Origin of the sequence: Kitasatospora sp. NPDC056138, from assembly GCF_042264695.1 — a bacterium.
In the GTDB taxonomy this organism is placed as follows: Bacteria; Actinomycetota; Actinomycetes; order Streptomycetales; family Streptomycetaceae; genus Kitasatospora.
Genome location: NZ_JBHJVK010000016.1, coordinates 1 through 115,343, shown reverse-complemented (window position 1 = coordinate 115,343; position 115,343 = coordinate 1). Strand labels below are relative to the sequence as shown.

General features: G+C 72.2%; 84 protein-coding genes, 2 pseudogenes and 3 riboswitches (1 of these 89 running past the window's edge). Of the genes and pseudogenes, 43 read left to right on the top strand and 43 right to left on the bottom strand.

What is annotated here, in order from left to right; genetic code table 11:
* From ACFC1R_RS13390 to ACFC1R_RS13360, 7 genes are all read left to right on the top strand, one after another.
* Window positions 1–22,559, top strand: partial view of an SDR family NAD(P)-dependent oxidoreductase gene (locus ACFC1R_RS13390; protein ID WP_375937498.1) — the 3' portion only. 613 nt of this gene lie to the left of the window's left edge; the window shows 22,559 of its 23,172 coding nt (coding positions 614–23,172); its start codon lies beyond the left edge, outside the window; its stop codon occupies window positions 22,557–22,559.
* The gene (locus ACFC1R_RS13385; RefSeq protein ID WP_375937495.1) at window positions 22,556–22,786 is read left to right on the top strand and encodes a hypothetical protein; all 231 of its coding nucleotides are present in this window, start codon (window positions 22,556–22,558) and stop codon (window positions 22,784–22,786) included. The genes ACFC1R_RS13390 and ACFC1R_RS13385 overlap by 4 nt, the downstream gene beginning before the upstream one ends.
* The gene (locus ACFC1R_RS13380; RefSeq protein ID WP_375937492.1) at window positions 22,783–24,018 is read left to right on the top strand and encodes a hydroxymethylglutaryl-CoA synthase family protein; all 1,236 of its coding nucleotides are present in this window, start codon (window positions 22,783–22,785) and stop codon (window positions 24,016–24,018) included. Before ACFC1R_RS13385 ends, ACFC1R_RS13380 begins: the two co-directional genes overlap by 4 nt.
* Window positions 24,019–24,140: 122 nt before the next feature.
* On the top strand, window positions 24,141–24,389 hold the full coding sequence (locus ACFC1R_RS13375) for a phosphopantetheine-binding protein (protein ID WP_375937489.1): 249 nt from the start codon (window positions 24,141–24,143) through the stop codon (window positions 24,387–24,389).
* Window positions 24,386–25,654, top strand: a complete 1,269-nt coding sequence (locus tag ACFC1R_RS13370) for a beta-ketoacyl synthase N-terminal-like domain-containing protein (RefSeq protein WP_375937486.1) — start codon at window positions 24,386–24,388, stop codon at window positions 25,652–25,654. Before ACFC1R_RS13375 ends, ACFC1R_RS13370 begins: the two co-directional genes overlap by 4 nt.
* Before the next feature lie 293 nt (window positions 25,655–25,947).
* A complete protein-coding gene (locus tag ACFC1R_RS13365) occupies window positions 25,948–27,258 on the top strand; it encodes a cytochrome P450 (RefSeq protein ID WP_375937483.1) in 1,311 nt (436 codons plus the stop codon).
* Entirely contained in the window at window positions 27,252–27,452 is a 201-nt protein-coding gene (locus ACFC1R_RS13360) for a ferredoxin (RefSeq protein WP_375937480.1), read from the top strand. Before ACFC1R_RS13365 ends, ACFC1R_RS13360 begins: the two co-directional genes overlap by 7 nt.
* Window positions 27,453–27,495: 43 nt before the next feature.
* Here the strand turns inward: ACFC1R_RS13360 and ACFC1R_RS13355 are convergent, their stop codons facing one another.
* Entirely contained in the window at window positions 27,496–28,167 is a 672-nt protein-coding gene (locus ACFC1R_RS13355) for a Crp/Fnr family transcriptional regulator (RefSeq protein WP_375937477.1), read from the bottom strand.
* Window positions 28,168–29,159: 992 nt separating this feature from the next.
* Between ACFC1R_RS13355 and ACFC1R_RS13350 the strand changes: the two genes are divergently transcribed.
* The 3 genes from ACFC1R_RS13350 to ACFC1R_RS13340 all read left to right on the top strand — a co-directional run bounded on the left by ACFC1R_RS13350 (window position 29,160) and on the right by ACFC1R_RS13340 (window position 31,380).
* On the top strand, window positions 29,160–29,291 hold the full coding sequence (locus ACFC1R_RS13350) for a hypothetical protein (protein WP_375937474.1): 132 nt from the start codon (window positions 29,160–29,162) through the stop codon (window positions 29,289–29,291).
* Window positions 29,292–29,846: 555 nt separating this feature from the next.
* Window positions 29,847–30,197, top strand: coding sequence for a WXG100 family type VII secretion target (locus ACFC1R_RS13345; RefSeq protein ID WP_375937471.1), 351 nt, complete (start codon window positions 29,847–29,849; stop codon window positions 30,195–30,197).
* Window positions 30,198–30,252: 55 nt separating this feature from the next.
* On the top strand, window positions 30,253–31,380 hold the full coding sequence (locus ACFC1R_RS13340; RefSeq protein ID WP_375937468.1) for a hypothetical protein: 1,128 nt from the start codon (window positions 30,253–30,255) through the stop codon (window positions 31,378–31,380).
* A gap of 59 nt (window positions 31,381–31,439) precedes the next feature.
* Here the strand turns inward: ACFC1R_RS13340 and ACFC1R_RS13335 are convergent, their stop codons facing one another.
* Window positions 31,440–32,006 carry a hypothetical protein gene (locus tag ACFC1R_RS13335; protein WP_375937465.1) on the bottom strand — a complete coding sequence of 189 codons (567 nt, stop codon included), beginning with the start codon at window positions 32,004–32,006 and terminating at the stop codon, window positions 31,440–31,442.
* A gap of 300 nt (window positions 32,007–32,306) precedes the next feature.
* On the opposite strand from ACFC1R_RS13335, the gene ACFC1R_RS13330 reads away from it, so the two are divergent.
* Entirely contained in the window at window positions 32,307–32,567 is a 261-nt protein-coding gene (locus ACFC1R_RS13330) for a hypothetical protein (RefSeq protein WP_375937462.1), read from the top strand.
* A 26-nt stretch (window positions 32,568–32,593) separates the two neighbouring features.
* Here ACFC1R_RS13330 and ACFC1R_RS13325 read toward each other — a convergent pair whose 3' ends face one another.
* Entirely contained in the window at window positions 32,594–33,004 is a 411-nt protein-coding gene (locus ACFC1R_RS13325) for a hypothetical protein (RefSeq protein WP_375937459.1), read from the bottom strand.
* 308 nt (window positions 33,005–33,312) lie between these two features.
* Here ACFC1R_RS13325 and ACFC1R_RS13320 point away from each other — a divergent pair, with 308 nt between their 5' ends.
* Entirely contained in the window at window positions 33,313–34,227 is a 915-nt protein-coding gene (locus ACFC1R_RS13320) for an oxidoreductase (protein ID WP_375937456.1), read from the top strand.
* 111 nt (window positions 34,228–34,338) lie between these two features.
* Here the strand turns inward: ACFC1R_RS13320 and ACFC1R_RS13315 are convergent, their stop codons facing one another.
* Window positions 34,339–34,917, bottom strand: a complete 579-nt coding sequence (locus tag ACFC1R_RS13315) for a hypothetical protein (protein ID WP_375937453.1) — start codon at window positions 34,915–34,917, stop codon at window positions 34,339–34,341.
* Window positions 34,918–35,161: 244 nt separating this feature from the next.
* Between ACFC1R_RS13315 and ACFC1R_RS13310 the strand changes: the two genes are divergently transcribed.
* Window positions 35,162–35,611: a Tn3 family transposase gene (locus ACFC1R_RS13310; RefSeq protein ID WP_375937527.1), complete on the top strand. Its 450-nt coding sequence runs from the start codon at window positions 35,162–35,164 to the stop codon at window positions 35,609–35,611.
* Here the strand turns inward: ACFC1R_RS13310 and ACFC1R_RS13305 are convergent.
* Window positions 35,541–36,830, bottom strand: a complete 1,290-nt coding sequence (locus ACFC1R_RS13305; RefSeq protein ID WP_375937451.1) for an MFS transporter — start codon at window positions 36,828–36,830, stop codon at window positions 35,541–35,543. The two genes, ACFC1R_RS13310 and ACFC1R_RS13305, sit on opposite strands and share 71 nt — an antisense overlap.
* 280 nt (window positions 36,831–37,110) lie before the next feature.
* Between ACFC1R_RS13305 and ACFC1R_RS13300 the strand changes: the two genes are divergently transcribed.
* The gene (locus ACFC1R_RS13300) at window positions 37,111–38,484 is read left to right on the top strand and encodes an FAD-dependent oxidoreductase (RefSeq protein WP_375937448.1); all 1,374 of its coding nucleotides are present in this window, start codon (window positions 37,111–37,113) and stop codon (window positions 38,482–38,484) included.
* A 221-nt stretch (window positions 38,485–38,705) separates the two neighbouring features.
* Here the strand turns inward: ACFC1R_RS13300 and ACFC1R_RS13295 are convergent, their stop codons facing one another.
* On the bottom strand, window positions 38,706–39,287 hold the full coding sequence (locus ACFC1R_RS13295; RefSeq protein WP_375937445.1) for a TetR/AcrR family transcriptional regulator: 582 nt from the start codon (window positions 39,285–39,287) through the stop codon (window positions 38,706–38,708).
* Window positions 39,288–39,385: 98 nt separating this feature from the next.
* Between ACFC1R_RS13295 and ACFC1R_RS13290 the strand changes: the two genes are divergently transcribed.
* Entirely contained in the window at window positions 39,386–39,844 is a 459-nt protein-coding gene (locus ACFC1R_RS13290; protein ID WP_375937443.1) for a nuclear transport factor 2 family protein, read from the top strand.
* Window positions 39,845–40,046: 202 nt separating this feature from the next.
* Here ACFC1R_RS13290 and meaB read toward each other — a convergent pair whose 3' ends face one another.
* The 4 genes from meaB to ACFC1R_RS13270 form a co-directional block, all read right to left on the bottom strand.
* Window positions 40,047–41,048, bottom strand: a complete 1,002-nt coding sequence (gene meaB, locus ACFC1R_RS13285; protein ID WP_375937440.1) for a methylmalonyl Co-A mutase-associated GTPase MeaB — start codon at window positions 41,046–41,048, stop codon at window positions 40,047–40,049.
* A 12-nt stretch (window positions 41,049–41,060) separates the two neighbouring features.
* Window positions 41,061–43,265: a methylmalonyl-CoA mutase gene (scpA, locus tag ACFC1R_RS13280; protein ID WP_375937437.1), complete on the bottom strand. Its 2,205-nt coding sequence runs from the start codon at window positions 43,263–43,265 to the stop codon at window positions 41,061–41,063.
* Entirely contained in the window at window positions 43,262–45,145 is a 1,884-nt protein-coding gene (locus ACFC1R_RS13275; RefSeq protein WP_375937434.1) for a methylmalonyl-CoA mutase family protein, read from the bottom strand. Before ACFC1R_RS13275 ends, scpA begins: the two co-directional genes overlap by 4 nt.
* Window positions 45,146–45,254: 109 nt before the next feature.
* Window positions 45,255–45,740, bottom strand: a complete 486-nt coding sequence (locus ACFC1R_RS13270) for a (2Fe-2S) ferredoxin domain-containing protein (protein ID WP_375937431.1) — start codon at window positions 45,738–45,740, stop codon at window positions 45,255–45,257.
* Between the two features lie 52 nt (window positions 45,741–45,792).
* Window positions 45,793–45,913, bottom strand: a riboswitch (cobalamin riboswitch).
* Between the two features lie 210 nt (window positions 45,914–46,123).
* Window positions 46,124–46,246: riboswitch (cobalamin riboswitch) on the top strand.
* Between the two features lie 35 nt (window positions 46,247–46,281).
* On the opposite strand from ACFC1R_RS13270, the gene ACFC1R_RS13265 reads away from it, so the two are divergent.
* From ACFC1R_RS13265 to ACFC1R_RS13245, 5 genes are all read left to right on the top strand, one after another.
* Complete coding sequence (locus ACFC1R_RS13265) at window positions 46,282–46,497, top strand: CbtB-domain containing protein (RefSeq protein ID WP_375937428.1); 216 nt, start codon at window positions 46,282–46,284, stop codon at window positions 46,495–46,497.
* A 24-nt stretch (window positions 46,498–46,521) separates the two neighbouring features.
* Window positions 46,522–47,385: a CbtA family protein gene (locus ACFC1R_RS13260; protein ID WP_375937425.1), complete on the top strand. Its 864-nt coding sequence runs from the start codon at window positions 46,522–46,524 to the stop codon at window positions 47,383–47,385.
* On the top strand, window positions 47,382–48,137 hold the full coding sequence (locus tag ACFC1R_RS13255) for a (2Fe-2S)-binding protein (RefSeq protein WP_375937422.1): 756 nt from the start codon (window positions 47,382–47,384) through the stop codon (window positions 48,135–48,137). The genes ACFC1R_RS13260 and ACFC1R_RS13255 overlap by 4 nt, the downstream gene beginning before the upstream one ends.
* Window positions 48,138–48,643: 506 nt before the next feature.
* Window positions 48,644–49,489, top strand: coding sequence for a dienelactone hydrolase family protein (locus ACFC1R_RS13250; RefSeq protein ID WP_375937419.1), 846 nt, complete (start codon window positions 48,644–48,646; stop codon window positions 49,487–49,489).
* 225 nt (window positions 49,490–49,714) lie between these two features.
* Complete coding sequence (locus ACFC1R_RS13245) at window positions 49,715–51,328, top strand: peptide chain release factor 3 (protein ID WP_375937416.1); 1,614 nt, start codon at window positions 49,715–49,717, stop codon at window positions 51,326–51,328.
* Between the two features lie 153 nt (window positions 51,329–51,481).
* Here ACFC1R_RS13245 and ACFC1R_RS13240 read toward each other — a convergent pair whose 3' ends face one another.
* A complete protein-coding gene (locus ACFC1R_RS13240) occupies window positions 51,482–52,900 on the bottom strand; it encodes a M14 family zinc carboxypeptidase (protein ID WP_375937412.1) in 1,419 nt (472 codons plus the stop codon).
* Between the two features lie 666 nt (window positions 52,901–53,566).
* Complete coding sequence (locus ACFC1R_RS13235; protein WP_375937409.1) at window positions 53,567–54,457, bottom strand: LysR substrate-binding domain-containing protein; 891 nt, start codon at window positions 54,455–54,457, stop codon at window positions 53,567–53,569.
* 145 nt (window positions 54,458–54,602) lie between these two features.
* On the opposite strand from ACFC1R_RS13235, the gene ACFC1R_RS13230 reads away from it, so the two are divergent.
* Both ACFC1R_RS13230 and ACFC1R_RS13225 read left to right on the top strand, forming a co-directional pair.
* Window positions 54,603–55,022, top strand: coding sequence for a VOC family protein (locus ACFC1R_RS13230; RefSeq protein WP_375937406.1), 420 nt, complete (start codon window positions 54,603–54,605; stop codon window positions 55,020–55,022).
* Between the two features lie 193 nt (window positions 55,023–55,215).
* Window positions 55,216–56,037, top strand: a complete 822-nt coding sequence (locus ACFC1R_RS13225; RefSeq protein WP_375937403.1) for a hypothetical protein — start codon at window positions 55,216–55,218, stop codon at window positions 56,035–56,037.
* A gap of 149 nt (window positions 56,038–56,186) precedes the next feature.
* Here ACFC1R_RS13225 and ACFC1R_RS13220 read toward each other — a convergent pair whose 3' ends face one another.
* Window positions 56,187–56,699 (bottom strand): hypothetical protein, encoded by a 513-nt coding sequence (locus tag ACFC1R_RS13220; protein WP_375937400.1) that lies wholly within the window; start codon window positions 56,697–56,699, stop codon window positions 56,187–56,189.
* Between the two features lie 641 nt (window positions 56,700–57,340).
* Here ACFC1R_RS13220 and ACFC1R_RS13215 point away from each other — a divergent pair.
* Window positions 57,341–58,426 (top strand): glycosyl hydrolase family 18 protein, encoded by a 1,086-nt coding sequence (locus tag ACFC1R_RS13215; protein WP_375937397.1) that lies wholly within the window; start codon window positions 57,341–57,343, stop codon window positions 58,424–58,426.
* Between the two features lie 280 nt (window positions 58,427–58,706).
* Here ACFC1R_RS13215 and ACFC1R_RS13210 read toward each other — a convergent pair whose 3' ends face one another.
* The 7 genes from ACFC1R_RS13210 to ACFC1R_RS13180 all read right to left on the bottom strand — a co-directional run bounded on the left by ACFC1R_RS13210 (window position 58,707) and on the right by ACFC1R_RS13180 (window position 66,317).
* Window positions 58,707–59,078, bottom strand: a complete 372-nt coding sequence (locus ACFC1R_RS13210; RefSeq protein ID WP_375937394.1) for a YybH family protein — start codon at window positions 59,076–59,078, stop codon at window positions 58,707–58,709.
* 88 nt (window positions 59,079–59,166) lie between these two features.
* The gene (locus ACFC1R_RS13205) at window positions 59,167–59,457 is read right to left on the bottom strand and encodes a muconolactone Delta-isomerase family protein (RefSeq protein WP_375937391.1); all 291 of its coding nucleotides are present in this window, start codon (window positions 59,455–59,457) and stop codon (window positions 59,167–59,169) included.
* A gap of 169 nt (window positions 59,458–59,626) precedes the next feature.
* Window positions 59,627–59,962 carry a hypothetical protein gene (locus tag ACFC1R_RS13200; RefSeq protein WP_375937388.1) on the bottom strand — a complete coding sequence of 112 codons (336 nt, stop codon included), beginning with the start codon at window positions 59,960–59,962 and terminating at the stop codon, window positions 59,627–59,629.
* Between the two features lie 291 nt (window positions 59,963–60,253).
* A complete protein-coding gene (locus ACFC1R_RS13195; RefSeq protein ID WP_375937385.1) occupies window positions 60,254–61,123 on the bottom strand; it encodes a 3-hydroxybutyryl-CoA dehydrogenase in 870 nt (289 codons plus the stop codon).
* 30 nt (window positions 61,124–61,153) lie between these two features.
* Window positions 61,154–62,764 (bottom strand): malate synthase A, encoded by a 1,611-nt coding sequence (aceB, locus tag ACFC1R_RS13190; protein WP_375937382.1) that lies wholly within the window; start codon window positions 62,762–62,764, stop codon window positions 61,154–61,156.
* Between the two features lie 114 nt (window positions 62,765–62,878).
* The gene (gene aceA / locus ACFC1R_RS13185) at window positions 62,879–64,174 is read right to left on the bottom strand and encodes an isocitrate lyase (protein ID WP_375937379.1); all 1,296 of its coding nucleotides are present in this window, start codon (window positions 64,172–64,174) and stop codon (window positions 62,879–62,881) included.
* Between the two features lie 367 nt (window positions 64,175–64,541).
* Complete coding sequence (locus ACFC1R_RS13180; protein ID WP_375937376.1) at window positions 64,542–66,317, bottom strand: MOSC domain-containing protein; 1,776 nt, start codon at window positions 66,315–66,317, stop codon at window positions 64,542–64,544.
* Window positions 66,318–66,599: 282 nt separating this feature from the next.
* Here ACFC1R_RS13180 and ACFC1R_RS13175 point away from each other — a divergent pair, with 282 nt between their 5' ends.
* Window positions 66,600–67,544, top strand: coding sequence for a DUF5996 family protein (locus tag ACFC1R_RS13175; protein WP_375937525.1), 945 nt, complete (start codon window positions 66,600–66,602; stop codon window positions 67,542–67,544).
* Window positions 67,545–67,935: 391 nt separating this feature from the next.
* Here ACFC1R_RS13175 and ACFC1R_RS13170 read toward each other — a convergent pair whose 3' ends face one another.
* A complete protein-coding gene (locus ACFC1R_RS13170; RefSeq protein WP_375937373.1) occupies window positions 67,936–68,442 on the bottom strand; it encodes a hypothetical protein in 507 nt (168 codons plus the stop codon).
* Window positions 68,443–68,947: 505 nt separating this feature from the next.
* On the opposite strand from ACFC1R_RS13170, the gene ACFC1R_RS13165 reads away from it, so the two are divergent.
* Window positions 68,948–69,292, top strand: coding sequence for a hypothetical protein (locus ACFC1R_RS13165; protein WP_375937370.1), 345 nt, complete (start codon window positions 68,948–68,950; stop codon window positions 69,290–69,292).
* Between the two features lie 274 nt (window positions 69,293–69,566).
* Here ACFC1R_RS13165 and murJ read toward each other — a convergent pair whose 3' ends face one another.
* On the bottom strand, window positions 69,567–71,405 hold the full coding sequence (murJ, locus tag ACFC1R_RS13160) for a murein biosynthesis integral membrane protein MurJ (RefSeq protein WP_375937367.1): 1,839 nt from the start codon (window positions 71,403–71,405) through the stop codon (window positions 69,567–69,569).
* A 554-nt stretch (window positions 71,406–71,959) separates the two neighbouring features.
* Between murJ and ACFC1R_RS13155 the strand changes: the two genes are divergently transcribed.
* The 5 genes from ACFC1R_RS13155 (at window position 71,960) to ACFC1R_RS13135 (ending at window position 78,704) form a co-directional block, all read left to right on the top strand.
* A complete protein-coding gene (locus ACFC1R_RS13155) occupies window positions 71,960–73,039 on the top strand; it encodes a pentapeptide repeat-containing protein (RefSeq protein ID WP_375937364.1) in 1,080 nt (359 codons plus the stop codon).
* Between the two features lie 183 nt (window positions 73,040–73,222).
* Window positions 73,223–74,245: an alcohol dehydrogenase gene (locus ACFC1R_RS13150; protein WP_375937361.1), complete on the top strand. Its 1,023-nt coding sequence runs from the start codon at window positions 73,223–73,225 to the stop codon at window positions 74,243–74,245.
* Window positions 74,246–74,673: 428 nt separating this feature from the next.
* Window positions 74,674–75,879, top strand: coding sequence for a cytochrome P450 (locus ACFC1R_RS13145; protein ID WP_375937358.1), 1,206 nt, complete (start codon window positions 74,674–74,676; stop codon window positions 75,877–75,879).
* Window positions 75,880–76,317: 438 nt separating this feature from the next.
* A complete protein-coding gene (locus tag ACFC1R_RS13140) occupies window positions 76,318–77,373 on the top strand; it encodes a type III polyketide synthase (protein ID WP_375937355.1) in 1,056 nt (351 codons plus the stop codon).
* A 308-nt stretch (window positions 77,374–77,681) separates the two neighbouring features.
* The gene (locus ACFC1R_RS13135; RefSeq protein ID WP_375937352.1) at window positions 77,682–78,704 is read left to right on the top strand and encodes a DUF1259 domain-containing protein; all 1,023 of its coding nucleotides are present in this window, start codon (window positions 77,682–77,684) and stop codon (window positions 78,702–78,704) included.
* A gap of 135 nt (window positions 78,705–78,839) precedes the next feature.
* Here ACFC1R_RS13135 and ACFC1R_RS13130 read toward each other — a convergent pair whose 3' ends face one another.
* A complete protein-coding gene (locus ACFC1R_RS13130) occupies window positions 78,840–79,205 on the bottom strand; it encodes a hypothetical protein (RefSeq protein ID WP_375937349.1) in 366 nt (121 codons plus the stop codon).
* A 232-nt stretch (window positions 79,206–79,437) separates the two neighbouring features.
* Window positions 79,438–79,591: riboswitch (cobalamin riboswitch) on the top strand.
* Between the two features lie 158 nt (window positions 79,592–79,749).
* On the opposite strand from ACFC1R_RS13130, the gene metE reads away from it, so the two are divergent.
* The gene (gene metE / locus ACFC1R_RS13125) at window positions 79,750–82,074 is read left to right on the top strand and encodes a 5-methyltetrahydropteroyltriglutamate--homocysteine S-methyltransferase (RefSeq protein ID WP_375937346.1); all 2,325 of its coding nucleotides are present in this window, start codon (window positions 79,750–79,752) and stop codon (window positions 82,072–82,074) included.
* Window positions 82,075–82,218: 144 nt separating this feature from the next.
* Here the strand turns inward: metE and ACFC1R_RS13120 are convergent, their stop codons facing one another.
* Entirely contained in the window at window positions 82,219–82,938 is a 720-nt protein-coding gene (locus ACFC1R_RS13120) for a hypothetical protein (RefSeq protein ID WP_375937343.1), read from the bottom strand.
* On the bottom strand, window positions 82,935–83,561 hold the full coding sequence (locus ACFC1R_RS13115; RefSeq protein WP_375937341.1) for a sigma factor-like helix-turn-helix DNA-binding protein: 627 nt from the start codon (window positions 83,559–83,561) through the stop codon (window positions 82,935–82,937). The genes ACFC1R_RS13120 and ACFC1R_RS13115 overlap by 4 nt, the downstream gene beginning before the upstream one ends.
* Before the next feature lie 457 nt (window positions 83,562–84,018).
* On the opposite strand from ACFC1R_RS13115, the gene ACFC1R_RS13110 reads away from it, so the two are divergent.
* A complete protein-coding gene (locus ACFC1R_RS13110) occupies window positions 84,019–84,831 on the top strand; it encodes an SAM-dependent methyltransferase (RefSeq protein WP_375937339.1) in 813 nt (270 codons plus the stop codon).
* Window positions 84,832–85,035: 204 nt separating this feature from the next.
* Here ACFC1R_RS13110 and ACFC1R_RS13105 read toward each other — a convergent pair whose 3' ends face one another.
* Window positions 85,036–85,884 (bottom strand): SDR family NAD(P)-dependent oxidoreductase, encoded by an 849-nt coding sequence (locus tag ACFC1R_RS13105; RefSeq protein ID WP_375937337.1) that lies wholly within the window; start codon window positions 85,882–85,884, stop codon window positions 85,036–85,038.
* A 241-nt stretch (window positions 85,885–86,125) separates the two neighbouring features.
* Window positions 86,126–86,722, bottom strand: a complete 597-nt coding sequence (locus tag ACFC1R_RS13100; protein ID WP_375937334.1) for a TetR/AcrR family transcriptional regulator — start codon at window positions 86,720–86,722, stop codon at window positions 86,126–86,128.
* A 57-nt stretch (window positions 86,723–86,779) separates the two neighbouring features.
* Between ACFC1R_RS13100 and polX the strand changes: the two genes are divergently transcribed.
* The 3 genes from polX to ACFC1R_RS13085 all read left to right on the top strand — a co-directional run bounded on the left by polX (window position 86,780) and on the right by ACFC1R_RS13085 (window position 90,361).
* A complete protein-coding gene (gene polX / locus ACFC1R_RS13095) occupies window positions 86,780–88,504 on the top strand; it encodes a DNA polymerase/3'-5' exonuclease PolX (RefSeq protein WP_375937331.1) in 1,725 nt (574 codons plus the stop codon).
* Window positions 88,505–88,771: 267 nt separating this feature from the next.
* Window positions 88,772–88,957 (top strand): hypothetical protein, encoded by a 186-nt coding sequence (locus ACFC1R_RS13090; RefSeq protein ID WP_375937328.1) that lies wholly within the window; start codon window positions 88,772–88,774, stop codon window positions 88,955–88,957.
* 9 nt (window positions 88,958–88,966) lie between these two features.
* Window positions 88,967–90,361, top strand: a complete 1,395-nt coding sequence (locus ACFC1R_RS13085) for an amidase (protein WP_375937325.1) — start codon at window positions 88,967–88,969, stop codon at window positions 90,359–90,361.
* Between the two features lie 96 nt (window positions 90,362–90,457).
* On the opposite strand, the gene ACFC1R_RS13080 is transcribed toward ACFC1R_RS13085, so the two are convergent.
* The 5 genes from ACFC1R_RS13080 to ACFC1R_RS13060 all read right to left on the bottom strand — a co-directional run bounded on the left by ACFC1R_RS13080 (window position 90,458) and on the right by ACFC1R_RS13060 (window position 95,299).
* On the bottom strand, window positions 90,458–91,015 hold the full coding sequence (locus ACFC1R_RS13080) for a TetR/AcrR family transcriptional regulator (RefSeq protein ID WP_375937322.1): 558 nt from the start codon (window positions 91,013–91,015) through the stop codon (window positions 90,458–90,460).
* 65 nt (window positions 91,016–91,080) lie between these two features.
* Window positions 91,081–91,905: an SGNH/GDSL hydrolase family protein gene (locus tag ACFC1R_RS13075; RefSeq protein ID WP_375937319.1), complete on the bottom strand. Its 825-nt coding sequence runs from the start codon at window positions 91,903–91,905 to the stop codon at window positions 91,081–91,083.
* Window positions 91,905–93,068, bottom strand: coding sequence for a glycosyltransferase (locus ACFC1R_RS13070; protein ID WP_375937316.1), 1,164 nt, complete (start codon window positions 93,066–93,068; stop codon window positions 91,905–91,907). The genes ACFC1R_RS13075 and ACFC1R_RS13070 overlap by 1 nt, the downstream gene beginning before the upstream one ends.
* Window positions 93,065–94,405 (bottom strand): glycosyltransferase family 4 protein, encoded by a 1,341-nt coding sequence (locus tag ACFC1R_RS13065; RefSeq protein WP_375937313.1) that lies wholly within the window; start codon window positions 94,403–94,405, stop codon window positions 93,065–93,067. Before ACFC1R_RS13065 ends, ACFC1R_RS13070 begins: the two co-directional genes overlap by 4 nt.
* A 249-nt stretch (window positions 94,406–94,654) precedes the next feature.
* Window positions 94,655–95,299: a TetR/AcrR family transcriptional regulator gene (locus ACFC1R_RS13060; RefSeq protein ID WP_375937310.1), complete on the bottom strand. Its 645-nt coding sequence runs from the start codon at window positions 95,297–95,299 to the stop codon at window positions 94,655–94,657.
* A 6-nt stretch (window positions 95,300–95,305) separates the two neighbouring features.
* Here ACFC1R_RS13060 and ACFC1R_RS13055 point away from each other — a divergent pair, with 6 nt between their 5' ends.
* Window positions 95,306–95,563 (top strand): hypothetical protein, encoded by a 258-nt coding sequence (locus ACFC1R_RS13055; RefSeq protein ID WP_375937307.1) that lies wholly within the window; start codon window positions 95,306–95,308, stop codon window positions 95,561–95,563.
* Window positions 95,564–95,614: 51 nt separating this feature from the next.
* Here ACFC1R_RS13055 and ACFC1R_RS13050 read toward each other — a convergent pair whose 3' ends face one another.
* From ACFC1R_RS13050 to ACFC1R_RS13040, 3 genes are all read right to left on the bottom strand, one after another.
* A complete protein-coding gene (locus tag ACFC1R_RS13050; RefSeq protein WP_375937304.1) occupies window positions 95,615–96,643 on the bottom strand; it encodes a lysophospholipid acyltransferase family protein in 1,029 nt (342 codons plus the stop codon).
* The gene (locus tag ACFC1R_RS13045) at window positions 96,640–97,440 is read right to left on the bottom strand and encodes a GNAT family N-acetyltransferase (protein ID WP_375937301.1); all 801 of its coding nucleotides are present in this window, start codon (window positions 97,438–97,440) and stop codon (window positions 96,640–96,642) included. Before ACFC1R_RS13045 ends, ACFC1R_RS13050 begins: the two co-directional genes overlap by 4 nt.
* A 331-nt stretch (window positions 97,441–97,771) precedes the next feature.
* Complete coding sequence (locus ACFC1R_RS13040; protein ID WP_375937298.1) at window positions 97,772–98,797, bottom strand: LLM class flavin-dependent oxidoreductase; 1,026 nt, start codon at window positions 98,795–98,797, stop codon at window positions 97,772–97,774.
* 182 nt (window positions 98,798–98,979) lie between these two features.
* On the opposite strand from ACFC1R_RS13040, the gene ACFC1R_RS13035 reads away from it, so the two are divergent.
* Window positions 98,980–99,192: a hypothetical protein gene (locus tag ACFC1R_RS13035; protein ID WP_375937295.1), complete on the top strand. Its 213-nt coding sequence runs from the start codon at window positions 98,980–98,982 to the stop codon at window positions 99,190–99,192.
* A 65-nt stretch (window positions 99,193–99,257) separates the two neighbouring features.
* Here ACFC1R_RS13035 and ACFC1R_RS13030 read toward each other — a convergent pair whose 3' ends face one another.
* Together ACFC1R_RS13030 and ACFC1R_RS13025 are read right to left on the bottom strand one after the other, a co-directional pair.
* The gene (locus ACFC1R_RS13030) at window positions 99,258–99,701 is read right to left on the bottom strand and encodes an MscL family protein (protein WP_375937293.1); all 444 of its coding nucleotides are present in this window, start codon (window positions 99,699–99,701) and stop codon (window positions 99,258–99,260) included.
* A gap of 127 nt (window positions 99,702–99,828) precedes the next feature.
* Window positions 99,829–100,686 carry a polysaccharide deacetylase family protein gene (locus tag ACFC1R_RS13025; RefSeq protein WP_375937290.1) on the bottom strand — a complete coding sequence of 286 codons (858 nt, stop codon included), beginning with the start codon at window positions 100,684–100,686 and terminating at the stop codon, window positions 99,829–99,831.
* Window positions 100,687–101,229: 543 nt separating this feature from the next.
* Between ACFC1R_RS13025 and ACFC1R_RS13020 the strand changes: the two genes are divergently transcribed.
* The 3 genes from ACFC1R_RS13020 to ACFC1R_RS13010 all read left to right on the top strand — a co-directional run bounded on the left by ACFC1R_RS13020 (window position 101,230) and on the right by ACFC1R_RS13010 (window position 104,926).
* The gene (locus ACFC1R_RS13020) at window positions 101,230–101,976 is read left to right on the top strand and encodes a hypothetical protein (RefSeq protein WP_375937287.1); all 747 of its coding nucleotides are present in this window, start codon (window positions 101,230–101,232) and stop codon (window positions 101,974–101,976) included.
* Between the two features lie 8 nt (window positions 101,977–101,984).
* On the top strand, window positions 101,985–102,152 hold the full coding sequence (locus ACFC1R_RS13015) for a hypothetical protein (protein WP_375937284.1): 168 nt from the start codon (window positions 101,985–101,987) through the stop codon (window positions 102,150–102,152).
* 221 nt (window positions 102,153–102,373) lie between these two features.
* Entirely contained in the window at window positions 102,374–104,926 is a 2,553-nt protein-coding gene (locus ACFC1R_RS13010; protein WP_375937281.1) for a Tn3 family transposase, read from the top strand.
* Between the two features lie 89 nt (window positions 104,927–105,015).
* Here the strand turns inward: ACFC1R_RS13010 and ACFC1R_RS13005 are convergent.
* The 5 genes and pseudogenes from ACFC1R_RS13005 to ACFC1R_RS12985 all read right to left on the bottom strand — a co-directional run.
* Window positions 105,016–105,281, bottom strand: a pseudogene (locus ACFC1R_RS13005) (cation transporter dimerization domain-containing protein); the annotation flags it as partial.
* A 404-nt stretch (window positions 105,282–105,685) separates the two neighbouring features.
* Window positions 105,686–108,244 carry a glycosyl hydrolase family 28-related protein gene (locus ACFC1R_RS13000; protein WP_375937278.1) on the bottom strand — a complete coding sequence of 853 codons (2,559 nt, stop codon included), beginning with the start codon at window positions 108,242–108,244 and terminating at the stop codon, window positions 105,686–105,688.
* 693 nt (window positions 108,245–108,937) lie between these two features.
* Window positions 108,938–110,104: an IS4 family transposase gene (locus tag ACFC1R_RS12995; protein ID WP_375937275.1), complete on the bottom strand. Its 1,167-nt coding sequence runs from the start codon at window positions 110,102–110,104 to the stop codon at window positions 108,938–108,940.
* Window positions 110,105–110,183: 79 nt separating this feature from the next.
* Window positions 110,184–110,387 (bottom strand): hypothetical protein, encoded by a 204-nt coding sequence (locus tag ACFC1R_RS12990; protein WP_375937272.1) that lies wholly within the window; start codon window positions 110,385–110,387, stop codon window positions 110,184–110,186.
* Complete coding sequence (locus ACFC1R_RS12985) at window positions 110,384–111,211, bottom strand: transposase family protein (RefSeq protein ID WP_375937269.1); 828 nt, start codon at window positions 111,209–111,211, stop codon at window positions 110,384–110,386. The genes ACFC1R_RS12990 and ACFC1R_RS12985 overlap by 4 nt, the downstream gene beginning before the upstream one ends.
* A gap of 299 nt (window positions 111,212–111,510) precedes the next feature.
* Between ACFC1R_RS12985 and ACFC1R_RS12980 the strand changes: the two genes are divergently transcribed.
* Entirely contained in the window at window positions 111,511–112,527 is a 1,017-nt protein-coding gene (locus tag ACFC1R_RS12980) for a hypothetical protein (RefSeq protein WP_344640945.1), read from the top strand.
* Window positions 112,528–112,656: 129 nt separating this feature from the next.
* Window positions 112,657–113,862: an IS4 family transposase gene (locus ACFC1R_RS12975; protein WP_375937266.1), complete on the top strand. Its 1,206-nt coding sequence runs from the start codon at window positions 112,657–112,659 to the stop codon at window positions 113,860–113,862.
* Window positions 113,863–114,074: 212 nt separating this feature from the next.
* On the opposite strand, the gene ACFC1R_RS12970 is transcribed toward ACFC1R_RS12975, so the two are convergent.
* The gene (locus tag ACFC1R_RS12970; protein WP_375937263.1) at window positions 114,075–114,653 is read right to left on the bottom strand and encodes a chloramphenicol phosphotransferase CPT family protein; all 579 of its coding nucleotides are present in this window, start codon (window positions 114,651–114,653) and stop codon (window positions 114,075–114,077) included.
* A 230-nt stretch (window positions 114,654–114,883) separates the two neighbouring features.
* Between ACFC1R_RS12970 and ACFC1R_RS12965 the strand changes: the two are divergent.
* A pseudogene (locus ACFC1R_RS12965) lies at window positions 114,884–115,264 on the top strand (transposase); the annotation flags it as partial.
* Between the last annotated feature and the right edge of the window lie 79 nt (window positions 115,265–115,343).

Genomic DNA, 115,343 nt, shown 5'->3' with positions numbered 1-115,343 from the left:
AGCTGGATGCGGCCACCATCGTCGCCTTCGGCCAACTCCCGCCGCCCGGAAACCCGTTCATCCCGGTGCACATCGCCGAGTTCCGCGCACCCCGGCGGGCGACCGGGCGCTGCTACGTCCACATCCCGCAGCCGGAGGTGCTGGCGCCCTCCGGTGACGTCCAGTACAGCGACTGTCTGATCCACGACGAGCACGGGCGCTTCGTCGCCGGGTTCAGCAAGCTCAGCTGCAAGCGGATCCGCAGCGCCGGGCTGATCACCCGCCTGCTGGCGGAGCCGGAGCGGGCCCTCGTCACGGCTGTCTCACCGGTCCCGCCTAGGGAGGTCCCCGGAGCTTCGACGGTCGGTGAGGCGGTCTCCGGAGCAGTGGTCGAACCCGCCGGAGCAGTGGTCGAACCGGCCGGAGCTGCGGTCGGCGCGCCGCGACCGGGCGGGTGGCGCCTGGGCAGGGACTCCGTACACCCCGCCACCGCAGGCGAGTTGGCCGAGTACCTGCGCGGCATGGTCGGACGAATACTGGGCCGCCCGGCCGAGTCCGTCCGCACCGGCACCGGCTTCTACGACCTGGGGCTGGACTCGCTCGCGATGCTGACCATGAGCGGCGAGCTGGAGGCGCTCGTCGGCACGCGGCTCTACCCCACCCTGCTCTTCGAGTTCAGCGACATCGACGGCCTGGCCCGGCACCTGACCGCGAAGCACACGGTCCGGCTGCCGTCCGCGCAGGCGGCGACGGCTACGGCGACGGCTACGGGTACGGCCATGGGCACTGCGACGGGTACGGCGGCGAGCACGGCCGTCCCGCCGGCCGGGCGCCCGGCGCCCGCGACGCCGTCGAGGCCGCGTGCGGAGTCCGGCCCCCACACGGAGTCCGGCCCCCACACGGAGTCCGGCCCCCACACGGAGTCCGGCCCCTACGCGGGCCCGGTCGGCACCGGCTGCTACCGGCCGGTGTGGATCGAACAGCCGGCCGCAGCCGGTCCGGGCGGTGACGCCAGCGGGCCGTTGGTGGTGCTGTCAGCAGATGCCGCGCTGCCGACCGCGCTGCGCGCCCGTCTGGCCGGTTCCGGGCGGCGGGTCGTCCACGTCCGTACGGGCTCCCCGGCTGCCCCGGCTGCCCCGGCTGCCCCGGACGGGACCACCGTCGACCCCACCGACCGGGCGAGCTGCGCCGAACTGGCCGCCCGCCTCGCGGACGCCTCGGCCTTCGTCCTGCTGGACGGCCCGGACCCGGAGGCAGGCCCGGACAGCGGCCCGCTCGGCGGCTACACCCGGCTGTGGACGCTCGCCGCAGCCCTCGTGGACAGCCGACGGGCGACCCCCTGCACGCTGCTGCACGTCCACGCGGTACCGGAGGGCCAGGACAGCCGTCCGGAGCAGGAGGCCCTGGCCGCGCTCGCCCGTACCGTCTCGGCGGAGACGCCCGTGCTCGACTGCCGCACCACGGCGGTGCTCGGCGGCCCCACGGCCGACCGCATCGCCGATGCCGTCCTCACCGAGCTGGCCGATCCGGCCGCCGAACGGCAGACCCGGCACGGGGCCGGCCACCGGTCCGTCCGCCGTCATGCACCGGTCCCGCTGCCCGCGGCCGGGTCCGGCACGGTCGGCGGCGCACCGGCCCTGGTCGCCGGCGGCGTCTACCTGATCACCGGCGGAGCGGGCGGCATCGGCGCCGCCGTCGCCCGGGACCTGGCCGAGCGGCACGGTGCCCGGCTGGTGCTCTGTGGCCGCAGCCCGCTCGGCCCGGAGATCTCCGCGCTGCTCGACGGCCTGCGCCGGGCGGGTGGTGAGGCCCACTACGTGTGCGCCGACGTGGCCACCGCCGCCGGTGCACGGGCCGCCGTGAACGGGGCACGGGAGATCCACGGCCGCCTTGACGGGATCTTCCACTGCGCGGGTGCGGTGCACGACGCCGTCTTCTTCCGCAAGCAGCCGGAACGGGTCGCGCAGGTGCTGGCGCCGAAGGTGGCCGGCACGATCCATCTGGACCGGGCCACGGCGGACCAGGAATTGGGCGTGTTCGTGCTGTTCTCGTCGATCGCCGGCACCCTCGCCAACCCCGGCCAGTGCGACTACGCCTTCGCCAACGCCTTCCAGGACGCCTTCGCGGAACGCCGCGCCGCCCGCTCCGACCGCACCGGCAGGACGCTCTCCGTCGCCTGGCCGTACTGGGCCGAGGGCGGCATGCGGGCCGGGGCCGCCGAGCCCGCGCGGGCCGACTCCGGACTCGCCGCGCTGTCCACGGCCGACGGGCTCCGGCTGCTGCGGCAGTGCCTGGCCGGTGCGGAACCACGGGTGGTCGCCGTGCACGGCGACCTCGACCTGCTGAGACGTCGACTCGCGGTGACGGAGCCGGCGGAGGGCGGCCGGCTCGCGGCGGACGAGCCTGCGGAGGGCCGTCGACCCGCTGCGACGGAGCGTGCGGAGGGCCGTCGACCCGCTGCGACGGAGCGTGCGGAGGGCCGTCGACCCGCTGCGACGGAGCGTGCGGAGGGCCGTCGGGCCACGTCCGAGGCGGGCCCCGTGGACATCGCCGTCATCGGCCTCGCCGGGCGTTACCCGCTCGCCCCCGACCCGGACGCCTTCTGGGCCAACCTCGTCGAGGGCCGCGACTGCATCTCCGAGGTGCCGGCCGACCGCTGGGACCACGCGGCGGTCTACCACCCGGAACGCGGCCGGACCGGCCGCACGTACGGCCGGTGGGGCGGTTTCATGGCCGGGGTCGACCGTTTCGACCCCGCCTTCTTCGGGATCTCCCGACGCGACGCCGAACGGATGGACCCGCAGGAGCGGCTGTTCCTCACGACCAGCTGGCAGGCGCTGGAGGACGCCGGGCACCCGCCCGCCGCGCTGGCCGGGGAGACGGTCGGGGTCTTCGTCGGCGTGATGTGGAACCACTACCAGCTGGTCGACACCGCCGAGGACGGCGTGGCGCCGGTCGCGATGCACGCCTCGGTCGCCAACCGGGTCTCGTTCACCTTCGACCTGCACGGCCCGAGCATGGCCGTCGACACCGCCTGCTCCTCCTCGCTGACGGCCGTGCACCTCGCGGTCGAGAGCATCCGGCGCGGAGAGTCGACCCTCGCGCTGGCCGGCGGCGTCAACGCGATCGTCCATCCGCAGAAGTACCTCCAGCTGGCCCAGGGCCAGTGGCTGTCCACCGACGGCCGGTGCCGGGCCTTCGGCGCGGACGGCACCGGCTACGTGCCCGGCGAGGGGGTCGGCGCGGTGCTGCTCAAACCGCTGGCCCGCGCCCTCGCGGACGGGGACCGCATCCACGGCGTCATCAAGGGCAGCGCCCTCGGTCACAGCGGGCGGACCAGCGGGTTCACCGTGCCCAGCCCGGCCGCGCAGGCCGAGGTGATCTCCCGGGCCGTCGAGCGCTCCGGCGTCGCACCGGACACCATCGGCTACATCGAGGCGCACGGTACCGGTACCTCGCTCGGCGACCCGATCGAACTGGAGGGCCTGCGCCGGGCGTTCGCCGATGCCGCGGACGCGCCCGGCACCTGCGCGATCGGCTCGGTGAAGTCCAACATCGGCCACCTGGAGAGCGCAGCCGGGATCGCCGGCCTGACCAAGGTTCTCCTCCAGTTCCGGCACGGCCTGCTGGCGCCCAGCCTGCACACCGAGCGGCTCAACCCCGAACTCGACCTCGGCGACGGGCCGTTCCGGGTGCAGACCGCCGTCCAGCCGTGGCCGCGCCCGGAGCACGGGCCGCGCCGGGCCGGCCTCAGTGCCTTCGGCGCGGGCGGCTCCAACGTCCACGTCGTCCTGGAGGCCCACGAACCGCGTGACGACCGCCCCGCAGCCACCGGCCCGCAGCTCTACGTGCTCTCCGCGCGCGACGACCGGGCGCTGCGCGAACGTGCCGCCGCCCTGCTGGCCCACCTTGACCCGGACGGCGCCGGCGGGGCAGCCTCCGCCGCGCTCGCCGAGCAGCGGCGGCACGCCGCCCGGGAGCGGTTGCGCGGCGCCGTCGCCGACCTGCTCGGAGTGCCTGTCGAGGCCCTCGACGGCGGCGAGAGCCTGGACGACCTCGGGGTCGACGCGGCCGGGCTGGCCCGGCTCTGCGCCCTGCCCGGCGCCCCCGACGACCTGGCGCGCCTCGCTCCGGACGGCACGCTCGCGGAGCTGGCCGACCTGTTCGCGGCCTCGGCGGCGCCGACCGACGGCCTCGTCCGTCCGGAGGACCTCGCCCACACCCTCCAGGTCGGCCGGGCACCGATGAAGGAGCGCTGGGCGGCGGTCGCCGACGGACTGCCCGCGCTGCGCGCGGCGCTCCGCCGGCTGGCGGCAGGCCGACCGCCCGCGGACGGCGAGTACCGGGGCAGCGCCGCCCGGCAGGACGGGCTCGTCGACGACCTGGCGGTCCTGCACCGGGCCGGCGAACTGGACAAGCTGGCGGCCCACTGGGTCGCCGGTGCGGAGGTCGACTGGCACGCCTGCCGGGCCGCCGGGGCCCCGGCCGCCCGGAGGGTGGCGCTGCCCGGCTACCCGTTCCACGAGGAGCGCTACTGGGTGGGGGAGTGGCACCGGTCCGGACCGGCGGCCGCACCTGCGGCGCCTGCCGGCACCGGCACCGCCGCCGCAGTGACCGTTGCGGCCACGGCGATGATCCCGGCCACGGCGACGATCCCGGTCACGGCCACCGGTCTCGGGGCCGGGGAGACCGCCGTGTCCGGAACGGTCACTGCGGCGGACGGCGAGGCGGAACTGCGCATCCTCGGCCAGGGCGTGGCGATGGTCGTCCTCGGCGGCACGATGTTCACCGACCGGCTGCTCGACTCACTGCGCGCGGTCTTCGCCGAGATCGAGACCAGGGACGACGTCAGGGCGGTGGTGCTCACCGGCAGCGGCGGCGTGTTCAGCATGGGCGCCACCCCCGAGGCGCTGGAGGCGCTCTCCGCCGGTCACGGGCGCTTCACCGACGAGTCCTTCCTGTACGAGGGGCTGCTGCGGTGCAGCCGACCGGTGGTGACGGCCGTCCAGGGCCACGCCTCCGGCGGCGGACTGGCCTTCGGCCTCTACGGCGACCTGGTGGTGATGGCCGAGGAGGGCCTCTACAGCGCCAACTTCGTGAGCTACGGCTTCACCCCCGGCATGGGCGCCACGTACATCCTGGAGCAGCGCTTCGGACGGACGACGGCGGCCGAGATGCTGTTCACCGGATCGGCGTTGACCGGAGCGGAGCTCCGGCGGCGCGGGGCCGCCGTGGCCGTCCGTCCGCGTGAGCAGGTGCTGGCCACCGCACTCGACCTGGCGCGGACCGTCGCCACCAAGCCCGCCGCCGTGATCGGCACCCTGAAGGCGGAGTTGGCGGGACGGACGCTGGCCGTCCTGCCGGAGGTCATCTCGGGCGAGGTGCGGATGCACGAGGCGGTGCTCGGCGAACAGTCGCTGGAACTGGTCCGTCGGCACTTCGAGAAGGTACGGACGTTCCGTCGGAGCGATCCGACGGCCCCTGCCCCGGTGCAGGACCCGGCCTCCGTCCCGGTGCAGGACCAGGCCGCTGCTGCCCCTGCCGTCGGGGTACCCGTTCAGGAGGCCCACCCCGTTCCGGTGCCGGAGGCCAGGCCCGTGATCGATCCGGCGGAGGTCCGGTCGGCGGTGGAGAGCTCCCTGGGCGCCGTCCTCTATCTGGACCGGACGGAGATCGACCCCGAACTCACCTTCAGTGAGCTCGGCCTGGACTCGATCGGCGCGGTGGAGATCGTCCGGGATCTGGGCGGCCGGTTCGGCGTCCAGCTCGACGCGGTGACCGTCTACGACCACCCCACCATCGGGGCGCTGACCGAGGCCGTGCTGCTGGCGGCCGCCCGTTCGCGCTCGCTGCACGCCGAGGCCCTGCGCCCGCAGGCCCGGCCACGGCCGGAGCAGCAGCCCGGGAGCGGAGCGCAGCGAGGGACCGCACCGGAGCCGCCGCCCACCGACGAGCGCGCGCCGCTCTCCGCAGCCGCGCCACCGTCCGCAGCCGCGCCACCCGCCGCTCCGGCCTCTCACGCCCCGGTGGCCCTGGCCGCACCCGTCGTCGCCCGGCCCGCGACCACCCGGTCCGCAGCCGCGCCGGCCACGGTCGGTGCAGCCCCCCGCATCACGTTGCGTCCGGTACCCGTCGCGCAGACCCCCGCCCTCGTTCCCGCCCCCTCAGCCGACGCCACAGCGCCCCACCGTGTCGGGGACATCGCCGTGATCGGAATGGCGGGCCGCTTCCCGGACGCCCCGGACCTGGACGCCTTCTGGCGGAACCTGCGGTCCGGCCGCAGCAGCATCGCCGAGATCCCGCCCGAACGCTGGGACGTCGACCGCTGGTACGACGCGGACCGGACGGTGCCCGACCGCACCTACAGCCGCTGGGCTGCCCTGCTGGACGACATCGACCGCTTCGACCCGGCGTTCTTCAACCTCTCGCCGCTGGAGGCGGAGGCCATGGACCCGCAGCAGCGGATCTTCCTCCAGGAGGCCTGGAAGGGCCTGGCGGACGCCGGCTACGCGGCCGGGCCCGGCAGCGGGCTGCGCTGCGGCGTGTTCGTCGGCTGCGGCGCCGGCGACTACCAGAGACTGCTCGACGAAGCCGGGCAGGCGGACACCGGACACGCCTTCCTCGGTACGTCCCCCTCCATCCTCGCCGCCCGGATCGGCTACTTCCTCGACCTCACCGGTCCGACCATGGCCGTGGACACCGCCTGCTCCTCCTCGCTGACCGCGGTGCAGCTGGCCTGCGAGAGCATCCGGTCGGGCGGCTGCGAGCTGGCCCTGGCCGGCGGCGTGGCGCTGATGGTGACCCCGCAGATGCACATCCGCACCAGCAACACGGGCATGCTCTCGCCGACCGGCCGCAGCGCGCCGTTCGACGCCGGTGCCGACGGGATCGTGCTCGGCGAGGGTGTCGGGGTGGTCGTGCTCAAGAGCCTGGACCGGGCGCTCGCCGACGGCGACCACATCCACGGCGTGATCCGCGCGGCCGGTGTCAACGGCGACGGCAAGACCAACGGCATCACCGCGCCGAGTGCCTCCTCCCAGGCCGACCTGCTGCGACGGGTGCACCGGGCGGCGGGGGTCTCGCCCGACGAGATCGGTTACGTCGAGGCGCACGGCACCGGCACCGAGCTCGGCGACCCGATCGAGGTCAAGGCCCTCCAGGAGGTGTTCCGGGCCGGTACCGGCCGGGCCGGCTTCTGCGGCCTGGGCTCGGTGAAGGGCAACATCGGCCACACCACGATGGCCGCCGGTGTCGCCGGCCTGCTGAAGGTGCTGCTGGCCCTGCGCCACCGGGAGCTGCCGCCCACGGCCGGGTTCGAGACCCCGAACCCGAAGATCGACTTCGCCGGGAGCCCCTTCTACGTGGTGACCCGCCCGACCGACTGGCAGCCCGGACCGGGCGGTCTCCGCATCGCCGCCGTCAGCAGCTTCGGCTTCAGCGGTACCAACTGCCACCTGGTCGTGGCCGAGGCGCCGGCCCGACCGGAGCGGCCGAGCGGTCCCCGGGACGAGCGTGTGGTGGTGCCCGTCTCGGCGCGCACCGAGGACGGACTGGTCCGTCAACTAGCCGATCTTTCCCAGGCGTTGGAGAACGAGCCGGACGTTCGCGACGTCGCCCTGACGATGGCGCTCGGCCGCCGCCACCTGCCGGTCCGGGCCGCAGTCGTGGCGGCCGACGGCACCGAATTGCGTGCGGGCCTGGAGACCCTGCTCGCCGGCGGGCACGGCCCGAACTGCCGACGCAGCTCGGCTCCACAACCGGTGGCGGCCGACGCGGCCGACGCGGACGGAGCGGAGCGGACCGCCGCCGCGTACGTCGCGGGAGCCGTCTGCGACTGGAAGGGCCGCACCGGGGGCAGCGGCGGCCGGCGGATCCCACTGCCGACCTACCGCTTCGCCGCCGACCGCCACTGGATCGCGCCCGCCGCGTCCCCCGAACCCCCGCTCGGGACGGCACTGGACGGCGTCATCCGGCCCGACGGCTGGCCGGTGGCCGAGCACACCGTCGCGGGTACGCCGGTGCTGCCCGGCGCAGCGGCCCTGGAGCTGGCCGCCGCGGCCGCCGCCCGCCGGTTCGGCAGCCGACGCCTCCGGCTCTCCGCGGTCCGCTGGCTCCGCCCGTTCGAGGTGCACGGCCCGGTCCGGCCGCGACTGCGCCTGGCGGGCCCGGACACCGCCTGCACCTTCGTCCTGACGGCAGACGGGCCCGCCGCACCGCACTGCGCCGAGGGCGCCGTCGCCCCGCTCGCCGCCGCGCTGCCCGACCCGGCGCAGCCTGCGCGGATCGATCCGGAGACGATCGCGGCCCGGCTCGCGCACCGCCGCTCGGCCGACCGGCTGTACGCGGCGTTCTCCGCAGCGGGGATCGGCTACGGGCCGTCGTTCCGTCTGCTCCGCGAGGTGCGCCACGGGCGCGACGAGGCCTTGGGCGAGTTGCTCGCCCCGGACAGCGCCGGCGCCGACGGCTTCCTGCTGCACCCGGCCCTGCTGGACGCCGCACTGCAGACCGCCGCAGTGCTCGTCGGCGCCCCCGCCGACGTGCCCGCGCTCCCGTTCGCCCTGGGCCGACTCGACGTCCTCGCCCCGCTCACCGGCCCCGGCTGGGCACACGCCGTCCGGCGCGGCCCGCACACCTTCGACCTCACCGTGACCGACCGTCAGGGAGAGGTGTGCGTCAGGGCGGAGGGATTCGTGGTGCGACCGGTGCCGGACCCGCTGCGGGGCATGCTGTTCGTCCCGCAGTGGCGGGCCGTCGAGCCGCCGCAGCCCCGGAGCACCGGCACCGGCCGTCGGGCGCTGGTCCTGCACACCGCGGACACCGAGCCGCTCGCGCGGGCGCTCCTGGCGGCCAGGGCGGTTGCCGACCCGGCAGGGGAGGGCCGCAGCGTGCGGCTGGACGGCGACGGCGCGCCGGCCGAACCGCTCGGCCCGGCCCCGGACCTGCTGTACTTCCTCGTCGGCCGCGCCGAACCGGGGGCGACTGATGCCGTAGCGGGGCTGCCCGATGCCGCAGTGGGGGCGCCCGATTCCGTAGCCGGGTTGCCCGATGCCGCAGCGGGGTTGACCGACGCCGTAGCCGGGTTGCCCGACGACGCGCCGACCCGGCTCACCCTCGGCCTGCTCCGGGCGTTGCGGCCGCTGGTCGAGCGGGGTTCCGGTGGCGGGACGGAGATCCGGATCGTCACCGAGGGCTGCCTGGCGGCCGATCCCACGGACGTCCTCGACCCTTACGGCGCAGCCCTGTTCGGACTGGCGGGCGCGCTGGCCGCGGAGTATCCGAGCTGGTCGGTCTGCTGCGTGGACGTCGAGCCGGGTGCGGAGCCGGGCCCGACCGCCCGCCGTGTCCTCGCCGAGGACGGCACCGAACGCCTGGTCGCCCTGCGCGGCGGGCGGCGGCTGCGCCGCGGGTTCCGCGAACTGCGGCTCCCCGAGGGCCGGACGGCCGAGGTGTTCCGTCCGGGCGGCGTGTACGTGATCGCGGGCGGCGCCGGCGGCATCGGCACCGCACTCACCCGCCACCTCCTGCGGACGGCGGGCGCGAGCGTCGCCTGGCTCGGCCGCACTCCGGAGACCCCCGAGCTGCGCGCCAGGATCGCCGAACTGTCCGAACTCGGCGGCCGGGTGGAGTACTTCACCGCAGACCTGGCCGAACCCGGCGCGGTCGCCGGTGCGATGGCCCGGGTCAGGGCCGAACTCGGCCCGGTCAACGGCGCGTTCCACGCCGGTCTCGTCCTGCGCGACCGTTCGCTCGCCAACCTCGACGAGACGGACGTCACCGAGGTGCATCGCGTGAAGGTGGCGGGGGCCCGCGCCTTCCAGCGCGCGCTGGCCGGCGAACCGCTGGACTTCCTGGTGTTCTTCTCGTCGGCCGCAGGCTTCGTGGACAGCGCCGGGCAGGCCAACTATGCGTCCGCCAGTACCTGGGAGGACGCCCACGCACTCTGGCTGCGCGGCCGGGGCGTGCCGGCCTCGGTGGTCAACTGGGGCTACTGGGGTGGAACCGGCGCCGTCGCAGACCGGCGGCACCGGGAGCGGCTGGCCGCCCTCGGGGTCGGCTCGGTGGAGGAGTCCGAGGGTGTCGCCGCCCTGACCCGGCTCCTTGCCGCAGACGTCCCGCAGGCACTGGTGGTCCGGGCCTCGGCGGCCTGGCTGGCGGGCATCGGCGTGGAACCCGCCGCCCCCGGCCCGGCACGGACCGGCGCCCGGCAGACCGCCGCTGCGGCTGAGTCCGAGTCCGTGCCGGGGGCCGAGCCCGGGTCCGGTTCCGAGTCCGCGCCGGGGTCCGAGTCCGGGTCCGTTTCCGCGTCGGTGCCACGGCACGAGCCCGGTTCCGGGTGGGTGCCGTGGCACGAGTCCGAGCCCGTCCCGGTGCGGCCCGCTCCGGCCGTCCGTGCTTCCGAGGGCCTCGACGGCAGCCAGGACAGCCCCGTCCGCCGGGCCCGCCGCGCCTTCGCCGAACTCGACTCGGCCGCCCGCCACTTGGCCGCCGCGCTGGCGGAGGGCTGGGACCTCCTGCACCCGCCCGGCACACCCGTCCGGGTCGCCGACCTGCGCGCCGACCTCGGGGTCCTGGACGGGCACCGGCCGCTGTTCGACGTGCTGCTGCGCCTGCTCGACCGGGCCGGTGCGGTGCTGCTGGACAGCGACACCGTCACCCTGCGGCCGGACCGCCCGGCTCCTGCGGCCGACCTGGCGGACCTCACCCGCCGGTACCCGGAGATGGCCCCGCACACGGCACTGCTCTCGGCCTGCACCGCTGCCCTCGAAGACGTCCTGGCCGGTCGCCGCAGCCCGATGGAGGTGCTGTTCCCGGGCGGTTCGATGAGCCTGGTGGAGGGCGTCTACCGGGGCCAGCCGATCGTCGACCACTTCAACGCGCTGCTCGCGGAGCGGACGGCCGAGGCGGTGCGCCGCGCCTGCGCGGACCGTCCGGTGGCCCGGGTGCTGGAGATCGGTGCGGGCACCGGCGGCAGTTCGGCAGCCGTCCTCGCGGCCTGCGCCCGGTCCGGCGCGACCCTGGAGTACGACTACACCGACGTCTCCCCGGCCTTCCTGGCGCACGGCCGCGAGACGTTCGGCGCCGACCACCCCTCTGCCCGCTTCCGGCTGCTCGACATCGAGCGGGACCCGCTCGGCCAGGGCTTCACCCCCGGAAGCTACGACGTGGTGCTGGCGACCAACGTGCTGCACGCCACCGAGTCGATCACCCGCACCCTCGGGCACGCCGGCGCCCTGCTCCGGCCGGACGGGCTGCTGCTGGTGAACGAGGTCACCCGGGCCTCCGACTTCCTCACGCTCACCTTCGGCCTGACCGGCGGCTGGTGGCGCTTCACCGATCCGCAGCAGCGGCTCGCCGACGCCCCGCTGCTCGGCCCCGCGCAGTGGCGGGCCGCCCTGTCGGCCGCCGGCCTGCGCACCGAGGAGGTCCTGGGCACCCCGGGGAGCGAAGGCGACGACAGCGAGCAGTGCGTGATCCTCGCCCGCCCGCTGGCCGGAGCGACGGCCCCGGCCGACCGCCCCGGCGGCGCGGACGTGCGACGGTACGTCCGGCAGGTGTTCGCGGAGGTGCTGAAGCATCGTGAGGCGGATCTCGACGACGCCGCCACCTTCGAGACCTTCGGAGTGGACTCCCTGGTGAGCCTGCAGATCGTCGGCCGGTTCGAGCGGGACCTGGGCAGCCTGCCCGCCACCCTGCTCTTCGAGCACCTGACGATCGGACAACTGGCCGACCACCTCGCGGCCGAGCACGCCGAACGGCTCGCGACGCTGCTCGCGCCGCCCGTTCCCCCCGCAGCTCGGGCTGCCGCTGTCTCCGCTGTCTCCCCGGTTGCCCCTGCCTCCCCGCCCGTCCCTGTTGCCCCTGTCACCCATGGCACCCCTGTCACCCATGGCACCCCGGGCACCGCTCCCGTCCCGACCGGCTCCGCCGACGCCTCGGACCCGCCTGCCGATGCGATCGCGGTCGTCGGCGTCACCGGGCGCTACCCGGGAGCCCGCGACCTCGACGCCTTCTGGCAGAACCTGGCGGCGGGCATCAGTTCCGTCACCGAGGTGCCCGCCGAACGCTGGGACTGGCGGTCCACCTACGACCCCCGACGCGGACGCCCGCAGCGCACCAACTCCCGCTGGGGCGGGTTCCTGGAGGAGGTCGACCGGTTCGACCCCGCCTTCTTCGGCATCCTCGCCCGGGACGCGGCCGACATCGACCCGCAGGAGCGCCTCTTCCTGGAGACCGCCTGGAACCTGCTGGAGGAGACCGGCTATCTCGGCGAACACACGCACGAGCAGTCCACCGGTGTGTTCGTCGGCACCATGTACGGGACATACGGCCAACTCGGCGCCACCGCCTGGGAGCACGGCCGGCTTGCGGGTGCGCACTCCTCGTACTGGTCGCTGGCCAACCGGGTCTCGTACTTCTTCGACTTCCACGGTCCCAGCTTCGCCGTCGACTCGGCGTGCTCGTCCTCGCTCACGGCGGTGCACCTGGCCTGCGAGAGCCTACGGCGCGGCGAATGCCGGATGGCCGTCGCGGGCGGGGTGAACCTCATCCTGCACCCGTCCCACCACGTGGCACTCAGCGCGATGAACATGCTCTCCGGCGATGGTGCCTGCAAGGTCTTCGACGCCTCGGCGGACGGCATCGTGCCGGGCGAGGGCGTGGGCGCCGTCCTGCTGAAGCCGCTCGGCAGGGCCGTCGCCGACGGCGACCGGATCTTGGCGGTGATCCGAGGCGGTGCCATGAACGCCGGTGGGAAGACCGGCGGTTACACCGTCCCCAACCCCAACGCCCAGGCCGCGCTGGTCACCGACGCGCTGCGCCGCGCGGGGGTCGCGCCGGACACGATCGGCTACGTCGAGGCGCACGGCACCGGAACCGAGCTCGGCGACCCGATCGAGGTCGCCGCCCTCGGTCGCGCCCTTCGCGACGGCGCCCGACCGGGACGGGGGCTCTGTGCGGTCGGCTCCGTGAAGGCCAACATCGGCCACCTGGAGGGCGCGGCGGGCATCGCCGGCCTCACCAGAGTGCTGCTGCAACTGCGGCATGGCAGGCTCGCCCCCGCCGTCGGCCTCAGCACCCCCAACCCGAAGATCGACTTCGCCGGGAACGGACTCGCCCCCGTGCCCGGCCCGGCCGACTGGGTCCCGCTGCGGCGGACCGGAGCCGACGGGCTGCCGGTCACCCTGCCCCGCCGAGCCGGGGTCAGCTCCTTCGGGGCCGGTGGTGCCAACGTCCACCTGGTCGTCGAGGAGTACCTCCGGCAGCCCGGGGACGTCTCCGTGACGGACCCCGCAGCCGAGGTCGCAGCCGCACCCGCACCCGCACCCGCAGTCGGTGCCGGTGCCGGTGCAGGGGGCAGGGAGGAGCAGCTCGTCCTGCTCTCGGCCCGCACCAGGGGTCAACTCGTCGACATGGCAGCCCGGTTCGCGGAATTCCTGGCGGACCAATCTGCTGCCGATTCGACCGACCCGACCGACCCGACCGACCCGGCCTACTTGGCCGACCTGGCCAGGACCACCCAGCTCGGCCGCCGGGCGATGGCCGAACGCCTCGCCGTCCGCGTTCCGGCCGAGGACGGCGCCGAGGGGCTGGCCACCCTGCTGCGCGCCTTCGCCGCCGGATCACAGGACCCTCGGGTGTACACCGGAAGTGCCACACCCGCAGGGCAGGCGCAGGAACAGGATCTGGAACAGGAACCGGCATGGGACGTCGCCGGACGGGCGGCCCGCCCCGACCTGGACACCCTGGCAGCCGCATGGACGTCCGGCGTCCGGGTCGACTGGCGCCGTCTCTGGCCGGGCGCACCGCGCCGCGCCGTGCGGCTGCCCACCTACCCCTTCGAGCGCAGGAGCTTCTGGATCGAGACACCCACCGCCGAGCCCCGACCCGCCGCCGAGCCCCGACCCTCCGCTGCATCGGAGACCGCCGTGCCGGAGACCAGCGCGCCCCCGACGCAGGCCGCCGGACGGCCGCCGGTCACCGGACCGCAGCTGACCGCTGGGGCCGAGAGGGCCGCCGAGCCGGAACAGGTCGGTGCGTTGCGGCTGCTCCGGCCCGCCTGGCGGCCGCAGCCGGCCGACGAGTCGTCACTCCACAGCCGCACCGTCCTGCTCCTGCACGCCGACGACACGCTCGACGGCACCGTTCTCGCCGCCGAACTCGTCCGGCGCGGCGCGAACCGCGTCATCACCGCCGCACCGGGAGCCGCCTTCGCGGAGACCGGTCCAGACCAGTACACCCTCGCGTGGCAGGACCATAACCAGTACGAGCGGCTGCTCGCCGTGCTCGCGCGGCAGCGCCGGCTGCCCGATCTGGTCATGCAGACCTGTCCGGACACGCCACTCTCCCCGTCCCCGTCCGACTGTCCGGCGGCCGGCGATCAGGTGGCCGGGCAGTCGCTGACCAGCCTGTTCCGGACACTGACCGCTCTGCTGCGTCGCAACCGCACCGGGCCGCTGCACGCTGTTGTGGTGCACGGACCGGCGGCCGAACAGCCGCAGCACGCTGCGCTGGGAGCACTGCTCAGGACGCTCGCCCTGGAGCACAGCACCTTCTCGGCCACCCGGGTGGAGCTGGAGTCCACGGAGGGCGATCCGCGCGCCATCGCGGCACTGCTCGCCGCAGAGGCCGGACGTGGTGTGGGCCGGGGGGTCTCCGAACTGCGACTGTGCGGAACGGACCGGCTGGTCCGCGAGCTCGACGAGGAGACACCGGAGCCGGAGTCGGAGCCGCAGCCGGAATTGGAACCGGAACTGGAAGCCGAACCCGAACCGGCGCATGGCTCCGGTCCGCGCCGTGAGCCGCGTGGTCCTGAGCTGCGTCCCGGAGGCTGCTACCTGGTCACCGGCGGCGCCGGCGCCCTAGGCCTGATCTTCGCCGGCTTCCTCGCAGCGCAGGCGCCGGTCAACCTCGTGCTGGTGGGCCGCTCTGCGCTGGACGAGGACACGGCCGAGCGGGTCCGCGCACTCGGCCGCGACGGCAGCACCGTCTGGTACCGCCGCGCCGACCTCGGCTCGCCCGAAGCCACCCGGGAGTTGATCGACGAGATCCACCGCCGGTACGGCGACCTGCACGGTGTGGTGCACGCCGCGGGGGTCCACCGGGATGCCCGGGCGGTCCGCAAGACCGACTCCGAGATCGCCGAGGTGCTCGCACCCAAGGTGGGCGGCACGCTCCACCTGGACCGCGCCACCGCCGGCGACCCGCTCGACTTCTTCGTGCTGTTCTCGTCGGTGACCGCCGAGACCGGGAACCTGGGCCAGGCCGACTACGCGTACGCCAACTCCTTCCTCAACCACTTCGCCGCGACCCGTGAGCGCTGGCGCTCGGCAGGCTTGCGCTCCGGCCGGAGTGTGGCGATCGGCTGGCCGCTCTGGCAGGACGGCGGCATGACGGTGGACCAGGCCACCCTGCGGCTGTTCGCCCGACGGTGGTCGATGCTCCCGATGCGGACCGAGACCGGACTCGCGGTCTTCCGCCGGGCACTCACGGGGACGGAGACGGTGGTCACGGCGGTCGAGGGGCTGCCGACCCGGGAGCCGTCCGCAGCCGCACCGGCACCGCCTCCCGTCCTGACCCCCGCATCGGCCCCCGCACCGGCTTCGGCCCCCGTATCGGCCCCCGCGTTGGTCCCCGCACCGGCTTCGGCCCCCGTATCGGCCCCCGCGTTGGTCCCCGCACCGGGGGCGGCACCCGCACCCACGGGCGACCGGCGGGTCGAGGCCGTGGAGCTCGAACTGTGCGGCATGGCAGCCGAGTTCCTGATGGTGGACATCGACGAGATCGACACCCGGATCGAGCTGCTGGAGCTGGGCTTCGACTCGATCTCGCTCACCGAGCTCGTCGAGCGCATCAACGAACGCTACGGGCTGGAGCTGCTGCCCACCGTCCTCTTCGAGGCGCCGAGCCTGCACGACGCGGCCCGCTACCTGGTGAGCCGCCACCCCGCAGCGGTCGCCGATGCGCCGGGCGGTCGGCCCGAGGCACCCACGGCGGGTGTCGTACCGACTGCCGTCGGCGAGCCCCCCACCGTTGTCGATGCGTCGGCGCCCCTCGAAGCGCCGGTACCCGTCGAGCCGGTGGCCGCCCCGGCGTCCCCGAGTGGCCCGAGTGCCCCGAGCGCTGTGAGCACCCCGAGCGCCCCGAGTGCCCCGAATGCCCCGGCGCGCGGGGGCCGCCGGATCGCGGTCATCGGTATGGCCGGTGTCTTTCCCAAGTCGCCGGACCTGGAAGTCTTCTGGACCAATCTCCGGGACGGAGTCGACCTCACCGGGCCGGTCCCGGCCGACCGGGCCGAGCTGCTGGCCGATCCGGGCACCCGCGCGGTCCGTGGCGGATTCCTGGCGGACGTGGCCGGCTTCGACGCCGCGTTCTTCGGCATCTCGCCGCGTGAGGCCGAGCTGATGGACCCGCAGCACCGGCTGTTCCTCCAGGTCGTGTGGCGGGCACTGGAGGATGCCGGGCAACGGCCCTCCGATCTGGCCGGCAGCGCGACGGGCGTGTTCGCGGGCATCGCGACCGGTGACTACGGCGAGCTGATGGCCCGGCACGGACTCGACGTCCAGGCGCACATGGCGACCGGGATCGCGCGCTCGGTGCTGTGCAACCGGATCTCGCACCAACTGGACCTGCACGGGCCGAGCGAGACCGTCGACACGGCGTGCTCCAGCTCACTGGTCGCCGTGCACCGGGCGATCCGCGCGCTGTCGGACGGCGAGTGCGAGCTCGCCGTCGCGGGCGGCGTGGGCCTGGCGCTGAGCCCCGGGTTGTTCACCTCGTTCACCCGGGCCGGGATGCTCAGCCCCGGCGGCCGGTGCCGGACCTTCGACAAGGACGCCGACGGCTATGCGCGCGGCGAGGGGGTCGGCGCGCTGGTGCTCAAACGGCTCGACCGGGCCGAGGCGGACGGTGACCACATCCATGCCGTGCTGCGGGGCAGCGCCGTGAACCACGGCGGCAAGGCGCCGTCGCTGACCGCGCCCAATCCGGAGGCCCAGGCCCAGGTGATCGTCCAGGCCCACCGGGACGCCGGGGTGCACCCGGCCACCGTCGGCTACCTGGAGGCCCACGGCACCGGGACGAGGCTCGGTGATCCGGTCGAGATCGAGGGCGTTCGGCAGGCCCTCGCCAGGCTCGCCGAGGAGTTCGGCACCCGGTCGGCCGAACTGCCGGTCATCACGATCGGCTCGGTGAAGACCAACCTCGGGCACGCGGAGGCTGCGGCGGGTATGGCGGGCCTGTTGAAGGTCCTGCTCGCGCTCCGGCACCGCATCCGGCCGGCCCACCTGCACCTCGCCGAGCCCAATCCGTACCTGCGGCTGGACGACGGCGGGCTGCGGATCAACACCGAGACCGAGCCGTGGGAGCCCCGGAAGGACGAGGAAGGCCGGGACACCTGGCGGGCCGGGGTCAGTTCCTTCGGGTTCGGCGGGGTCAACGCCCATGTGGTGGTGGAGTCCTACCGGGCGCCGGACGGCCGAGGGCCGGACGACGCCGTGCCGGAGGTCGCCGTACCGGACGACGCCGTGCCGGCTGGAGCCCTGCCGGCGGACCGAGTGCCGGACGACCGTGAACCAGCGCGGTCCGGGACCGGGCCGCAGGTGCTGCCGCTGTCCGCGCGCGATCCGGGCTCACTGCTCCGCTCCGCCGAGCGGCTCGCTGCGCACCTGGAGGCCGGGTCCGGCACCGACCTGCGCCGGGTCGCCTGGACCCTGCAGAGTGGCCGGGAGGAGCTCACCGAGCGGCTGGCCCTGGTCGCCGCCGACGTGCGGCAGGCGGCGGCGCTGCTGCGGGCGGCGGCGGCCGGTGCGGCTGGCCTCGATGTCCTCCACCGGGGCACCGTCCGCAGGGCGGCGGGCCGGGCCCTCGCCCCCGCGCTGCTGAGCAAGCCCGACGACCTGGCCCGAGCCTGGACCGAGGGCACCGAGGTGGACTGGGCCGCGCTGCACCCGGACGGGCCCCCTCGGCGGCTGCCGCTGCCCGGGGTGGTGTTCACACCGGCCCGCCACTGGTTCACCGTGCCCGACACCCCGTCCGTGCCCACCACGCCGCATGCGTCCGACACCCCACGCATACCCGGTTCCCCGCACGTGCCCGCTGTCCGACCCACTGCTCGACCCGCTGATCCGCCCGCGTCCGGTGCGCTAGTGATGACGGAGCCCGAGGTGTCCCAGCCGACCCGGCCGGCCGGCGAGCCGGTTCCCGCCCAGGGCCTCTCCCCGGGCCCTTCCCCGTCTCCCACCGGTCTCTCCGGTGGCCCGACCACGCGCCGCCGCCGTCCCACGGTCCGGCTCGCCGCGCTGCCCGCGACCGGCACACCGGCCGCCCGGGCAGCCGAGGTGCCCGTGCCCGCTCCCGCTCCCGCGTCCGTGCCTGCGCCCGTACCCGTGCCTGCGCCCGCTCCCGCGTCCAAGCTCGGCAACTCCGCGCCCGGGCCTCTCGTACCGCAGCCTGCGCCCGAGTCCAGACCCGCTCCCGGCTATCAGCCCGCAGTGCCGCCGCAGGGTGATCCGGTCGCGGTCATCCGGGCCGCCGTCGCCGATCTGCTGGGGCTGACGGTGGAGCAGGTGGAACCCGGCCGGCCGTTCACCGAGCTCGGACTCGACTCGATCTTCCGGATGGACCTCGCCACCGCGCTCGGCACCGCTTACGGGGTCGAACTGAAGGCGGCCGACCTGTATGAGCACGACTCCGCCGCCGCGCTGGCCGCCCACCTCGCCGGCATCTCGACCCGACCGGCCGGACCGGCTCAACCGGCTCAACCGGCCCGACCGGCTCAACCGGTTCGGCCGGCCCGGACCGCGCAGGCCGCCCCCGGAACACCGCCGGCACGGCTGACCGGGCCGAACACCGGCTCGCCCGATGGCCCCGAGCAGGCGCTGGCCGCCGTTCTCACCGAGGTGACCGGCCGTGTGCTCGACCCGGCCCTGACGTTCGCCGGCAACGGCTTCACCTCCTTCGACATGCTGCGTTCCGTCAGCGCCCTGGAGAACCGACTCGGCGCGCTGCGCAAGACTCTGCTCTTCGACCGTCCCACGCTCGCCGAGCTGGCAGCCGAACTGACCGCCATTCATGGAGCCGAGGCCGTCCGGTCCGTCCGTGAGCCGTCCGCCGATGCGCCGCAGGACGGCGCGTCCGTGGACCCGGGGTCCACCGCCGTGCCCGTCGCCGTCCCTGCTCCGGCGGCCGTGCCCCTCGGCACACCCGTAAACGAACCTGGCCGTGACGGCGGGCCGACCGTGGTCCGCAAGGCCGGCCCGGGCGGTGACCCCGCGCTGCGCCGTCTGTTGGCGGAGTTGGAGCAGGCGCACGGCCGGGAGAGCGGCCTGGCCGGCCGCGACATCGCGCCGTACGCCTTCCTCGGTGCGGAGCGCCGGGGCTACCTGAACTTTTCGCAGCGCGGCCGGGCGCTGCTCGCCTGGAGTTATGTCGGGCCGGACGGCTACTTCGAGCAGCTTGCCGAGGAGTGGTTCGAGCTCGCCCGGAGGACGGGAGGCCAGGCCAACCTGCTGTCGCTGGTCCGGCTGGAGAAGGTGGCCGGCGTGGCGGTGCACGCGACACCGTTCGGGGCGGTGCAGCGGCTGGCGGACCTCGGTTCCTTCACCCTCTCCGGCGGCCGGATGAGCAGGCTGCGCTACATGGTCCAGAAGTTCGAGAAGGCCGGGGACGCGCGGACGGTGGAGTACCGGTCCGGCAGCGACCCCGCGACGGACGCCCGGATCGCCTCGCTGGTCGACAGCTGGGCCGACGCCAAGCAGATGGTCAACCCGTACGTGCGGACCGTGCGGGCGGAGATCACCTCCGGGCGGCTGCCCGAGCGACACCGGGTGTTCCTGACCCACCTGGACGGGACGCTGGCCAACGCGATCGTGGTGACCAGGATTCCGTCCGAGCCGGGCTACCTGCTCGACGTGGAGTTCTACCCGAAGGACATGCCGCTGGGCGGTCTGGAGTTCGCCATCGTGCGGATCATCCGGCAGCTCGTCGCCGAGGGGGCGACGGTCTTCAGCTTCGGAGCGAGCTTCGGCGGCAAGGTCTGCGACTCGCCCAACGCCTCGCCTGCCGCTGAGAAGGCGCTGGCCGAGCTCCGCTCGGCGGGGATCTTCGGCAGCGGGAACCTCCAGTTCAAGAACAAGTTCCGCCCGGACAACCTGCCGATCTATCTCTGCACCCCGGCCGAGGGGGAGTCCACGGATGTGGCGGACGTGATCCTGATGATCGCCTCGCCGGAGCCACTCGGGCCCGACCTTCCGGCCACCGGCTGTCCGGGTACCGGCCGTCCGGTTGCAGACATTCCGGGCACCGGCCTTCCGGTTGCAGACCTGCCGGTTGCCGCTCGTCCGGACGCCGTCCTGCGGCGACCGGCCCCGGAGGACGGCCGAGTATTGCACCGCACAATGCAGTTGGCTGCGAACGGGCACAACCCGGTGCGCCTGGAGCACACCGAGGTGGAGACCGACCTGCTGACCGACTCGTGGGCCGAGCGCTCCGACTCGGAGGTGCTCGCGCGGATGGCGGACCTGCGCGGGCGGTCCGCCCTCCGCACCGCGCCCGACGCCAGTCCGGCCGTCGTGCCGTGGCTGCCGTTCGAGCAGAACTGGCTCACCTCCTCCGGGCGCTCGGCCGAGGCCCTGCTGTGCCGGTCCTGGCCCGGACGGCCCGGCACCGTCCTGCACAACTCGCTCTTCCCGACCTGGCTGTTCAACCTCGCCGAGCACGGCTTCGCGCCCGCCCCGCCGCTGCCCTCGGCCGGTGACACCGGTGCTCCTTTCCCGGGCGACGTCGACCTCGTCGCGCTGGAAGGGGCCCTGTCCGGGAGCTCGGCGGCGCTCTCCTTCGTCTGCCTCGAACCTGCGGCCAACTCCGGTGGTGGCCGCCCGATGTCGCTGGGCAACCTCCGGGGTGCGGCCGATCTGTGCCGGCGGTACGGCGTGCCACTGGTGCTGGACGCTACCCGACTGGTCGACAACGCCGTCCTCCTCACGGCAAACGCGACCGGCGCGGCCGGTCACACCTCGGCCACCTCGGCCACCTCGGCGACCTTGGCCACCTCGGACCTTCCGGACGTCGGGGAGGTCTGGGACATCGTCCGCGAGATCCTCGGCCTTGCCGACGCCGTCACCGTCAGCCTCTCCAAGGACTTCGGTGTGGACCAGGGCGGCCTGGTGGCCACCCGGCTGCCCGAGGTCGCCGCCCGGCTGGCCGAGCGCGTCTCGGTGCGTGGTCCGGAGCTCAACCTGGCGGCCCGGCGTGCGGTTGCCCTGGCCCTGGCGGACACCGCCGGGGTCGCCGCCCTCGTCCGGGAGCGGACGGCGAACGTCGCGCTGCTGCGCAGCCGGCTGGAGGAGGCGGGGGTGCCCCTGGTACCGGGACCGTCCGTCCACGGTGTGGTGCTGGACGTGGCCCGGGTACCGCGCTTCGACGGGTTCCGACACCCGGTGGCGGCCTGTCTCGCCTGGATCTACCGGCACACCGGGATCCGGGGCGGCCCGCAGCTGGCGGGCGGCGACGACCGGATGCGCTGCTGCATCCGGCTGGCCGTGCCGGTGGGTATGGCGCGCCACCGGGTGGCGGACGCGGCCGACCGGCTCGTCACGCTCTTCGAAGGGCCCGTCTCGCCGGACGATCTGGTGTCCGTCACCGCGCCGCACGGCGCGAGCGACGCGGCACTCGCCGAGTACCAGCCGGCCGAGGCGGTGCCGGAGGACGTCCGGGAACTGCTGGATGAGGGGTACCTGCCGCCCGATGAGAACTTCGCCCTGCTCCGCGAACACGCGCCGGGCACCGAGCGACGGCTGGTCCACGCTGCCGGCGGCCGGGTGGAGGTCCTCCTGCGCGGCAGCGGGCCGACCGTGCTGCTGATGCACCCGTTCAACATCGGTGCCGGGCTGTTCGCGTACCAGTTCGCCGCCCTGGCGGACCGCTACCGCGTGGTCGTCGTCCATCACCCCGGGGTCGGTGCGACCGATGCGGCCGAGGACCTCACGCTGCCCGGTCTGGCCCGCCTCTACCGGGGCGTGCTGGCCGAACTCGGGCTGCTGGAAAGGCCGGTGCACGTGGTGGGCGCGTCGTTCGGCGGGCTGCTCGCGCAGAACTTCGCCCTGGCCAACCCGGCCGACACCGCCTCGCTGACCCTGATCTGCAGCTCCTTCAAGTACGCCAACCGCACGGGGGAGGTCAACCGGCTCGAACGGATCGTCGCCGAGGACTTCGACCGGATCACGGCCGGCGGCGCCGACCGGGTGGCCGTCCGGCGGGACGAGCTGACCGCGCACCTGCTCCGCTGCGAGAGCATGGATCCGTACCTGGGCCTGCGCTATCTCGACCTGTTCGCCGCCGAACCCGACCTGCTCGGCCGCCTGCCGGAGATCGGCGTGCCGACACTGGTCCTTCAGGGCCGGCACGACTGCGTGGTGCCGCTGAAGACGGCCCACCTGCTGCACGGTCTGATCCCGGACGCCCGGTTCGAGGAGATCGCCGACGCGGGCCACTTCCCGAGCGTGACCAGCCCCGAGGCCGTGAACCGGGCCCTGTCGGACTTCCTCGGCCGGATCGGCACCGGCGGCGACGAGCCGGCGCGGTGAACGGAACCGCCGCAGCCGGAGCCACGGCCGGCGCGCAGCCCGCCGCCCCCACGCTGCCCGCCGCCCCCACGCTGCCCGCCCCCACGCTGCCCACCTCCACGCTGCCCACCTCCGCGCTGCCCACCTCCACGCTGCCCACCTCCACGCTGCCCACCTCCACGCTGCCCACCTCCATGCGAACCACCGCCACGCGAACCACCGCCACGACGACGAGGAGGCCCGGATGAGGCCGATCGGCATCGAAGCACTCGACGTCCACCCGGGGCTGCTGCAGATCCCGGCGTCCGACGTCTTCGCCGGCCGGGGCCTGGACGCCGGGCGGTTCGGGAACCTGACCATGAGCCGGCGATCGGTCGCCCTGCCGTTCGAGGACCCGGTCACCAACGCGGTGAACGCCGCCGCCCCGCTGCTCGACCGGCTCGGGCCCGACATCCGGGACCGAGTCGAACTCCTCGTCACCACCAGCGAATCCGGCATCGACTACAGCAAGTCGATCGCCTCCTACGTCCACCGGTACCTCGGTCTCGGCCGCAACTGCCGTCTGGTCGAGATGAAGCAGGCCTGCTACTCGGCCACCGCCGCCCTCCAGCTCGCGCTCGCCCAGACGGCCTCCGGCTTCTCCGAGGGCGCCAAGGCACTGGTCGTCGCGACCGACGTCTCGCTGGCCGACGCACGGGCCGAGTACGCCGAACCGGCCACCGGCACCGGCGCGGTGGCGATGCTCGTCGGGGACGAGCCACGGGTGCTGACGGTCGACCAAGGAGCCTTCGGCACCTACAGCTTCGAGACCCTGGACTCGGCCCGGCCCGCCCCCGACCTGGACATCGCCGACGTCGACCGCTCGCTGCTCGCCTACCTGGAGTGCCTCGGCGGGAGCTTCGCCGACTACTGCTCCCGCGTCGAGGACGCCGACTTCGTCCGGACCTTCGACCACCTGGCGATGCACACCCCCTTCGCGGGCATGGTGAAGGCGGGCCACCGCCGCATGATGCGCGAACTCGGCACGGCCGCAGGCCCGGAGGTGGAAGCCGACTTCGCCCGGAGGGTGGCGCCGTCCCTGGTGTACCCGGGCGAGGTCGGCAACCTCTTCTCCGGCTCGCTCTACCTCGCCCTGGCCGCCCTGATCGACCAGGTGCGGCCCGCCGCCCCCGCCAGGGTCGGCCTGTTCTCGTACGGCTCCGGCTGCTCCTCGGAGTTCTTCAGCGGAGTGATCGGCGCGGACTCCACCGCCGCCCTGGCCGAGGCCCGGATCGCCGAGCGCATCGCCGGCCGGGGCCGCCTCACCTTCGCGGAGTACGACGCCCTGCTCGACCAGAACCGAGGCTGTCTGCACCCGGACCGCCACCGCCGGGTCGACCACGAACCCCACCTGGCCCTGCTGGACCGCGTCGCCGAACGCCCGAAGATCCTCGCCCTGGCGGCGATCGAGGACTACCACCGCCGCTACGAATGGATCTGACGGACGGTCCGATCCGGACCGATTCCGCCGGACCCGTTCCGCGGGATGCGTATCGCCGAACCCCGCCGAACCCCCGTCGAACCCCCGTCGGCCGGCCCCGGGCCAGCCCGAGAGGAGTATCCGTGAGCGCCCTCACCCGAACCCAGGTCTTCGACACCCTGCGGCGCAACGCCCTGGACGTGGTGCCCGAGCTCGACCCGGCCGCCTTCGCCGCCGAACGCACCCTCTCGGAACTCGGCTGCAACAGCATCGACCGGGCCGAGATCGTGACCCTCACCATGGAGGAACTCGGCATCGTGGTACCCGTGCACGAGTTCCAGCAGGGGTACGACCTCGCGACCCTGGTGGACGTCATGCTGAAGCACGCGTGAGCGGCCGGCCGCCGGCCCCGGCCGGGATCACCGGCCTCGGCATCGTCTGCTCGGTGGCCCAGGACGTCGACGGCTTCGCGGACGCCCTGGCGGCGGGCGCCGACGGGCTGCGCCCGACCGGTACGGCCGACGGGCCCGCCCTGACCGCCCCCGTCGACGGCTTCTCGCTGGAGCGCGCCGTCGCCGCCCGCCACCTCCCGGCACATGTCCTGGGCACGGCGGTCCGGGCGGCCGGGCGGTCCCCGTGGCCGCTGCGGGCCGCCGCAGCCGCGGCCCTCGAAGCCTGGGAGGCGGCGAGCCTGCACGAGGCCCCGGCCGACCCGGACCGGATCGGGCTGGTCGTCGCGGGCAACAACCTGACCGAGCAGCACACCGAGCAGCAGCGCCCCCGCTACCGGAGGGACCCCGCCTTCCTCCCCGCCCGCTACGCGCTGCACCACCAGGACACCGACCACGTCGGCACCCTCAGCCACATCCTCGGCATCACCGGCGAGGGCTGCACCGTCGGCGGCGGCTCCGCCAGCGGCAACCTCGGCGTCATCACCGGCGCCCGGCTGGTCGAGCTCGGCGCGGTGGACGTCTGCCTGGTGGTGGGCGCCCTCGTCGACCTCTCCCCGTTGCAGACCCGGGGCTACCTGACGCTCGGTGCGATGGCTGCCGTCGGCCCGCCCGGCACCCCGCCGCCCGGTGCGCCGTTCGACGCGGACCACCGCGGCTTCAGCCCCGGCCAGGCCGCGGCCGTGGTCGTGCTGGAGTCGGCCGCCTCCGCACGGGCCAGGGGCCGGGCGGCGAGCGCGGTCCTGCGCGGCTACGGGAGCGCGCTGGACGGCAACCAGCTCGCCGATCCCTCGGCGGCCGGCGAGGCCCGCGCGATGCGGACGGCCCTGCGGCGTGCGGGTCTCGCCCCCCGCGAGATCGGTTACGTCAACACCCACGGCACCGCCTCGCCGCTCGGCGACCGGACCGAGCTCGCGGCACTGCGGCTGGCCCTCGGCGACGAGGCCGGCACACCCTGGATCAACTCCACCAAGGCCGTCACCGGCCACTGCCTGGCGTCGGCGGGCGTGGTGGAGACGGTGGCGACCGTCCTCCAGCTGGAGCGCGGCTTCGTGCACCCCACCCCTGGGCTGCGGCGCCCGATCGACCCGGGGTACCGCTTCGCGGGCACCGCCGCGGAGGGCGCCCGACCCGGGTTCGCGCTGTCGAACGGCTTCGGCTTCGGCGGTTTCAACACCAGCCTGCTGCTGGCCCGTCCGGACGCCTGAGCCGGACAGCGGCAAACCCGGGTACAGGTGTACCGGTCCGTCCGGGCGGGCTGCTCAGGCACGGCCGGGTGACCCCGGCGTGCGGGCTGAGCAGGCAAGCAGGCAAGCGGGCAAGCAGGCAAGCAAGCAAGCGGGCAAGCGGACAAGCAGGTGGGCACGCGGGCGGACAAGCACGCGGGCACGCGGGAAGGCAGGCGCCAGTGCTCAGTTGTGAACAGACCCGGCGGCCCGGCCCGGCTAGCGTGCGCCGCATCGGCAACTCCGGCGCAGATCGTCGACGGAAGGCGGGACCCATGGCAGACGAGGCCCAGGCGGCGGTTCACCAGGAGGCTCGGGAGGTTCCGGCAGTTCCGGCGGTTCAGGCGGTTCAGGCGGGCGGCCGTCCGGAGGGGCACCAGGGTGAGCCGACGGCCGACCGCGAGCCCACCTTCCCCCGCGAGCGGACCTGCCCGTTCGCGCCGCCCGCCGAGTACGCCCACTGGCAGGCCGAGCAGCCGGTCGCCGAGGTCGTCCTGCCGAGCGGGCAGGACGCCTGGCTGCTGACCCGGTACCAGGACGTCCGCGCGATGCTCGACGACCCCCGGTTCAGCGCGGACAGCGCTCACCCGGGCTTCCCCCGGATGTACCGCCAGGCCGTCCCGCAGGTGCTCAAGGGAACCTTCCTGCGGATGGACGGCGCCGACCACCTCCGCTACCGCCGCATGCTCGGCAAGGAGTTCACCGCCAAGGGCGCCAAGGAGATGCGCCCGCTGGTCGAGCGCACCGTCGACGGCCTGCTGGACCGGATGGCCGAGCAGGGCTCGCCCGCCGACCTGGTCACGGCGCTGGCCTACCCGGTCCCCTCGACCACCATCTGCGGCGTCCTGGGCGTCCCGTACGAGGACCGGGCCCGCTTCGAGGACAGCACCCGGGTGATGATCAGCGGGCGCAGCACTCCGGACGAGGTCGTGCGTGCCAAGGAGGAGATCCTCGGTTACCTGACCGGCCTGGTCGCCGCCAAGGAGCGCGAGCCCGGAGACGACCTGATCAGCAGGTTGCTGGAGGAGCAGGTGGCCACCGGGGAGCTGGACCGGGACGAGGTGCCGGTGCTCGCCTGGCTGCTGCTCGCCGCCGGGCACGACACCACCGCCAGCATGATCGGCCTCGGCGCGCTGCTGCTCATGGAGCACCCCGGCCAACTCGCGGCTCTCCGCAGCGATCCCGGGCTCGTCGCGGGCACCGTCGAGGAGCTGCTGCGCCATCAGACCATCATGCAGATCGGGATGAACCGGGTCGCCCTGGAGGACGTCCGGATCGGCGACCGCACGGTGCGGGCGGGGGAGGGCGTGGTCGCCCAGCTGATGGCCGCCAACCGGGACCCGGAGGTCTTCTCCGACCCGGACCGCTTCGACATCACCCGCTCCGCCCGCGGGCACGTGGCCTTCGGCTTCGGGCCGCACCAGTGCCTGGGGCAAATGCTCGCCCGGGTCGAACTCCAGGTGACGCTGGCCCGGCTGTTCGAACGGTTCCCGAAGCTGCGCACCGTCCGTCCGGTGGCCGAAATCCCCTTCCGGCACCACATGTTCGGCCTCTACGGGGTCACGGAGCTGATGGTCGAATGGTGATCGGCATCCGGGTCGACGCGGAGCGCTGCTGCGGCTCGGGGAACTGCGCGTTCACGCTGCCGGAGGTGTTCGACCAGGACCCCTCCGACGGGCGGGTGGTGCTGTTGCAGGACCGGCCGCACTCCGGGGTCCTCGACCTCGTACGGGAGGCGGCCGGTCTCTGCCCGTCCGGGGCGATCGAGCTGACGAGGTGACGGCCGCGGCCGTCCGGCCGCGGTGAACCGTCCGGCGCGGGCGCTACTCCGACTCGACGTACTCGGCCAGACCGCGCTCGTCCACCCAGAGGTGGGCTCCCGAGACCCGCTGCACCAGGCCCGCGTCGGTGAACCGCTTGAGGAAGTAGCCGATCCGGGAGCGGGTCGTCCCGACCATGCCGGACAGCTCGTCCTGGGTGATCCGTTCCTTGATCACCAACGTCTCGGGGGGCCTGCGCTCGCCGAACTTGCGGCCGAGCGTCAGCAGCAGGGCGGCCAGGCGCTTCTCGCTGTCCATGGTCACCAGGTTGGCGATGGTCTGCTGCTGCTCGGAGAGCCGCGCGGTGAGGTGGGTCATGAACGCCTCGCGGATGCCGTGGTCCTGGCAGCCCGTCACCCAGATGGTGGGGATCCGGATCAGCGTGGTCCGGCGCATCGCGGTCGCAGTCTCGGCGCGGGCGCCGGAGAGGAGGCAGAGTTCACCGAAAACATCGTTCTGCCCGTAGATCGAGAGAACGCACCGCTTGCCCTCGCGGGAATGCGTGACGGTCTTCACCTGGCCGCTCTCGACCACATAGAGATGGCTGTCTTCCTCGCCGCAGTTGTAAATGTGGCTGCTTTTGGGGAAGGTGAGCCTGGTGGCACTCGCCTGGCCGGCGAGCGCGGCGGTGTGCAGTCGTATGCCAAAACAGTTGCCGCTGTTCTCGGAGTTCATGTTTCCCCCCGGTTCTTCATGCGGGTCTTTCACGGCTTCACAGTGGGTGTCCGGGCACGTCCAGGCAGGTCGGGCGGGGCGTGAGGGTGCAGGTCGGGGAGGCCCGGGACGTGTGCTGCGCCAACCTGCGACGCCCTCAGGGACTACGCGAGACCACCCCCTCGTCCAAAGGCCGCCGGTGCGGCCGCGGTTGCGGACGCGCACGCGAAATCTCACTGTCGTGGCATTGCGGGTGACCGCGTCGTGGAATTGAGCACGCATCGGCGGGGCAATAGCGAGCCGCTTGTCAGGGTCATGAAAATGATCACCCCCTCCGCAATGCGGAAAGCGTACCAATGGAAATCGCGAAGTGAAAGTATGATCGACATACCGATCATTGATCTCTTTGATTACCGCGAATATGGCTGAAACGATTCGCCCGCTCGTGACTCCCCGTTGGCGACCGCAGTGGTCGTGGCCATGGCGGCACCTGTTTCGACGGCACTGCGACCCCGGTCATCCCATACTGTGGGACGACCTGAAGCAGGTGTGGAGCAGGGGGTCGTCACCGCACGTCAGGACGGCCGGACGGCGATCGGTGCCGCGCGATGACGCACCGACGGGACGGGCGCACAGGGGCCGGGCGGCCGGCTCGGTCGCGCACCCGGCAGCCCGCTCCCGGGCGTCGGGCGGTGGCTGATTGCCTCCGGCCGGGGCTGCCGGCCGTTGTGGCGCAGCCGGAGTCGGCCAGGGTTTACCGGGCGTGAACATCCCCGGGGCGCCGCAACGGCGGTTCCGTGCCCTTCCCCGAGCTGCGGTGCGGCGCCACGGCCCGGACCGGCGGATAGGCTGCCCGTGATCACCGGCTCGATGACCTCCGGGAGGCGTGCCTGGCACCCGGCTTCCTGGCCACGCCCTTTCCGTACACCGGGGCAATTCCCGTCCCCGGCAAAGGGGGTGGGGCAGGCTACGGGCTGAGCGGGAGCCTGGTCATCGCAGAAGCCGGATGCGGAATGTCCGCCCGACTCGTCGTCACCGGGAAGAGCGCCGGACAGGTCTGGTTCGACGACCCCGACTGGGGCGGCCTGACTCCGGGGCCGGACGTCCGCACCTGGTACACGGACTGGCTGGAGTCGACGGGCTGACCTCGTGATCGACGGGACGGTTCCGCAGGGTCCGCAGAAATCCGACGCGGACACCGAGGAGCAGGGCCGGCGAACAGCGTGCGCCGGTGCGTGCCGCAGGGTTCGATCGGTTCGCCGGTGCTGTGGCACGGCTGCCGGGAGGGGCCCCTGTCAGCGCTTGCTGGAAGACTCGGTGGCCGTGGAGCTCGGAGACCGTGATTTCGGTAACCATGGGTCGTCGACCGGCTGATCCGCGCGGGCGGGCGGCAGGCCGATCCGGACCGTCGCCGCTGATCCGGGCCCGGGCGGGAGGTGGGCGGGGGCCTTCCGGGCAGGTGGCGCACAAGGTCGACGGCCTGTGGGCGAGTTGGGCACCGGGTGGAGGGGCTGGTTCCTTGCGGTGTGCGGGTGCGGCGGGCCGAGCGGGAGCGGCGGCGGGGTCGATCGGCCCGCTCGTCGAGGCCCGCAGAGGCCGTTCTGACGGTCGGTCGGGGCCCGGCGGACACGTCTTCTGCGCTGATCATGGTGGGCTAGCCTTTTGACCGACTATCAGCCTGTAGAACAAGTTACGGGGGAATGGCTGTGGGAGTGTGGAACGATGTCAAGGACCTGGGCAGCTCGGTGGTGCACGTCGCCGAGGACGTCCTCTGGGCTCCGACCAGGATCACGCACTGGGTGCTGACCAAGATGTTCGGCGATCCTGACGCCGAACTGAACAAGTACGCCGCCGAGCTCGAGCAGATGAGCAAGGAGGTGGAGGCGCTGGGCAAGGAGATCAGCACCGCGCTGAGCCACCTGACCTGGCACGGGCCGTCGGCCGACGCCTTCACCTCGCACGCACAGGGCCGGGTGAAGGAGATGAACAGCTTCTCCGACGAGATCGGCGACCTGGGCAAGGCCATCAAGGCCCTCGCCGACTCCTTCTGACTCGACGTCAGCTTCCACATCCACGCATTCACACCGCACGAGGGAGAACCGCCCCATGGGCGACCAGTTCGGATACCAGCTGCAGGAGCTGGCCAAGATCCAGAGTGACTTCCAGAGGATCAACCAGCGGATGTCCGAGATGAGCCAACAGCTGGGGGCCATCAAGGGGGCCGTCGAGAAGGCGGCCGCGATGGACATCGAGGCCGGAATGCTTCCCGGCGTCGGGAACTTCCTGGCGGTCGCCTACGACGTCGCCTACCGCCTGAGGATCATCAAGGAGAAGGCCGACCTGCTGAAGGACTCCAAGGAGAGGCTGACCCAGGAGCTCGGCGAGGACGCGCAGAAGCTGAAGCAGGTGATCGCCGAGTACGAGGCCGCCGAGCGCAAGATCGCGGAAGACCTGAAGAAGCAGCACGACGGCCAGGAGAAGCCGAAGTCCCCGACCGGGATCGACGGCACCGGTGGTGGTGGCGGTACTGGCGGCGGTGGCGGTCACCCCGGCGGCAGTGGTGGCGGCGGTGGTCACACCGGCGGCAACGGCGGTGAGGGCGGCGGCGGTGGCGGGAACACCGGCGGTGGTGACGGTGGCGGCGGCACCGGTGACGCGGGCGGCCCCGGCGGAAAGCACGACGGCGGCAGCCTGAAGGACCGCAGTCGCGGCGACTGGAGCACCCACCTCATCAACGGCTCCAGCAACTGGGAGGACTGGCCGCAGAACAAGCACACCCACCTGCACCCGAAGAACGGTGAGGGTGCCGGCGTCATCGACCGGCCCAACCTCGACGGTCTCTCCGACGACCGGCGCGGCATCGTGGAGCGCGCCCTGGAGCGTGCCGACCACAAGCTCGGCTACAGCCAGGGCGCCGAGACCAACGGCTACCGGGTGGACTGCTCGGGTCTGGTCTCCTGCGCCTGGGGCCTGCCGGGGCCGGGCCTCGACACCTACGGCCTGATGTCGCCCGAGGTGTCGCACCACATCGGCAAGGACGACCTCAAGCCGGGCGACGCGATGATCATGGGCGACCACACCGTCATCTTCGCCGGCTGGGCCGACGCGGCCCACACCAAGTACATCGCGATCGAGGACAGCGGCAGCAAGGGCTGTGTCTCGCACGAGATCCCGTACCCGTACTACGGCGGCGACAACCGGTACAAGCCCTACCGCCGCAACGGCGTGGCGTAACCGGGCGCAGGGCCCTGCGGTCCACCGCAGGGCCCTGGCCGTGCCGGACGCCGGTGGGCTCAGAACCAGACCTCGGTGATCTGGCTGATCCTGCCGGAGGAGTCCAGGGCGATGTCGTACACGGGGCCCCCGCACGGGGCCGCCGGGTCGGTCTGGTGGCTCAGGCACTTGCCGGTGTGCGTGGCCAGCTGTGCGAGGGTGACGGCCTTCCGGCTGCCCTCGTGGTTCAGCTCCGCCTTGGCGCCGGCGGCGAAGGCGTAGGTCTTGGGAGCGCCGGCGGCGACGAAGTCGGTGTCGGGCTCGCACTGCCACGTGGTGTCGCTGGCGGAGATCGCCGTCGCCGTCGTGGGCTTGCTCAGGTAGACGACCTTGTGGCCGGCCGCCAGCGGGGGCTTGGTGCAGTCGCCCCCGGCGGGGGCGGCGGCCGGGGTACCGCCCCCGCCGCCCCCGCCGGCCTTGGCGGTCGGCTGCGCGGAGCCGGGAACGGCACCGCCGGCCGTGGGCGGGGCCGCCACGGCGGTGCCGGCGGCGGAGCCCGGGGCCGCGGGAGCGGCGTCCGGGGTGGTGGGGTCGCACGCGGCCAGTGCGACGACGGTGGCGGCGGTGGCCACGGGCCAGAGAAGCATGCGAGGCCGGAGCGGCTTGCGAGAAGACAAAGGATTTCCCCCATGTGATGAAAGATCAGGTTCGGCTGCGACGCAGGCGGTCAGACAGACTAGCGGTGTCCGCCCACAGTCCAAGAACCGGCGACTCCCGCCGACGGCCGGCCGACCGCGTAGGTCTCCGTCGTCGCCGCGGTCCCACCGTGTGCGCCGCGGCGATGTCGAATCCGCCCTGGTGGCAGGTGTCCGGCGGGCGGCCCGCTGCCCCGGCCCGTCCGGTCGTCCCGGGCTGCACCCGAGCCCTCCGTGCCGCACGCTCGACCCATGACCGAGGAACTCCCGCTCACCCCCGCCGCCCGCAACCTCGCCGACTGCTACGCCCGGCTGCTCGACCTGGTCGAGCGCTGCACCCGGGCCGTCCGGGACGGCGACTGGGTGTACCTCAACGACGAGGCGGGCGAGCTCAGCGTCGTGTCGGACGAGGTGTCAGCCGCCGCCGCGGCCCTCACCCGGGACGCGACCGCCACGAATCCGGCCGTGCTCCTGGCGCTGATCGACCGGAGCAGGGAACGGAACACCGACTGATCACCCGTGCACCCCGGCTTCGGCCGCTACGCGTGGACGCCTGACAGGAACTCCTCGACCCCGACGGACAGGTCGACGGGGTACATCGTGCCGTCGAAGTCGGCCGTCCAGACCGCGGGTACCCCGGGCGCAAGTACGGTCAGCACGCCGTGCACGACCCGGAAGGGAAGTTCCAGCGGTTCCTGATCGCGGAACGTGAAGAACCGTCGATCGGTGAAGTAGCTGATGCTGCAACGGAGTCCACCGATCCGTAGATCGAAGTCGACGACTCCGTCGGACCGCAGCGGGCCGACCGGCTGCGGCTGCGGCCACAGGGCCTGGACCGTGTGCGCCACTTGTTCGGGGCCGAAGGTCCACGCCCCGCCGCGGCCCTCGTCCGGACAGATGTAGTAGCTGCCGCCCACGGTGTTCCTCTCGACTGCTGGAGCCCGGCTCATCAGTCTGTCATCGGCCGCAGCCGCAGCCGTCAGTCGCAGCCGGTCCGGTCATGCGGCTGCCCCGGCGGGGGCTGCCGTCTGTCGGGAGGGGCCGTGCCCGGCGCGGAAAATACCGGGAAAGTCCCGGATTGCCGCCTCCCCGGTAGCGGCGTTCACATATCTCCCAACGCGGCACGGTGCAGGGCCGTTCCCGTATTCCGTGTGACTCTTCGCGCGTCGTCCGAGCCTTCTCACCGCGCCGATCGGGACCCCATACTCCGAGGTCGGCAGCGGCAAGCGCGCCAAGAACCGTAAGGGACACCTCGACCATGACCTCTGAGACCGTCACCGCGGCGGCTGCGGGCACCTGGAAGCTCGGCGACCTGGAAGTCAACCGTCTCGGCTTCGGCACGATGCGCCTGACGGGCAACGGGATGCGGGGGAACTCCGACGGCGCCCCGATCGACCGCAGCCGCGCGATCACGATCCTGCGCCGCGCGGTCGAACTCGGCGTGAACCACATCGACACCGCCTCGTTCTACTTCTCGCCGCTGCGTTCCGCCAACGAGCTGATCAACAGTGCGCTGGCGCCGTACTCCGACGACCTGGTCATCGTCACCAAGGTCGGACCGGGACGCGACCTGTCGGGAGAGTGGCAGTCCATGGCCCGTCCCGAGCAACTGCGCGGCCAGGTCGAGGAGAACCTGCGGCAGCTCGGGCGTGACCACCTCGACGTCGTCAATCTGCGCCGGAACGGCGTGGACTCGATCGCCGACCACTTCGGTGCCCTCGCCGACCTCCGCGACGCAGGGCTCATCCGCCACCTGGGCATCTCCAGCGTCAGGCCCGAGCACCTGGCCGAGGCCCAGGCCATCGCGCCGGTGGTCTGCGTCCAGAACTGCTACGGCCTCGACCGCCGGTCTTCGGACGCCGACGGCCTGCTGGACAGCTGCCGTGAACAGGGCATCGCCTTCGTGCCGTACTTCGCGATCTCCGGGAACCGGTTCGAGGCGAGTGCGGCCGACACGCACCACGACGAGGTGCTCGCCATCGCACGTGCACACGGCGCGACTCCCGCGCAGGTCCGGCTGGCCTGGACGCTGCACCGCGGACCGCACGTGTTGGCCATCCCCGGCACCAGCAACCCCGAGCACCTGGTCGAGAACATCGCCGCCGGTGAACTGCGCCTCTCGCCGGACGAACTGGCGCGACTTCAGCTCCTCGGTGGGAGTGACGCGGCATGAACTGACGTAGCGTCAGAGCTGCTTGCGGCAGCGAGGATCACCGCCGACGGCCGCGCGGAGGGCACCGCGACGTCCGCGATGTCCGCGGTGCCCTCGGTGTGACCGGTGGGGTCAGGCGCGCACGGTGAGCCACGCGCCGAGCCCGCTGCAGCCGGTCGCGTTGTACGTGGTGCTCCGGTAGCCGGCCGGAATCGGCGAGTAGGGGCAGGTCCAGATGCCGTTGCGCACCAGCTGGTGGTACCAGGCGCCGATGCCGCCGCAGCCGCCGGTGTTGTGGTTGGTGATGACGTATCCGGAGACGATCGGCGAGCCCGAGCAGGTCCAGATCCCGTCACGGGCGAGCTGGTGGTACCAGGCGCCGACGCCGCTGCAACCGCTGGTGTTGTGGTTGGTGATGACGTATCCGGAGACGATCGGCGAGCCCGAGCAGGTCCAGATCCCGTCACGGACGGGCTCCTGGAGCCAGGAGCCCGCGCCGTTGCAGCCGCTGCGGTTGAACATGGTGATGACGTAGCCGGACGGTACGGGCGTCCCGGGGCACGTCCACCCACCTGCCGCGGCGGGCCGGGACGGGCCGGCCACAGTGCCGGCCGTGCCGGTGGCGGCGATTGTGGTGGCGTCGGCGGTGGCAGCGGTGGCGGTGGTGGTGCCGGTGAGGATGACGGCCGAGACGAGCGCGACTGCCCCCACCGCGCCGGCGATCCTGCTCCGGAGGACCGACATCGTCCTGCGAGTCCACAATTGACGGAATCGGCTGCTCAATTCACACCAGTCCTATCGAAATGCTCACGTGACATCTCCCGATGCCCTGGAAAGAAGAACCTGACAGTGGACAAGGACCCTACTGGGTTCGGAAGCGGGAGATTGTCACGGAATGAAAACGGTAACCACCTTGACTCAAAAGGGACATGACGGTTCGTTGGACAGTTGACAGATCCTTTGCCGTTCCGGTCCGGCGTCGACACTGGCCAGGACCAGGGCCACTCCGGTCTTCGCCATCGCGCACCTGCTCGGCATCGACCTGGTGCCCAGCATCCGCGACCGGAAGGACCTGCTGTTCTTCCGGCCCTCCCGCGCCGCGCGGTGCGAGCACATCGACGCCCTGTTCGCCGGGGCCGGGCTGTGTTCCGGCAATCGGACAGCGATTTTCACAGCCGATGCGGCGGACGGCGGTGGGGCCGCGCATCTCGGACGGCGCGGCACCCTCATGGACGTGACGCTCGGTCAGACCGGCTTCGGGATCCCGGCCTGGATCCGCCGGGCGGGTTCCGGCGGGGTTGACGCCGACAGAGTCGGGGTCCCGTCGGGACACCTCAGGCCGGGGCAGCGGCCGGAGCAGCGGCCGGGGCGGCAGCCGGGGCGGAGGCCGGGGCGGCGGTCCTGATCCGCAACACACGGACGTCGCGCACCGCGAGCATGGCGACCGTGCAGCCGAGGATCACCACCGCGGCCCCGAGCAGCGTGGTGTGCACGCCGATCGCGGCGCTGAGCGGGCCGACGGTCGCCTGCGCGAGCGGGATGGCCACGAAGGAGCCGAGCGCGTCGTAGGAGTAGACGCGCGCCAGCCGGTCCTCGGGGATCTCCTGTTGCAGGGAGGTCTCCCAGGCGATACCGGCCTGTTCCAGGCCCACACCGGCCAGGAAGTTCACCCCGGTCAGTACCGCGACGGGCATGCCGACCGCCAGCGCGAAGGGCAACAGGGCGCTGCCCACCATGCACGCCACCCCGACCAGCAGCGGCCGCTGCGGCCGCAGCCGCAGTCCGAGCACGCCGCCGACCAGCATGCCGACGGTCTCGCCGGCCAGCACCAGCCCCCAACCACCACTGCCGAAGGACCTGTCGGCGATGGTCGGGCCCAGCACCCCGACGGCACCCGAGTACGCGGCGTTGAGGAAGCAGAACGCGGCCACGATCACCCACACCCAGCGCCGGGCGACGAACTCCCGCCAGCCGATGCGTAGTTCGTGCAGCATGCCGGTGCCTGCGGGCGTGGGCGAGGACTCCTGGGCGAGCGCCTTCGTCGGCTCGACCCGGACGCCGGCGAAGAGCAGGCCCGAGATGGCGAAGGTCGTCGCGTCGATCGCCAGGCCCCAGCCCGGACCGGCGGTGGCCACCGCAGCGCCGCCGAGCGCGGCCCCACCGATCATCGCGCCGTTCGCGGCCATCCTGTTGAGCGCGTTGGCCTGGAGGCGCAGTTCGTCCGGCACGGTCTGCGGCAGCAGCGCGGAGGACGCGGGCATGGCGAAGGCGGCGAAGGTGCCGTTGCACGCGGAGAGCACCAGCATCCAGGGGATCGTCGCGTGATGGGTGAGCACGAGCGCCGCCAGCGCTCCCTGGCTGGCCGCGCTGAGTGCGCTCGACCCGACGAGCACCAGGCGGCGCGGTATCCGGTCGGCGAGGACGCCCCCGAAGAGCACGAACGCCACATTGAAGAGCGAGCGCACGGCGACCACCAGACCGAGCTGCGTCGGCGAGCCGGTGGTCCGCAGCACCGCGAAGGCGAGCGCGATCGGCGCGACCCCGTTGCCCAGCATGTTCGCGGCGCGGCCCAGGATGAGCCGCCGGAAGGGGGCGAGGCGAAGCGGGGCCAGGGGGGTCGACATCCGAACTGTCTATCGGTCAGGTGATGCAGGGGCAAAGGATTTTCGTCGACGGCGGCGGGTTGCCGGGAGCGGGGTGAACCTCTGCGTCGCTACCGTCGTGCACCGTCCACACCCGCTGGGGGTACGTCGAGGGAGCTTTCCGCCCGGACACGGACGAGCGGCTCGCCCTGGCCCCGGTCGTGGCCGTGCCCCGCCCGCGCCGCGACGGACGAGGCCGGTTCTCGACCGGAGATCGCCGGGCAGTAAGATCATTCCGCAACACGACGCGAAGGGGAGCTCGGTGGCGCGGGTTGCGGTGGTAGGCGGGGGTATCAGCGGGCTGGGTACGGCGATCATGCTTGGCCGGCGGGGCCACACGGTCACGTTGTTCGAGCAGGACACGCGGCAGGCCGGAGCGGACCTGAACCGGGACTTCTTCCACTGGGACAGGCCCCGAGTCCCGCAGGCCGTCCAGCCCCACTCGTTCCTCGCACCCGTGCGCACGGTGCTGCGCACCGAGACCCCTGATGTCTACGCGGACCTGCTGGCACGCGGAGCCCGGGAGTACCACGACTTCGACTGGTTCGGTGAGCATCCGCCGCATCGGGCCGGCGATGAGGACTTGGTGACCCTGCGCACCCGCCGCATCGTGCTGGAGGCCGCCCTGACCGCGGCCGTGCGGCGGGAACCCACCGTCGAGGTGCGACGAGGCTGCCGGGTGCGTGCCCTCACCTTCGGGGAGGGCGGCCCGGTCCGGGTCACCGGCGTGCAGGTGGGCGCGGAGGTGCACCGGGCGGACCTCGTCGTCGATGCGTCCGGTCGTCGCTCGCCGGTTCCCGCCTGGCTGATCGCGGCCGGCTGCCGCCCGCCCGTGGTCGACAGCCACCGCACCGGGATCGCCTACCTGTGCCGCTGGTACCGCCTGCGTGCCGACGGCCCGCGTGACCCCGGGCGGGTGAAGACCGGTTCGGTCGCACCGTTCGCGCTCGCCGGCGTCTTCCCTTCCGACAACGACACCTTCGCGGTGAGCCTGATGCTCTCCACCGGTGATCCGACCCGCGGCGCGCTCACCGACCCCGCCGTGTTCGAGGCCGCCGCCCGCCGCTTCCCCGCGACCGCCGCCTGGCTCGACCTGGCCCCCGAACCGCAGTCAGCCGTCCTGGCGATGGCCGGCCTGGACAACCGCTGGACCTCCCTCGTCGATGAGGACGGACCTGTCGTCACGGGCCTGGTCAACGCGGGGGACAGCCTCGTCCACACCAACCCCACCCTGGGCCACGGCGTGGCCCTCGGCCTGCGTGCCGCCCAGTACCTCGCCGCCCATGTCGACCAGGTCGCCGCCGACCCCATCGGCTACCACGCCTGGACGGCACAGGTCCTCCGCCCGTGGTTCGACGCGCAGGTGACGGCCGACCGCGGCAACGAGCAACGCCTCAGCGCGAGTTCACTGCCCCCGGATCGGCGGGCTGCTGCCCTGGCCGTCTGCGCCTTCGACGATCCCGTCGTCATGCGGGCCCGAGCCCAGGTGCGCCATCTCCTGCGACCGGCCGACGAGGCCTACGGCACCGATGAGGTGGACCGACACGTCACCGCTTGGCTGGCCGCCCACCCGGACTTCTCGCCGAAGCCCGACGGCCCGACCCGAGACCAGTGGGACGCGCTCATCCCGGGCTGAGCGCTTGCCCGGCACCTGGTACCGAAGGCCGACGCAGCCACCACCCGAGTGCTTGACGCACCCTCCGAAACCACCGGGCGCGAAGGCTGTCGGCCGTCACTTCCGGAAACCGCCAACTGCCACTGCCAATCCGAATCCGCCTCGGCTGGCCCCTGGACCGGCCCTCCGCGCCGGGGTCGGCAGCCACCGCTCGCGCGCAACTCCCTTGCGGGGGCCGGGAGTCACGCCCGGGGTGCCCTCGCTGCCGCGGCCGTTGCGAGGGTTTCGGCCGCCGCACGGGCGTGGCGGGCGGGGGTCGGGTCGCCGCTGATCGCGGCGGTGGTGATCGCGCCGTCGATCAGCAGCACCAACTGCTCGGCCAGCGCCGACGGATCGTCGGCTCCCAGGTCGCGGGTGATGTCGGTCAGCTGTTCCCGGACGGCGCGCTTGTGGTCGCGTGCGGCGCGGGCCACACCGTCCGCGGTGGCGCCCAGCTCGCCGAAGGAGTTGATGAAGGCGCAGCCCCGGGAGCCGGGCCCGGCGAGCCAGGCGTACAGCCAGTCGAAGACTGCCGACAGCCTGCCTTCCGGCGTGGTGGCGGTTCGGTCGACGTACTCGGACAGCTCGGCGCGCCAGCTCTCGTCGCGGCGCCGCAGGTACTCCTCCACCAGGTCGGTCTTGGACGGGAAGCACTGGTACAGCCGCTTCAGCGACACGCCGGAGGCGGCGCGGAGCTCGTCCATGGCCACGGTCTGGATACCGCGTTCGTAGAACAGCCGCTCGGCGGCGTCGAGCAACCGCGTGCGGGCCTCTTCGTGATCCACAGCACCTCCAGCTACCAATGAGAACGATGATTCTCTAGACTAGCCGACATCGAGAGAACGGCCGTTCTCTCGACTGTTCCCCATGAGAGGAGACCGTCATGGCGCCACGATCCCCGTTCCCGCCGTACGACGAGCAGACCGCGCTCCAGAAGGTCCAGGCCGCCGAGGACGCGTGGAACACCCGTGATCCCGAACGCGTCGCACTCGCCTACACGGAGGATTCGGTCTGGCGGAACCGGGACCGGTTCCTCACCGGCCGGGAGGAGATCGTGGCCTTTCTGCGCGAGAAGTGGTCCCGGGAGCTGGACTACGCCCTGCGCAAGGAGCTCTGGGGCTTCCTGGGTGACCGGATCGCGGTCCGGTTCCAGTACGAGTGCCGGGACGCAGCGGGTCAGTGGTGGCGCAGTTACGGCAACGAGCTGTGGGAGTTCAGCGCGGACGGGCTGATGCGCCGCAGGGAGGCGAGCATCAACGACGTCCGCATCACCGAGGCGGAGCGGCGGATCTTCGGGCCGCGTCCGGCGGCCGAACGGGGAGTCACGTTCCCGGTCTGGTGAGGGCGCGCCTCCCGCCGCAGTGAACCGGCCGCGCCGGGCGGCGCCCGGAGAGGGCCCGGATGGAGCCCGGACGCAGAGCTGCGGTGCCCCGCAGCGGTCGGTGGCCAGCGGTCGACGGCCAACGGTCAGCCGCCGACCGCCGACCGCCGACCGCCGACCGCCGACCGTCAGCCGTCAGCCGTCAGCCGTCAGCCGTCAGCCGTCAGTGGTCGACGGGCAGCGGGCGGAAGGCGGCCATGATGCGTTCGGCGGCCATGGTCGCGGTGAGCGTGCCCTCGCGGACCTGCTGTTCCAGGTCGGGGGAGATGCCGCGGACCTCGGGGTGCTCGTGCAGCTGGGAGAGCAACTGGTCGTGGACCATCGCCCAGGTCCAGCCGACCTGCTGGTCGCGGCGTTTGGCGGCGAGCGCTCCGGTGGTGTCGAGGATCCGGCGGTGCTGCTGGAGCCGCTCCCAGAGGGTGTCGAGGCCGGTGCCGTCCCGGCCGCTGCAGGTGAGCACGGGGGGCGTCCAGGCGGCGTCGGGGGACTGGAGCAGCCGCAGGGCACCGGCCAACTCCCGCGCGGCGGCGCGGGCGTCGGTCTCGTGCGGGCCGTCGGCCTTGTTGACGGCGACCAGGTCGGCGAGCTCCAGGATGCCCTTCTTGATGCCCTGGAGCTGGTCGCCGGTACGGGCCAGGGTGAGCAGCAGGAAGGAGTCGACCATGTCGGCGACGGCGGTCTCGGACTGCCCGACGCCGACCGTCTCGACCAGGACGACGTCGTACCCGGCGGCCTCCATCACCACCATGCTCTCGCGGGTGGCGCGGGCGACCCCGCCGAGCGTGCCCGAGGTGGGCGAGGGCCGGACGAAGGCGTTCGGATCGGTGGAGAGCTTCTCCATCCGGGTCTTGTCGCCCAGGATGGAGCCGCCGGTGCGGCTGGACGTCGGGTCGACGGCGAGCACCGCGACCCGGTGGCCGAGCCCGGTGAGCATCGTGCCCAGGGCCTCGATGAAGGTGGACTTGCCCACCCCGGGCACACCGGTGATCCCGACCCGGACGGCCCGGCCCGAGTGCGGCAGCAGCTCGACCAGCAGCCGCTGGGCGAGCGCCCGGTGGTCGGGCCGGGTGGACTCCACCAGGGTGATGGCCCGCGCGATCCAGGCGCGCGAGCCGTCCAGGACACCCTGCCGGTACTGGTCGAGGTCGAGTGTGCGAGGCGCCATCGGCTCAGCGGCTCACAGCTCGTGGCCGAGGTCGGCGGCGAGCGACTTCAGCAGGTCGTGGGCGGCGTCCGGGATCACCGTGCCCGGCGGGAAGACGGCGGCGGCGCCGGCCGCGTACAGGGCGTCGAAGTCCTGCGGGGGGATGACCCCGCCGACCACGATGGTGATGTCCTCCCGTCCGGCCTCGGCCAGTTCGGCGCGGAGCGCCGGGACCAGCGTCAGGTGCCCGGCGGCCAGCGAGGAGACGCCGACGATGTGCACGTCGGCCTCCACCGCCTGGCGCGCGACCTCGGCCGGGGTCTGGAACAGCGGGCCCACGTCCACGGTGAAGCCGAGGTCGGCGAAGGCGGTCGCGATCACCTTCTGACCCCGGTCGTGCCCGTCCTGGCCCATCTTGGCGACCAGGATGCGCGGGCGGCGGCCCTCGGCGTCCTCGAAGCGCTCGACCAGGTCGCGGGTGCGCTGAACGGCGGTGGAGGGGCCTGCCTCGTCTCGGTACACACCGGAGATGGTACGGATCTGGCCGGAGTGGCGTCCGTACACCTTCTCCAGTGCGTCGGAGATCTCACCGACCGTCGCCTTGGCGCGGGCGGCGTTCACCGCGAGGGCGAGCAGGTTGCCCTCCAGGCTGTCGCCGCGTCCGGCGCCCGCCTCGGCGGCCCGGGTGAGCGCGTGCAGCGCGTCCTGGCAGGCGGCCTCGTCGCGTTCGGCGCGCAGCCGGCGCAGCTTCTCGACCTGCTGGGCGCGGACCGAGGAGTTGTCGACCTTGAGGACGTCGATCTGCTCGTCGTTGGCGACCCGGTACTTGTTGACGCCGATCACCGGCTGGCGGCCGGAGTCGATCCGGGCCTGGGTACGGGCCGCGGCCTCCTCGACCCGCAGCTTGGGGATGCCCGCGTCGATGGCCTTGGCCATCCCGCCCGCCGCTTCGACCTCCTGGATGTGCTGCCAGGCCCGTGCCGCGAGGTCGTGGGTGAGCTTCTCCACGTACGCGCTGCCGCCCCAGGGGTCGATCACCCGGCAGGTGCCCGACTCCTGCTGGAGCATCAGCTGGGTGTTGCGGGCGATCCGGGCCGAGAAGTCGGTCGGCAGGGCGAGGGCCTCGTCGAGGGCGTTGGTGTGCAGCGACTGGGTGTGGCCCTGGGTGGCGGCCATCGCCTCCACGCAGGTGCGGGTGACGTTGTTGAAGACGTCCTGCGCGGTGAGGGACCAGCCGGAGGTCTGCGAATGGGTGCGCAGCGACAGCGACTTGGCGTTCTTGGGGTCGAACTGCTTGACCAGCTTCGCCCAGAGCAGCCGGGCGGCGCGCAGCTTGGCGATCTCCATGAAGTAGTTCATGCCGATCGCCCAGAAGAACGACAGCCGCGGCGCGAAGGCGTCCACGTCCAGTCCGGCGCCCAGGCCGGCCCGCAGGTACTCCACACCGTCGGCCAGGGTGTAGGCCAGTTCCAGGTCGGCCGTGGCTCCGGCCTCCTGGATGTGGTAGCCGGAGATGGAGATCGAGTTGTAGCGCGGCATCTTCTGCGAGGTGTACGCGAAGATGTCCGAGATGATCCGCATCGAGGGCTGCGGCGGGTAGATGTAGGTGTTGCGGACCATGAACTCCTTGAGGATGTCGTTCTGGATGGTCCCCGCCAGCTTCTCGGGCGGCACCCCCTGCTCCTCGGCCGCCACGATGTACAGCGCCAGTACCGGCAGCACCGCGCCGTTCATCGTCATCGACACCGACATCCGGTCCAGCGGGATGCCGTCGAAGAGCTGGCGCATGTCGTAGATGGAGTCGATGGCCACGCCCGCCATGCCGACGTCGCCGGTCACCCGGGGGTGGTCGCTGTCGTAGCCGCGGTGGGTCGGCAGGTCGAAGGCGACCGACAGGCCCTTCTGGCCGGCCGCCAGGTTGCGCCGGTAGAAGGCGTTGGACTCCTCCGCGGTGGAGAAGCCGGCGTACTGGCGGACCGTCCACGGCTGGTTGACGTACATCGTCGGGTACGGGCCGCGCAGGTAGGGGGCGATGCCCGGGTAGGTGCCGAGGAAGTCCAGGCCGGCCAGGTCCTCGGCGGTGTACAGCGGCTTGACGCCGATGCCCTCCGGGGTCTCCCAGACCAGTTCCTCGACCTCCTTGCCGGTCGCCTGCTGCCAGGCCGTCCGCCACTGCTCGCCGGTGGCGGACGGGCCGCTCTCCCCGTCGAGAGCGATCCCGGTGAAGTCGGGGATCATCGCGCCACTCCGATCTCGTCGAGCACCGAGGACAGGACCGCGACCGCGTCGCAGCCCGCGAAGACGAACTCGTCCACCCCGGCCTTCTGGTACGCCTCACGTGCCTCGCCCGGACGCCCCGCCAGCAGCACCCGCCGGGCGCCGGCGGCCTTCAGCGCGGCCGCGACCTCCTCGGCGTGCTCCGCGTAGAGCTGGTCACTGGAGCACAGGCAGGCCACGCTCGCGCCGCTCGCGGCGAACGCCTCGGCCAGCGCGGTGCCGTCGACCCCCTCGGCCGTGCCGGTCTCGATGCCACCGGCCTGGAAGAGGTTGGCGGCGAACGAGGACCGCGCCGTGTGGACGGCCGCCGGCCCGAGGGCCGCCAGGAACAGCGCGGGACGGGCACCGGTGGCGGCCAGGTGGGCGTCGGAGCGGGACCGCAGTGCCTCGTACGCCTCGGCCCGCCGCACCCTGGGCAGGCCACCGCCGAGCGGCGCCGGCGCCGCCGGGCGGACCAGCGGCTGCTCCTGGAGGTTGGGGAACTCGCTGACGCCGGTGATGGGTTCGCGCCGCTTGGCCAGCGCGGTGGAGCGCGCGGCCCAGGTGGCGGCGGTCCGCTCGCTGATCAGCCCGGAGGTGAGGGCGGCCCGCTGGCCGCCGGCCCGCTCGATCTCCTGGAACCACGCCCAGGCGGCCCGAGCCAGCTCGTCGGTGAGCTGCTCGACGTACCAGGAGCCGCCGGCCGGATCGATGACCCGGGCCAGGTAGGACTCCTCCAGCAGGATCGACTGGGTGTTGCGGGCGATCCGCCGCGCGAACGCGTCCGGGAGCCCGACCGCGCTGTCGAAGGGCAGCACGCTCACCGCGTCGGCTCCGCCGACCCCGGCGGCCAGGCACGCGACGGTGGTGCGCAGCATGTTCACCCACGGGTCGCGCTCGGTCATCATCACGCCGGAGGTGACGGCGTGCTGGCGCTGCGCCGCGGCCTGGGGCGACGCCCCGGACAGCTGCGTCACCCGGGCCCACAGCCGCCGGGCGGCGCGGAACTTGGCGATGGTCAGGAACTGGTCGGCGTCGGCGGCGAGGCGGAACTCCAGCTGCGCGCAGGCGGCGTCGACCGACAGACCGGCCGAGGTGAGCCCGCGCAGGTACGCGACGCCGGTGGCGAGCGAACAGCCGAGTTCCTGGGCCGGGGAGGCGCCGGCGTCGTGGTAGGGGAGGGCGTCGACGGTGAGGGCGCGCAGACCGGGGTGATCGCGGTCGCAGCGGAGGGCCAGCGCGGCGGCCTCGGCCAGCAGGGCGTCGGTGTCGGCGTCCTTGCCGGTGCGGGCGAGCAGACCGAGCGGGTCCGCGCCGAGGTTGCCGGCGGCGGCCGCCGGGCCGACCCCGCGCTCCTCGTACAGCCGTAGCAACTGCTCGGCCGCGTGGCCGAATCCGGCACCGGCGTCGAGGACGACGGCGGCCAGGTCGAGGTAGACGCCCTGGAGGACGTCCGGCAGGGCCGTCGCGGGCAGGCCGGTGTCCGAGACCTCCAGCCAGAGCGAGGTCACGCCGTTCTCCAGGTCGGCGAGCACGGCCTCGTTGGCCCGCCGGGGATCCGGATCGGTGTGGCGCTGGCGCACGTCCCAGCCCGAGACCGCCGCGCCCTGCGGCCGACCGCCCCGGACGAACGGGGGGAAGCCCGGGTAGCCGGCGGCGGCCGAGCCGTCCTCGGCGGTGTACAGCGGACGGACTCGTAGTCCGTCCTGGAGTTCACTGGAGAGGACTTCCTCGGCCTGGACACCGGTGGCGTCCGGCGCACCGGACTTGCGCAGCACGCCTTCGACCAGGCGCTGCCACCGCTCACGGCTTGCGTCCGGGAACTCGGCGGCCAGGGGGAGCCCATGGGGCAGGACCGTCATAGGGGAAGGTTAATGCTCGTCAGCCCGGCTCTATCAGTGCCCAGGAGTGTGACCTTGAACTCGCTGCACTGGAGGGTACCCGGAGTGCCAGCCGGCCGGCCGGCAGGGTTCACGACCTCTGCCGGGTGCCCCCCGTGCTGTCCGCCAGGGCCGGCCGTCCCGTCGCCGTCGCCGTCCTCCTCGTCCTGATGGTCCGCCGGGGGCCGGGAGTGGGGATGCGCAGCGACTCCAGTGCGGGCGGCAGCGGTCCGTCGTGCGGGAACCGCTCGATGCCGAGCCCGATCCGCCGGACCCAGGCGCAGAGGCCGGCCGTGTCGGCGGGGTCGGTCACGTTGCCGAGCCAGACCGGTGCGGTCGGCCGTTCGCCCGGAAGCCGCCCCCGGGTGCGGACGACGACGACATTGGCCAGTTCGCACGGTCCCAGGCAGTCGGTGACCACCAGGTTCGCGGCGGGGAGGTCCTCGACGGCCTCGGCGAGTGCGGACAGCTGACCCAGGTGGTCGGTGCCCGGCCGTTTCGCGGCACTGCCGCAGCAGCAGCCGCGGCACAGGACGACGTCGACGGCCGCCGTGCGGGCAGCCCTGACCGATGACACCGCAGAACCTCCTCGTGGGGTCCGCGCCCCGACCTCCGGAGAAACCACGGGTCAGTGTTCTGACTCCCGGATCCACGCGTCCCGGGGCCTCCGACCGCTGCACAGCGGTCGTCGGCCGGGGTCGCTCCCCGGTCACAGTGGCGGGACCGCCCCGGAATCGCACCGGGTTCCTGCACACCGTGGTCTCGGATGCTCACCGCATCCCGGGTGTGACCCTGCCGCAGAAGTGACGGTCCGTCAACTGGTGGCGAAGCGGCCTGCGGTGTCGTCGGGCCGGCTTCCGGTGTGCGCCGGGGCGCAGCACCCGGCGTGTCCCAAAGCCGTGGCCGTCGCGGCCCCGGGGTGCCGCGAAGGCGTTGACCGTTCGTACAAGCCGCCCTTAACCTCCCCTTACAAGTGATGGTTCGAGGAAGCCGGTGCGAATCCGGCGCGGTCGCGCCACTGTGAGTCCACCGCCCGCCGGGCAGTGGGCAAGTCAGACACTCCCCGTCACGCCCGCTCCAACGAACAGGGACGCACGATCCCGCTAGGAGGGCTCACTGTGAGCAGTCTGTCCGCGCCCGGAACCATCGCCACGCCCGTGGTGGTCCCCAATGCCAGAGCCGCTCTGTGGCTGATCGGCACCGCGCTCCTCGCACTCCTCGCCTACTACTTCATCGGCGTCGACCAGGGTGCTGTCTCCGTCTTCGGGAACGACATGCACATCCACGAATTCGTCCACGACTCCCGCCACTTCCTCGGCTTCCCCTGCCACTGACCGGGGCCGGGACAACAGCTGATCATGGAAAAGAGAATCATCCTGCGCGGCCTGCTGGCCGGCGCGGTGGCCGGCCTGCTCGCGTTCGTCTTCGCGCGGATCTTCGCCGAGCCGCAGATCAACCAGGCCATCGACTACGAGAGCGGCCGTGACGCCGCCCAGGAACTGCTGGACAAGGCCGCCGGCCTTCCGGTGGAAGCCGCCGGACCGGACCTCTTCAGCCGTACCGTCCAGGCCAATGTCGGCATCGGGACCGGCATGATCCTGTTCGGGGCGGCCATGGGAGCCCTGTTCGCCGTCGCCTACCTGCTGTGCCTGGGCCGGGTCGGCCGGCTGCGGGCCCGCAGCCTGTCCCTGCTGGTCGCCGGCGGCGGGTTCGTCGGCTTCTACCTGGTGCCCTTCGTGAAGTACCCGGCCAACCCGCCGGCCATCGGCCACCCGGACACCATCAAGGAGCGCGGTTCGCTCTACCTGGTGATGGTGCTGTGCTCGATCGTGTTCCTGGTGGCGGCCGTCTGGCTGGGCCAGCGACTCCAGGCCCGGTTCGGCAACTGGAACGCCACCCTGCTCGCGGCGGGCGGCTACGCCGTCGCGATCGGGATCGTGATGGCCCTGCTGCCGTCGCTGGGCCAACTCGCCGACAACGTCCACACCTTCGGAAACCACCCCACCGAGACACCGCTGCCGCTGGAGAACTCCCAGGGGGCGATCGTCTACCCGGGCTTCCCGGCCGACGTGCTGTTCTCCTTCCGCCTCTACTCGGTCGCGGCCCAGCTGATCATGTGGTCCACCATCGGCCTGGTCTTCGCCCCGATGGCGCAGCGCCTGCTCCAGCCGGCCGCCGAGTCACCCGCCCCGGCCGGCTCGCCGGATCCGGTGGCCGCGTGACCCTCCCCTCCCACGGGAACCCGGTCCCAGCGCAACTCGAAGCGCTGGGACCGTACTTCGCCCTGGACCAGCACGACCCGGACGAGCCGCCGCAGCCACCGTGGCGGTCGATGGGGGAGCTCCTCACCGACGCATCGGTCCTCGCGGACCGGGTCCAGGCCGTCCGCGCCTTCCTGGCCGCGGGCGGCGGTCAGGCCACGGACGCCGTGGAGACCCGGGTCGCCGCGTCCGTGGTCCACCTCGGCCTGGCCGCCCGGATCCTCTCCCCGGCGCTGGCCCTGGCCGTGCTCGACGGCTGCGCGGAACCCCTCGCACTGGCCCGGCTGCGCTGGCAGCCACAGCTGGGAAGCGCCTTCCCGCTCTCCCGGGCCAGGGACACCGTCACCCGGTCCCTCGACACCGAGGCCGGCCTCGCCGACGCGCTGGGCAGCGGCCTGTTCGGCGGGGCGATCGCCGAACTCGCCAGTGCGACAGCCGCGTTCGGCGTCAGTGAACACATCCTGCGCGGCAACGCCGCCTCCGGTCTCAACGGCGCCGCCACGGTGCTCGCCGCCGCCCGTCCCGAGCACGCCCCACGGGTACGCGCCGTCCTGGCCCACCTGCTGCGCCACCCGGCCCTCGCGGGCGCGGGAGCCGTCGTCGACGGGTCGTTCCGCCGCCGGAGCTGCTGCCTGATCTACCGTGCCGCACCCGGCCGCAGGGGAGCGTTCTGCGGTGACTGCGTCCTGACCGGCCACTCCGGCCACCGCTGACCGCTGTTGACCGCCGTCGGCCGCTGCTGACCACCGGTCGGCGGCGGTCCGGCGATCCCCGAGGCTCGCCGCCGGGCGTGGGGCCCGTACCGGTGCCGGGTCGGAGCCGTCGGTGCGGGCGGCGAGTCGGCCACGTCCTGGCCGGAGTCGGCCCGGGGCGGCGGCGAGCGCGTTATCGTGCGGGGTGTGCTGTCCCGCGCCGCCGGGTTACCCGGCCTCCCCGCCGAGGCGGGCATCCCCGCCCGGCGGATCCGGCGCCGCGGCGATCCTCCCCCGGCGGTGCCGGGGCTGTTGGGTGCTCGCCCCTCGCCGATCCGTCTGGCCGTCGGCCGGCAGCGGGTGGCCGCCCGTGCTGCTGCCACCGGCCCGGCGGGCCGTGGTCCGGGACCGGACCGTCCGGGACCGTCCGGGCGGGTCGGAGCCGTAGTGAGCTGCAGGTGAGCCGTAGTGGGCCGAAGCAAGTCGCAGTGAGCCGTAGCGAGCCGTATGGGAGAGGAGAGACGGCCATGGCCGATTCCGCACCGAGGTCCGGGCTGACCGGCTGGGGCCGTGCCCCGTTCAGCGCCGCCGGGCAGACCTACGACTGCTACGAGAAGGGCTCCGGGCCCGGGGTGGTGCTCGTGCCCGAGGTACCCGGTCTCACCCCCGAGGTCCTGGGACTCGCCGACCATCTCGTCGACCAGGGGTTCACGGTGGTCGTACCGTCACCGTTCGGTGTCCCGGGCAGGGCGGCCACCGCGGGGTACGGCCTCCGCGTCTTCGGGCGGCTCTGCGTCGCCGCCGAGTTCCGCGCGTTCGCGCTCGACGCCCGGCGCCCGTTCGCCGAGTACCTCCGGGCGCTGGCCCGTGACCTCGCCGGGCGCACCCCCGGACCGGGCGTCGGCGTCATCGGCATGTGCTTCACCGGCGGCTTCGCGCTGGCGGCCGCCGTGGACGACGCGGTCCTGGCCCCCGTGCTCAGCCAGCCCTCCCTCCCGTTGGCGCTCGGCGCCGCCCGCCGCCGCGACCCCGGGGTCTCGGAGGACGAGCTCGCCCGGGTCGCCGCCCGCACCACCACCTCGGGCCTGTGCGTCCTCGGCCTGCGCTTCAGCCATGACGGCGCCGTGCCGAAGGACCGTTTCGACACCCTGCGCGAGCGTCTGGGTACGGCCTTCGAAGTGATCGAACTCGACTCGTCCCCCGGTAACACCGCAGGCTTCGGAAGACGCGCCCACTCCGTACTCACCGCCGAGCTCCGTGAACGGCCGGGTCACCCCGCGCTCGACGCACGCCGGCGCGTGGTCGACTTCCTGCGCGAGCGGCTCATGCCCGTCGTCCCCGAGCCGGCCGCCCCCGGAGAGCGCCCGGTGTAGGCGCCGGCCGCACTCCCTGAGCACCTTCCCGCACTCCCCGGCGGGCATCGGCCCGCCGGGGGCCGCCTCCTCACCACGGAGGTCCGACGAGGCGGATCGGGCCCGTTGGGGGTCATGCCCTCCGGCCGACTAGACTCGCTCCTTGGGCCTGCGGACCAGACACCCGGCTCGACAGGTACGGAGAGGTGCCACCGGCCTGATGTCCACCCGCACCCGAGGGAACACGTGAGCAACGAACAGTCCATCCCTGTCCTCCAGATCCTCAACGAGGCCGGCCGTCGTCGGACCTTCGCCGTGATCAGCCACCCGGACGCGGGCAAGTCCACGCTGACCGAGGCGCTGGCGCTGCACGCGCGGGCGATCACCTCGGCGGGCGCGGTGCACGCCAAGGGCGGCCGGCGCGGTGTGACCAGCGACTGGATGGAGCTGGAGCGCGAGCGCGGCATCTCGGTGACCTCGGCGGCGCTGCAGTTCGACCACCGCGATCACGTGATGAACCTGGTCGACACCCCCGGCCACGCCGACTTCTCCGAGGACACCTACCGGGTGCTGGCGGCCGTCGACTGCGCGATCATGCTGGTCGACGCGGCCAAGGGCCTGGAGGAGCAGACCCGCAAGCTCTTCGCGGTCTGCCGCCACCGCGGTGTCCCGGTGATCACCTTCATCAACAAGTGGGACCGCCGGGGCCGTGAGGCGCTCACCCTGCTCGAGGACATCGAGACCCACCTCGGCATCACCCCCGTCCCGGTGGTCTGGCCGGTCGGCAGCGCGGGCAACCTGCGCGGCCTGGTCGAGGCCGAGAACACCGGGCAGATGCTGCGCTACACCAAGGTGCCGGCCGGTACGCACGCCGCCATCGAGGAGGTGCTGACCGCCGACCAGGCCGCCGAGCAGGAGGGCGAGGACTGGGAGACCGCGCTGGAGGAGCTCGAGCTGGTTCTCTCCTCCGGTCCCGGCTACGACCAGGAGGCCTTCGAGGCTGGCAAGATCAGCCCGGTCTTCTTCGGTGCCGCGCTGACCAACATCGGTGTGAAGCTGCTGCTGGACGCCGTGGTCGACCTGGCCCCGGCGCCCAGCCCCCGCCCGCTGGCGAAGGGCGGCAGCCGCGAGGTCGGCGAGGAGTTCTCCGGCCTGGTCTTCAAGATCCAGGCGAACATGGACCCGGCGCACCGCGACCGGATCGCCTTCGTCCGGGTCTGCTCCGGCGTCTTCGAGCGCGGCATGAACGTCACCCGCGCGGCCAGCGGCCGCTCCTTCGCCACCAAGTACGCGCACACCGTCTTCGGTGCGGAGCGCACGGTCGTGGACAAGGCGTACCCCGGCGACGTGGTCGGCCTGATCAACGCGAGCGCGCTGCGGGTCGGCGACACCCTCTACACCGGCAAGAAGGCCGAGTTCCCCGGGCTGCCGGCCTTCGCCCCCGAGTACTTCGCGGTGGCCCGGCCCAAGGACATCAGCCGCTCCAAGCAGTTCCGAAAGGGTGTCTCCCAGCTGGACGAGGAGGGCGTGGTCCAGGTACTGGTCTCCGACCGGCGTGGTGACCAGGCACCGGTGATGGCCGCGGTCGGCCCGATGCAGTTCGATGTCGTGCTGCACCGGATGGAGCACGAGTTCTCGTCCCCGATCACCCTCGACCGGCTCTCCTACCAGCTGGCCCGGGTCACCGACGCCGACGGCGCCGCCGAGCTGGGCAAGTCCAGGCTGACCGACGCCGAGGTGATGACCCGCCGCTCGGACAACGTGCTACTGGCCCTGTTCGCCGACAAGTGGCACCTGAACGCGTTCCAGCGGGCCAAGCCCGACATCCTGCTGCAGCCGCTGATCGCCACCGCGGACTGACCGAGGGTCAGGCCGCAGGCCGCGTGACTGCCGGTCAGTCAGTCGATCGGGCGGCCGGTCGGCCAATGCCGTCTGTGTCCCGCCCTGCGACTCCGACGCCCCCGACGCCCTCGGCTCCGCTCGGAGTCGAGGGCGTCGGGCTGCTCGGGCTGCTCAGTGCCGGCGCGTCGGAGCGTCGGACGCCGACTGGTACGGTGCGGCGGCCTGCTGTGCGGCGTACATCAGGGCGGGCTTCATCTTCGGCCAGAAGTAGCCGTCCTGGCAGGAGTACGACGGTGTGAACCCGTCGCAGCCGCGTCCGTCGCTGTCACCGATCTCGATGGTGAAGCTGGCCAGGCCGAGCTTGTCGTAGGTCCAGTCGTCGGTGCCGCCGGACGCGTCGTAGAGGATCTCGCCGGCCTGCCCGGACTGGTAGCCGGTGATCGAGCCGAGCCGGCCGGCCAGGGCGCGCAGCGCGGCGTCGTTCCCGGTGTGCACGGTGTGGTCGGACTCCCACGGGAAGAGGACCATGCTCGCGTCGCTGTGCAGGCTGATCATCATGCCCCGGGCGTCCGCCGGTGCGGGATCGCTGTCGCCGGTGCCGGTGCGCACCGCCGGGTACAGCTTGCGGAAGAGGTTCTCCAGCGCGGTGTTCTCCACCTCGGAGTCGGCGGCGGGACCGAGGTAGACCTCGCTGCAGGGCTGGTCCGAGGTGCCGAGGCCGCCCCAGTGGGTGCCTGCGTTGCGGTTCAGGTCGACGCCGGGCTGGCCGTCCCATTGGCACGAGGAGCCGTTGGAGTCGTCGGCGTTCTTGCGCTGCAGGACGGGGTTGTCGCCGCCCTGGGCGACGATGTCCACGCCGTCCGGGTTGGCGATCGGGACGACCCACATCTCGGTGGAGTCCATGAGCCTGGTGATGTCCGGGTCCTTGCCGTAGCCGTTCGTCAGTTCGTCGATCCAGCGCCAGGAGACCTCTCCGGTGGTGAGCTCACGGGCGTGGATCTGACTCATCAGGAAGAAACGGGGCTTTGCCGAGTTCGGGTCGAGCCGGCAGTCGCCCGGCTGCATCTTGGTGATGCAGACGGCTCTGAGGTCGCGGCCCCCGGCTCCGGTCTGCTTCAGCCAGGACTGTCCGTAGGTGACGACCGTGGCCATGTCCGGGTGCTGGGAGGCGACTTGGTCCAGGTGAGCGTACTGGGCGTCGACGGTGTGGTAGCCGCCGTCGTACGTGTCGTCCACGCCTGCGGTGCCATGGGACGTGCGCTCCTTGCCGGGGGTCGACTGCTGCCTGGTCTCGACGACCGTCGGGGTGAAGCCGAGGCGGCGCAGGCCCGCGTCCGTGCCCGGACCGCCCAGGACGAACAGGTCGTCACCCTGTCGGCGCTCCAGGAGGTCGTAGCCGGCCCTGATCAGCGTCTGCGCGTCCTGCCGGTGGTGGGTGGGGATCCGGTAGACGACCGAGGTGTTCTGCGAGGCACGGCCGACGGTCTGCGGGGTGCTGGTGCCGGCCAGGGCCGAGGCGGCGGGGAGTACGGCCGCGACGGCCAGGACCGTCGCTCCGGCGGCGATGGTCGCCAGGCGTTTCCGGGGCATGAGTTGGCCTTCCGTGGGGGGTGGGGGGAGAAGGGGGTGGGGGTGGCGGAGACACGTGCGGGAGGTGCCGGGGGCCGGGAATTGCCGGGGACCGGGCGGTCACCCGCGTGTCGGGGGTCGGATGCCGTGGTCTGCCGCATGGCCCTGCGGTGCCCCGGCGGTCGGTCCCTGCCGGACGGCGGCGACCGCGGGAGCACGTGGGGTACTCGCTCCGGAGGCTCGGCCGGTACCGTCGGATTCCGATGATGCCATGTACGCGTCAGTGCGAGAAGGGGTTGCTCGCCACCTGATGCCATGTCAGACGTCTCCGTCACCTGCACCCTTGACCTCTCCGACCGCTCCCGCGCCGCCTCCACCCGCCCCGATCCTCGGAGTGCCGCAGGCCGGGGTCCTGCGGCGCCGTGGTCCGGCATCCTCGACTGCGCCGCCCCGCTGCTCCGCCGTCCCGAGGCTGCGGACCGTGGGGCTTCAGGGTTGGTACGCCGGCGGCCTGAGCGGCGGGTGCCGCCCGACCGTCGATCATTCCTGACTCGCCGTCACTTCACGGCGGCGACACGGAAGTCGGGTGATGCCCGTGTAGGGCGCACGGAGTGCGGAGGGCGGTCGGTCGGGTGCGGGCCGGGTGGCCCGCTGGACGGTGTTCCGGCCGGAGTCGCCGGGTTCCGGCTACGCGCTGCCGCAGTTGGCGTCGACGGCGGCTCTGACGAACTCCAGGACGCGTGCGGTGGAGTTGGCCTCCGGCCAGACCGGCCCCCACCGGACGGGCGGGGCGTCGTGGAACGGGACGTAGGCGATGTCGGGGCGGGGGTGGTACCTGGAGGCGTTCTCGCCGACGGGGTAGGCGCCCCGGCCCATCGCGACGAGGGTGAGGATCTCGGCGAAGCCGTGGCCCACCGGCCCCTGTCGGACGGGCCGTCCCGACGGCGTGCGGCTGGGCGTACGGTCCTGCCGGAACTCCTCGGCCAGGTCGGCGGGGAGCTGGATCACCGGATGGTCGGCGAGGTCCTCGAGCGACACCGACTCCCGCCGCGCCAACGGGTGGTCGGCGGACACCGCGAGCATCCGCGGCTCGGACAGCAGGGCGGGACCGCACGCCATGCCCGGGTAGGGGTACCCGGCGACGACGAGGTCGATGCTGCCGTCCAGCAGGTGCGGCCGGGAGTTGACCATCTGGGCCGCGTGGATGCGGACCTCGCAGTCGGGGTGGCGGGAGGTGAACAGGCCGACGGCCTTCAGGAGCAGCTGTTCGGTGCCCGCGCCCATGAACCCGACCCGCAGGACCCCGGTGACGCCGCGCCCGGCCTCGGCCGCCCGGCCCAGCGCCTGCTCCAGGTCGGCGACGATCGGTGCCAGCTCCTCGGCGAGCCGCCGGCCGATCGGCGTCGGGCGGACGACACGGCTGGTCCGCTCGAACAGGGGCGCCCCGATGCGGTGTTCGAGCTTCTTGACGGTCTGGCTGACCCGCCCGGTGGTGAGCCGCAACCTCGTCGCGGTGCGACCGAAGTGCAGCTCCTCGGCGAGCGTCAGGAACACCTCGATTTCGTGCCGCTCCCACATGTCGCCCCCATCGTTTAGCTCGACTCAACGATCCTATCGTGATCACGCCTTGATGGGCCTCGGTGCCGGGCGGACCATGGAAGACATCACCCCCGCCGCCTCCGGCGGACTCGTCACCGGGGAAACACCAGGGAGCGCAGCCGAAATGATCGAGATCGACGCCATCGACCACGTTGTTCTCCGCGTCATCGATGCGGAGGCCATGGAACGGTTCTACTGCGACGTCCTCGGCTGCTCCGTCGACACCCGCCGCGACGACCTCGGGATGGTCCAACTCAGGGCCGGTGCCTCGCTGATAGACCTGGTCCGGGTGGACGGCAGGCTCGGACTGCAGGGCGGTCGGGCCCCGGGGGCGCAAGGGCACAACATGGACCACCTGTGTCTGCGCCTCGCCCACTACGACGAACCCGCGATCCTGGAGCACCTACGGGCGCACGGCGTCCGCATCGGACCGCTCGGCACCCGCAAGGGAGCCCTCGGCACCGGCCCGTCGGTGTACCTCTACGACCCCCAGGGCAACACGGTCGAACTGAAGGGCCCGGCGGACCGGCAGGAGGGCCGGTAGGACGGGACCGCCCGGCCGATCCGGGACCCCGCCCGCCGGCCACCGCTGCCGCCGTGAGGAGTCGGCGGGGAGTCCGGCAGGGGGAGCCGGCCGGGGCGGTGGCCGATCGAGCGGAACCGTGTCGGCTGACGCCCGCCTCCCGCGCTGCCGCTCCGATCACCGGTAGGCACCTGCGTACCGCACAATGATCGCCATGAGCGAGAACAACTCCGGTACGGGGGACCCTTCGAAGCCTTCGGGCGAGCCCGCGACGGCGGGCCGCGGATCCGAAGGCCTGGAGGAGCTGCACCGGCGGCTGGACCGGATCGAGGCCATGCTCGTGTCGTGGCGTGCCCCCGAAGGCGCGGTGCCGGTCGAGCCGGCCTGGCGCCGGGCCACCGAGGGCGAGCAGCGCTGGGCGGTGACCGGGTCGATCCTGGTCGCGGTCGCCCTCCAGCTCTTCCTGCCGTCCCGGTTGACGATCCACCCGCACTGGATGCTGCCGGTGCTGGAGGTGGCGCTGCTGGTGGCGCTGGCCGGCCTGAACCCGCACCGCAGGGTCGACCATGCGTCGAGGTCGCTTCGCGCGGTGAGCCTCTGCCTGGTGGCGGCGATCAGCCTGGCCAACGGCTGGTCGGCCGTGAAGCTGGTCCGTGAGCTGCTGCACGCCTCGGGCGGCACCACGGCTCCTGCGCTGCTGGGCACCGGTGGGGCGATCTGGGCGACCAACGTGATCGCCTTCGCGCTGTGGTACTGGGAGTGGGACCGCGGCGGTCCGGCCGCCCGGGCGCGCGGGGACAAGAACTACCCCGACTTCCTCTTCCCGCAGATGCAGGCGCACGAGCTCGCCCCCACGGGGTGGGAGCCGACCTTCCTCGACTATTTGTACGTGGCATTCACCAACGCCACGGCCTTCAGCCCGACCGACACCATGCCGCTCTCCGTCTGGGCGAAGATGCTGATGATGCTTCAGACCGCGGTGTCCCTGGTGACCGTGGTGCTGGTGGTCGCCCGGGCGGTGAACATCCTGCAGTAGGTCCGACCGGCGGCCCGCATCGCCGCATCGCCGCATTCGCCGCGTCCGGGCGGCCGGGGAAGTCCGCCCGTGCTCCAGGCCCGTCCGGCCGTCCGGGGTGCCCGTCCGGGGCGGCACGGGGACTGTCCGGCGGGCCTGCGACGGGCGACTCAGCCGGTGACCTGCCGGTGGGCGATCCGGGCGATCTCGTGCCAGAAGGGTGCGGCGGTCAGGTAGGTACCGAGTCCCGCCATGATGCCGAAGGCCACGTCCACACTGACCCGCCCTTCCTGCGCCCAGTAGACGTCCTGCAGGTCCAGCAGCAGGGCGAACTCGTCCGCGATCAGCGCCGCGCCGGCCCCGTAGACCCCGGCCACCAGCGGATGCCCGACGGCCTTCCGGTCGCCCCGCACCGCGACGAGCCCCACGCCGGCCAGGGCCGCGATGCCGAAGTTGTAGTGGTGCAGGTGCTTCCCGCCCGCCGAGATGTTGCCCCAGGGCAGCCAGCCGTTCCGGATGCCGTGGGTGATCAGCCGAGTGGTGCCGAAGGTGGTGCCGAAGGCGATCCAGGTCACCAGCAGGGACCGCTTCGTCGGCGACAGACGGGTGTCGGCCGCGTGCCGCAGCCTCCCCGGGAGCCCGGTGTTCGAGACGGCGTCCCGCGGGTCTGTGCTGGCCCTCATCCCAGGTCCTTCCACTCGGCTCCCGACGGCGGGCGCACGGCCGCCACCTCGAAGGGCCGATGCACCAGGTCGACCTTAAGCCGAGTCGTCCGCGCCGGCAGCGCAGGCTCGCGCCACCGCCTCGCGACCGGGACCACCTGCGCGGCGTACAGCCGCACGGGCCGCCGCTGCTACCGCTGCCGCCGCTGCTGCTGTCCCCAGCCCGGTCGGCCTCGCCGGACCACGTCTCCGCCGGGGATCAAGCTCTCCGGTGGAACGGGCAGTTGAAGCGGGGGACGGCAGAGGACGTGACCCGGCGGCCACGGCCTCACGCATCCGCACCCGGGCACGTCGACGCCCGCGCAGGTGCACGACGAGCCCACGGGCGGCGACGGCGCGGTCGCCGGCAGGCAGCCGGTCCCGGTGCGGCTGCGGCACGGTTCCTCCGGCACCGGAGAACGTGGAAATTTGACTGACGGTCCGTCAAGTACCGCTGTTGAAGGATGGCATGGCCCGACACCCTCGCAGGGCCGCCGTAACGGCGGTGCGGAGTACGGGGCGCGGGTACGGAGGTGCTGTGCCGATGCGCCATTCGGTCACCTTGGAGCACCGGTCCAGCGGGGCGGTCGCGACGAACCCGCCAGGTCCACGAAGGTCGGGGCATGAAGACCGCACTGACTTCGCGCGTACGCACCGCGGGCGTCCTCACCGCCCTCGTCCTGGCGGCCGGCCCCGCCATGGCCGGGAACGCCTCCCCGGGTCCGGACTCCGGCCCCGCCGCCGACGACCGCGCCCCCGCCCGTTCGACCTCGGCCTGGCTGCCGTACTGGGGCAGCGACACCGCCTACGCGGACGCCCTCCAGCACGCCTCCCAGCTCCACACCGTGAGCCCGTTCTGGTACGAGGCCACGTCCGCCACCACCGTCAACGGCTACCCGGGCGCCGGGGACCGGCGGATGGTCGACGGGCTGCACGCCAAGGGCATCAGGGTCGTGCCCACCGTCATCGAGACCCTCGACGCCAGAGCCATGGCGGAACTCCTGGGCGACCCGGCCCGCCGCACGGCGCACACCGACGCCTTGATGGACATCGCCGAGAGCTCCGCGTACGACGGCCTCGACCTGGACTACGAACGGATGGCCGAGACCGAGGACGAACAGCTGCGTGAGCAGGTCCGGGTCGGCTACGACGCGCTGACCGCCGAGCTCTGCACCCGGCTGCACACCAGGAACAAGCAGTGCGTCGTCACGGTCATGCCGCACACCCTCCTCGACGGACACGCCTACGACTACGCGCAGCTGGGCAAGGTCGCCGACCGGCTGCGGATCATGGGCTACAACCTCCACAACGCGCTGGACAAGCCGGGACCGCTCTCGTCGACCGCCTGGTACGAGGAGTTCCTCGGCTACGCCACGGGCGTCGTCCCCCGCGAGAAGCTCGAAGTCGCGCTGCCCGCCTACGGCTGGGACTGGACCGTCGGTTCCACGGACCGGGCCAGGCACGTGACCTCGAAGGAGGCCGAGGCGCTGCGCAGGGAACGGAAGGCGGACTACCACTTCGACACCGCCTCCGGGACCCCGCACTTCGGCTACACCGACGGCGGGAAGCGCCACGAGGTCTGGTACCAGGACGCGAACGGGACGGCCGCCCATCTGGCGGTGCTGAAGAAGTACGGGGTGCGCAACAGCGGCCTGTGGGCCCTGGGATTCGAGGACCCCGGGGTCTGGGACGTACTCGCCGCCCGGTAGCCCCGAGGTGTGCGCCCCGCGCGACGGGCTGGAGCCACAGCCCGTCGGCGCTCCCCGGCCCTGGCCGCGCAGCTCGGCCGCCGGCCACCTGCCGGAAGGGTCCACCGTGCTTTTGCGGCCGGGACGATGCCGGTGCGACCGGTGCGACCGGTGCAACCAGTGTGGCTGGTGTGATCGGTGCAACCGGTCTGGCTGGTGTGACCGGTGTCGGGACCTGGATCGCCCGGCCCGAGAAGCCCGAGCCGTGCCTCCGTCACCGGCCTGACCTCGGACCGGGCCGCTAGCCGAGGCGGGAGACCTGGTAGTGGCTGATGTACCAGCCGTCCTCCGCGCGCCTCAGCAGTACACCGAGACAGACGCCCAGCGTGGGCCGGTCGGTGAACGAGAAGTCGACGCCCAGGTAGCCGAGCACGAGGTCGGCGGCGGGCCGCCTGGTTTCGAGGATCCGGTACTCGGCCGTCATTCCGAGCGGCTGGGATTCGTAGTAGTCGGCGACGCCCTGCCGTCCGACGCTGTAGGGGTGCAGTCCCTGGAAGATCGCGTCCTCGGTGAAGTGGGACGCGACGAGCTGCGGTTCGTGCGCGTCGACAGCCGCCTTCCACCGGTCGAGGACGCCGCGCAGGATCGCTTCGCTGTCCGTGGCGCTGTTCATCGGGGGTACTCCTGTCGGGTGGGATCTGGGCTCACGGGCGCCGCGCGGTGCGTCGGCGGCGGTACCACCGGTTCGGCGTCGGGCGCCGCTACCGGCCCGGGTCGTTCGGGTGGGGGGACAGCGGCGTCACCGTGTCGTGTCGCCACACCCGCAGTGGCATCGACGCGAGTACCTGTTCCAGCTGGTCCGCGTCGTCGGCGCTGAAGAGGCCCCAGGTACGCCATTCACCGGGGGCGAGCGGTGGGCGCCACAGCCTCAGCAGGCTTCCCTGCGCCGCCAACTCCCGTGACCGCGCCGCCTCCCGGGTCCGGATCTCGGCCACGGCCTGCTCGGACGTGCCCTCCGGAACGGTGGTCACCATGTCGACCAGGAACTCCATGGGTGGTCCTCCTCATCACGTCATGCCGGACGCCGGAGCCGGACGTCCCAACGCGGTTCCCGGACAAGGGCCTTGGACTGCGGTCGCCCGGGTCGGCGTGCCGTCGGGGGTGTGGGATGAGCCCGGGCCCCGGCCGGGCAGAGACCGGGGCCCGGGGAGCGGTCGTCGTTCAGGTCCCGGCGTCGGGTGGGCCGGGTTCCGTCGGGCACGGTCCAGGACCCTGGCGGACGCGGCCGTTCCAGGAGCCGGCCGACCGTCCGGGCTCCCAGCTGACTTCGAGGACGATCCCGTGGAACTCGTGCCCAAGACCCATGATCATCGCGGCGGCAGCGTCCTTGGCCTGCTCGGCATCGGCGTCGACGGCCACCTGGGGAACCCGGCCGCAGACAAGTGCGCCGTCCGTGGTGGTGACGCTGTGACGCCAGCCGCCCGGCGTCGCCAGCAGGACGATCTCCCGAGGCGGGCCGAAGGGGACCCGCCTCCGCTGCTCCCCGTGTTCTTCCACCCGACCATTCAACCGGACCGGTCGAGAACGTGCGTACGCGGGGCGGACCAGGATCACGGTGTCGAGCATGCGGGGGCGGTCGGGACTTCTCGGATGCCTCCGGACTCCGGCAGCGCCTTCGGCCGCTCGGTGACCGCAGCATCCGCAGTCTCGAGCCGGCCGTCGTCGAACCGGGCCCGGACGCCGCAGGTCGTCCTCCTTCTCGGACGAGTCGGCCTCGGCGGGCCGCTCGGCGGACGACAGGGCCTTACCGGGGGCCTGCGGCCCCACCGGCTCTGCACGGTCCGCTGGTCAGGCGCCCGAGGTGTAGGCGTGGAAGCCACGGCCGGCCTTGCGGCCGAGCAGTCCGGCCTCGACCATCCGGGCGAGCAGTGGCGGGGGAGCGTAGAGGGGCTCCCGGTACTCGTCGTACAGCGACTCGGCGATGGCCTGGACGGTGTCCAGACCGATCAGGTCGGCGAGTCGGAGCGGGCCCATCGGGTGGGCACAGCCGTGGACCATCCCGTCGTCGATGTCGGCGGCGGTGGCGTGGCCGGCCTCGGCCATCCGGATCGCGGCGAGCAGGTACGGTACCAGCAGGGCGTTGACGACGAAGCCGGCCCGGTCGCGGGAGCGGATGACGTGTTTGCCGAGGGTATCCTTGGCGAAGGACTCGACGCGGTTGAGGACCGTGGTGTCGGTGTGCAGCGAGGAGACCAGTTCGACCAGCGGCATGACCGGTGCCGGGTTGAAGAAGTGCAGGCCCAGGGTGTGCGAGGCGCGGGTGGTGGTGATACCGAGCCGGGTGACGGGGATGGCCGACGTGTTGGTGGCGAGGACGGCCTGCTCGTCGGCGAGCACCTTGTCGAGAACGGTGAGGACCCCGGCCTTCACCCGTTCGTCCTCGACCACGGCCTCGACCACCAACTGACGGTCGGCCAGCGCCTCCAGGTCGTCGGCGAACAGCAGCCGCGTCCAGGCGTCCTCGCGTTGGCCGGGGGTGATGCGACCGCGTTCGACCGCGCGGTGCAGTGAGCGGTCGATCCGGTGGCGGGCGGCGCGCAGTGCGTCCGGGCCGTTCTCGCAGACGACGGTGGACAGCCCGGCGCGGGCGAAGACCTCGGCGATGCCGGAGCCCATCTGTCCGGCTCCGACCACGGCGACCCGGCGGATCTCGTTCATGGGGGTGTGCCTTTCTGGCGTCGGGCCGGGTCAGGAGGCCGGTGCGGCGGACCTGACCAGGTGGCGGGTGTAGGCGTCGGGGGTGAGGAAGGCGGGCAGCTGCTCGCCGAGCGCGGTCTCCGCCAGGATCCGGACGGCGTCGTCGACCAGGACCGGGTCGGCGCCTTCGCCGAGCAGTGCGGCCCGTTCGGCGTCGATCAGCCGCCGGACCATGGCCGGAGTCACGTAGGAGCCGCCGGTGAGCGGCGAGCAGTGGTGCTGCCACTGCCAGAGCTGGCAGCGGGCGATCTCGGCGGTGGCGACGTCCTCCATCAGCCCGAAGACGGCGACGGCCCCGGAGCCGCCGAGCCAGGCGGTGAGGTAGCGCAGCGCCACCGCCACGTTGGAGCGCACTCCCTCGGTGGTCGGGTAGCCGGCGGTGCGGTGGACGGCGAGCAGGTCGGCGGCGGTGACCTCGACGTCCTCGCGGCCCCGGTCGAGTTGGTTCGGCCGCTCGCCGAGCACGTCGTCGAAGACCTGTCGGCAGGTGGCGACCAGGGCGGGGTGGGCGACCCAGGAGCCGTCGAAGCCGTCGCCGGCCTCGCGCTCCTTGTCGAGGCGGACCTTGGCCAGCGCCACCGCGTTCGCAGCCGGGTCGCGGCTGGGGATGGCGGCAGCCATGCCGCCGATGGCGTGGGCGCCGCGCCGGTGGCAGGTGCGGACCAGCAGGTCGGTGTAGGCCCGCAGGAACGGCTGTGTCATGGTGACCCGGGCGCGGTCGGGCAGGGCGAAGCGCGGGCCGTGTGCGGCGAAGTTCTTGATCAGGCTGAACAGGTAGTCCCAGCGGCCCGCGTTGAGTCCGGCGGCGTGCTCGCGCAGCTCGTGGAGGATCTCGTCCATCTCGAACGCGGCGGTGATCGTCTCGATCAGCACGGTGGCGCGGACGGTGCCGTGGGCGATCCCCAACTCGGCCTGGGCGAAGGTGAAGACGTCGTTCCACAGGCGGGCTTCGAGGTGGTTCTCCAGTTTGGGGAGGTAGAAGTACGGGCCGCTGCCGCGTTCGGTCTGCCGTCGCCCGCAGTGGAAGAGGTAGAGGCCGAAGTCGACCAGGGCGGCGGCGATCGGGCGGCCGTCGACCAGCAGGTGCCGTTCCTCCAGGTGCCAGCCACGGGGGCGGACCACGATGGTCGCCGGGTGCTCGCCGATCCGGTAGCGCCGGCCGTCCTGCGTGGTGTCGTCGATCCGCCGCTCGACCGCGTCCAGCAGGTTGAGCTGGCCGGAGACGATGTTGTGCCAGGTGGGGGAGGTGGCGTCCTCGAAGTCGGCGAGCCACACCCTGGCGCCGGAGTTGAGGGCGTTGACCGTCATCCGGCGCTCGGGCGGCCCGGTGATCTCCACCCGGCGGTCGGCCAGGCCGGGTGCGGCGGGGGCGACCCGCCAGGTGGGATCCTCCCGCACGGCGCGGGTGTGCGGGAGGAAGTCGAGGGTGCCGCCGGCCGCGAGCAGGGCCGCGCGGCGGCGGCGTTCGGCGAGCAGTTCGGTGCGGCGCCCGGCGAAGGCGCCGTCCAGGCGGGCCAGGAACTCCAGGGCCTCGGGGGTGAGGATCTCCTCGAACCGCTCCTCGCGCTCGCCGACGATCTCGATACGGCTGGTCAGGGTCATCCGGCTCTCCAAGGGGTGTGGGGCCGGGGCCTCGCCCCTCAACGAGGCCCCGGCCCGGGTGGACGGCGGCCGTGGAGCACCCCTTCGCGCCGAAGGGGCGGCCACCGGGACGGGTCAGTGGAACTGCTCGGCCTCGGTGGAGCCGGTCAGGGCGAGGGTCTCGGCGTTCGGGTTGAGCGCGGTGCTGACCTGGTCGAAGTACCCGGTGCCGACCTCGCGTTGGTGCTTCACGGCGGTGTAGCCGTCCGGCACGGCCGCGAACTCGGCCTCCTGGAGGTCGACGTAGGCGGTCATACCGTGCTCCGCGTAGCCGCGTGCCAGCTGGAACATCGAGTGGTTCAGGGCGTGGAAGCCGGCCAGCGTGATGAACTGGAAGCGGTAGCCCATCGCGCCCAACTCCCGCTGGAACTTGGCGATCTGGTCGTCGTCCAGGGCGGCCTTCCAGTTGAACGAGGGTGAGCAGTTGTAGGCGAGCATCTTGTCCGGGTGCTCGGCCTTCACCGCCTCGGCGAACTCGCGGGCCTGCGCGAGGTCCGGGGTGCCGGTCTCGACCCACAGCAGGTCCGCGTACGGGGCGAAGGCCAGGCCGCGCGAGATCACCGGCGCCATGCCCGGCTCGACCCGGTGGAACCCCTCGGCGGTGCGCTCACCGGTGCAGAACCGGGCGTCGCGCTCGTCCACGTCGGTGGTCAGCAGGTTGGCGGCGAGCGCGTCGGTACGGGCCACGATCACGGTCGGCACCTGCGCGATGTCGGCGGCCAGCCGGGCCGCGTTGAGGGTGCGGATGTGCTGCGCGGTCGGCACCAGCACCTTGCCGCCGAGGTGGCCGCACTTCTTCTCGGAGGCGAGCTGGTCCTCGTAGTGGATGCCCGCCGCGCCGGCCGCGATCATGCCCCGGGTCAGCTCGAAGGCGTTCAGCGGGCCGCCGAACCCGGCCTCCGCGTCCGCGACGATCGGCACCAGCCAGTCCGGGCCGCCCTCGGTGCCCTCCGCCGCGTCGATCCCGTCCGCGCGCAGCAACGCGTTGTTGATCCGACGCACCACCCGGGGAACGGAGTCGGCCGGGTACAGGCTCTGGTCCGGGTACGTCTGGCCGGCCTGGTTGGCGTCGGCGGCGACCTGCCAGCCGGACAGGTAGATCGCCTTCAGCCCGGCCCTCACCATCTGCACGGCCTGACCACCCGTCAGGGCACCGAGCGCGTGCACGTACTCCTCCTCGTGCAGCTGCCGCCACAGCCGCTCGGCCCCGCGCCGGGCCAGGGTGTGCTCCTCCTGGACGCTGCCCGACAGGCGGACCACATCGGCCGCGCCGTAGGTGCGCTCGATGCCGGCCCAACGCGGGTCCGAGGACCACGACCGGGCCAGCTCCGCCGCCTTCGCCGCCTGCTGTTGCCGAACCGACTGCGTCATGATCCGCTCCCCGGGATACTCGTTGCGAAGGATGTGGTGCCACCCGCCCCACCGGGCGGGTACACGGCCGGGCGGCGCCGGGCCGCGGCGCGAGACCGCTGGACGTCGTGCCCCGGACACCCGGCCACCAGGGCTGCTCCGCCTGGTGGTTCGGGCTGTCAGCTGGACGTCGCCCGGCCGCGTCACCGACTCTGGCAGGCTCCGGACGTGCCGTCACCGGTGGACGGATGCCAGCTTCTGCGAACCGTTTCCTGCGAACCCGCGAAGGCTGCGAAGGTTCGGCTCCCGCCCCCGGCCCGGCCGGATGCGGAAGCCCGGCCGGTGACCGTGGCGTCGTCCCGGCCGCACCCGTGTCCGGGGGCCGCCGTCACATGTCCAGCACGAGGTCCGTCGAGGGCCGTGAGCAGCAGACGAGGGCGTTGCCCTCGGCCGGTGCGTCGATGGGCTCCGGGGAGTACTCGACCACTCCCGAGAGCACGGTGGTCTCGCAGGTGTGACAGACGCCGGTGCGGCAGGACCACCGGCTCGGTACGTCGCATGCCTCGGCGAGTTCGAGCAGGGTCCCGTAGCCGGGATGCCACGGCAGGCTGAGGCCGCTGCGGGCGAACGAGACGGTCGGGCCGGGCGCCTCCCCGGGAGGACGGTCGGGCAGGTGCGGCGGCCGGACCGGAGTGGGGACCACACCGGGTGTGATGGCGGACACCGCGCCGAAGGTCTCGGTGTGGATGCGGGCCGACGCCAGGCCGCGGGCCTCCAGAGCAGCCGTCATGTCCTGCATGAACGCGGCCGGACCGCAGACGTAGGCGTTCGCGTCCCGGGGAAGGTCGAGGTCGTGGAGCTGCTGAGCGGAGAGCCGTCCCACCGCCGTGTAGTCGATGCCCGGGCGGTCAACGCTGCGGGGACTGCTGAACGAGATGTGCGACCGCCCGCCCGGCAGCCGGGCCAGCAGGGCACGCACCTCCTCGGCGAACGGGTGGTTGTCGCCGTCCCGGGCCCCGTGCAGCCACCACACCTCACGCGCGGAGCGCGCGTCGGCGAGTGCGTGCAGCATGGCGAGCACCGGAGTGGCACCGACACCGGCGGACAGCAGGACGACGGGCCCGTCGCCGTTCGCCAGGACGAAGGTGCCCCGCGGCGCGGCGACTTCGAGCAGGTCACCCACCTCGACGTGCCGGTGCAGATGGGTGCTGGCGGCGCCGCGCGGCTCCTGTTTCACGCTGATCCGGTACTCCGCGGCGCCCGGTCGCCCGGACAGGGAGTAGCTGCGGATCAACGGCGCACCCCCGGCCTCCGGCCGCAGCCGCAACGTGAGGAACTGCCCGGCCAGTCCCGGCGGAAGGGGACTGCCGTCGGTCGAGGCCAGGCTCAGCGAGAAGATGTCGGCGCTCTCGGCTCCGATGCGGGTGACCCTGAGCCGGCGGAACCCGGGCCACGCGGGGGGTGGGCCGCCGGCCGCCGCGGTCAGCCCGACATTTCCGGTTGCCGCGCCGGGTGCACGGATCTCGCTGTCCAGCAGGGCCTGCAGCGATGTCCGCCAGCCGGGGCTGAGTGCCGGGATGCGCAGGGCACGCTCCAGTTGCGGTCGGGAGCGTCCGGGGCGGTAGAGCAGCGCGTCCATCTCCGCGACGGTCATCTCCTCGGGGCCGGAGGAGAGTTTGACGATCTCGTCGCCGGCCTCCACCAGCCCTTCGTCGAGGACGCGGAGGTAGAACCCCGGCCGGCCGTGGGACACCAGCAGGGCGGCCATCTGCGGTTCCCCCATCCGCAGGCCCACGCGGTAGCACGTCACGCGTGGCTGGGTCACCTCGAAGACCGCACTCCCGATCCGGTAGCGGTCCCCGATGCACACCTCGTCGTCGGACAGCCCGTCCACGGTGAAGTTCTCGCCGAACTGGCCCGGCACGAAGTCGTCCCGCCGAAGGTGCCGCTGCCAGTAGCGGTAGGAGTCGATCTGGTAGACCAGCACGGCGCGCTGCTCACCGCCGTGCCCGGTCAGGTCGCCCTGGCCGTCGCCGTCCACGTTCAGCCGCCGGACCATCCGGGGGCCGGTGACGCGCTGCTTCCAGACGCCGGTGCGTGTGGTCCCGCCCCGCCAGGCGACATCCTTCGGCAGTCCGACGTTGACGGCGATCAGAGTGGCCATCGGCCCATCTCCCGTTCGGGCGACGACGTCCCGCCTGCCACGCTAATACGTTCCGCACGCCTCGCAACCCGCTTGCGGCAGCCCGGGGTTTCCCGGGCCGGTCCCCGCAGGGACGCGTCCGCAGCGCCTGCTGGAAGGACCGGACGGCAGGGGCCGCGGGCCGCGGATCCGCCGTGCGCCGGGGCCCGGGGCGCACCGTTGCCCCGAGCCCCGGCGCAGGTGCCGCACCCGTCCCGCGTGGTCATCATGGGAGTGCACCGGATGGCCGGGAAGGGAGACACCGTGGAGCTGTTCCCGCCGATGCCGCTCGCCGAGTGGCGTGACACCAAGGAGACGCTGCACCGCTTCGCCCAGATCGTGGGCAAGGTCCGCCTCGCGGCGAGCGTGCGGCGCAACCACTGGTGGAACGTCCCGTTCCACCTGACCGGACGCGGCATCACCACGCGGCCGATGGGCCGGGCCGACGGCAGTCCGATCTTCGCCATCGACTTCGACTTCGTCGCCCACCGACTGGTCGTCGCAACGGTGGACGGCGGGACGGTCTCCTTCCCGCTCCTCGGCCAGTCCGTGGCCTCGTTCCACCGGGAGCTGCTCAACGCGCTCGGAGCGCTGGGCGTCCGGGTCGAGATCGCCCTTCCACACCCCTTCGACCTGCCCGATGCCGCCCGGCCGTTCGCCGAGGACTTCGAGCACGCGAGCTACGACCCCGCCTGGGCGAACCGCTACTGGCAGGTGCTCAGCCAAGTGGCCCTGGTACTGGAGGAGTTCGCGGCGCGCTACTCGGGGAAGGTCAGCCCGGTCCACCACTTCTGGCACACCTTCGACATCGCCAACACCTGGTTCTCCCAGCGTGTCGTCGACCAGCCGCCGCAGGTGGACCCGGTGACCAGGGAGGCGTACTCCCGGGAGGTGGTCAGCTTCGGGTTCTGGTTCGGCGACGCCGCCTTCGGCGAACCGGCCTTCTACTCGTACACGGCTCCAGAGCCGGCGGAACTGGCCGGCGAACCGCTCACGCCCACGTCCGCGGAGTGGGCCGCCCGCAACGGCAGCCACCTCGCGGTGCTGCGGTACGACGCGGCGCGCGCCGAGGCCGACCCGCGAGCGGCGGTGATCGCCTTCTACGAGAGCGCCTACCAGGCCGGAGCCGTTCGCGCCGGCTGGGACGTCGCCGCGCTCGCCTGCCCCGGAGGAGTCACCGACCCGCGTCTGCCGGCCCCACCGGCCTGAGCACGTCGGCTCCACCGGCCTGAGCGCGTCGGCCCGCCCCGGGTAGGGCGGGCTCCGCCGAGCAGGCCGGATCGCGCGGTCCGGGTCGGTGCAGCCGCCAGTCGGCGGGGACCCTTCCGTGCGGGCCCGGGGTCGGCAGCGAGGCCGGGTGGGCCGTCGGCGGGGCCGGCGGCGCGGCTTTCGGTGTGTTCGCCCGCTCGGATGCCCGCCAGCAGCGCCGCCACCACCATGGGGTCTCTCCCAAAGCCTCACATCTGGCACCTGTCGGTCGATCGGGTGCCGTGCCTACTGTCTCCTGGGCGCCGAACGCGTCCGAGGCGCGAGACAGAGCGGCGGACGGAGCGCCGAAACGCACCGATCAGAGCACAGAGCACGGAAAGACGACGATGGACTACTGCGCACCCTGCCGCCGCCACCTCAACGGTGCGCTGTCCTGTCCCGGTTGCGGTGCGCCGGCCTCCGCCCAGGCCCCGTTCGCCGGATCCGTGCCCGGACCGGCCGAACACCCGGGCTCCGTCACCGGGCCGCCGTCCGGGCCGGCCGGGGCCCGCCGCAACCGGCGCAGCAGACGCAGGTCCCGGCGTCGGGGGCGGGTGCTCGCGGCCACGGCGGTGGCGCTGGTGCTCGGCGGCGCGGGCGTGCTGGCGCTGACCCCGCCGCAGTCCGGCGCGCCGGCCGGGCCGGCCCCCACGCCCGCCGCCGAGGACAACGGACCGGAGGTGGCCCTCCAGACGGCGCCGCCCACTCCGTCGACGACCGCCCCCAGCACCTCGCCGTCGGCCGGAGCGGCCAGGTCCAGAGCCCACCCACGGCCGAGCGGTTCCCCGTCCAGCTCGGCACCCGCCCCCACCGTCTCGGCAGCGACCGCCTCCGCGACGGCCGCACCGAAGCCGTCCACCTCCCCTCACCCGACGAAACCCGCGCCGTCGCCGTCGCCGAGCTGCACCCACTTCCTCTTCTGGTGCAGCTGAGCCGGGCCGTTCCCCGCCGTCCGCACCTCTCCACCGGCTGGACCGGTTGCTACCCTCCCTGCCGACCCCCCGCAGACCGTTTCCGAGGCGACGAGCGGGCAAGCAGGTGAACGTCCCCGCGCCGACCGTCCGGCATCCGGCATCCGGTATCCGCGTCGGCTGTCCCCGAGCGGCGGGGAACGACGCAGCATGCGTACGCGCGGTTCGGTGCGGCCCGCACCCGTCTACGCGTGGGAACACGGCCCGCGCACGCCACCACAGCCGTGGACAGTGCCCCGGCGACCGTCGCACGAGCGGAAAACTCGGACCCCGTGCCCCCGGCCTGCGGACACGACGACTGCCTCGGCCTTCACAATGGTGCCGAGGAGACCGTCGACGGCGACGGCCGACCCGTCCGACCACCGAAGTCCGACCACTGAAGAAGGAGACGCCGTGAGCGAGCAGACCGCTCTTGCCCAGCGGATCGCCGACACCATTCGCCCCGCCATGCTCAGTGGTCTGCAGGACGCCCAACTCCACGGTCCCGGAGGCGCCCAGCACATCAGCAACTGGGCGGACTGGATCGCGGCCACCGTCGCCGAGCACGTCGTCCAGCCGATCGCCGCCGAACGGGACGCCTTCGCCGACCGCGTCGACACGCTCAGCCACATCGCCAAGCGCCACAAGGAGGGCTACGCGGACGCCGTACGGGACAAGCAGCAGCTGGAGGCCCGGATCGAGGCTCTGGAGGCGGAGCTGGCCCAGTTGCGCACGGCCGAGGACGCCCACCAGTCCTGACGGCCCACCCAGCTCAACAGCTGCTCCCCGCCGACCCGGTGGAGGAGCGGCTCACGAACCGGGCCGCCTCCTGCCACCGCACCGTCCGTACCGCCTGCTTCGCTGCCTGGCGTCACCCCGGGGCGCGGCGAACTGATGCTCAATCAATTCATCATTTCCGTAGGGCAATGCGGCAGCCCAGTGCCGGTCGGCTCGGTCGGTCGGGGGCTCGAGTGCCGCCCGGCCGGTCCTGCGCCGGGGATTGAGCACAGCTGTACCGGCCCCCCGACGGCGTTCATCGGCGACGGTGCCTTCCATCCGAGGCGCCCGGGGCCGGGTACGGAACGCGCAGCCTGCGGGCCAGTGGCGCGACTGCCTGACCGGCGCCGAACGGCCGGGCCAGGACGAACAGGGACACCAGTACGGTCAGCGAACCGGCGACCAGCCCGAGGAGGCTGCCGGCGGTCCCGTCACCCAGGGCGGCGTCCAGCCGGGCGGCGATCCAGTACCCGGCCAGTGCACCGGGAACACAGGCGAGGGTGATCGACAGGTGGAGGCCGAGTACCCCGCCGCCGTCCAGTCCGCTTTCGAGACGTGGCCGCGTGGCGGTGGGGGCCGAGGCCGGGACGTGCCGGAGTTGGGCGTTGCGGAGACGGCGGCTCAGCATCCGGCCGGTGACGGCGATGCCGACCAGGCAGGCGACGGTCTGGGCGGCGGCCATGCCGATGATGATCCAGCGCAGCGGGAGCAGCCAGTACGCCGCGCAGGAGAGCCCGGCGTTGACGGCGGTGGTGAGCACGGTCAGCCAGAAAGGGGTACGGGCGTCGCCCATGGCGTAGAAGCCCCGGGCGAGGGCGTACTGCGCACAGAAGGCCGGCAGGCCGACGGAGAAGGCGATCAGAACCTGGGCGATCACCCAGGTGTCCGCTTCGGTGACCATGCCGTGTCGGAAGGCGACCGTGGAGATCTGCGGGGCCAGCGTGATGAGCACCACCGTGGCCGGGACGATCATGGCGGCGGAGGTACGGAGGACCTGCGCCAGGTCGGCGCCGATCTTCGGGTGTTCACCGGCGGTCGCGGCGCGGGACATCCGGGGCAGGATCGCGGTCACCAGGGAGATGGTGATGACACTCTGTGGGACGACGAAGAGCGTGTACGCGTTGGTGTAGGCCAGGTTGCCCAGGCCCGGCTTCAGACCGGCGTGGAATGCGCGGTCTCCGGCACCGGCGCTGAGCCGGCTGATGACCGCCCAGGACAGTTGGGTGGTGATGACCAGGAGCAGCGCCCAACCGGCCGACCGGAGCGGTTTGCCCAGTCCGGCTCCCCGCCAGTCGAAGCGCGGGCGCCACCGGAAACCCGAGGAACGCAGTGACGGGAGCACGCCGAGGGCTTGGACGACGATGCCCAGGGTGCTGCCGAGCCCGAGCAGCATGGTCGCGTCGGGGGTCATCTCGTCGGCTTGCCGGGCGTGGTGGCCGACAGCGATGTAGAGGCCGAAGACCGCGATTGCGACCACGTTGTTCAGCACCGGGGTCCACATCATCGCGCCGTACCGGTCACGGGCGTTGAGGACCTGGCCGAGCAGGGTGAAGACGCCGTAGAAGAAGATCTGCGGAAGGCAGTAGCGGGCGAAGGCGATGGTCAGGTCGCGCTGCACACCGGGGCCGTAGGGCGAGTAGGTGTCGACGATGAGCGGAGCGACCAGAAAGGCGCCCGCCGTCAGCACGACGAGCACGACCGTGCAGATGGTCAGCAGCCGGTCGGTGTAGGCGACGCCGCCGTCCTCGTGGGTCTGCGTGGCGTGCACCAGCTCCGGCACGAACACCGAAGCCAGCACGCCGCCCAGGAGCATCTGGTAGACGGTGTTGGGCAACGAGTTCGCGATGTTGAAGGCGTCACCGATGCCGTGGACGCCCAGCGCCGCGACGAGCATCGCGCTGCGGACGAAGCCGAGTGCACGGGAGGCCATCGTGCCCAGGGCCATGATCAGCCCGTTGCGTCCGGCTGAGGCCGTGGGCGGAGACTCCTGCCCGGGTGTTACGGGTTCGGCGGTCGAGCGCTGCGCCGGGATCCGCAGAAGCACGGTCGGCGGGTCGGCGTACGGGTCGGCGGAATCCGTCGTGTCTGTTGTCATCGGAACCCTGTCGCTCGTTGCCTGGCCGGTGTTGTGGCATCGGGGCGTTCCTGAGGGCCGCTCCACGGCAGTTCGTCGGAGCGTGGAGCCGATGTCCGTGGTGACACCAGGTCGGTCTGCGACGGATCCGGCCTCCCCGCGCCGGAGGCAGGGTGCCCCCAACCGGAGCACTCCGCCTTACCGGGGCACTGTAGAGGGGAGACCGGGCCGTACGCCAATGGCCTGGGCGGATCGGTCGGCAGCCGTGCTCCGGAGGTCCTGTTCGGCGGGCGGAGCCGGGGTCGGCCGGCTGATGACTGCTCTGGAGCACCTGACCGTGCCACGGCGCCGCGCGGTCGCGCCCGGTGTCCGCGGCCCCCTTCGCTCTCCCCGGCGGGGCGACAGCCGGCCCGGCCCCGACCGTCCGGTGCGCCGGTGCTCCTGCCGAACGGGTACACCGGGTCCGTCCCGCCTGGGATGATCTGGGGATGGACACGGGGGGATCTGCCCAGGGACGCCGCCTGCTTTCCGGACCTCGGAGTCGTCGGGTCCGCACTGCTCTGACGGCGGCGGTGGTGACGGCCGGGCTCGCTGCGCTGGTCGTACTGGTCGTGGTGCTGCCGGGGCTGGTGGTCGACCACGATCTCGCGGGTGCCCGGATCGGGGCCGCCGAACGGCTCGGGGCCGTGAACAACGTGCGAACGACGCTCCTGCAGGCAGTCGGTGGCGCCGTCGTCCTCTTCGGTGCGTACGCCACCTGGCGGCAGCTGAGGGTCAGTCAGGAGAGTCTGAACGCCACTCGGGAGGGGCACATCACCGACCGCTTCGGCCGGGCGGTCGACCAACTCGGCAGTGAGAAGCTGGACGTGCGGATCGGCGGTCTCTACGCGCTGTGGCGGATAGCGGACCACTCGGCGCACGACCGCGAGCCGATCGTCTCGATCATGGCCGCGTTCCTTCGGACTCATCTGCCATGGCCTCCGCAGGGGTCGGAGGCCCTGTCTGCCGAGACCTCCGTCAACTCCGTGCCCCCACTGGAGACCCGCGCCGCGGATGCCCAGGTGGCGCTGACCGCCCTCGGCGTCCTGTGCCAGGAGGGCCGCCGTCCCGACTGGCTCAACGTCAGCTACTCCGACCTTCGTCGCGCCGACTGCGACGGACTGTGGCTGTGCGGCATCAACTTCGACGGGGCCTGTCTGGAAGCGGCGAGCATCTACCAGGCCAATCTGACCAGGACATCGCTGATCGCGGCCAACATGCGGCATGTGGAACTCGGGACGTCGATTCTCCACCAGTGCCGCTGCATCGAAGCCGACCTGCGCGGAGCCCGGATGGTCAAGTCCGACCTCCGCGATGCCGATTTCTCCGAGGCCGACCTGCGGGAGGCCAACCTGCGCAAGGTACGGGCCCGCGGCGCCAGGTTCACCGGCGCGGATCTCCGGCTGGCCGACCTCCGGGGAGCCGATCTCACCGGTGCCGACCTGGCACGGGCGAAGTTGCGGGGCGCGCTGGCAAGCGACCTCACGGTCTGGCCGCCGGACTTCGACATTCGGGCGGCCGGCGTCGTCGTGGCCGAGGACCCGGGCGACGAGCCGAGCATTCTGCTGCCGGCCGCCGCGCTCGCGAGGAACGTCCGGCCGCTCCGGTCGGCCTAGGGACCGTGGTCACAGTCCCGTCTGCCGCGCGGTCCGGCAGGCCACCGGGACACGGGGGTCTCGGAGTCGGGGGCCCGCCCGATCCGCCTCGGCGCGCGTGATCGGGCCGGAACTGGTCTGCTGGTGCCGGGAGCCCGTCACACCAGTACCTGCCCGTCACGCCAGTACCTGGGAGAAGTCCGGATGAGCACCTATCGAGTTGCACAGGCGGCCGCTGCCGGTCAGCCGTTCGAGATCGTCGAGCGCGAGGTCCCGAAACCGGGACCCGGCCACGTACGGGTTGCCGTGGAGGCCTGCGGGATCTGTCACAGTGACTCCCTCTTCGTCGACGCCATGCTGCCCGGCGTCCGGTTCCCCGTGGTCCCCGGGCACGAGATCGCCGGGCGCATCGAGGAGCTCGGCGAGGGGACGCAGGGCGTGTGGCAGGTGGGAGACCGGGTGGCGGTCGGCTGGTTCGGCGGAAGCTGCGGCCACTGCACGCCCTGTCGGCAGGGCGACTTCGTCGTGTGCGAGAACCTTGAGGTCCCCGGATGGTCGTACGACGGCGGCTTCGCCGAGGCGGTGGTCGTACCGAGCGGTGCCCTGGCCCGGATCCCCGACGGGCTGGAGGCGACCGACGCGGGCCCGATGGCCTGCGCGGGGGTGACCGTGTTCAACGGGTTGCGGCGCAGCTCCGCACGGCCGGGCGACCTGGTCGCGGTGCTCGGTATCGGCGGCCTGGGCCATCTGGGGGTGATGTGCGCGGCTGCGATGGGCTTCGAGACCGTGGCCATCGCCCGTGGCATCGACAAGGCCGACTTCGCGGGCGAGCTCGGTGCGCACCACTACATCGACAGCACGGCGAGCACCGGTGTCGCGGAGGCGTTGCAGTCCCTCGGCGGCGCCAAGGTCGTCCTGGCCACCGCCGCCAACTCCGCTGCGATCACGGCGACCGTCGAAGGGCTGTCCCACCGTGGTGAGCTGGTGGTCATCGGTGCGGCTGCCGAGCCGATGGAGATCAGCCCGGCCCAGCTGCTGATGCGCGCCAGGACCGTGCGCGGCCACCCGTCCGGTACCGCGCAGGACGTACAGGACACCCTGGCGTTCAGCGCCCTGCACGGGATCCACCCGATGACCGAGATCATGCCGCTGGACCAGGCCACCGAGGCGTACCGGAAGATGCTCTCCGGTGCCGCCCGCTTCCGGATGGTGCTCACCACCGGCTGAGGTCGCAAGTCCACTCGCCCCGTCGCCGGACCCCGCTGAAATCACCTGTCCGCAAGAGCAGTTGACCGGTGCCGGGCGCGACAGTCCGGACGGGGCCGTCGGCACGCCGGCCCGCACGCCGGTTCGCATGGGTCCCGTCCGGGCGTGACCTCCGGGGCTGCGCCCAACCCTCCCCGTTTCGAACGGGCCGGCAGGACGCCTGCGGAGCGCGTCGACGGGGAGCACCGGCGGCGCCACCGGCCTGCGGCCCCGATCCCGGGTGTCCGCCGTGCTCCTGGGCGGCGTCCCGGGCACTGATCGGCTCGGATGAACTACCGGCGCATCCGGGCCCTGTCCGGTGTGCGCCGACGGCCGATCGGGTACCGGTGTCCCGTCCATCCCCTCGGGCTCCCGACCCAGCCCCCCACCGCCCAGACCAGGAGATCCGTATGTCCACCGGCTCCAGCGCTCGGAACTGCCCATTCGACTTCGCGGAGGCCCTCGAGTTCGACCCGACACTCAGGCAGCTTCTGAACGACGAACCAGTCGCCCGGATCCGGCTGCCCTACGGTGAGGGCGAGGCCTGGCTGGTCACCGGCTACGACGATGTGCGCACGGTGACGACCGACCGGCGTTTCAGCCGGAGTGCCGTCATCGGCCGCGACTTCCCGCGGATGACCCCTGAGCCGATCGTCCAGGCCGAGGCGATCAACGTGATGGACCCGCCGGCCAGCAGCCGCCTGCGGAGCCTGGTGTCCAAGGGCTTCGCGCCCGCCCACATCGAGCGCATGCAGTTGCGGACCCGGCACGTGGTGGGCGAGCTCCTGGACCGGATGGCGGAGCACGGCGCGCCGGCCGATCTGATGGAGCACCTGGCCGGACCGCTGCCCCTGATCACGATCTGCGAGGTCCTGGAGATCCCCGACGCCGACCACTCGCAGCTGCGCGCCCACGCCCGGACGATGATGGACGTCGGCGCGGACAACCGGGCCGACGCGGTACGGGCCAAGGCGGACCTGCGCGCGTACTTCGCCGAGCTGACGGCGGAGCGCCGCCGGAACCCCGGTGAGGATCTGATCAGCGCGCTGGCGACAGCCCGTGACGGAGACCAGATCCTCGACGACCAGGAACTGACCGTCATGGCCATGGTCCTGCTGATCACCGGTCAGGACACCACGACGTACGAGATCGGGAACCTCGGCTACACCCTGCTCACCCGGCCCGACGTGCTCGCCCGGCTGCGCGAGACGCCCGAGATGCTCCCGCAGGCGATCAACGAGCTGCTGCGCTTCATCCCCTTCCGCAAGGGTGTCGGCATCCCGCGGGTGGCCACCGAGGACGTCGAACTGAGCGGGGTGACGATCCGCGCGGGCGACATCGTGCACGTCTCCTACCTGACGGCCAACCGCGACGGCCGCAAGTTCGACCGGCCCGACGAGCTGGATCTGGACCGCACCAGCCCGTCGCACATGACCTTCGGCTGGGGCGCGCACCACTGCCTCGGCGCACCGCTCGCCGCCATCGAGCTCGAAATCGCCCTCGGCATGCTGCTGGAGCGCTTTCCCCGGCTCACGCTGGCAAAGCCCGCCGAGGAAGTGCAGTGGAACACCTCGTCGATCTGGCGCTATCCGCTCGCCCTGCCGGTGGCCTGGTGACGGTCGGCTCCACAGTCGCACCCAGACCGCACCCAGGACCGCACCCGGACGGTCCCCCAGGACCGCACGCAGAACAGCACCCAGACCGCGCGCAGAACACCACGCAGGACCGCGGAGGGCGGTGGACCGCGCTCCGCAGCTGACGCCGACCCGGCCGGTTGCCCCGGCCGGGTCGGCGCGGCCGGTGTCACGGGTCGACATGCAGGGTCGGGCCGCCTCCCGTACATTGGGCTGAGCTGGCCAGAACCGAGTCGCGAGCGGTGCGTCCGCCCGTGCAGCGAGTACCCGATCCTCAACGGTCTGTCCGTCTGCTCCCCTCTCACGAGACCCCCGCCGCGCCACCTCCGCGCGTCCGGCCCGCAGCGGCTGCCGCCGACTGGTGAATCCCCGACCCCGACCGGGTCGTACCGGGACCACCGTGCGTCAGGAGGAGATCCCATGGCAGTTCTGTGCAAACCGGCGATAGCTGTCCCCGACCACGTCATCACCAACGAGGAGACCCTCGAACTGGCCCGGAGACTGCACCGCGACCATCCGCAACTGGACCTGGCGCTGCGTCTGATCGAGCACACCGGCGTACAGAAACGACATCTGATCCAACCCATCGAGACGGTCCTGAGACACCCGGGGCTGGACGCCCGGAGCGCCGTCTACGAGGCGGAGTCCAAGGCCCGCGTCCCGGCGGTGGTGTCGCTGGCGCTGGAGCAGGCCGAACTGGAGCCGCAGCAGATCGACTTGATCATCTACGTCTCCTGCACCGGCTTCATGATGCCGTCGCTGACGGCCTGGCTGATCAACAGGATGGGTTTCCGGTCGGAGACCCGGCAGCTGCCGATCGCCCAACTCGGCTGTGCGGCGGGCGGTGCCGCCGTCAACCGGGCCCACGACTTCTGCACCGCCTACCCCGACGCCAACGTGCTGATCGTGGCCTGCGAGTTCTGCTCGCTGTGCTACCAGCCCACCGACCTGGGCGTGGGATCGCTGCTCTCCAACGGGCTGTTCGGTGACGGGATCGCCGCCGCAGTGGTCCGGGCGGAGGGCGGTACCGGGATCCGGCTGGAGCGCAACGCCTCGTACCTGATCCCGCACACCGAGGACTGGATCTCCTACGCGGTCCGCTCCACCGGTTTCCACTTCCAGCTCGACAAGCGGGTCCCGGGGACGATGGAGCCCCTCAGCCCGGCCCTGCGCTCCGTGGCGGAGGAGCACCAGTGGAACGTGGGCAAGCTGGACTTCTACATCGTCCACGCGGGCGGCCCACGGATCCTGGACGACCTGAGTCACTTCCTCGAAGTGCCGCGCGAGGCCTTCCGGTTCAGCCGGGCCACGCTCACCGAGTACGGCAACATCGCCAGTGCGGTCGTGCTCGACGCCCTGGCCCGGATGTTCGACGAACAGTCGGCCTTGGACGGCCACCACGGGCTGCTGGCCGGCTTCGGTCCGGGCATCACCGCCGAGATCTCCCTGGGCACCTGGACGGCGCCGCAGGGCTGACAACGCAGGGCTGACAACGCAGGACCGACAACCGAGACACCACCTGGGACACCGGCGGGCACAGCCGGGGTCGGCCCCACTCATCGGCTGATCCCGACCGTGCCCGCCGACGTCCGCGGAGCCGGTCGCCCCGGTCGCCCCGCTCGCACCGGGTTGTCCTGGCCGCCCCGGCGGACCCGGACCGTGACCGGTCGCGCGGCCCCGGTCGGCACCTTGCCGACCGATCCGGTTGATCACCGCCGCTCGGCGCCGTGGCTACGACGCAGGAGGCCGTTCCTGTGTTTGCATCGGCCCCTGGAGGTGTGCGTGTGACGACTGGACAGCGGTATCAGGAGGGTCGTGCGCGGGCCGGTGTGGCGCGGCGGCGGCTGTTGAGCGCGGCCGGGCTGGTGCCGATGCTGGCCGGCCTCGGGGCTGCCGCCGCGTGCTCCCCGCAGACCACGGCCGAGGACGTGCACAAGGCGGAGCCGCACAGGCCGGTGCCCACCGGTGAGGGGGACTGGAAGGAGGTCGTGCACGCACTGGGCCGGACGGGCACCCTGATCCGCGGGACCTACCACCACACGCCGTTCCCGCGCAGGGACCTGACCGTGGTCTCCCGCGGCGTCACCGTCTCCCCGGGACTGGCGCTGGGTTCGCACGTGTCCTTCGCCCGGTACAGCGACGGCAGCACGCTGATGATGGGCGATCTGGTGGTGACCGAGAGCGAGTTGCAGGGCATGACCGATGCCCTGCAGGCCCAGGGCATCGCGCAGACCGCCATCCACAAGCACCTGCCGACGCAGAGCCCCGACCTCTGGTGGACCCACGTCTGCGCACACGGCCACGACGCTGCGTCGCTGGCCCAGGGGCTGCGCACGGCGCTCGACCGTACTGGTACCCCGCCTCCGGTCGCGCCTGCTGCGATCAAGTCCCTCGACCTGGACACGGCCGGTATCGACGCCGCGCTGGGCGCCGGTGGCGTGAACAACGGCGAGGTCTATACCAGTGTCTTCGTCCGTCGCGAGACCGTCGTCGACGACGGCCATGCCCTGCCCGCCGGTCTGGGCGCCACCTCGGCCTTCAACTTCCAGCCGCTGGGAGGCGGCCGGGCCGCGCTGAGCGGAGATCTCGTCATGGTCGCCGGCGAGGTCCAGCAGGCGCTCACGGCACTGCGGCGCGGCGGCATCGAGCTCGTCGAGCTCCACAACCACGGGCTGACGGACGAACCGCGGCTGTTCTTCACCCACGTCTGGGCCGTGGGCGATGCCGTCGCTCTGGCCAAGGCGGTCCGTCCCGCACTCGCCGCCACCAACGTCGTGTCCTCTCCGCTGATCGGGGGGACCGGCTAGCCCTCCGGCCGTGCCGGGACGCCGCAGGAGCGGCCGGCCGGCGGGTGCACCGGTGGACGTGGGGCCGGCGAGGTGGCGGTCACGGACGCGCGGTACCGAGTCCGTGACCGCCGGCGCGCCTGCGGCGGGGCTGTGTCAGGAGACGCGCTTGAGCTGCCAGGCGTTGTTGTTGAAGCTGGGCACGGCCGAGTAGCGGCAGCTGCTGCTGTAGTAGGAGCTCACCTGGACCCAGCCGGCGGGCTGGTAGGTCGAGGCGCAGGCGTTCACCACGGTGCCGACCGGGAGACCGGTGAGCTGCTTGATCTGCTTCGCGTTCGGTTCGAAGCCGGAGCCGCAGCCGGAGCTGTTCCACCACTGGACGTCGACGAATCCGCTCGGGGTGAGCGTGCTGGCGCAGACATTGGTGACATCGCCGGGAGCGGCTTCGGCGGGGGACACTGCCAGGCCGAGCGCGGCGGTGGCGAGGCCGGCGGCCAGACAGGCGGTACGCAGACGGGTCATGGGTGGTGACTCCCTATCGGATCACGGGCTGGTGGACGTAGGAGTATTACTAACGTGTCGTCAGCGGCGTGAGCAGTAGCTTTCCGGCCCATGTCGACGCTGTGGGCCAAAAAGCGCTGCGGCCGGTCCGGAAAGCCATCCGATGTGCGGACGATCACTGACAGCGGGGTGCCCGTGGGCCTAGGGTGGGCCTCGCAGTCGGTTCGCCCTGCCGGCCAGGCAGGTGCGTCGCAAGAGGGAACCCGGTGCGAATCCGGGACTGCCCCGCAGCGGTGAGTGGGAACGACCGCCGTCACACGCACTGGACCCCGAGGGTCCGGGAAGCGACGGCCAGTAGGTGCCGGACAGCCATCGGGTGTCCGACGTGCCCATGAGTCCGAAGACCTGCCACTGCCCGCGTGCACCCCGCATGCGGTGATCTCGGTGACCTCGTGGGCAGGTCGGCGGAGCGGGCGGGCACACGCATGGTGCCGCGCCCCGGCTGCCGTTCCTTCGCCCCCCGTGCTCTCCCGGGATCGCACCGCGACTCGCGAAGGAGAGTTCCGTGGCAACGAGTTCCACCGCCACCCCGCAGGCCACCGTGTACGGCTACCCCAGGCAGGGCGCCGGCCGGGAGCTGAAGAAGGCGATCGAGGGCTACTGGGCAGGCCGGGTCAGTGCCGAGTCCCTGCGCACCACCGCCGCAGCGCTGCGCCGGGACACCTGGCGGCGCCTGGCCGACGCGGGCGTCCAGGAGGTCCCTGCCGGGGACTTCTCGCTGTACGACCACGTGCTGGACGCCACCGTGGCGCTCGGCGCGATCCCGGCCCGGCACCGGGCCGCCGTCGAAGCCGATCCGCTGGACGGCTACTTCGCGATGGCCCGCGGCACCCAGGAGGCCGCGCCGCTGGAGATGACCAAGTGGTTCGACACCAACTACCACTACCTGGTGCCGGAGTTGGGCCCTGACACGGTGTTCGCGGCCAATCCCGCCAAGCTGGTCGGCGAGCTCCGCGAGGCCGTCGCCCTCGGCCACAGTGCCCGTCCGGTGCTGCTCGGTCCGCTCACCTATCTGCTGCTGGCCAAGCCCGCCCCCGGTGTGGCCGCCGACTTCCGGCCGGTCACCCTGCTCGACCGCCTGCTGCCCGTCTACGCGGAACTCCTCTCCGACCTGCGCGCGGCCGGCGCGGAGTGGGTCCAGCTGGACGAGCCCGCCCTGGTCCAGGACCGCACGCCGGCCGAACTGAACACCGCCGCCCGCGTCTACCGTGAACTCGGCGTACTCGCAGACCGGCCCAAGATCCTGGTCGCCACCTACTTCGACCGGGCCGGCGAGGCACTCCCGGTCCTGGCCAAGGCCCCGATCGAGGGTGTCGGCCTGGACTTCACCGGTCCCGGGGCGGCGAACCTCGCCGACCTCGCCTCGGTCGGCGGACTGCCCGGCAAACGGCTGGTGGCCGGTGTGGTGGACGGCCGCAACATCTGGATCAACGACCTGGAGAAGTCGCTGGCCACCCTCGCCACCCTGCTCGGCCTCGCCGACCGGGTCGACGTCGCCGCGTCCTGCTCCCTGCTGCACGTCCCGCTCGACGCCGCCGCCGAACGCGACCTCGACCCGCAGGTCGCCCGCTGGCTCGCCTTCGCCCGGCAGAAGACCACCGAGATCACCACCCTGGCCCGCGGCCTGCGCGAGGGCACCTTCGCGATCGGTGCCGAACTCGCCGCCAACCGCGCGGGGCTGGCCTCCCGCGCCGCCTCCGCGCTCACCCACGACCCGGCCGTCCGGGCCAGGGCCGCCGCCACCGCCGCCGAGGACGCCCACCGGGCCCAGGCCTACCCCGAGCGGGCCGTCGCCCAGCGCGCCCGCCTGGGCCTGCCGCTGCTGCCGACCACCACCATCGGCTCCTTCCCGCAGACCACCGACCTGCGCACCGCCCGCGCCGACCTGCGGGCGGGCCGCATCGACGACGGCGGCTACCGGGACCGGATGCGCGCCGAGGTCCGCGAGGTCATCGCCTACCAGGAGAAGGCGGGCCTGGACGTCCTGGTCCACGGCGAGCCCGAACGCAACGACATGGTCCAGTACTTCGCCGAACGGCTCACCGGCTACCTGGCCACCCAGCACGGCTGGGTGCAGTCGTACGGCACCCGCTACGTCCGGCCGCCGGTGCTGGCGGGCGACATCTCGCGCCCCCACCCGATGACCGTGGACTGGTACCGCTACGCGCAGGACCTGACGGACCGTCCGGTCAAGGGCATGCTCACCGGCCCGGTCACCATGCTCGCCTGGTCCTTCGTCCGCGACGACCAGCCCGTCGCCGACACCGCCCGCCAGGTCGCCCTCGCCCTGCGCGACGAGGTCCAGGACCTGGAGGCGGCGGGCGCGGCCGTGATCCAGGTCGACGAACCCGCGCTGCGCGAGACCCTGCCGCTGCGCGCCGCCGACCGGCCCGGCTATCTCGGATGGGCCACCGAGTCCTTCCGCCTCTCCACCTCGGGGGTGCGCGCGGACACCCAGATCCACACCCACATGTGCTACGCAGAGTTCGGCGAGATCATGGCCGCCATCGACGAGTTGGACGCGGACGTGATCTCCCTGGAGGCGGCCCGTTCGCACATGCAGGTGGCCCACGAGCTGGCCGGGGCCGGTTATCCGCGCGAGGTCGGCCCCGGTGTGTACGACATCCACTCGCCGCGCGTGCCGAGCACGGCGGAGGCGGTGGAACTGCTGCGGAAGGGGCTCGCTGCGATCCCGGCCGAGCGGCTGTGGGTCAACCCCGACTGCGGTCTGAAGACCCGTGGCTGGCCCGAGACCCGCAGCTCCCTGGAGCACCTGGTCGCGGCCGCCCGCCAGGTCCGGCAAGAGCTGACGGACTCCCCGGCCGGCTGAGCCCCGGGTGCCCGGGGTCGGACCGGACCCCGGGCACCCCCGCCCCCCGCCTGGAGCCGGCGGACCGGAGCCGGCCGTGCGGTGGGCCGCGTACCGAGGCTTCGCACCGAGGGCCGGTGGCGGCCGACACCCCCCGGTGGTGCGTCAGTTCGGTTGGTGGGTGGCCAGTTCGTCGATCAGGCGGCGGCAGGGCTGCGGGATCTCGCCGAAGTCGTCGTCGTCACTGTCGACGACGAGGCGGTTGATGACCGACTCCAGGGCGACCGGCAGGCGTGGGCACAGGCCCTGGTGGCAGCGGGCGAGGATGTCCAGACGCACGTCGTCGGGGAGCAGCGGCACGGGGGAGCGGACACTGCGGCGCCGGGCGGCCGGGTCCCGGACGGCCAACTGCTCGGCCTGGCCGCGCCAGTAGGCGGCGTCCCGGGTCTCGCCCAGCTGCAGGTGGTACAGGTGCAGGCAGTAGGCGGCGGTGTTGTTGCCGGAGCCGGCGGCGAACTGCCACCAGAACTGGGCCGCTTCCTCGCGCCCGGTGAGGAACAGCAGGCCGGCGAAGACGACGGCGCCTTCGGGGTGGATCCTGTTGCTGTTGACCAGCAGGCCGAGGGCGTGGGAGGCCTGCGGGGCGTTGAGGACCAACGCGGTGGCGAGGGCGAGTTCGTGGGCCGCCTGCTCGTGCGCGGAGGGGAACCGGGCGGGGGCCGCCGTGACGAGGTCGGCGCCGGTCGGCGGCATGCTCGGCGGTCCGCTGAACACCCGTGCCGGAGTGCCGGTTCCGGGGCTCGGGGGAGTGGCGCCGCCGAGTGCCGAGCGGTAGCCGCGCAGCCACTGGACCAGGTCGTGGTCCGGTCCGGAACGGGGGCTCACTGTTCTCCCCTCATGTCGGCGAGGTCCGGTCGGCCCAAGGTCCGGGCCAGCCGCCGTCGGGCATGGCGGAGGTTGGACCGCAGTGTCGCCAGTGGTGTGCCGAGGTACTCGGCGATCTTCTCATCGTCCAGGTCCAGGCAGTACTTGAGGACGACGACGTCGTGCTGGCGTTCGGGGAGCTCCAGGATCGCGGTGAACAGGCCGATCTGCTCGGGCAGGCTCTCCGGGCCGATCCGGGCCCGGTGCCGGAAGTGGTGGACCACGGCATCGAAGGCCGCGGTCTGGACGAGGGCCGGGCGCAGGTCGCCCGCCGCGGCGAGCCAGTCCGCGATGTGCTCCTTGAGCAGCCGCCAGGCGTAGGCGGCGAGGATCTCCTGGCGCAGGGCGAGCGCCCAGTTGCGGGCCAGGTGCTCCTTCATCGCGTCGACCACGGCGGCGGCGTCCTGCTCACTGCCGACCTGGGTGCGGGCGAACCCGGTCCACGCGCACTGGTGCGTGACGCAGAACGCCTCGAAGGTCACCCGTAGCCGGAAGCCCTCCAGCGCAGCCCCGCCGCACCCGTGCACGCCCTCCTCGGCCGGGTGCCCGCCGGACCCCGGCGGCGCATCGCTGTCGAACGCCATCTCTCCCGCCCTCCCGTGCCGGATGCCGCACCGCCGGTGGCCGTCGGCGCCGGGAAACCCGTGACTCCACGGGACCATGGCAGCGCGCGCCGGGGCCTGCGGTGCAAGCAGACCAGAGAAATGGCAACCGACGGTAGTAGTATGGCTACTCATTCGCCTGTTGAGTAGTCATCTTGCCCATCCAGCAGTCGACTTGACCACGGATTGTGGTCCGGGGCCGGCGTGCTGCGCGGCCGTCCGCCCGTCCACCGGCCCGGCGGCCGCCCGTCGATCGTCCTGGCGGTTGCCCGTTCATCGGCCGGGCGGCCGTCCGTTCGTCGACCCGGTAGCCGATTGCCGCCCGGCGGTCATGGGCATGATCTGCGCAAGCCGAAGCCCCCGGCGCGCCACCGGCGTGCGCGCCGGGCGGCGCGGGGGCGCGGCCCGGCGCGGCGCCCCGACGACCTGGGGGGACTTGATGGGCAGGGACGACACCGAGGTGAACCTCGAACTCCACCGAGCGCACTCGGCTCGGATGTACGACTACTACCTCGGCGGCACGACCAACTTCGCCGCCGACCGTGAAGCAGCCGGCCAGGTCATGGCGGTCTTCCCGTGGGCGGAGCGGGCCGCACGGGTCAACCGGGACTTCATGCACCGCTCCACCCGTCACCTGGCCGAAGCCGGCATCCGCCAGTTCCTCGACATCGGCACCGGCATCCCCACCTCACCCAACCTCCACGAGGTGGCCCAGCAGTGCCAGCCCGCCGCCCGGATCGTCTACGCGGACAACGACCCCATCGTCCTCGCCCACGCCCAGGCCCTGCTGCGCAGCACGCCCGAGGGGCGAACGGCCTACCTCCAGGCCGACATCACCGACCCGGAGTCCATCCTCAAGGCCCCCGAGGTGCGGCAGAACATCGACCTGGACCAGCCCGTCGCCCTCAGCCTCAACGCGATAATGCACTTCATCCCCGACAGTCAGGGCGCCCTGGGGGTGGTCCGGCAGCTCATGGCGGCCCTTGTGCCCGGGAGCGCACTGGTCATCAGCCACGGCAGTCCCGACTTCGCCCCCGAGGAGGCCGAGCGGATCGTCCGGGTCTACGAGGCGGCCGGGACCACCGTCCGGATGCGGACCAAGGCGGAACTCGCGCTGTTCCTCCAGGGGTTGGACGTCCTCCCCCCGGGCATCGTGGCGACCCACCGTTGGCGCCCCGACGGAGGACGGCCCGACCCGCTGGTCGCCGACGCCCACGCCTCGGCCTATGCGGCCGTCGCGCTGAAGCGCTGACGGGAATGCGGCTCGCGGTCGGTCCGCCACCCGGGGGCAGGAGGGGCCACCGCCCGGGGCGAGGGGGGCGGCGCGGGCCGCTCGGGCGGGGCTGCCCCCGGCGGTCGGGTGCCGCCGGGAACGGCGGGCGCCCGGTCTGCGGTCCCGCCCCGTCTCCTCCGGCGTGGGCCGGTGCGGGCCGGCACGGCTTGGGCGCGGGCCGGTTCAGCCTGCCGACGGCAGCGGGAAGCTGCGGCGCATGACGGCGTCGAAGGCGGCGTCCGGCAGCAGGCGCCTGGCGATCATCGTGGCGCGGGCCAGGGCGCCGATCGCGTAGCGGGCCCGGGGGCGGGGGACGGTGGCCGCGTGGACGATGGCCCTGGTCGCCGTCTCCGCGGGCACCGCGCCGTTGCGGCGGGTGAAGGACTTGTTGGCGTACATGTCGGCGAGTTCGGCGCGGAAGCTCCCGTACGGATCCCCGGCGGTGGCTCCGCCGTGCATGGTGCCGACCGCCGTGCTGCTGAACTCGGTGATGGTCGGGCCGGGTTGGACCACGACCACCTCGACGCCGAACGGTGCCACCTCCAGCCGCAGCGAGTCGCTGATCGCCTCCACCGCGTGCTTGCTCGCGTGGTAGAAGGCGCCGCCGGGCGGCGAGAAGCGGCCGGCCATCGAGGAGATGTTGACGATCCGGCCGCGTCCCGCCCGGCGCATCCCCGGCAGCACCAGCTGGGCCATCCGCACCAGGCCGAAGACGTTGGTGTCGAACTGCGCCCGCACCTCCTCCGGCGTCGCGGACTCCACCGGAAGGTGCAGCCCGTAGGCGGCGTTGTTGATCAGGACGTCGACGCTCCCGTGCGCCTGCTCGATCCGGGCGACGGCCTCGGCCATCGACCGCTCGTCGGTGACGTCCAGCGGCAGGGTCTCGATGCCCTGCGCCGCCAGGTCGGCGAGCGTCTCGGGCCTGCGGGCGGTGGCGTACACGCGGTGGCCGAGCCGGTGCAGCGCCAGCGCGGCCTGCCGGCCCATGCCGGAGGAACAGCCGGTGATCAGAACGGTCTTGGTGCCTGTCATCCCGTACTCCTGGAGGTGGGTGTTCCGGTGCCGCCGGGTGAACCGGGGCGGTCGGCGGATGCCGCTGCCCGTGTGGTCGCCGCCGGTCGGCTGCTGCCGGTCGGTGCTTTCGGGCCGGTCGGTGCTTTCGTGGGCCGGTAGCTTCCGGGCGGTCGATTTCGGGTGGTGTGCCCAAGGGCGGTGTACCGAACGGTGGTGTGCCGAAGGGCGACGCGCCGAAGGGCGGGGCCTGGGGCCGGGGTCACGCCCCGGCCGTGCGGTGCAGCAGGTCCCAGACGGCCTCCTCCGCCCGGCCCAGGGCCTCGGCCGAGAGCCCGGCGAGCCCGTCCGTGCGGTGGAGCTTCACCAGACCGGCGAACGCCCCCACGGCGAGCGCCACCAGCTGCTCGGCGTCCCCCTCGCGGATGTCGCCGGCCTGCTGGCCCCGCGCGATGAAGTCGGCCGCGAGGGCGTCGATCTCGGCCGCCAGGGCCTGGCTCTCGGGGGCGAGGAAGGTGTCGTGCTGCTGGTGCTCCAGGAAGACGAAGGCGGCCGGGTGCCCGCCCGCGAACCGCGTGAAGCCGTGCCAGAAACGGCCGAACTCCTCGCGGGTGGATCCGGCGGGACCGCCTTCGGCGAGCGCCTCGGCCAGCTGGTCGAGCAGTTCGCGCTTGGCGTGCTGGAAGGCGGCGTTGCCGAGTGCCTCCTTGCTCGGGAAGTACCGGTAGATGCTGCCCACGCCGACTCCGGCGAGCTGCGCCACGGCGGGCATCTGGGTGCCCTCGTAAGTGCGTTCGGCGAACAGGGCGATCGCGCTGTCGATCAGGAGTCGGGCGAGGTCGGGCTTCCTGGAAGTCACGGAATGAATATTCATTCTGCATGCCCCGTGCTGTCAAGCGCTCCTAGACTTGGCCCCATGGCCCGGCTCAACGACGAGGTCGCGGCGCTGCTCGGGGAGTACGCGGACCTCATCCTGCTCACCGGCGGGGACGCCTTCAGGGCGCGCTCCTACGAGAAGGCGGCGCGGTCGGTCGGCGGCTACCACAGGGACGTCGGCGGCCTGGACCTCAAGGGGCTCCAGGAGATCCCCGGTGTGGGGAAGTCGACCGCGGAGAAGATCACCGAGTACCTCGGCACCGGCCGGGTCGCGGCCGTCGAGCAGCTCCGGACCAAGGTCCCGCCCGGCGTGCGGGAGATCATGGCCATCCCCACCGTCGGTCCCAAGACCGCGGCGCTGCTGTACGAGGAGCTCGGCATCTCCTCGGTCGACGAACTGCTGGAGGCGGCGAAGGGCGAGCGCCTGGGCGGGCTGCGGGGGCTCGGCGAGCGCACGGCCGAGAACATCGTGCACGGCATCGAGGTGATGCGGCAGAGCGGCGGCCGGGTGCTCCTCGACGTGGCGCTGGAGCAGGGCGAGGAGATCGTCGCGGCACTCGCCGTCGTTCCCGGCTGCCTGCGCTGTGCGTACGCCGGATCGCTGCGGCGGATGCGGGAGACGATCGGCGACCTCGACGTGCTGGCGGCCGCCGAGGACTCGGCGGCGCTGATGGCGGCGGTGGCCGGCCTCCCGTACGTCGCCGAGGTGCTGGTCCGGGGCGCCACCAAGACCTCGGTCCGCACGGTGAAGGGCGTGCAGGTGGACCTGCGGGTCGTCCCGCCGGAGGACTGGGGAGCGGCGATGGTCTACTTCACCGGCTCCAAGGCGCACAACATCCGGCTGCGGAGCCGCGCCGTCAAGGCCGGGCTCAAGCTCTCCGAGTACGGCCTGTCCGAGGTCGGGATCGGTGCCGAGGTCGCCTCGGCGACCGAGGAGGAGGTGTGCCGGGCGCTCGGTCTGCCCTGGATCCCGCCCACCCTGCGGGAGGACCGCGGTGAGATCGACGCCGCGTCGGCCGGCGAGCTGCCCGAACCCGTCACCGAACAGGACATCCGGGGTGACCTGCACATCCACACCGACGTCACCGACGGCCTGGCCACGCTGGAGCAGATGCTCGCGGCAGCCGCCGACCGGGGTTACGCGTACTGTGCCGTCACCGACCACGCCCCGGACCTGGCGATGCAGCGGATGACGGACGAGAAGATGCTGGCGCAGCGCCGGCGGGTGCGCGAACTGGACCGCCACTACCGGGGGATGCGGGTCCTGCACGGCACCGAGCTCAACATCGGCCCGGAGGGCGGGGTGGACTGGCCCGCGGAGTTCCTGGCCGGCTTCGACCTCTGCGTGGCCTCCGTCCACTCCCACTTCGGCGCCGACCGCGACGCGCAGACCCGTCGGCTGATCCGGGCCTGCGAGAACCCGTACGTGCACGTCATCGGCCACCCCACCACCCGGCTGCTGGGCCGGCGGCCCGCCATCGACGCGGACTTCGACGCCGTCTACGCGGCCTGCGCCCGTACCGGCACCGCGCTGGAGGTCAACGCCTCGCCCGAGCGCCTGGACCTGGGCGACGAGCAGATCCTGGCCGCCCGTCGGCACGGCGTCCGCTTCGCGGTGAACACCGACGCGCACTCGGTCGTCCACCTGGCGAACCTCCGTTACGGCATCGCCACCGCTCAGCGGGGTTGGCTCGGCAAGGACGAGGTGATCAACACCTGGCCGCTGCGGCGCCTGCAGGGCTTCCTGCGCAAGAAGCGGGTCTGAGCGCCGGTCGCCAGGTGCTGCGTCGCCGGGCCGAAGGCCCGTCAGAGCTCCTTCGCCGCTGCCTTGTCGAGGGGGAGGAGGGGCGAGCTGCTGCCGTCCGGAGGATGCCGGCGACGGGTGCCGGGCCATTCTGCAAGGCCCATAAAGGCTCAGAATTTGCGTTAGCGATGACGAGGTTGCTACGGTCTCCAGTAACGCAAAGATTGAGCGTTAGTCGGGTGTCGAGGCGTCACGCCGCACACCCGGCGCGCTCGGAAGGGACCTGCCGTGGCCACCACCGACCTGGCACCCGCGGACATCGCCCGGCTGGCAGAACGCGCCGGACTCCCGCTGCCGCCCGACCGCCTGCCCGCCGTGACGGCGACCGTGAACGCCGTCCACGACGTACTCCGCACCCTGGACGGGCTGGCCCTCGGGGACACCGCCCCAGCCTCCGCCTTCGACGCCGGTTAGGACAGCACCGTGACCCAGCCCTACGAACTCTCCCTCACCGAGGCCGCCCGTGCCCTCGCCGACCGATCCCTGTCGCCGGTGGAGCTCACCCGCTCGGTGCTGGACCGCATCGCCGCCGTGGACCCCGAGGTCAACGCCTATGTGACCGTCACCGCCGACGCCGCGCTGCGCTCCGCCCGCGGGGCCGAACGGGAGATCGCGGCCGGCCTGTACCGGGGGCCGCTGCACGGCGTCCCCTTCGGGCTGAAGGACCTGGTCGACACCGCCGGTGTGCCCACCACCGCGAGCTCCCTGGTCCGTGCCGGCCATGTGCCCACCGCCGACGCCGCCGTCACCGCGAGGCTGCACGCGGCCGGTGCGGTGCTCGTCGGGAAGACCCACACCCACGAGTTCGCGTACGGGACGACCACCCCGCAGACCCGCAACCCCTGGTCCACCGGCCATCTGGCGGGCGGCTCCAGCGGCGGTTCGGCGGCGGCGGTGGCCTCCGGCACGGCCACCTTCGCGATCGGCACCGACACCGGCGGTTCCATCCGCATCCCGGCGGCGCTGACCGGGACGGTCGGGCTGAAGCCGACGTACGGTCTGGTGTCGCGGCACGGGGTGGCCTCGCTGTCGTGGTCGCTCGACCACGTCGGGCCGATCACCCGGACCGTCCGGGACGCCGGTCTGGTGCTGGGAGCCCTCGCCGGCCACGACCCGCGCGATCCGGCGAGCATCGACCGGCCGGCGGAGGACTACGGGTGCGGGCCCGGCGGCGACCTGGCGGGCCTGCGCGTCGGAGTGCCCGTCAACTACTACTTCGACCGGGTGCAGCCGGCCGTGGAGGAGGCGGTCCGGGCCGCCGTCGACGACCTGACCGCGCTCGGTGCCGAAGTCGTTCCGGTGGAGATCCCGATGGCGGAGTACGTCCGTCCCACCCAGTGGGGGCTGATGGTGCCGGAGGCCACGGCCTACCACCAGGCGTCCCTGCGCGCGGTGCCGGAGCTGTACACCGAGGACGTCCGACTGCTGCTGGAGGCGGGGGAGTTCGTCCCGGCGACCGACTACATCCGGGCGCAGCGCGCGAGGACCCTGATGCGGGCGGCCTGGCTCGAACTGTTCCACCGGGTCGACGTGATCGCCGCGCCCGCGGTGACGTCCACGGCCGCGCGGGTAGGTCAGGAGGTCATCGAGTGGCCGGACGGTGTGCGGGAGCCGGTGTCCGACAGCTACGTGCGGCTCTCCGCGCCGGCGAACCTCACCGGCCTGCCGGCGCTCGCCCTGCCGGTCGGCCTCGACGGGCAGGGGCTCCCCGTCGGCATGCAGCTCATCGGCCGGCCGCTCGGCGAGGCGACCCTCGTCCGGATCGGCGCCGCCTACGAGGGCGGGCGCCGGCCGGCCGGGGTGCTGGCGCCGCTGTAGCGGCCGCTGGTCCCGGATGCCGGGGCTCGGTGCCGGTCCCGCGCCGGTCCTGTCGCGGCCCCGTCCTGGTCCCGTCCCGGTGCGCCGGGCTCAGGTTCAGGGCCGGGGCAGTACGGTGTCGACCAGCCCGCGTGCGTACTCGGCCGTCAACGGCCCCGGGCGGAAGAGGATGCGGTACATCATCGGCGCCACCAGCCGGTCCATGGCGTCCTCCAGCTCCGGTACGGGTTCGCCCCGCCCGGCGGCCCGGTCGAGGATGGCCGCGATCTGCTGGGCCGCGTACTCCGAGCACTGGCCGGCGTTCCCGCCGTCCGGGTCGCCGGTCAGCGCGTCGCGGATGTACGCCCGCCCGGGCGGGGAGGACATCTCCTCGAGGAACTGCCAGGCCCAGGCGTCGAGGTCCCCGCGCAGGGAGCCCAGGTCCTCCGGGGGCGAGTCGGGACGCAGGTGCTCGACCGCCACGTCGGAGAGCAGCTCGTGCACGTCGCCCCACCGGCGGTACACCGTCGACGGGGTGACGCCCGCCCGGGCGGCGATCACCGGGACGGTCAGACCGTCCCGGCCGCGCTCCTCGACGAGCTCGCGGACGGCCGCGTGCACCGCCTGCTGCACGCGGGCACTGCGCCCGCCGGGGCGCGCTCCAGACACACTCATTCAGGCACCTTAACGCACAATCGTTGCTTCAGTCGGGCGGCCGATCGGACCCGGTCCGACGGGCCCTACGGCTGGAGGCGGGCCAGGGCCAGACGGGTCTCCCGGGTCGACCGGACGTCGAGGTGGGCGGTGGTGCGGCGAAGGCGGTGCAGGGACTCGGTGCCGGCGAGGAGCAGCAGTCCCGGGAGCAGGTCGGTGCAGCGTGCGGCGACCCATCGGGTGCCCCGGGTCGCCATCCACCGGAGATCCGCGGCGCGGCTCGGCGCCCGGGTGGGCGGCTCGGCGGCCGGGGGCGGGCCGAGCTGGTGCCCGGCTGCGGCCAGCAGCGCGTGGAAGTCGCGGGCGATCAGCTGGTGGCCGGCCGCGCTGGGGTGCAGTCGGTCCACGCTCAGCAGGGCCCGGTCGGTCCACCACGGCGGGTCGGCCAGGTGCAGGTGGACGGCCCGGTAGCGCGCGGAGAGCTCGTGCACCACCGTGTTGACCGCCCTCATCCGGCGGGCCAGCGGGTCGGCCAGCGGCGGTGGGAGCCGCAGCAGGCGGCCGGGGTCGGGCAGGCAGGCGGTCAGCAGCACGGTGGAGCTGGCGTGCAGCGTGCGCATCGCGGAGTCCAGGTGCCATGCCGTCCGGCCGACGTCGAATCCGGCCCTGAGGGTGTCGTTGCCGCCGACCACGAGAGCGGCGAAGTGCGGCCGGACGGCAACCGCCGCAGTGAGCTGACCATCCGTCAGATAACTGCTCAGGGCGCCGCTCCGGGCGAGGTTGTGGAACTCCACCGGGCCGCCGGACAGTGCCGGGGCCAGCACCGCGGCCCAGCCCCGCCAGCCGTCCGGCGCGGGATCGCCCACCCCCTCGGTGAGCGAGTCGCCGAGGGCCGCGAACCGCACGGCCATCAGGGGCGTCCGGTCAGTGGCGGTGCACCGGCCGCAGGGACCGGTGCACCGTGAACGGCGAGGAAGGCCGTGACGGCCGCCTCCCAGCCGAAACCCGTCGCGCGGGCCCGGGCGGCAGCCCGCCGCCCGTCGACCGGCCGGTCCAGCAACTCGCTTACGGCGTGGGCGAATCCGACCCCGGTGTCGTTTGCCACCGCACCTGCCGGGCCGACGATCTGCGGCAGCGCGGAGGAGCGGCTCACCGCGACCGGTGTCCCGCAGGCCAGGGCCTCCAGGGCGGCCAGGCCGAAGGTCTCGACCGGCCCGGGGGCGATGACGGCATCCGCGCTCGCCAGCAGCGCTGCGAGCTCCTCGCGCCGGGCGAGGTGACCGAGGAAGCGGACCGGAAGGCGCTGCCGCTCGGCTTCGGCCGCCAGGCGTCGTCGCAGCGGCCCCGTCCCCGCCACCGCCAGTACGGCGGGCACCCGCCGACGGCGCAGTTCGGCGAGCGCGTCCAGCGCCCGGTCGGGCCTCTTCTCGGCCGACAGCCGGGAACACAGCACCAGCAGCACCTGGGCCGGGTCGGCGTACCGGGCTCGCACGGCCGGGTCGCGCCTGGCGGGGTGCAGCAGCGCCAGGTCGACGCCGAGCGGGGCCTGCACGACGTTCCGGGCGCCGATCCGCCGGAACTCGGCCGCGGACCAGGCCGTGGTGCACACCACCGTGTCGAACCCGCGCGCGGTACGGGCGTTGAGCCGGTCGGCGAGCGTGCGGGCCCAGGCTCCGGGCAGACCCCAGGTGCCGAGGACACCGGCGGCGCTCTCGTGGGAGACCATGACCGCGGGGATCCCGTGCGAACGGGCCCAGCGCCCGGTCCAGCGCAGTGTGGTCCGGTCCGAGACCTCCAGCCGGTCGGGGGCCAGTTCCGCCAGGGTCCGCGCGACGGCTCGCCGGTCGGTGAGCAGCCGGTACCCGCCGCTGCCCGGGACCGCCGGACCCGGCAGGGTGACGACCCGCCCCTGATCCGTCCACCGGTCACCGTGCCGGGCACCTGGCACGACCAGGACCGGCTGGTGCCCGGCCGCGAGGTAGCCCGCGCCGAGATGCCGGAGAGCGGTGCGCAGGCCACCGGAGACCGGGGTCACGAAGTTGGCGACCCGGACGATGCGCAGCGGCTCGGTCATGCCGGCTGCTCCTCGGAGAGCGCCGGTGCCGGAGCGGCCGGAGTCGCCGGAGCCGCCGGAACTGCTGGAGTCACCAGGGCCGTTGGAGTCGCCGGAGGGGCGGCCGACGGGGTGGGATGGGGCGAGGACGAGGGCGAGGGCGAGGGCTGGGGCGTGGGCGGCGGCGCGAAGGGAACCGCCGTGCCGTGGTGGGCCGTGAGGGCTGCCCGGTAGTGCTCCAGCAGCCGGTCGCCGACGGCTTCCCAGGTGCGGGCCGTGACGTCCGCCCGCCCGGCTCGGCCGTAGGCCGTGCGCCGGGCGGGATCCGCCGCCAGCTCGGCGACGGCGCGGGCGACCGCGGTGCCGTCCCTGGGCGCCACCAGCAGTCCGGTCCGGTGGTGGCCGACCAGGTCGAGCGGCCCGCCGACCGCCGGTGCCACCACCGGCACGCCGCTGGCCATCGCCTCCTGGACGGTCTGGCAGAAGGTCTCCAGCGGACCGGTGTGCACGAAGAGGTCCAGGGTGGCGAAGTAGCGGGCGAGCTCCGCTCCGGTGCGGCGGCCGAGGAAGAGCGCGCCCGGCAGGGCCGCACGCAGGGCCGGGCCGCTGGGGCCGTCCCCGACCACCACCACCCTGACACCGGGCAGTCCGCACACCCCGGCCAGCAGGTCGACCCGCTTCTCGGGGGCGAGCCGGCCGACGTAGCCGACCAGCGTCTCACCGCCCGGTGCGAGGACGCGGTGCAGCGCCTCGTCCCGGTGGCCGGGGTGGAACCGGACGGAGTCCACGCCGCGCGGCCAGAGGCTCACCCGTGGGACGCCGTGGGCGGTGAGGTCCTGGGCGGCGGTGGTCGACGGTGCGAGGGTGCGGGTCGCCGCACCGTGCACCGACCTGATGCGGTGCCAGGCGGCGGCCTCGCCGAGCCCGCGACCGGCCGGGTAGGCCCGGGCGTAGCCGCCGAGGTCCGTCTGGTAGACCGCGACCACCGGCAGCCCGAGCCGCGTGGCGATCCGCATCGCCCGCGCACCGAGCACGAACGGAGCGGCGAGGTGGACGAGTTCGGGTCGGTGACCGGCGATGGCCGTGGCCAGTCGTCGACTGGGCAGTGCGATGCGCACCTGCGGGTAGCCGGGGAGCGGGACGGACGGTACCCGGACCACCGGGAACGGCCGCGCGTCGGCCGACGCGTCGGCGGATCCGAAGGCCTGCGGCGGGCAGTCGGCGCCCCGGTGCGGGGCGGGGGTGATGACCAGCGGCCGGTGGCCGCGTCGGACCAGGTGCTCGGCGGTCCGCAGCACACTGTGGGCGACGCCGTTGACCTCGGGCGGGAACGACTCGGTGACGATGGCGACTCGCATGCCCTTGTTGTTGCCGGGCGGAGCGAGCAGTCGGCCAAAGGGATCTTTCGGATGTGCGAACGGAATCCAGCTATTGGGCCCGCGCCGGGCCGGCCGGATCCGGCGCGGCCTGAGCCGTGCCCGCGCCGACCGGGTTCGGCGCGGCCCGCGCCGCCCCTCCGGCTGTCGCGGGGGAGCCCCGGCGGCGGGCGGACCTCCCCGGACACACTCCGGAGCCGCGTCCGGCACGGTGGTGAACCGGGGGCGGGGCTACTTCGACGAAGCGGTCTGAGGCAGGGCGACCGCCCGCAGGTAGGACTCGGTGAAGAGCTCGGCGGCCTCCTCGACCGAGGGCAGGTCGGGGCCCAGGGCGGGGGCGAGCACCGGGCGCACCAGGAGGTGCATGGCCATCGGGCCGAGCAGGAGCTGCATCAGCACCGGCAACGGGAGCGGGCGCAGCCGTCCGGCCTCGATGTGCGGCAGCAGCAGCCGGCCCAGGCCGTCCAGCAGGCGTGGGAAGTTGGCGGCCATCATCCGGGCGGCGGGACCGTCCGGGCGGCTGAGCAGGTCCCCGAGGACGGCGGGGACGATCCGCGGCTCACGGACGAAGGAGGCCACGAAGTTCCGGTAGAGCGCCCGGACGGTGTCCTCCAGGCGCTCGGGCGGGTCGGCCGCCAGGGCCTCCACGTCCGGGAGCGGGCCGTGCAGTTCGAAGACCGCGGCGAGCAGGCCGTCCCGCCCGTCGAAGACGGTGTGCAGACTGGGCAGCGAGCACTCGGCACGCTCCGCCACCGCGTCCAGGGTGACCCCGTCCAGGCCGCGTTCGGAGACCAGCCGTGCCGCCGCCTCGATCGCGCGCTCGCGCACCGGCGGCCGTCCGCCGCCGCCACCCTGCTCGCCGAGCCGCTGCGCCACGGCCGGGTGGCCACCGCCGACCTGGCCCTGGTGCAGCGACGGCGCTGGACCCCGACGGTCGTCCTGCAGGGACTCCAACGGCTCCTGCACACGGCCATGTTCGAGGCCACCATCACCGGCCGCCGGGTCGGCCCGCCCCCGCAGCTCGTCCTCGCCACCCGCTACCTGCCCGGCTTCCGCCGGATCCCCACCCGTCTCGTCGCCCTCGGTCCCCGCCCCGAACACGCCCCCGCCTTCGCCCGCCGGCCCGCCGGGCTCGTGTGACGGCCACCCGACCGTGACGGGTGCGGAGGGTGGTCGGGGTGGGTCGCGGCGTCAGCCCGGTGCGCCCTCGCGGTCGTGGGCCCGGCGGAGGTGCCCCGGAGCGGCTCGGGCGGCACAGCCGCCGTGGGCGTCGCCGAAGGAGGCGAAGCGGTGGCGGTCCACCGCCGCCTGGGCGGCACGGGCCAGGGAGCGCCGAGTCGGGTACCGCCCGGCGGGGATGAGCGCCAGCGGGAGTACGTCCGCCGCCAGGCCGCGGACGGCGACCACCCGGCGCAGTGACGAGAGCAGGCCGTCCTCGCCGACGAACGCCGGTGTGGTGGTCGGGCTTCCGTCCGCGAGCCGGTAGCGGACCGCCACCGGCTGGACGGCGGCCCCGGCCTCGACCGCCGCCTGGAAGAGCGCGGGCCGGAACCGGCCGCCGTTCCGTCCGCACCAGGTGCTGCCCTCGGGGAACACCACCACCCGCTCACCCCGGCGCAGCGCCGCAGCGATCTCCTCGACGGTGCCCGGCAGCGCGCGCAGCCGGTCACGGTCGATGAAGATCGTGCCGCCCCACGCGGCGAGCGGGCCGAGCAGGGGCCAGCCCCGCAGCTCGGTCTTGGCCAGCATGCGGCCGGGCAGCACCGCCGCGATCAACAGGATGTCCAGCCAGGAGACGTGGTTGGCCACCAGCAGCACCCCGCCGCCGTGCGTCGGTCCGCCCGTCGGTCCGTGTGCAGCCCCGTGCGTCGGTCCGTCCGGCGGCCCGTGCGTCGGCCGAAGCCGGATCCCGAGCGAGGCGACGAGCGTGCGGGCCCAGCAGCTGACCAGCCGTTCGCCCACCGCTCGGCCCCGGCCGCGTACGACCGGGGCAAGGGCGACACCTACGACGAGAACGGACGCACAGCCCGCACCACGCAGCAGCCGGCGCCAGACGCCCACCACCGGTCCCGGCGGGCTCACACAGGACTCGGGCGTGCAGGGCGCGCACGGCAGCCAGTTGCTCACGCCGCCCGGCCTGCCCGCGCCGCCCGGCCTGTCCACGCCGCCTGTCCCGGTCATGCTCGCCCGCTCGCCCGCCCGGCCGGCCGGTTCGCTCACGCGGGCGATCCGGACAGGAAGTGCCGCAGATAGCGCGGGTCGGTCCGCTCCAGCGACAGCAGGACGTACAGGTCCGCCACGCCGAAGTCGGGGTCGTGCGCGGGCATCCCGCACACCTGGGCGCCCAGCCGCAGGTAGCCGCGCAGCAGGGGCGGCAGCGCGGCGCGCGCGGGCCGGGGAACGTCGGCGGGATCCCACGGCCGGTGCGGGGTCACCCGGTACCCCTCGGGCGCGAGGTGCCTGGCGGAGACGGTGTCCCAGACCGCGGCCGCGGTGCTGCCGCCGTCGGCCAGCGGCACCGAACAGCAGCCCGCGATCCAGGTGTTGCCGCTGTCCACCAGGTACCGCGCGATGCTGCCCCACAGCAGGTTGATGACCGCGCCGTCGCCGCGGTGGTCCGGATGGATGCACGAGCGGCCGGCCTCGACCAGGTCGCCGCGGATGCCCGCCAGGTTCGACAGGTCGAACTCCGTCTCGGAGTACAGCCCGCCGGCCCGGACGGCCTGGGCCGGCCGCAGCAGCCGGTAGGTGGCCACCACCGTCCCGCCCGCCCGCTCCCGGACCAGCAGGTGGTCGCAGTACTCGTCGAAGGCGTCGACGTCCAGACCGGGGACCGGGCTGTCGAGTGCGGCCCCCATCTCCTCGGCGAAGACCTGGTGGCGCAGCCGCTGGGCGGCGCGGACGTCGGCCCCGTCCCGGGCCAGGGAGACGGAGTAGCCCGGCAGTTCCGGCTGCCGCGCTGCGGCCGGGACGTCCTGGGCGGGGATCGGCGAACTGACGGCGGGCACAGCGGTCATGGCGAACTCTCCGTGGCTGTGAGGGCAGAGGAGGTCGAGTCCAGTGGTGGTCGGGCTCACGAGGGGCGACTCCCGTCAGGTTTTCCCGGGTCGGCTGGCCCCGGGGTGGCCGGTTGACGGAGTCGAGATGTGCACTCGTTGAACGACTGCCGGTCGGGCGGACGGCGGGACCGCTGTGCCGACGGGGCGGCACGGTCGGGAGCGGTTCGCCGCCCCGCCCTCCGGGGACGCGCCGCCGACCCGGCGGTCACCGGACGCCGCGCGTCGGCCCGTTCCCGGAGGGCCTGGTCGCCCGGCTCTCCTGATCAGCGGCAGGCGTACGGCCGCGCGGTCACCGACCGGTGGAGTCCGGCTCCGGGCGCATCGCCTCGGCGAGCAGCCGGTAGGAGTCGAGCAGCGCCACCCGGTCGTAGGTGCTGGTGGTGACCAGGAACTCGTCGGCCCCGGTGCGCTCCATCAGGGCCCGGAGGTCGGCCACGGCCTCCGGCGGCGTACCGGCGATGTGTCCGCCGAGCGCCTCCTCGTACGCGGTGCGCTCGCGCGGGCCCATCTGCCGGGCCAGGATCTCCGGGGCGGGGGCGAGCGGGGGGAACTCCCCGTGGGTGCGGGCGTACGCGCCCGACCACGCCTCGGAGACCAGCAGGCCTCGGGCCTCCTCGGCCGTCCCGGCGACCGCCACACTGCCCGACAGGACCACGTACGGCTCCGCGGCCCGCGCGGAGGGGCGGAACCGGGTGCGGTAGCGGTCGAGCGCGGCCAGCATCCCGTCCTCGCCGCGGAACCCGCCGATGACCAGCGGAAGTCCGGCGTTGGCGGCGATGTCGGCGCCCGCCCCGGTGGCCAGCACGAAGGCGGGGACGTGCAGGCCCTCGGCGGGCCGGGCACGTACGCCGCAGTGGTCGCCCGCCACCCGGTCGAAGTGCCCCAGCAGCTCGTCGAGTTGGTCGGCGAAGTGGTCGGCGGCGTCCTTGCCCCGGCCCAGTGCCCGCCGCACACCGTCGGTGAAGGCCACGGAGCGGCCGAGCCCCATGTCGATCCGGTCGGGGAAGAGCGAGGCGAGCACGCCGAACTGCTCGGCCACCACCATCGGTTGGTGGTTGGGGAGCATCACGCCGCCGGTGCCGACCCGGATGCGCGTCGTCGCCGCGGCCACCGCCGCGGCGAGCACCGTGGGCGCGGAACCGGCCACCCCCGGCACACCGTGGTGCTCGGACACCCAGAACCGGTGATAGCCGAGCCGTTCCGCCTGCTGCGCGAGGGCCACGGTGTCCCGCAGCGCCTGCGACGGGGCCTGCCCCTGCCTGATCCGGGAACGGTCCAGCACCGAGAGGCGGATCGGGGGCGCTGCAGTGGTCACACCGGCCCCAACGCCCGCCGTCGCCGGCCGCATTCCCGAACGCCCCTGGACGCCGGTCACCGTCGCGGCGGGCACTCCCACCTTAAGTTCGTCTGAAAACGGCCCGCGCGCCCGCACCGGCGGGCACGATGGCCGACAACCAGCGGTCCGGACGAACGTGGGAAGGCAGGCGCGAGGGGTTCATGCCGATAGGAGTCTCGGTCAGCAGCCCGCCCCATCCCGGGTTCGGAACCAAGGTCAGGGACCGGCGTGACGGCAGGATCGGGACGATCGCCGGGCAGCTGGTCGAGCACGACAGCGAGAACGGCAGACTGTTGCGCCGACGGGTGTTCGTCCGCCCGCTCGGCGGCGGCCTGGAGTGGGAGGCGGAACCGAAGGACCTCGAAACGGCCTGATGCGGCCGCCGGCCTGCATCGCGGTGGGAGTCGGGCGCCGGGAGTCGGGCGCCGGGAGTCGGGCGTCAGGCGACGGTCCGGCCGGGTGCCGGCGGCTGCGCGGTCCCGCAGTAGCGGCACTTGGACGCGCCCTCCGGGATGTCGTCGGAGAGACAGGCGGGGCAAGTCTTGGCCGGCACGGGGTCACCGAAGACGGTGATGCCGCGGTGGCGCTGGACGATCCGGTACGGGACGACGATCAGGAAGTAGACCACCGCCATGAAAATGAGGAAGTAGATCAGGGCCGAGATGAACGCACCCACGTCCACGTACGTCGCCGAGTTCCCGGGGGCGCCCAGCTGCCAGCCGAGCGCCGTCGAGTGGCCGCCCTGGGCGCGGGTGATGATCGGGTTGATGATGCTGTCCGTGAAGGCCTTGATCAGGGTGCTGAACGCCAGCGCGATGATCAGCCCCACCGCCACCACGACGACGTCACCGCGCATCAGGAAGTTCTTGAAACCCTTGAGCATGGCCGCTCCTCGTCCGCTTCCGCCGGTTCCTCGGGACGCCTCGGCCCCAGCTCCAGGCGAGCCGATCCGGCCCCGGTCCGCAATCGGAGCGGTGCCGACCGGGGGACCGGGACCGGTCGGGGAGTGGTCACAGCGTGACGAAGGTGTAGCCCTTGGCCTTGAGCGCGGGAAGTACGGTCCGCAGCGATTCGACGGTCTGCGAACGGTTGCCGCCGCCGTCGTGGCAGAGCAGTATGTCACCCGGCTTGGCGGACAGCAGCTTCTCGGTGATCGTCTTGGTGCCGGGGCGGGCCCAGTCCCTCGGGTCGACGTCCCAGTCGATGGGGGTCATGCCGTACTTGGCGACAGCGGCGAACACCGCCGGGGACCAGTCGCCGCCGGGCGAGCGGAAGAGCTTCGGTGCGGGGGCCCCGGCGTCGACGAGGACGGACTGGGTGTCGGCTATCTGCTGCTCGATCTGCGCCTGGCTGCGCCGGGAGAAGGGCTGCGGGTGGGTCATCGTGTGGTTGGCGACGGTGTGTCCGTCCGCGGCGATCCGCCGGATCAGGTCCTTGTCGGCATGGGCCTCGCTGCCGACCACCGAGAACGTCGCCCGGATGTCGTACTTGCGCAGCAGCTGGAGCACCTCCGGGGTGTAGAGCCGGTTCGGCCCGTCGTCGATGGTCAGCGCGACCGCGTTGGACGGCGCCGCCGGCAACAGGTCGTGCACCTTGAAGACGGGCTTGGTGCGGGCCGGTACCGGGGAGGACGAGGGGTCGGGCAGACCGGAGACGTTCGGGGGCTCGCCCGTCGCGGCGGGGGAGAAGGCGTCGGAGGGGCTGTCGGCCGGCGGCGGGGCCGACGCGGCGGGGCCGGACGAACTGCTGCAGGCCGTCAGCGCGCCGGACGCCCCGAGCACCGCGGCACCTCCGATCGTCAGCCTGATCAGTCGCCGCCGGGTCAGTTCGCTTCGATCGCCCGGCCGTTCTGCGCGCTGCTCTGCCATGGTGAGGCCTCTCCTCCAGGTGGTTCGTCGGAGCGGTGACCGTGCCGACTCGGTATACGAAGGGCCGCGCCGGTACCGCTCCACGAACGCCCCGCCGCCACCCTCCCCCATCGACGCGGACCGGTCGGGATCGGGTTGTCCCTGCTCCGATTTCTTGGCCTGTTCTTGGACTTCTTTTGCCGGTGGGCCGTCGGACAGCCCGATCCGGACCCGACGGCCGGTCAGTGTGCGACATCCCGTGAGTTCTTCTGAGCCCAGCTGAGTGACCGAGGCCGTGGCCAGGGGCTTCTTCCTCCTTCGAGTGCTCCGCTGGGCTGTGACGTAACTTCGGGATTCCTGAAGCGTTCTCAGCTCGTCCGACCGATCTGCGGTCTGGTCGAAGGCGAGGGCGGCGCTCTGCTGCAACGCGGCGCGGTGGAGTTCGAGCGGTGCGGTGATCCGGAGCGAGTGGCCCTGGCCGCGGGCGAGGTGGTCGGCGAGCAGGCCGGGCAAGCTCGGCCACGCCGCTTGACTGGGCGATCACCGTCCCGTGAAGCTGCCACCGTGTTGTTTGACGAAAGCTGGTTCTCGCTGTCCGAATGCCCTCCGGGCACCGAGCTGTTCCGGTCCGACCGGTGCTTCAAGCTGCTGGCCCACATGGGGTTCGGTAGACGGCAGACGTTGTTCCGCGCGGTGGGCCGGGAACCCGAGGGGGAACCGCCGCAGCTGACCGACCTGTTGTTCGACGAGACGTATTTCCTCCGGGTGCACAACAGCTATGACGGCTTGGTCGTCCGAACTCCGACGGTGGCCGAGGCCGAGCTCATCCGGCAAGAAATGCCGCCCAGCAAGGACTTCGACTCCGAAGGCGGCAGAGAGTACCTGCTGGAGCCTGTCGTCTTGGAATCGGCCGGAAAGACGGACTACCTGGTCGCCGAGACATTCCTGTGGTGCCAAACCGACGGCACGATATTCGACACCAGCCCGCTGGCAGGACCCTACGAACCGGACGGACCGCCATGGCGTCGCCGACCCCTGGTCGAGTTCGACGGCGGCGTCGGGGCGACCGCCACCATCGCCGACGTGCGGGAGGTTCTGGAGGACCCCGAGCCGCGGGAGCGCCGCCAGCGCTACCGCCACGTCTTCGTGGTCATGTACCGGGACGGACGATTCGCCGAGCGGGGCATGCCTCGCGGTGTCTTCCTGACCCAAGCGGAGGCAGAAGTGGAGGCGGCGCGCCAGCGCACTGCGGCGGCTGGCTGGGGAGGCGGCACGGAGTGGTGGGTCGAGGACACGTCCATCGCCGTCTGACGCGAACCGTGGTGCGGCCGAGCCAATGCCCACCGTCACCACTGGAGACCGGTCCCATCAGCGACGTCTCCGTCTCCGCCGCACTGCGCGGCCAGACCGAGAAGACCGCCATCCGCTACGCGGACTCCGCCCAGGCCCTGCTGTCCCAGGCCGCCGAGACCGGCCCCGTGTCTTGACCGCGAACCCACGGGTCCACACCCCAGAATCAGGGCAGTGCACCCCCGGGTTCGCGTTGAAGAACCTTCAGTTTCCGCGAACTCGCGGGGGTTTTGGGGTGCCGGTAAGAACGCTGTCACCAGCCGCAAACGGCAGTGATCTTGCGGGGCGTCACCCGAGTGGGTGAGTCCGGGGCCGTACGGCTGCGGTGGGTGAAGCTCTGCGACGACGATCGGCGATCGTGGCCCGTACTCCGTTGGACCTGGATGAACTCGTCGAGCACTGGACGCTGTTGAAGGACGAGCAGGTGCTCGTGTCCGGCAAGCGCGGTGCGACGCGACTGGGCTTCGCCGTGCTGCTGAAGTTCTATACGCAGTACGGCCGGTTTCCCCGGAACCGGGCAGAGCTGCCCGGTGAGGCTGTTGAGTTCGTCGCCTGTCAGGTGCAGGTTCCTGCCTCGGAGCTGGAGTCCTACGACTGGACGGGCCGTACGGTCGAGTACCATCGCGCGCAGGTCCGGGAGCACCTCGGCTTCCGTGAGTGCAGCGTCGCGGACGCGGAGAAGCTGACGGCGTATCTGGCCGAGCACGTCGCGCGCAGGGAACGCAGGCCCGAGCAGGTCCGGGTGGAACTGTTGGCCCGCTGCCGTACGGAGAGCATCGAGCCGCCGACGCCGGGCCGGTGTGATCGGATCGTGGCGGCTGCCCTGCGGGCGGCCGAGGAGTCTTTGACGGCCCTGATCTCCTCCCGGCTGACCGTGGAGAGCATCGAGCGGATCGTGGCTCTGGTGGCCTGCGCCGACCAGGACGATGCTGGACCCGCAGGTGGCGGCACGGAGGGCGAGGACGCGCCACCGGTACTGGCGAAGGTCAAGGAGGCTCCGGGCAACGTGAGCTTGGGGACGATGCTCACCGAGATCGACAAACTGCTGGTGGTGCGGGCGATCGGGCTGCCTCCGGATCTGTTCATCGACGTCGCGCCGAAGGTGGTGGCCGGCTGGCGGGCGCGGGCCGCGATGGAGTCGCCTTCCCACCTGCGGACGCACCCGGTACCGCTGCGGGTGACCTTGCTGGCCGCGCTGCTGCACGAGCGAGAGCAGGAGATCACCGACACGCTGGTGGAGCTGCTGATCTCCACGGTGCACCGGATCGGGGCGCGGGCGGAGAAGAAGGTCACCGAGCAGCTCATCAACGCGTTCAAGAAGGTGTCGGGCAAGGAGAACATCCTCTTCAAGCTCGCCGAGGCATCGCTGGGCACCCCGGAGGGGACGGTCCGCCAGGTCGTGTTCCCGGCGGTGTCCGGGGGTGAGGCGACGCTGCGGGAGTTGGTGCACGAGTTCAAGACCCGGGGGCCTGTCTACCGGCGGACCGTGCAGACGACGCTGAAGGCGTCGTACACCAACCACTACCGGCGCGGGCTGATCAAACTGCTGGACGTGCTGGAGTTCTGTTCCTCCAACCATGCTCACCAGCCCGTGATCGAGGCATTGGCGCTGGTGGCCAGGTACGCGAGCGCCGGGAACACGACGTACTACCCGCTGGGCGAGACGGTGCCGGTCCACAAGGCGATGGGCGGGGACTGGGCGGAGGTCGTGCACCGTACCGACAAGCGGGGCCGGCGCCGGGTGGTGCGCATGGTCTACGAGGTCGTGGCCTTCCAGGCGCTGCGCGATCAGCTCAAGTGCAAGGAGATCTGGGTGGTCGGCGCCGACAAGTGGCGCAATCCGGATGAGGACCTGCCGCAGGACTTCGAGGCCCGGCGGGTGGAGAACTACCGGGAGCTGCGCAAGCCGCTGGATCCGGCGGTGTTCGTCGATGAACTGCGCGAGCAGATGACGGCCGAGCTGACCCTGCTCAACGACGGGATGCCGAAGCTGTCCTGGCTGGACATCGCTGAGCGGAAGTCCGGGGCGATCCGGCTGACGGCGGCCGAGGCCCAGCCCGAGCCGCGCAACCTGCGGCGGATCAAGGGCGAGGTACAGCGCCGGTGGGGCGTAGTGCCGCTCGTCGACATGCTCAAGGAAGCGGTGCTGCGGACCGGCTGCCTGGACGCGGTCACCTCAGTCTCCGGCGGCGGCAGCCTCTCGGCGGCGGTGCTGGCGGAGCGCCTGCTGCTGGTCATCTACGCGTACGGCACGAACACCGGGATCAAGGCCGTGGCGTCCGGCGGCCACGGCCACACCGAGGACGAGCTGCGGTACGTGCGGCGCCGGTATCTGTCCGCCGAGGCCGCCCGCGCCATCGCCGTCCAGATCGCGAACGCCACCTTCACCGCCCGCAGCACCGAGCTGTGGGGACAGGGCTCGACCGCGGTCGCCTCCCGCCCCACGTACGCGGCGATGCTGGAGGTCGGCCGTGCGCAGAAGACCATCTTCGTGGCCCGCTACCTCAGGTTGCGAGACCTCCAGCGGGAGATCGAGGAAGGTCTGAACGTCATGGAGTCTTCCAACGGCGCCAACTCCGTGATCGCCTACGGCAAGGGCGGAGAGATCGCCTCGAACCGGCGCGACGAGCAGGAAATGTTCGTCCTCTGCCTGCGGATTCTCCAGTCCGCTCTGGTCTACGTGAACACCCTCATGCTCCAGGACATCCTCGACGAACCGGAGTGGGCCGAACTTCTCACACCCGCCGACCGACGTGGCCTGACCCCGCTGTTCTGGTCCCACATCCGCCCGTACGGGGAGGTAAACCTCGACATGGACACCCGCCTGAACCTTACTGCGGGCTCGACGGTTCCCCGCCCTCGTACCGCTGCGGCCGTCGAGCAGCCGGTGCTGAGCCCCAGGGATCCGTGAGTGCCCGATTCCTGAACCTGGAGGGTTGCCGGGGTTCATACCTCGGTGTGGTGGGCGAGCGCGGCGTCTGGTTTGCCGTGGCCCTCGGTCTAAACGGTGTGGACGGTGGCGGCAGTCAGCCGGGGGACGGCGTGGATGAGGCATGTTCGGCGGCGACCGCGAGTTCGTAGGCCTGGACCACGGTGCGCTGCGGGCAACAACGATGTCGGCTTCGGCGCGCAGTGTGTGGCCGATCCATGCGCATGCGGACCTGTCCGACGTCTCGGGCGCCGTCGACATCGCGCAGGGCGGGCTCGGCCGTGATGACCAGATCGGGGTCGACGGAGCCCATCAGGCGCCGGTACACCTCATGGGCTCCTCGAACGGCGCGGGAGCCTCGTGCGTTGCAGCCAGCTTCCCCCCAAACGCCTCGGCCGACTAAACGCTCGACCGCCACCCCGTCCGCCGCCTGATGCGGAGAGCCTTCTCGTGTATTGGTGCGGCCTGCCCGCAACCGCCCGCCATACGCGTAGCGAAGCCGCGAGAGGCGGCACTGACCCTGCCGGCCTGCTCAGCCGTGGAAATGCGCTCCCCGTAGTGTCCCACCGTCACGACGCGTGTGTGCTCGCATAGTTGGCGACACATGAGTCATACTGGAACACGCTCCGCCTTCGAAGTGCTACCGGCCCGCTGTGCCATCAACTTTCACCACGCTCAGCTCAGTCAATGGCGGAGTCGATGAGATGCGGCATCCCCGATATCAGCTCCGTCCGCCTCCGCTTACTCTCCCAACAGGTGTGCCGCTCTCAGCTTGTCAAGAAGTGCGTTGAAATCTCTTTTCAGCTGGCCAATGTCAGTCGCGTTCGAGTCCTCCTGACCTGTCACGCCCTGTGGAATCGGTTCAATGCACCATTTGTTTTCATCCAAGTCATAGAGCGTCTCCCACTCTAGGCAATTATCCTCAGTCACCACTCCAACATGCTGGGCCAGGTCCCGGTTCCAGGACGGCGGCTGACTTTGACCAGAGATGTTGTCGTGCGGGTTCAACGGGCCACGGGTCTTGTAGGCGGTCAGCCGATAAAGGAAGCCATTGGGGGGAGTCGGCTTGACGGTTTGCCCTATGTAGTAGTGCGTGCTGGGAGCCCAGGTAGAAGCCGCTTTCCCCCTTCCGCACGCAGCCTGCACCGCCCACCCGATCGGGCCATCGCGCACTGCATCTCTAAGGCCATTGAGGATCAGATCACCCGGGCGGTAGAAGTTTGAGCTACCCGCAAGGGTATTGAAGGGAGTTCCGCTATAAACAACACAGATTCGCCGCTCACCGTTATTATCAAATCTTCCAATCCAGGCTTCCGGAAGCATCAGCGCGCCGGGACGCGGACCGTTTCCGTACGCGGTTTGATAGTACGTAGGGAAAGTCTGCCCATCACTCAGAAGGGACGTTTCAATCCTGCCGATACGAGGGTCATCAGAATCCCGAGATACCTGGACTTGGGTGCGGAAGAGGGAATCCCCGTCGACGGGTTGCAGCTTGCCGTCCACCGTCACAGACTGAATATCCTGAATGATCGTGGAATCCGCATTACTTCCGAGGGTGTTGGACGTTACGATCGCGGGCTCCAGTTCACCCAAGCACTTCCATTCCACATCGCGATCTCTTGTCAGGCTCCCTTTCGTTGTGTCCCAATCAGGCTCACGACTAGGGTGGCCAGGATCTGTACCAAGAGTACGCCCGGCATTTTGCGCTTCATATCGGTATCCTTGCGCTTTGGAGGGTTGCCCGTTGGGTAGAATCCCGCCCGTCCTCTGCTCGCCCTTGTCGATGTCGATCCCACCGGATACGTTCCGATACAATTGCACTTTGGAAAAGTTATTTGTCACTTTCAGGGCAGAGGGTCCGTGTCCTCCCCTGACGGTGCCATAGCCCCAGTACGTTGAGTCTGGGGTGATATCCATGTCCCCTCCGACTACAGCGATGGGCCCCTTGAATACCGCTGGTGCATCCTCCTCTGCGTAGCAACCGAGGTACACGGAGTACGTGGAACTGTTCGGGCGTTCACAGCTGATGTTTCGGTGTTTGTTTCCTTCGGTGTGACACGAAACGAAGGTGCAGCCAAAGCGCGAATCGTCATGAATTCCGTCACGCCCATTAGTTGTAGCAGAAACATTCATGGCCAGCATGACATTGGCCTCATCGTTACCCCCACTGCCGATGTCGAGCCCATGCTGGCCATTGTCATAGATGAGGCAATCGCGTATCTGCGTGAGGTTGGCATTTACTTGCGGCGTGGAGCCAGGCGCATCGCCTGCGTATATCGTTATTCCGTTGCGCCTGAAGCTGGCAACCCGTACCTTCTCGATCCACGGGCCGTGCGCCAGAACTCGTATGCCATCCATCTGTGGAGCGGTGGCACCCGTCCCTTGTGGAGGGGACGACTCGAGGGTGAACTGGCGAAGCACAGCATAGTCCGCACGACCGCGATCGGGCGGTCCGGTCCAAGAGCCCGTCAGGGCAATTGCGCAATAAACGGTCTCTCCGGCGCCTGTTACTCCGATTTGACCGATGCTGCCTCCGATACCTGGAGGGATTGGAGGGACGTGTGGAGGGGGTTGTCGGGGATTAGTCCTGGTGGAGAGGTTGAAATCTGCGGCGCTGCTTGCAACATCTGCGATTATGCGAGAAGTTCCTCTGGAGCCAAAGCCGGCTCCCTCCAGAATGCAACCGTTCGAGACGACAAGAGGCTTCGTAATCAGGTAGTCGCCCGGAGGCAGGTAGACGACTTTGCCGTCGGACAACGGGTCATTCGTCATCGTTCCGAGTCGCATTGCGCAGTCCAGGGCGCACTGAAGCGCGTCCGTGTCGTCTGCCTTTCCATCCCCTGCCGCTCCGAAGTCGAGCACGTTCAGCCGCGTGTCGCGGCGGGGCCGGATCGTCACCGTGCCCGAATCGTCACAGTCACCGATCCAGTTCGGAGCGCTGATGCAGGCGTTTTCTTTCGGAGCGTTAGCGCGCACAAGTTTTCCTGAACTGTTGACGCCAACCGCGCCAGGCTTTCCGGGGCCCAGGTCGAAAACAGTGCCGTCTATTCGGAAAACAACACCGCCTATTTGAACGTCGACCTTCGTCTTAGCGGCCGCCGTCTGCAGAGCAACCCCAAAGAACGGAAGGGTATGCAACGTCTCGTCGTCGGGGTTGTTGCTCTGCGGGACAGCAGGAGCGACGGCAGGGGTGACGGGGGTGGCCGGTGATCCGGGGGTGGCCGGGAATCTGGTGATGCGGACCGCCTGGCCGGCTGTGACCTTCTGTGCGGTTTGCATGGTGACAATAACGGTGTCCATCGGAGCTTCTCTTCCGTTGAGACTTCGTTGGCAAACGCAGGTCCAGGGAACACGCCAGTTCCGGGAGAGCCCTCGGCGGAGGCCGGGCGGTGGTCCGAGCTAATCGGCGCCGGAGGTATATTACTGAATCCTCTACAGCCGCCTCCTCCAAGGATAGGCGCGCCATGCCCTCTCGACGATCCGAGGCAGCCCCTGGAGGGCGCGCACCACCGCCGGGGCCCCTGGCCCGGGCACCGCAAAGGACAACGCCAACGCGCCCGTACGCGACGCCCTCGTATCCATCAACTCAGACCCCTCTTCCGAGCAGGGTGAGCGGCCGGCGGGCATCGCGGGCATGGTGCCGAAGGACGGAAGCGATGCTGCTCTTTACTCCAGCCGTAGATGTGGATCTCCATGCGCACGCTCTTGTCCGTATGGATCAGGCTCGGGGGCTCAGGTACCGGACGAGGAGATCAGCACGGCCGAGTAGGCACGCCTTACGCCAACGTCGCTTCCTAAGCGGCTTTTTGTAGCTCGGTGTTGATCTCCTCCTCGGGGTCGAGGCGGTGGATGTGGATGTCGTGGGTGACGCGGCTGGTGGGTGGCTCGTCGGGGCGAAGGGTGCGGTAGCCGGGAGTGCTCCGCTTGGTGGCGCGGGGTGCTGATCGGCCGCTGCGGGGGCGGATGGCCTCGCGGGCCAGGTCGGCCTGGACGTCACGGATTTTGCGCCGGAGCTGTCCGGGGGGAAAAGGCCGTGCCGACGGATCGCCGGGCGGCGTTGAGGACCTGTTTGAAGCTGATGTGGTCGGGCGGAAGGCCGTGTTCACGCGCGGTGTCGCAGACGAGTTCACGCAGAGCCTGGTAGACGCAGAGCATGGCCCACAGTTCCTGCTCGACCATGGCAGGGCTGTTGGAGCGCAGGGTGGCGGTGCGCCCGCCGCGCTGTTCGATCTTGATGTGCCTGTAGATCGTTTCGCTGGTCCAGCGGCACGCATACAACTCCGCCAGTTCCAGGGCCGGGGCCGTCTCGGGCCCGAGCAGGGTGGTGATCAGGCAGAACAGCTCCGAGGTCTGTTCCTCTTCGCCGTCCGCGCGGGTGTGGGTGGTGGTGACGGTGTACTCGATGACGCGGACCGTGAGGCGCTCGCCGCGCCGCCGGCCGTTGAGGTGGCTGAGGTAGGTGCCGTCACTCAGGCGCTCGTCGACGGGCAGGGCGAAGGAGTCCGAGACGCGCCACAGCAGTTCGGCCCCCGTGGCATGCGCGTCACGCCACAGCGTGAAGGACGGGAAGCCGCGGTCGGCCGTCACCAGCATGCCGGGGGCGAAGTACGGCAGCAGGCGGCGGGCCAGGGTCCGCTCGCCCACGGCGAAGGAGGCGAAGACCGCACCGGCCAGCGACCGGGTCCCGCACTCGCCCAGCGCGACCATGCGGACCTGCGGATACGGAGCGGGCCGCGAACCGTTGGAGGGACGGCTGTAGGCCGCCGCGTTCGCGCTGGAGTCGGGCACGTCGAAGCAGGTCCCGTCCATCGACATCACCCGCAGCTCACGCCAGAACACCCCCGGCGTCGCCCGCGTGCCCCGCACCCCCGCGACCCGGTCGAACAGCCACCGCAACGGCGCCTGACCGATCCGGGCGCGCGCCTTCGTAATCGACCCGGTACGAGCCGGACGCCACAACTCCCCCTTGCGCAGCGGGAAGTTCTCCACCAGCTCCCGCAGCACCGCCCCGTACCCCAGGTGCGTGAACAGCCACATCGTCAGCGTGAAGTACACCACCAGATGCGAGGGCAGCGCCTTCGTGCGCTCCTCCCGTACCCCGGTCTCCTCGATCGCCAGATGCACCAGCTCCGGCGTGAAGGTCCGCGACAGCAGCCCCATCCGCGTCCGCTCGGGGTACGTCTCACCAGCTATGTGCCCACTCGCCACAAGATCAGGACCCTACCCGACCAAGATCACACTACGGAAGCGACGTTGCCCTCCAGCGGGCGGGCGTCAGCATGCCCGTGGGAGGGGTCACTTCGAACCTGCGCACGCTCATGCCCCGGCATTCCGCTTCGGGCAGGTCGACGGACATCGCCTCGTACGCTTCTTTCCAGCCCATTTTCTTCTTCCCTTCCGCTCGTTTTTCTTCTTCCATTGAGGTTTTCTCAGCGGTGATCACTTCCAGATTCCGTTGAGGACGAGGGCGGCTCGGGCGATGTCGCCGAACCGGCAGGGACTCAGCGTGACTCGCTTGAGTGCGCGCCAGCGTTCCTTGAGCTCTGCGGCGGCGCGCTCCCCGAGGGCCCGCACTCCTCGCAGCAGGGCGTTGTAGGTCTGCGTGTCGACGTGAAGGCGCAGGTGGGAGCTGCCTTGCGGCTTCTTGAAGGGGTGGTGGATGCCGATCCCCGCTCCCTGGTATCCGGAGTCCGCGAGGGTGGGCAGCCCGTCGGCGGCCGACTTGTAGAGGGCGGGCAGGCAGTGCTCGCGCGCGGCGACGATGTCGTTCGTGGATCCCGGCTCGGCGTCGCTCACCCATAGCGGGGTCGGGGTGCCGTCCGGTGCGGACAGGAATTGCACGTTCGCCCCGAATGCCCGATGTTTGCCGGAGTACCACGTATCCACCTCCTTGCCCTTGTTGTTCACATGGGTGCCGGCGACGCGGTCCGTCTCGATGAGTGTCCCGTCCAAGATCACGTGGCTGAGGCCCTTCGCCTGGCACTCTCTCAGAACCTGGTGCAGATCCGGGGCTTGAGCTGCGAGAACGTCAATGGCCTCATGGAGATAGCGGTAGCCGGTGGCCTGGGACACTCCGGCGTCGCGGGCCAGGCAGTGTACGCAGCCGCGCTCGCGGAACCAGCGCAGCACCATGACCGACTGGCGGAACGGCCCCAGCGCACGCGAGCCCCTCGGCGTCCCCAACGCCCTGCGGTGGGCGGCGAGCAGTTTCGCGACGAATTCCACGACGTGGCGCGGGACGTCGAGCATGGCAACATAAGTGACCAACGTGAAGCCTCTGGTTACGTGGACGATCTTGTGGTGAGAACCGTCCTACCAGGGGCTTTACGTCTACCCGCAGCCGGGGCGCCCTACTCGACCACTGCCGGAAACATCCCGCTTCGGACCGTTTCATACAGCTTCGAGAAGATCATTTCGCTGAGAAAACCTCATTGTAGCGAGAACTGAAATCTCGCGCCGTCTTGTTCTTGCTGTTTCCGCCGTCTGTTTCCGGGAAGGAACCTTCGAGGGGAGGCCTCTTCCCCCGTAGAAAACAGCACAATCGACTGCTTTCCGGAAGGATTTCCGTGCCTGCTCGCCGCATCATGACGATGCTCGCGTCCACATCCCTGGCTGTGACCGCCCTGCTGGGGTCATCCCCGTCCGCCCAGGCGGACGACCCCGTCTTCTGCGGGATCCCCGTCGGCGGAGCGATCCTCGCCAAGTACAAGGACTACAACTACGACCGGGGATTTCTCGGCTGCCCGAAGACGACCGAGCTGGTCAACCCGGACGGCGTCGGCCGCAGGCAGGAATTCACCGGGGGAACCGTCTACTGGAAGCCCGCTACGGGCGCCCATCCCGTTGGGGGCGCCATCGGCGCGAAGTGGGCGGACAAGAACTGGGAGTCCGGTCCGCTTGGGTACCCCACGTCGGACGAGCTGGCGAACCCCGACGGATTCGGCCGCCGTCAGGAGTTCGAAGGCGGCTCCGTCTACTGGGCGTCCGCCTACGGAGCGCACCCCGTATGGGGGAAGATCGGGAAGCTGTGGGGGGATTACGGCTGGGAGGGCGGGTCGTTCGGATATCCCACCTCGGACGAGAAAACCGACACTGCGACGAACCAGACGTACCAGAATTTCTCCAACCGGCAGAGCACGCTGTTCTGGAGTTCCGGACACCGGGAGGAGGGATGTTCGGGAGAATGCACGGGCTATCTGAGCGAAGCCGCCACGGACTGGTTCAAACAGGTGCGCGTCGAGATCCCCGCCGCTTTCCCGAACGAGGTGGTCATCCGCGCCTATCCGACGGACGCAGGATTCCGCAACGCGGTCGGTGATCTCGGCGGCGCCTGGGACCAGCTGTGGACGATGGCGCCGCCCCCGCAGCAGCTGTCCGTCCAGTCGAAGTACAACTCGGAGTATGAGCAGTTCATCTGCCATGCGAATTTCGTCTTCCCGGATCCGCTCAATTCCTCGGGGTGGAGCACGGGCGACAGCTGGGATGTGGAGTCCTGGCGCGCCGACGTAGGGACCAGCAACGCACTGTCTCCCGTCTTCTTCGCGCTGCACCAGTGCAACTGGGATCCGCAGAACCCGAGCTAGACAGAAACGGCCGCCAGCATTCCGTGCTGGCGGCCGTTTTTCACGGGTTTTTGAGTATGTCGTGCGAGCCGACCCGACGCCCAACGTCGCTTCTGTTGGCTGATCTTGATGGCGTAGGGTCTCGTCCTTGTGGCACGTGATCACATAGCCGGGGACAGCTTCCCGGAGCGGGTCCGGATGGGGCTGCTGACCCGGACGTTCACGCCGGAGCTGGTGCACCAGGCGGTCGAGGAGGCCGGGGCGTGGGAGGAGCGCACGAAGGCGCTGCCGAGCACGCTGATGGTGTACTTCACGCTGGCGATGTGGCTGTTCACCGGGCAGGGGTACGGCGGGGTGCTGCGCGAGCTGCTGGAGAACATCCCGCGTCGGGCGGGTGAGAAGTGGACGCGTCCGGCCCGGACCGGTTCGGTCACCAAGGCGCGTGCCCGGCTGGGGGCGGCGCTGCTGCGCTGGCTGTTCGGCCAGGTGGCCGGGGTGCAGGGCACGCCTGCGACGCCGGGGGTGTTCTGGCGGGGCCGGCGGCTGGTGTCGCTGGACGGCACGCTGTTCGACGTGCCCGCCTCCGACGCCAACGCCGCCTATTTCGGCGGCGGTTCGAACGGCGAGCGGCAGGCGGGTTACCCGCAGGCGCGGATGGTGGCGCTCGGCGAGTGCGGCACCCACGCCGTGGTCGGGGCCGTCTTCGGGCCGTTCGCCACCGGCGAGCGCACCCTCGCGCACCGGCTGCTGCACCACTTGAAGGCCGGCATGCTGCTGCTGGCCGACCGCGGCTTTCCGTCCTTCACGCTGTGGGAGAAGGCCGCTGCCACCGGGGCCGACCTGCTGTGGCGGGTGTCGGACTCCTTCCGCCTGCCGGTGGTGGAAGTACTGCCCGACGGCACCTACCTGTCACGCCTGTGCGAGCAGCGCACCAAGCGCACGGTCGATGTCCGCGTCATCGAGTACACGATCACCCGGACCGGCGAACACGGCTGTGGGACCTCGGAGTTGTTCTGCCTGATCACCACGCTCCTCGACCCGGAGACCGCGCCCGCGGCCGAGCTGGCGGAGCTGTACGCCCGCCGCTGGACCAGCGAAACAATCTACCGGCACATCAAGATCGAGCAGCGCGGCGGGCGTACCGCCACCCTGCGCTCCAACAGCCCCGCCATGGTCGAGCAGGAACTGTGGGCCATGCTCTGCGTCTACCAGGCGACCCGGCAGCTGACCACCGACACCGCCCACGAACACCACCTCCCGCCTGGCCACATCAGCTTCAAGAACGCCCTGAACGCCGCCCGGCGCACCGTCGGCGCGGACTTTCCCCCCTCGCCGCCTGGCCGCCAAGACCCGTGAGGTCATGGCCGACCTCGCTCACCAGGCCGTCCGCCCCCGACCCGGACGCACCGCACCCCGTGCCACCAAACGCTCCGGCTCCGGCTACCGCACCCTCCGCCCCGGCGAACCACCCACCAGCCGAGCCACCTACACCATCAACCTCATGCTCCTCGAATGGAGAGCACAGCCTGACGACCTCTCACAAGCCGCTTAAGAAGCGACGTTGCGCCTTACGCTGTCAGCGGTTCCTGGCAGCCTGCCAGGTAGTGTCGGCGGAGGCGGGTGAAGGCGGTGGGGCTGGGGCGGTGCGGGAAGAACTCCTTGATCCGCTGCGCGCATTCGCGTGGACTTGCCGCGCTGGTGTCGCACTCCAAGTCGTAGTCGCCGTGGGTGTGAACGAGGTCGTACTGGTGCGCCGCGAGGCCCGGCGGGCGGTCTCCCCGAGTGAGCTCGCGGCGGGCCAGTTCGTCCGGCGGGCAGTGGACGCCGACGAACAGTACGTCCTCCGGCCGCAGCACGGTCAGGCAGTCGAGCAGCCGCCACGGTTCGCTCAGCACATGGTCGACCACGATGTCATTGCCCACCTGGGCCATGGCCGCGATGGAGCGGTGGAAGCCCATCCTGGTCCGCCGCAGCGCGGCATCGAACTCCTCGGCCCCGAGCTCCCGCTTGCTGCGCATCGCGTTGAAGCCGTCGACCGCCATGTGGAAGAAGACGCCATCGTCCAGGATGTCCAGAAGCTCCCGGGCGATGCTCGACTTCCCTGAGCTGGAGGTGCCATTGAGGAAGATGATCCGACCAGATGTCATATTGGAATGATCACATGTTGCCGGTGCCGCGTTCAGGGGATCTCGGCGGCCAGCAAGATTCGTGAGCGCCCCCCGGTCCAAACATGGAGCGTGGTCGAGCTGGTGAGGGCTGGTGCAATGACGGCTGCGGCTACCGGTGATCATCGTGAGGTGTGTGGACTGACGATGAAGCAGTGGCCGCAGGTCACAACGTAGTACCTGCCCGCTGGCGGGCGATGTTCGTAGGGCTGATGAGCCGGATTGAGGGCCGCTTCGCACGGGTCGAGCCGCGGCTTCGAGCGCGGCAGCTGGTGCTCGGGCTGTTGGCGGACCTGCCGCGCAAGAACTGCTGGACGATCGCCGAGCACACCGGGGACACCAGCCCGGACGGGCTGCAGCACCTGCTCGGCCGGGCCAGATGGGACGCCGACCTCGTACGCGACGACCTGTGCGCTTTCGTGCTGGAGCACTTGGCCGACAACCAAGCGGTGCTGGTGGTCGACGAGACCGGCGACCTGAAGAAAGGCACCCGCACCGTCGGCGTGCAGCGCCAGTACACCGGCACTGCTGGGGCTTGTATTTCAATTACTGCTTGCTCTGGTGGAGTTGGTGAGACGGTGGACCATGCCTGCGCGTCCGCCCGCCACCGCCTTACGGGCCAAGTTCGATCGGATCCTGCCTCATCTCGACGAGCGCCGTCGTCGGCTCTAC

What these genes read in the sequence shown, in the direction of transcription:
- ACFC1R_RS13115 (WP_375937341.1), bottom strand. Translation starts at nt 83,561, where the DNA reads ATGGCGTTCGACAGCGATGCGCCGCCGGGGTCCGGCGGGCACCCGGCC.
- ACFC1R_RS13325 (WP_375937459.1), bottom strand. Translation starts at nt 33,004, where the DNA reads ATGAGCCGGGCTCCAGCAGTCGAGAGGAACACCGTGGGCGGCAGCTAC.
- ACFC1R_RS13110 (WP_375937339.1), top strand. Translation starts at nt 84,019, where the DNA reads ATGGGCAGGGACGACACCGAGGTGAACCTCGAACTCCACCGAGCGCAC.
- ACFC1R_RS13355 (WP_375937477.1), bottom strand. Translation starts at nt 28,167, where the DNA reads ATGAACTCCGAGAACAGCGGCAACTGTTTTGGCATACGACTGCACACC.
- ACFC1R_RS13130 (WP_375937349.1), bottom strand. Translation starts at nt 79,205, where the DNA reads ATGACCCGTCTGCGTACCGCCTGTCTGGCCGCCGGCCTCGCCACCGCC.
- murJ (WP_375937367.1), bottom strand. Translation starts at nt 71,405, where the DNA reads ATGACAACAGACACGACGGATTCCGCCGACCCGTACGCCGACCCGCCG.
- ACFC1R_RS13320 (WP_375937456.1), top strand. Translation starts at nt 33,313, where the DNA reads ATGACCTCTGAGACCGTCACCGCGGCGGCTGCGGGCACCTGGAAGCTC.
- ACFC1R_RS13080 (WP_375937322.1), bottom strand. Translation starts at nt 91,015, where the DNA reads ATGAGTGTGTCTGGAGCGCGCCCCGGCGGGCGCAGTGCCCGCGTGCAG.
- ACFC1R_RS13180 (WP_375937376.1), bottom strand. Translation starts at nt 66,317, where the DNA reads ATGGCCACTCTGATCGCCGTCAACGTCGGACTGCCGAAGGATGTCGCC.
- ACFC1R_RS13150 (WP_375937361.1), top strand. Translation starts at nt 73,223, where the DNA reads ATGAGCACCTATCGAGTTGCACAGGCGGCCGCTGCCGGTCAGCCGTTC.
- ACFC1R_RS13330 (WP_375937462.1), top strand. Translation starts at nt 32,307, where the DNA reads ATGACCGAGGAACTCCCGCTCACCCCCGCCGCCCGCAACCTCGCCGAC.
- ACFC1R_RS13215 (WP_375937397.1), top strand. Translation starts at nt 57,341, where the DNA reads ATGAAGACCGCACTGACTTCGCGCGTACGCACCGCGGGCGTCCTCACC.
- ACFC1R_RS13045 (WP_375937301.1), bottom strand. Translation starts at nt 97,440, where the DNA reads ATGACCGCTGTGCCCGCCGTCAGTTCGCCGATCCCCGCCCAGGACGTC.
- ACFC1R_RS13240 (WP_375937412.1), bottom strand. Translation starts at nt 52,900, where the DNA reads ATGCCCCGGAAACGCCTGGCGACCATCGCCGCCGGAGCGACGGTCCTG.
- aceB (WP_375937382.1), bottom strand. Translation starts at nt 62,764, where the DNA reads ATGACCCTGACCAGCCGTATCGAGATCGTCGGCGAGCGCGAGGAGCGG.
- ACFC1R_RS13230 (WP_375937406.1), top strand. Translation starts at nt 54,603, where the DNA reads ATGATCGAGATCGACGCCATCGACCACGTTGTTCTCCGCGTCATCGAT.
- scpA (WP_375937437.1), bottom strand. Translation starts at nt 43,265, where the DNA reads ATGATCCCCGACTTCACCGGGATCGCTCTCGACGGGGAGAGCGGCCCG.
- ACFC1R_RS13360 (WP_375937480.1), top strand. Translation starts at nt 27,252, where the DNA reads ATGGTGATCGGCATCCGGGTCGACGCGGAGCGCTGCTGCGGCTCGGGG.
- ACFC1R_RS13065 (WP_375937313.1), bottom strand. Translation starts at nt 94,405, where the DNA reads ATGCGAGTCGCCATCGTCACCGAGTCGTTCCCGCCCGAGGTCAACGGC.
- ACFC1R_RS13075 (WP_375937319.1), bottom strand. Translation starts at nt 91,905, where the DNA reads ATGGCCGTGCGGTTCGCGGCCCTCGGCGACTCGCTCACCGAGGGGGTG.
- ACFC1R_RS13210 (WP_375937394.1), bottom strand. Translation starts at nt 59,078, where the DNA reads ATGAACAGCGCCACGGACAGCGAAGCGATCCTGCGCGGCGTCCTCGAC.
- ACFC1R_RS13380 (WP_375937492.1), top strand. Translation starts at nt 22,783, where the DNA reads ATGAGGCCGATCGGCATCGAAGCACTCGACGTCCACCCGGGGCTGCTG.
- ACFC1R_RS13140 (WP_375937355.1), top strand. Translation starts at nt 76,318, where the DNA reads ATGGCAGTTCTGTGCAAACCGGCGATAGCTGTCCCCGACCACGTCATC.
- ACFC1R_RS12995 (WP_375937275.1), bottom strand. Translation starts at nt 110,104, where the DNA reads ATGGGGCTGCTGTCGCGGACCTTCACGCCGGAGCTGGTGCATCTGGCG.
- ACFC1R_RS13345 (WP_375937471.1), top strand. Translation starts at nt 29,847, where the DNA reads ATGGCTGTGGGAGTGTGGAACGATGTCAAGGACCTGGGCAGCTCGGTG.
- ACFC1R_RS13205 (WP_375937391.1), bottom strand. Translation starts at nt 59,457, where the DNA reads ATGGAGTTCCTGGTCGACATGGTGACCACCGTTCCGGAGGGCACGTCC.
- ACFC1R_RS13365 (WP_375937483.1), top strand. Translation starts at nt 25,948, where the DNA reads ATGGCAGACGAGGCCCAGGCGGCGGTTCACCAGGAGGCTCGGGAGGTT.
- meaB (WP_375937440.1), bottom strand. Translation starts at nt 41,048, where the DNA reads ATGGCGCCTCGCACACTCGACCTCGACCAGTACCGGCAGGGTGTCCTG.
- ACFC1R_RS13220 (WP_375937400.1), bottom strand. Translation starts at nt 56,699, where the DNA reads ATGAGGGCCAGCACAGACCCGCGGGACGCCGTCTCGAACACCGGGCTC.
- ACFC1R_RS13025 (WP_375937290.1), bottom strand. Translation starts at nt 100,686, where the DNA reads ATGGCAGAGCAGCGCGCAGAACGGCCGGGCGATCGAAGCGAACTGACC.
- ACFC1R_RS13235 (WP_375937409.1), bottom strand. Translation starts at nt 54,457, where the DNA reads ATGTGGGAGCGGCACGAAATCGAGGTGTTCCTGACGCTCGCCGAGGAG.
- ACFC1R_RS13195 (WP_375937385.1), bottom strand. Translation starts at nt 61,123, where the DNA reads ATGAACGAGATCCGCCGGGTCGCCGTGGTCGGAGCCGGACAGATGGGC.
- polX (WP_375937331.1), top strand. Translation starts at nt 86,780, where the DNA reads ATGGCCCGGCTCAACGACGAGGTCGCGGCGCTGCTCGGGGAGTACGCG.
- aceA (WP_375937379.1), bottom strand. Translation starts at nt 64,174, where the DNA reads ATGACGCAGTCGGTTCGGCAACAGCAGGCGGCGAAGGCGGCGGAGCTG.
- ACFC1R_RS13030 (WP_375937293.1), bottom strand. Translation starts at nt 99,701, where the DNA reads ATGCTCAAGGGTTTCAAGAACTTCCTGATGCGCGGTGACGTCGTCGTG.
- ACFC1R_RS13035 (WP_375937295.1), top strand. Translation starts at nt 98,980, where the DNA reads ATGCCGATAGGAGTCTCGGTCAGCAGCCCGCCCCATCCCGGGTTCGGA.
- ACFC1R_RS13145 (WP_375937358.1), top strand. Translation starts at nt 74,674, where the DNA reads ATGTCCACCGGCTCCAGCGCTCGGAACTGCCCATTCGACTTCGCGGAG.
- ACFC1R_RS13305 (WP_375937451.1), bottom strand. Translation starts at nt 36,830, where the DNA reads ATGTCGACCCCCCTGGCCCCGCTTCGCCTCGCCCCCTTCCGGCGGCTC.
- ACFC1R_RS13260 (WP_375937425.1), top strand. Translation starts at nt 46,522, where the DNA reads ATGGAAAAGAGAATCATCCTGCGCGGCCTGCTGGCCGGCGCGGTGGCC.
- ACFC1R_RS12970 (WP_375937263.1), bottom strand. Translation starts at nt 114,653, where the DNA reads ATGACATCTGGTCGGATCATCTTCCTCAATGGCACCTCCAGCTCAGGG.
- ACFC1R_RS13105 (WP_375937337.1), bottom strand. Translation starts at nt 85,884, where the DNA reads ATGACAGGCACCAAGACCGTTCTGATCACCGGCTGTTCCTCCGGCATG.
- ACFC1R_RS13350 (WP_375937474.1), top strand. Translation starts at nt 29,160, where the DNA reads ATGTCCGCCCGACTCGTCGTCACCGGGAAGAGCGCCGGACAGGTCTGG.
- ACFC1R_RS13250 (WP_375937419.1), top strand. Translation starts at nt 48,644, where the DNA reads ATGGCCGATTCCGCACCGAGGTCCGGGCTGACCGGCTGGGGCCGTGCC.
- ACFC1R_RS13275 (WP_375937434.1), bottom strand. Translation starts at nt 45,145, where the DNA reads ATGACGGTCCTGCCCCATGGGCTCCCCCTGGCCGCCGAGTTCCCGGAC.
- ACFC1R_RS13340 (WP_375937468.1), top strand. Translation starts at nt 30,253, where the DNA reads ATGGGCGACCAGTTCGGATACCAGCTGCAGGAGCTGGCCAAGATCCAG.
- ACFC1R_RS13000 (WP_375937278.1), bottom strand. Translation starts at nt 108,244, where the DNA reads ATGGACACCGTTATTGTCACCATGCAAACCGCACAGAAGGTCACAGCC.
- ACFC1R_RS13070 (WP_375937316.1), bottom strand. Translation starts at nt 93,068, where the DNA reads ATGACCGAGCCGCTGCGCATCGTCCGGGTCGCCAACTTCGTGACCCCG.
- ACFC1R_RS13335 (WP_375937465.1), bottom strand. Translation starts at nt 32,006, where the DNA reads ATGCTTCTCTGGCCCGTGGCCACCGCCGCCACCGTCGTCGCACTGGCC.
- ACFC1R_RS13225 (WP_375937403.1), top strand. Translation starts at nt 55,216, where the DNA reads ATGAGCGAGAACAACTCCGGTACGGGGGACCCTTCGAAGCCTTCGGGC.
- ACFC1R_RS13290 (WP_375937443.1), top strand. Translation starts at nt 39,386, where the DNA reads ATGGCGCCACGATCCCCGTTCCCGCCGTACGACGAGCAGACCGCGCTC.